The organism is Massilia sp. UMI-21, assembly GCA_015277795.1.
Classification (GTDB): Bacteria; Pseudomonadota; Gammaproteobacteria; order Burkholderiales; family Burkholderiaceae_D; genus Telluria.
The window spans coordinates 1,664,623-1,778,955 of sequence record CP063848.1 but is presented as its reverse complement, the minus strand read 5'-3'; the positions used below and the strand labels follow the sequence as shown (position 1 = coordinate 1,778,955).

Sequence of the window (114,333 nt, the reverse complement as noted above, 5' to 3'; positions counted from 1 at the left end):
CTGTATCCGCCCGAGTACGAGGCCAGCGCCAAGCCGGCCATGAAGGCGGCCAAGGATTCGCTGGCCTATTTCTCGCGCGCGCTCGGCCCCTACCCCTACCGCACGCTCACCGTGGTGATCCCGCCCTACAACGCGGAAGAAGCCGGCGGCATGGAATACCCCACCTTCATCACCGCCTCCGGCCATGCCGCGGTGCCGGAAAAATCGCTGCAGGAGTACGAACTCGACGCGGTGACGATCCACGAGTTCGGGCATGGCTACTTCTACGGCATCCTGGCCAGCAACGAGTTCGAGGAACCGATGCTCGACGAAGGCCTGAACGCGTATTGGGAAAGCCGGATGATGCGCGCGCGGCGCCAGCAGGTCCACCCGGCGCCGGGCTTCCTGAAGCGGATCGGCATCGATCCGGCCTTCGCGCCCTTCGACGTGCAGCGCATGGGCACGCCGCGCGAGCGGCCGCTCGACGCGCCGGGCCAGAACGCCTGGCAGCGCCTGCAGGGCATCGGCCCGGTGTACACCCGCACGGCGCTCGTGATGCGCGACCTGGAAGAACGCATCGGCAGCGCGGCCATCGAGCGCGGCTTCCGCGAGTACTACCGGCGCTGGAAGTTCCGCCACCCGAGCATCGCCGACCTGCGCGAGGCGCTGGCCGAGGGCAGCGGCGAGCGTGCCGTCGTCGAACAGGTGTTCGCGCAACAGGTCTATGCGGCGGCGCGCGTCGACGACAAAGTTGCGACGCTGTCGAGCGAGGAAGAACTGCCGCTGGCCGGCACCCGCCTGGTCGACGGCAAGCGCATCGAAGTCTCGCAAGCGGAGGTGGACAAGCGCATCGCCGCCACCCGCGCCGCGTGGGACAAGGCCCACCCGCATGCCGGAAAAGGCCTGGGGCCCTTCCCCTGGCGCACCAGGGTGACCGTGCGCCGCGACGGCGCCGCCGTACCGCAGACGCTGGTGGTGCACTTCGCGGACGGCAGCAGCGAAAGCGTGGACTGGCGCGCCGCCTCGGCCGACGAAAAATGGCGCAGCTTCAGCTGGGTCAAGCCGGCCCGCGCCGTATCGGCCGAACTGGACCCGCGCCGCAAGCACTACCTCGACGTTAACAAGCTCGACGACAGCCGCAGCATCGAGCCCGACCGCAGCGCCTCGACCCGCTGGACGGGCGACCTGGCGGCCTTCTTCCAACTCATCCTGTCGCTGATCGCCACCGTATGACGACCATGACCACCGTTTCCGATCCGTTCGCGCCGCAGGCGCCATCCGCCGCCGCCGCCGTGCAAGGCCGCGCCGGCCTGCTGCAGGCGATGCGCCCGGCCCTGCAATGGCGCCTGATGCTGCTGTGGCTGCTGGCACTGCTGCTGCCGTCCCTGGTCGCCGCACTGCCGTTCTGGCGCATGTTCGGCGCCGCCTTCGACCGCAGCGTGGGTGCGCCGGCGCTGGCCCGGCGCCTCGACCTGGTCGCCATTACGGACGTGATCAGCCTGCACAGCCAGCATGCCTCGGCCCTGGCCGGCGGCGGCATCGTGGCGCTGGCGATGACGCTGCTGCTGTCGCCGCTCCTGACCGGCGCGGCCATCACGGCCGCCCGCGCGCCGGCGCCGCTCGGTTTCGCGGCGCTGGCGGCCGGCGGCGTGCGCGAATACGGGCGCCTGCTGCGCATGCTGGGGTGGGCCATCGTTCCGCTCGGCGCCGCGGCTATGCTGGGCGCGATGGTGGGCAAGGTCGCCGAGCAGCCCGATGCCGTGCTCGCATCCACGGCGGACAACGCGGCGCTGGCCGCCGCGCTGGTCACCGGCCTGCTCCTGCTGCTGGCCCATGCGACGCTCGACGCCGGGCGCGCCGTACTGGCGCTCGACCGCCGCCGCAGCTCGGCGGTGCTGGCCTGGGCCGCCGGGCTGGGACTGCTCGCGCGCCGTCCACTCGCCCTGTTCGGCGTGTATGGCGGCATCAGCGTGTTCGGGCTGGGCCTGGCCGGCGCGCTCGCCGTGGCCCGGCTGAACGTCCCGGCCCTCGGGGCGGGCAGTTTCCTGGCAGGCTTGCTGCTGACCCAGCTGGCGGTGCTGGCGCTGGCCTGGATGCGCTGCGCGCGCCTGTTCGCGCTGATGGCGCTGGCGCGCGCCCCTGCCGCACGCTGATCCGCGCGATCCGCTACCATGGGTGCGTCGACGACAGCATCGGAGCACCCATGCGCCTCCCTACCTATTTCGTCTCGCACGGCGGCGGTCCCTGGCCCTGGATGAAGGACCAGGTCGGCAGCGCCTACGACAAACTCGCAGCCTCGCTGGCGGCCATCCGCCAGGCCCACGGCGATGCGGTACGCTCGGTGCTGGTCGTGAGCAGTCACTGGGAAACGCCCGGCTTCATGGTCTCGTCGGGGAGCGCACCCGGCATGATCTACGACTACGGCGGCTTCCCCCCGCATACCTACCGGATCAGCTACCCGGCGCCCGGCAACCCGGCGCTGGCCACGCGCGTCGCGGTATTGCTGGACGCGGCCGGCCACCCGGCCGGACTGGATGCCGGGCGCGGCTTCGACCATGGCACGTTCTCGATGCTGTACCCGGCGTACCCGGAGGCGGCGATGCCGGTGGTGCAGCTGTCGCTGCGGCGCGACCTCGACCCGCAGGCCCACCTCGAGGCCGGCCGCGCGCTGGCGCCGCTGCGCGACGAGGGCGTGCTGATCCTGGGCAGCGGCCTGTCCTTCCACAACCTGCGCCAGTTCGGCCCAGGCGGGGCGGCGGCCTCGCAAGCCTTCGACGGCTGGCTGCAGCAAACGATGGCGCTGGCGCCGGCCGGGCGCACGGCGGCGCTGCTGCGCTGGGAGGAAGCGCCGATGGCGCGTGCGGCCCATCCGCGCGAGGAGCACCTGCTGCCGCTGATGGTGGCGCTGGGCGCCGCCGAACGGGAGCCGGCGGCCTGCGTGTATCACGAGGACGACTTCTTCGGATCGCTGACCGTTTCCAGCTTCCGGTTCGGGGCGTCGTAGGGTGGGCGGCCATGCCGCCCACGCGTTCAAGCTGCGCGCGCGTCGCGCCGAATGGGCAGCTGAATGCGCAGCTGCGTGAGACGACCGCCTCAGGTGCCGCGCTTGCCGCGCGCCGCCTCTTCGGCCTTCAGTGCCGCCTTCTCTTCGGCGATGCGCGCCTTCTCCGCCATCTCGGCGGCATGGCGCGCCAGCGCCGCGGCGCGCGTGTCCGGCGTCTCCAGACTGATCCGTCCGAGCGCGCCGGTACGGTAGTCGTGCAGCAGCACGTGCGCCGCCTTTTCGTAGTCGAATTCGCCGCCGCGCACGCGGAAGCCGCGGCGCTGGGCCACCTGCTCGATCACGGCGATGCCGTCCAGGCCCTCGGTCTTGAAGCCGTAGCGCGCCGTGAGCAGCTGCGGGTAGCGCTCGAGCAGCAGCGTGCCCAGGAACTCGGCCACCTCTTCTTCGATCAGCGCGTTCGAGCCGACCGCGTGGCTGGCGGCCAGCATCAGGCCGTCGCTGGCCATGGCGATCTTCGGCCACAGCATGCCGGGGGTGTCGACCAGCACGATATGCTTGCCGAGGTAGAGCTTCTGCTGGGTCTTGGTCACGGCCGGCTCGTCGCCGACCTTGGCCACGCGCTTCTTGAGCAGCGCGTTCATCAGGGTCGATTTGCCGACGTTCGGAATGCCCATGATCATGATGCGCAGGGGCTTGGTCGGCACGCCGCGGTGCGGCGCCAGCGACTGGCAGATCTCCGGGATGCGTGCCACGTCGGCCGGCTTCTTGGTCGTCATCGGGTAGGCGGTCACGCCCTCCTGCGCCTCGTAGAAGGCCTTCCAGGCGGCGGTGGCCACCGGGTCGGCCAGGTCGGTCTTGTTCAGGATCTTCAGGCAGGGACGCTGGCGGAACTTGCGCAGTTGCTCCACCAGCGGGTTGCAGCTCGCCTCGGGCAGGCGGGCGTCGAGGACTTCGATCACCAGGTCGGTGTTCTCCATCTGCTCGGCGGCTTCCTTCTTGGCCGCATTCATATGCCCCGGGAACCATTGTATCGACATCGTATGCTTTCTTAATCTTCAATCAGGCCGCTATTTTACGCTGGCAGCCGGCTAGCGAAGAAACAGAGCGGCCGCAATACCCTGCCTGTTGATCCCCTGCAACGCATTCGCCGGGCATCGGCGCACACTGGGCTTTTCGCCCGCTGGGCCTGTACCGGAGAATCGCCATGCACCCACCACCCAAGACTGCGCTGGCCCGCTGGGTCGCTTTCGGCATGCTGTGCGCCATGGTCGGCGTCGCCTGCCTGGTCGAACGTCTTCCGCTGCTGCCGGGCTGATGCCCGGCCGCCGGCGCGCCTGCTGCGCCTGCTGCACCTGCCGCGTCTACTTCGGCGCCGGCGTGCAGGCGCTCGGCGGCAGCGGCTGGCCCGGGTCGAAGGCGGCCAGCTGCTCGCGCGCCGCATTGCGGTCCTTCGCATATTCGGCCAGGTAGCGCGCCCGTTCCTCGCTGTCCCACTCCGCGTCCGACACGCCCTTCAGGCTCTGCGTGCGGCTGGCAAACACCCTCCCCTGCAGGCGCGGCACCAGCAGGCGGTCCGGGTCCGCATTCTCGCGCAGCAGGTAACCGTCGACGTCGCGCAGCGTCAGCGGCAGCGCCGGCCGCCCGTCCGTCATCAGCTTGCCGAACACGGTCAGTTTCACGTCGCGCGTGCCGGCCCCGAGCACATCGTTGAACGTGGCCAGGGCGAAGGGCTGGCCGCGGGCGTCGTCGATCCGCCCGGTGACGACGTAGCGGCCGGGCTGGCGCACGTCCAGGCCCAGGTAGAAGCTGAGCGAGCCGTTCTCGACCGCTTCGCGCACCTGGCCGGTCCAGCTGGCCGGCAGCACCGGCGTGTAGATCACGTCGAACAGGGCGAAGCCCTTGCTTCCGCCCGCGGTGTAGCGCACTTCGGTACGGATGGTGCCGTGAAAGCCCGCCAGGCCGGTCTGCCCGGGGGCCAGGACGCCGGCGAAGGCATTGTCGTTGGCCACCGGGTCGGCGCCGCCGCCATCGTCGACGAAGGACAGGGCGACCTGCGGCGTCGGGCGGCTGCTCCCGTAGGTCATGCCCTGCGCCACCGCGCGCGTGATCACCAGCGGCACCGGCTCTCCCTGCGCGTTCACCGCGCGCAGCGAGAACGCAGCGGCTTCGCCGGCGGCGAGATACACCTGCGACTGCGAGGTCTGCAGGAACACGTTGGCGTTGCTGCCGCCGCCCTCCAGCCGCGCCGGATTCATCTCGGTGATGGGCTGGTTCGGATGCAGCTGGTCGGAATGTTGCGCGGCCGGGCGCGAGTCGTGCGGATACTTGCTGCCTTCGCGGTAGCTGCAATAGGTGTGGTCGGTCAGCTGGACGTACTCGACCAGCTGGCGCCGCCGCTCGACGCGCTCGTCCGTCACCGGCAGGCCGCCGCCGGCGGCTGCCGGTCCGAAGAAGCGCGGGCCGGACGGCGGCGGGCCGGACGCGGCCTGCGGCGCCGCTTCCGGCTCGCCGCCTCCGAGCCAAAGCGCGAGCGCCGCCAGGGCGGCCAGGGCGACGAGGCCCAGCCCGACCAGTGGCTTGTTGGGCCTAGAGGGCACTGTTCACCACGGCACTGCGCACGACGCCCACGATCCCGCCCCAATTACCGTTGGCGTAGTGGTTGTAGGCTTCGCTGTCGTCACGGAAGACCACCGAATGGTAGCTCCACTTGGCGCTGCCGCCCTCGTTGGCCGCGGTGCCGAGCGTGAGGTCGTTGCAGAACCAGTCGCTCGGATTGCACAGGGAGCGGCCGGTGCTGCCGGCCACGCCGCCGGTGCTGTGGTAGGCGACCGCTTCGTCGTCCTGGCCCGGCAGGATGCCCGAGTAGGCCGTGCCCTTGGCGCCCGCGTACATGTAGAACCAGATGTTGCGCGTGGTGTTGTGGTTGTACATGGCGCGCGCGGTGCTGGTTTTCAGGTCCTGGACCAGGGGTTCCGAGGTGGTCCAGGAGCCGGCATCCGAGAGTTCGGAGCCGCCGCCCGCGCCGGAGGCCGCGCGCACCCACTTGATGTTCCAGCCGGTCTGGGAGCTGCCGTCGCTGTTGCCGCAGACGCCGCTGGTGTTCGGGCTGGCGTTCTTTTTCAGGCGCGCCGAGCCGCCATAGTTGGCCATCGTGTAGCCCATCATCAGGTCGCCGGCGCTGTGGGTGACGACGTAGCACCAGTTGGTGCCGGTGCAGAAGCAGTCGAGCGCGTCGCGCACCTTGCCGCTTTGCGAGGCGATGCTGCTGCGGCCGTCCCAGTTGACGGACTTCTTGTTGACGCCCGCGGCGGTGCTCGACGGCCCCCAGTAGGTGAAGTCGTTGTAGTTGCCGATCGCCCCGCCGCCGGTGCGGCCGTTGATCCAGAGGGTGTAGTTCGTTGCAGACGCCCAGCTTGTTACCAACATCAGGCACAGCGCACACAGCATGCGGACTTGTCTCACTGTCTTCTCCTTTATGGTAGTTGTGCCGCGGGTGCATGCTCGGCACTACGGCTGAGTTCGACAGTACGCCTGACATGCAGACGTGTCAATTTGCACGATTACGCGTGTTGCGAGGGCGTCGCATTGCGAATTATTCGCTGGGAACATGCGCGCGAGCAAAGGCAATGCCGACGGCATTGCCTCCGTGTTTGCAAGCGCCGGGAACGCTAGCGCGCGCCACTCTCCACCGCACTGCGCACCACGCCCACCACGCCGCCCCAGTTGCCGTTCAGGTAGTGGCCGTAGTCTTCGCCGTCGTCGCGGAACTCCACCGAGTGATAGCTCCACTTGGCGCTGCCGCCCTGGTTATTGGCGGTGCCGAGCGTGAGGTCGTTGCAGAACCAGTCGCCCGGATTGCACAGGGAGCGGCCGGAACTGCCGGCCACGCCGCCGCTGCTGTGATAGGCGACGACTTCGTCGTCCTGGCCCGGCAGCAGGCTGGAATAGAACGCGCCCCTGGCGCCTGCATACATGTAGAACCAGATGTTGCGCGTGGCGTTGTGGTTGTACATCGCGCGTGCCGTGCTGGTCTTGAGATCCTGCACCAGCGGCTCCGAGGTGGTCCAGGAACCGGCGTCGGACAGTTCGGATCCGCCCGCCGCGCCGGCGGCGGCGCGCACCCACTTGATGTTCCAGCCGGTCTGGGAACTGCCGCCGCTGTTGCCACCGCTGTTGCTGCATATTCCGCTGGCGTTCGGGCTGGCGTTCTTCTTCAGGCGTGCCGAGCCGCCGTAGTTCGCCAGTGTGTAGCCCATCATCAGGTCGCCGGCGCTGTAGGTGACGACGTAGCACCAGTTGTCGCCCGTGCAAAAGCAGTCGAGCGCATCGCGTACCTTGCCGCTCTGGGAAGCGATGCTGCTGCGGCCGTCCCAGTTGACGGCCTTCTTGTTGACGCCGGCCGGGGTGGTCGACGGTCCCCAGTAGCTGAAGTCCTGGTAGTTCCCGATGGCGCCGGTGGCGCCGCCGGCGCGGCCGTTGATCCAGAGCGTATAGTTGGTGGCGGACCCCAGGCTTGGTGCAAGGGTGGCCGCCAACAGCAGGCACAGCGCGCAGAAGCTACGGATCGGTCTCATCTTGTTCTCCTTGTCGAGTGCTTCGCGCATGGGTGGCGAAGTCGCGAAGGTTTAGATGGGCAGACCGGGAAAGACGTTCCGTGCCGAGTTGGCCGTGCGCGCCGCGCAGCCGCGACGACTACTCGAGTTCGGCGAGCGCCTTCAGATGGGCGACCACGCTGCGTCCCAGCGCCGACAGCGCGTACCCGCCTTCGAGGCAGCTGACGATGCGCCCGCGCGCATGCTGCTTCGCCACCGCCATCACCTGGCGCGTGATCCAGGCGTAGTCGCTTTCCACCAGGCCGATGCCGCCCATGTCGTCCTCGCGGTGGCCGTCGAAGCCGGCCGAGACGAAGATCATCTGCGGCTTGTGGGCGTGCAGCGCCGGCAGCCACAGTTCGGTGACCAGCTTGCGCACCGCCTCGCCGTCGCACAGGGCCGGCACCGGCACGTTGACGCTGGTGGCCGTGATCGGCTCGGGGTCGCAGTACGGATAGAACGGATGCTGGAACAGGCTCGCCATCAGCACCCGCGGGTCGTTGCGGAAGGACTCGGCGGTGCCGTTTCCATGGTGGACGTCGAAGTCGACGATGGCCACGCGCTCCAGGCCATGCACCGCCATCGCGTGGCGCGCGGCGATGGCGACGTTATTGAAGAAGCAGAATCCCATCGGTTCGGCCGGCCGCGCATGGTGCCCCGGCGGGCGCACCGAGCAGAAGGCATTGTCCACCTCGCCCGCGATCACGGCGTCGGTTGCCGCCACCGCCGCGCCCGCCGCGCGCAAGGCCGCCTGGTAGCTGTAGTGGCAGAGGATGGTGTCGCCGTCGAGCGGATAAAAATCGCCCTCGGCCGGCACGTTGTCGCGCACCAGCGCCACCGCGCCCGGGGTGTGGTTGCGCAGGACGTCTTCGAGGTCGGCCAGCGGCGCGCTGCGCTGTTCGAACAGGCCGTCCAGGCGCGCCAGGATCAGCTGGTCGTCGATCGCCCGCAGCCGCGCGGGCGATTCGGGATGCCAGTCGCCCATGTCGTGCCGCAGGCAGTCGGGGTGGCTGAAGATTGCTGTGCTCATCGTGCTTGTCGTTTGCCTAATGGTTTCGCCTGCGCTTCCAGCGCCGGCGCATATACCAGCTCATCCATAGCGCACCCTGGCGCGCGTTCTCGCATAGAATCGGTGCACAGGCTTGTTGCCGATGGAGTATAAAGCTTGCCAATGGCGCTAATCTACCATGAGGGGGGCCGGCATGCCGGCCCGCTCTGCCGGCCAGACCGCGTCGAACAGATTACCGGAACTAAAACATGTTCAATCAACTGCATGCCGCCGCGCGCCAGGTCAGCCAGGTCGTGGTCGGCAAGGACCAGCAGGTTCGCCTGGCCCTGACCTGCCTGCTGGCGGGCGGCCACCTGCTGCTCGAAGACCTGCCCGGCGTCGGCAAGACCACGCTGGCGCACGCGCTGGCGATCTCGCTCGGCCTGAAGTTCAACCGTGTCCAGTTCACCAGCGACCTGCTGCCGGCCGACGTGGCCGGCATCTCGGTCTACGAACGCGGATCGGACGGGGGCGGGGGCGGCGGCGGCTTCGTGTTCCATCCCGGCCCGATCTTCACCCAGGTGCTGCTGGCCGACGAGATCAACCGCGCCACGCCGAAGACGCAATCCGGCCTGCTGGAAGCCATGGAAGAGCGACAGGTCAGCGCCGACGGCGTCACCCGTCCCCTGCCCGAACCCTTCTTCGTGATCGCCACCCAGAACCCGGCGAACCAGGTCGGCACCTTCCCGCTGCCCGAATCGCAACTCGACCGCTTCCTGATGTGTCTTTCGCTCGGTTATCCGGATGCGGCGGCCGAGCGCGCGCTCCTGATGGGCGAAGACCGGCGCGCCATGCTGCGCTCGCTGGCGCCGGCGATGCAGCCGGAGCAGCTCGCCCAGGCCCAGCGCGCGCTGAAGGACATCCACGCCTCGTCCGCGCTGATCACCTACGTGCAGGCGCTGGCCCAGGCCTCGCGCCAGAGCGGCCTGTTCGCCGAAGGGCTGTCGCCGCGGGCGGCGATCGCGCTGCTGCAGGCCGGACGCGCCTGGGCCGCGCTCGAAGGGCGCGACCACGTGATCCCCGAAGACATCCAGGCGGTGCTGGTGCCGGTCTGCGCGCACAGGCTGCGTCCGCTCAAGGCGGTACACGGCATGGCCCTGGCCAGCCGCGACCTCGTGCTCCAGCTGCAGAAGTCGGTCCCGGTGTAAATGAAAGCCGGGCTTGCGGGCGGATTCCGGGGCTGGCTGCGCCGCTCCACCGGCAAGTGGCTGCCGCGCCGCGGCACGCTCGACGCCGGCGAAGTGGTGCTCAGCCAGCGCCGCGTGTTCATCCTGCCGACCCGCGCCGGGATCGGCTTTGCCGTGCTGCTGCTGGTGCTCCTGATCGCTTCCATCAACTACACCCTGGGCCTCGGCTTCGCGCTGACTTTCCTGGCACTGTCGTGCGCGCTGGTCGACATGGTCTTCACCTACCGCAACCTGGCCCACCTGGCGCTGCAGCCGGGCCGGGTGCCGGCCGTCTTCGCCGGCCAGGAAGCGCAGTTCGCGCTGCACATCGCGAATCGCGGCAGGCTGGCGCGCTACGGCGTCCGGGTCGATTTCTCGAACCTCGCCGAGCCGCGCCACGTCACCGACATCGCCGCCCATGGCAGCGCCGCGGTGATGCTGGGCGTGCCGACCGCCGCGCGCGGCTGGCTGGCGCCGGCGCGCGTGGTGCTGTCCACCCGCTTCCCGCTCGGCCTGTTCCGCGCCTGGAGCTACTGGCGCCCCGCCACCCGCGCCCTGGTCTATCCGCGCCCGGAAGAAGGCGCGCCGCCGCTGCCGGTGAACGGCAATGCGGTGGGCAGCGGACAGGCTGCGATGCCGGCGACCCGCAGCGACGATTTCGCCGGCGTACGCAGCTACCAGCCCGGCGACTCGCCGCGCCAGCTGGCCTGGCGCCAGATCGCGCGACTCGACCCGGAGCTCGGCGGCCAGCTTTTCACCAAGCACTTCGAAGGCAGCGTCGGCGACGAACTGGTGCTCGACTTCGCCCTCCTGCCGCTCCAGCTCGACCTGGAGCTGCGCCTGTCGCGCATGACGCGCTGGGTGCTGGATGCCGAACAGCGCGCCCTGCCCTACGCCTTCCGGCTCGGGACGGTCCGCTACGACGCCGGCCATGGCGCCGCCCACCAGGCCGCCTGCCTGCGCGCGCTGGCCCTGTACGGCCTCAAGGAGGCGGCATGAAGCTGTTGCCATCGCTGTCGCGCCTGCCGAGGGACAAGGCCGACACCCTGCTGCTGCTGGGCAGCGTGATGCTGGTGCTGGCGCCGCACACCAGCCACCTGCCGCTGTGGGTGTCGCTGCTGTGCGCCGCCACGCTGGCCTGGCGCGGTGCGGTCACGCTGCGCGGCAAGCGCATGCCCTCGGCCCTGCTGCTGCTGCCGATCGCCGCGCTGGCGATGGCCGGCGTCCAGTTCAGCTACAAGACCCTGATCGGGCGCGACGCCGGCGTGGCCATGCTGGTGCTGCTGGTCGCCTTCAAGATGCTCGAGATGCACGCGCGGCGCGACCTGTACGTGGTCATCTTCCTGTGCTTCTTCCTGGTGCTGACCAACTTCTTCTATGCCCAGGGCATCGGCAGCGCCGTGCTCATGGTGGCGGCGGTGCTGGCCCTGCTCACCACCCAGATGTCGTTCCAGTTCACGGGCAAGCTGCCGCCGCTGGGCACGCGCCTGGCGATGGGGGCCAGGATGCTGCTGTTCGCCGCACCGATCGCGGTGGTGCTGTTCTTCGTGTTTCCGCGCCTGGGCGGCCCGCTGTGGGGCATGCCGGGCGGCGGCGGCAACGGCGGCGGCAAGTCGGGCCTGTCCGAGCGCATGGCGCCCGGCCAGATGTCGGACCTGGCCATGTCGGACGAGCCGGCCTTCCGGGTGCGCTTCGAGGGACCGGTGCCGCCCAAGGCGCAGCTGTACTGGCGCGCCCTGGTGCTCGACGCCTTCGACGGCAGCGCCTGGACCCGCGGCGGCTCGATCGCGAGCCGCTCGGGCAGCAGGCTGCGCGTACGCGGCCAGGCGCAGCGCTACGAGATCACCCTGGAGCCGTCCGACACCCGCTGGCTGTTCACGCTCGAGATGCCCGGCCACGTGCCCACCTTGCCGGGCTATCGCGTGCGCGCCTCGCACCAGCTCGAGCTGAGCACCGAACGGCCGCTGTCGCAGCGCGTGCGCTATGCCATGATCTCCTACCCGGACTATGCGCTGGACGGGCGCGACACCCTCGACGACCCGAACCAGTGGCTGCTGCTCCCCTACGGCTACAACCCGAAGGCCCTGGCCGCAGGCCTGGCGCTGCGCAAGGAAGCGCTGCCGGTGCGCCGCATCGAACGGGTGCTGCGCCAGTTCCGCGAGCAAGCCTACAGCTACACGCTGGAGCCGCCGCTGCTGGGCCGCCATTCGGTCGACGAATTCCTGTACGGGACCCGCGCCGGCTTCTGCGAGCACTATGCCGGCGCCTTCGTCTTCCTGATGCGCGCGGCCGGCCTTCCGGCGCGCGTGGTCACCGGCTACCAGGGCGGCGAACTGAACCCGATCGACGGCTACCTGACCGTGCGCCAGTCCGATGCCCATGCCTGGGCCGAGGTCTGGCTGCACGGGCGCGGCTGGGTGCGGGTCGACCCCACCGCCGCGGTGGCGCCGGAACGGGTGCGACGCAACCTGGCAGCCGCGGTCGAGCCCCCGGCGCCGTTCGGCATCGACGCCCTGCGCGGCCTGTCGATGTTCCAGGGCAGCGGCGACTCGCTGCTGGGCCGCCTGCGCCAGGCGCTGGGCGCGGTGAACAACGGCTGGAACCAGTGGGTGCTGAACTACACGCCGGAACGCCAGCGCGGATTCCTGCGCAGCCTGCAGTCCGGGCTGGGGCAGCTGGCCGGCTGGCGTATTGCCGCCCTGATCATGCTTGGCGCCGGAGTGTTGCTGGTGGCCAGACTTTTGTATCTCCGTAGGGCAATTGATCCGGTCGAGGCGGTATACTCTTCCCTATGCAAGCGCCTTGCCCATCTGCATGCGGACCTGGTACGTACCGCGGACGAAGGGCCCACCGCCTATGCGGCCCGGATCGCAGCCGAACAGCGGCTGGCGCCGCCATCCATTGACGCCGCCGCCGAGTTCTTGCGCCGCTACAGCGCTTGGCGCTATGCGCCGCCCCAGCCCGGATCGCCTTCCCTGCGCGGCCGGCAGCTGGCCGCTTCCTTGAAGAGATTACTGTCGCAAGTTAGATGAAATCCATTGTTCCCCTGATTGCCGCGCTGGCAATCGCCTTTGCCCCCGGGCAGGCCGTCGCCGGCGCGAAGGATCCGCAGGTCCGCACCGCATCGGCCACATCGGCCGCCAAGACCAGGAAAGCCGCCAAGGCCAAGAAAGCCGCCAAGGCCAAAGGCAGGAAGGGCAAGGCAGCCGCCGTGATCGATTACGACGGCGAGCACCACAATTTCCTGGAATGGCAGGCGGTACGCGAGTTCATCGACGAGATGAGCAGCCGGCACGGTTTCGAGCGCGCTTACCTGGAATCGCTGTTCGGCCAGGCGCGCTTCATCGATTCGGCGGTGCAGCTGGTGAAGCCGGCGCCGCCGGGCAAGCCCAAGAACTGGCAGGTCTACCGCGACCGCTTCATCGAGCCGATCCGCATCGCCGCCGGCGTGCGCTTCTGGAATGCCAATGCCGAGACGCTGGCGCGCGCCGAAGCGGCGTATGGGGTGCCGGCCGAGATCATCGTCGGCATCATCGGCATCGAGACCATCTACGGGCGCGATACCGGCAAGTTCCGCGTGCTCGACACCCTGGCGACCCTCGCCTTCGCCTATCCGGAGACGCCGAACCGCGCCAGCCGCATGGCCTTCTTCCGGGGCGAACTGGAAAATACCCTGCTGTTCGCGCGCGAGCACGGGGTCGGGCCGTTCTCTCTGCTGGGCTCTTTCGCGGGCGCCGTCGGCATGCCGCAATTTATGCCGGGCAGTATCTTGAAATACGGCGTGGATTTCAACGAGGACGGCCAGATCGATCTGCGTCAATCGTCGGAAGATGCGATCGGCAGCGTGGCGAATTTCCTGATCCAGCATGGCTGGCGCCCGGAGTACCGCGGCAGCCCGGTCTACCCGGCCGACGTCTCGCCGAACCGTGCCTGGGAGCCACTGCTCGAACGCGGCCTGGCCGCGACCCTGCGTCCGGAAGAACTGCGTGCGGCCGGCGTCCTTGCCGAAACCGCCGTGCCGGCCGAGCGCCTGTACGGTCTGGTGGACCTGCAGAACGGCGCCGAGGCGACCGAGTACTGGGTGGCAAATGATAACTTCTTTGCCATCACCAAGTACAACCGGAGTTATTTCTATGCCATGTCGGTGATCGAACTTGGCCGTGCCGTTCGCGCTTCACGCGGCGGCTGAGCATTGCCGAGCAGGAAACTTTGTATCTATTTGTAACTGAACTCCTGCTTTTCCCCGCTTCTTCCCGTCTTTCCATGCCCCCATACTCCCCGGGGGTATGCGACTCTTTTCTGTAGATTCTCTGCAGAAACACCCCCCTGTCTTCCATACTCCCGCTTTTTTTGTCAGTCTGTCAGGTTTTTTTCATACTGTGCGGCATTAAACCGCCCTTGGCTATACACTGATGATTAATCAAAAAACAATTATTATTTCTGTGAGTTTGTGAGAGAATTGCATTGCAGCTATTGTTGCGATGAGACAACAATGCTGGACAAGTTCATCTGATTTTTATTGCTACTAAGTATCAGATTAGAAATTAGTTGTACAATTGAATAGAAAATTACGACACACCGAATCCTGGAGCCGAGCGCCGCATGGGGCTCCGTCCAACCCAAAAATAGGATATTGAATCATGACAAACCAAGTCGGCATTGATATGAATAGCGATTCGGAGTCCGATGAGCTCCTGCAGTACAACCCGAATCGCCTGCTCGACACCCTGATCGAGAACCTGCGCCTGAAGAACGACGCTGCTCTGTCGCGTGCGCTGGAAGTGGCGCCGCCGGTGATCTCGAAGATCCGTCACCACCGCCTGCCGGTCGGCGCCTCGCTGCTGATCCGCATGCACGAAGTCAGCGACCTGTCGATCCGCGACCTGCGCTACCTGATGGGCGACCGCCGTGCCAAGTTCCGCATCAGCGACAAACAGTTCAAGCCGAAGGAAGGCGCCGCCCCGAAAGAGGCGTAATCGCAGCGCCGGCGCTCGGGCGCCGGTACCGCGCCGGGCGGCCGATGGCCGCGCCGGCCTGACCGTGCATGTGCACGCGCAGGAAATTCGCCGGTTTAGTTGCAGATAGTAAAAAGCCATCCGTCAGGATGGCTTTTTGTTTTGCTGCGCCGGTATCGCTCAGGCCGGGAACACGCCGGTCGACAGGTAGCGGTCGCCGCGGTCGCAAACGACGAACACGATGGTCGCGTTCTCGACCGTTTGCGAGATGCGCAGCGCCACTTCGCAGGCGCCCGCCGCCGAGATGCCGCAGAAGATCCCCTCCTCGGACGCCAGGCGGCGCGCCATCTGCTCGGCCGCGGCCTGGCTCACCGCTTCCACCTGGTCGACCCGGGATTTCTCGTAGATCTTCGGCAGGTAGGCTTCCGGCCACTTGCGGATACCCGGGATCGACGAGCCTTCTTCGGGCTGGGCGCCGATGATGCGGACCGCCTCGTTCTGCTCCTTCAGGTAGCGCGACACGCCCATGATGGTGCCGGTGGTGCCCATCGCGCTGACGAAATGGGTGATCCGGCCCTCGGTATCGCGCCAGATTTCCGGACCGGTGCTCTCGTAGTGGGCGCGCGGGTTGTCGCCATTGGCGAACTGGTCGAGGATGATGCCCTCGCCGTTCTTTTGCATCTGCTCGGCCATGTCGCGGGCGTATTCCATGCCGCCGGATTTCGGCGTCAGGATGATCTTCGCGCCATAGGCTGCCATGCTCTGGCGGCGCTCGACCGACAGGTTGTCCGGCATCAGGAGCACCATCTTGTAACCGCGGATGGCGGCTGCCATGGCCAGCGCGATGCCGGTGTTGCCGCTGGTCGCTTCGATCAGGGTGTCGCCCGGCTTGATGCTTCCGCGCTGCTCCGCGCCGCGCAGCATCGCCATGGCGGCGCGATCCTTCACCGAGCCGGCCGGATTATTGCCTTCGAGCTTGCCGAGGATGATGTTGTTGCGGGCAGCCGCATCGGCGCCGGGCAGGCGCACCAGCTGCACCAGCGGGGTGTTGCCGATCGTGTCTTCGATGGTCTTGTAAGCCATTCCTTGCTTTCTCGCGATTTCCTAAACCGCTATTCTAATCCGGACAGCAAGATGGCGTCCCTGCCCGACCATGGACCGGCGCGGCGGCCGGTCCATGCTGCCGCCGGATCAGCGTTGCGGCAGCGGGTAGGTGGCGACGCTGACGTTGCCGTCCCTGTCGACTGCCTGCACGCCGAAGAACACATTGTCCTTCGACAGGTCGACTGTTGCCTCGGTGACCATGCCAACCCACTTGGCCCCCTGCCAGTCGGCAGCGGTGGTATCGCGCCAGACGATGCGGTAACCGGCCACGTCCGGTTCCGGGTTCGCCTGCCACACCAGGGTCGAGTCGTTGGTCAGCTTGTCGGTGCGCAGCTTGACGTTCTGCGGCGCACCCGGCGCCAGCGCCAGCGAGGCCAGCGCCGCGCCGTTCACCCTGGCCACCTTGGCGATGTAGTCGTAGTCATTGAACTTGATAAGGTCGCCGTACACCTTGCCATTTTCGGTACGCAGGTCCTGGTGCTGGTGCGAGAAGTCCTCGGCCGGCTCGGTGAAGCGCAGCGCGGCATAGCCCTGCTCCAGGAAGGGCATGTGGTCGCCACCGCGCAGGTAGCGGTCGGCGCGGTGGATCACCGACACCTTGAAGTCCTTCACGTAGCGCTCGCCCTGCTCCTTGGTATGGCGGGCCAGCTGGCGCGAGAGCGAATCGCTGTCGCCGCCGGTGGCCACCAGCTGGCGCACGGTGTCGCTCATTTCCCTGGTCGCCGGAATGCTCTGCGAGAACAGGCGCACCTGCTTGTTGTCCACCTTGCCATTGTCGGCGGTCGAGCTGCCGATGATGTCGTTGGTGAACATGCCGGCGATGTTCAGCTTGTTCTTGCGCGCCTGCTCGGCCCAGTGGCGCGCGCCCAGCAGGCCCTGCTCTTCGGCGGCCACGGTCATGAAGACCAGGGTGGCGTCGAACTTGTGCCTGGCCATGACGCAGGCCAGTTCCATCACGGCGGCGGTGCCCGAGGCGTCGTCGTTGGCGCCGGGGGCGTCGTCGGTGTAGTTCATCACGTCGCTGACGCGCGAATCGTAGTGGCCGCTGACCACGTACAGGCGGTCCCTGGAGACTGCCTGGGTGCCCGGCAGCGTGGCGACCACGTTGACGATCTCGGTCGGGCGCGAGATGCGCGCCGATACCGGGGCGATATGGCTGTCGAAGGCCACCTCGAGCCCGGTGCCGGCGCCGCAGCGCTCCAGTTCGCTCTTGATCCAGCGCCGCGCGGCGCCGATGCCGCGCGTGTCGGATTCCGTTTCCGACATCGTGTGGCGGGTGCCGAAGCTCACCAGCTTGGCGACGTAGGCTTCGATGCGCTTGGGCGAGATCTCCGCGACGATCTTGTTGATCTGCGGCTGCTGGCGCTTCAGGTCGGGGGCGGCCGGAGTGGCGGTCGCTGCGGGTGCCGCGGCGGCTGCCCCCGCAGTGAGGGCGAGCAGTGCGGCGAGCAGGCGGGAAGAGATGCGGGCGTGAGGCATGCGTACCTTTCTAATCGTGATGTGCGTAGACATGCGCATCTTCTCACGCGGATCGATTGGTGTCAGTCAATACACGGCCGCGCGCGCAACAGCAGCCCGCGCCGGTCGGCATCGACCGCTCAGTGTGCGCCGATGGCCAGCCTGGCCTGCGGCAGGGACCGGGCATCGTTGGCGGCGTCGAGGCGGAACACGCTCACGACGTGGGCCAGCCGCTCCGCTTCCGCCTCCAGCGAGGCCGCCGCCGCCGTCGCCTGCTGCACCAGCACCGCATTCTGGCGGGTAGCGTCGTCCATCTGGCCGATGGCCTGGTTGACCTGGCCGATGCCGGCGCTCTGTTCGGCGCTGGCGCGGGTGATCTCGGCCATGATGTCGGTGACGCGGCGCACCGAGGCCACGATGTCGTTCATGGTGGCGCCGGCTTCGTCCACCAGGCGCGCACCCGCATCGACGCGCTCGACCGAACTGCCGATCAGGCCCTTGATCTCCCTGGCCGCGGCCGCGGAGCGCTGCGCCAGGTTGCGCACTTCGGTGGCCACGACGGCAAACCCGCGGCCCTGCTCGCCCGCCCGCGCGGCTTCCACCGCGGCGTTCAGCGCCAGGATATTGGTCTGGAAAGCGATGCCGTCGATCACGCCGATGATGTCCACGATCTTCTTCGACGAGTCATTGATCGAGGCCATGGTCTCGACCACCTGGGCGACGACGGCGCCGCCGCGCAGCGCGACCTCCGAGGCCGATTCGGCCAGCGCATTGGCCTGGTGGGCATTGTCGGCATTCTGGCGCACGGTCGCAGTGAGTTGCTCGACCGAAGCGGCGGTGGCATCCAGCGTGCCGGCCTGGCGCTCGGTGCGCCCGGAAAGGTCGCGGTTGCCGTTGGCGATCTCGGTCGACACGCTGGCAATGCCGAGGGTGCCGTTGCGTACCTGTTCGACGATGGCGACCAGGCTGTCGCGCATGCCCTTCATGGCGAACAGCAGGCTGCTGCGGTCGCCCGGCGCGGTGTCGATCCTCACGCCCAGGTCGCCCGCCGCGATGGCGCCCACGATCGAGGCGGCGTAGTCCGGTTGGCCGCCCAGCTGGCGCAGCAGGCCGCGCGTGATGATCCATGCGCCCAGCGCGCCGACCGCGACCGCCCCCAGGCACAGCAGGGTCATCCAGCCGAAGAAGCCGGAGGCCATCGCGCGCGCGCCGGCCGCCTGTTCCTTGTTCAGCGCTTCCTCGAGGTCAATGAAATGGTTGATACTCGCAAGCCAGCCGACGAAGGCCGGCGCGGCTTCCTGCGACAGCAGTGTGACGGCTTCCTGCGCCTGGCCGCCGGCGTGCAGCGCGATCACGCGCTCGATCAGCGGCTCCGCGCGGCGCTCCTGTTCCTTGATGGCGGCCAGCGCTTCCTTCTCGGCCGGCGAAATGTCCTGGAGTTCGGCAAACAGCTTGTCCATCGGCTGGGCCGACCGTGCATAATTGTCGTCCAGGGTCCTGATCAGGGCCACCGGCACCGCGGCGCCCGCCGCGTCGCTCGCCAGCACCACATCGCGCAGGGCGATCGCGCGGTCATGGACGCTGCCGCGGAAATTGATCGCGTAACGCTGCTTGACGCTGTTGACGTCGTTGATGTGGTTGAGGACGCGGTCGATGTCGCCGACGCGGCTGATCGCCAGCGCCGTCAGGACGATCATCAGGAAAAAAACCGCGCCGTAGCCGGCAGCGAGGCGCTTGCCGATGGTGAGAGACTTCGTAGTCATGGTGGTTTGTCGGTGGATGGGGGAAGGGATATCAATAAAACAATGTTACTTTCCATTCTGCAACACCGAAACTATAGCACGGCCAGGCTGCGATTGCTCAAATTCGTCAGTTATTTGTGTAACTTCCCTCGCCACCATTGGACAGATAAAACAAACCCGCCTCGCCCTGGTGCGGGCCAGTGACGTAGCGGTAGACGCTGTTGTAGGGTGGACGGGTCTCCCGTCCGCGCGTTCAAGCGCACGATGAGCCCTTGGGTGCGAGGTTTCAACCGAGATGTGAACGCGCGGACGGCGCAGCCGTCCACCCTACGAACGTGGTAACTGAACGGCATTACCCGCGTCGCCGCGGGTTTTCGTCTTACATCGATGCTTTCTGCTCGGCCGGCTTGTCCTTGGCATCGGCCTTGGCCGAGGTCTTCTGCGCCTTGGCCGGCTTGGCCGCCGCGGCATCCATCGGCTTGCCATTGACCACCAGTCCGGCGTCCGACAGCTTCATCGCCTTCTTGCCCTTGACGCCCTTGATGCGGCTCTGGAAATCGGCCCAGTCCTTGAACTCGCCCTTGGCGCGCTCGTCGAGGATCATCTTCGACATGCTCGGGCCCACGCCCTTGATGCCGTCCAGCGCGGCCGCGTCGGCCTTGTTGACGTCCACCTGGGCAAAGGCAAACCCGGTCGAGGCGACCAGCGCGGCAACAGCGAGTACCAGTTTCTTGATCATTGAATGTTCTCCGTAGGTTGTCGGTCGATGGACGGCGACGCCGTCCATCCTCGCACTAACGGAGCGGCCGGGCCGGCGTTGACGGCCCGGATTTGACGGAACTCAAGCCAATCTCAACCGGGGAAAAGTTCGTCCCGGGTGACGGTCGCGGTGCCGAGTTTACCCACCACGATGCCGCCGGCGCGGTTGGCGGTGGCCAGCGCCTCGGCCAGCGGCGCGCCCGCGCCCAGCATCGCGGCCAGGGTGGCGATCACGGTGTCGCCGGCGCCGGAGACGTCGAACACTTCGCGCGCCTCCGCGTGCACGTGCAGCACCTCGTCGGCGCTGTACAGGCTCATGCCCTCTTCCGAGCGCGTCAGCAGCAGTGCGTCCAGGCCCAGTTCGGCGCGCAGGTTCTGGGCTTTGGCGCTCAGCTGCTCCTCGGTCTTCCAGCCGCCGACCACGCGCTGCAGCTCCGAGCGGTTCGGGGTCAGGATGGTGGCGCCGCGGTAAGGCGTGAAATCGTCGCCCTTGGGGTCGACCAGCACGATCTTGCCGGCGGCGCGCGCCGCCTTCACCATCTCGGCCACGTTGACCAGCGCGCCCTTGTTGTAGTCGGACAGGATCACCACGTCGTAGCTGGGCAGCAGCGCGCGGAACTGGTCGAGCTTCTCGACCAGCACGGTCTCGGTGGGCGCATCCTCGAAGTCGATGCGCACCATCTGCTGCTGGCGGCCGATCACGCGCAGCTTGATGATGGTGGAGATCGCGTCGTCGCGCTTGAGGTAGCTGTGGATGCGGCTTTCCTTCAGCAGCTTCTCGACCTCGTCACCGGCTTCGTCCTTGCCGGTGATGCCGAGCAGGCCGGTATGGGCGCCCAGTGCGGCGGCGTTGCGCGCGACGTTGGCGGCGCCGCCCAGGCGCTCCTCGCGGCGCTCGATGCGCACCACCGGCACCGGCGCTTCCGGCGAGATGCGCGAGACGTCGCCGAACCAGTAGCGGTCGAGCATGACGTCGCCCACCACGAGCAGGCGCACGCTGGAGAGTTCGGGGGCCGCCGCGCGGCGAAAACTGTCTGCCGCCAGCAGGCGGCTCGGGATCGGGTCGTTCATGGGTTTTATGTCGGACGCGCCGGGCTTCGCATACCCTGCGTCAATTCATCACGTTGAGTTCTTCGGTACGGCGCGGCGGATAGGTTTCCCAGCGGCTGCACCCCGGACATTGCCAGTAGAACTGGCGCGCCTTGAAGCCGCAGTGGCTGCACTGGTAGCGCGCCAGCTTCTGGGTGTAGCGCTGCACCAGGTTCTTGACCATGGACAGTTCTTCCCAGACATGGGCCGGCGCGTCCATCAGTCGCGCTTCGAGCAGTTTATCCAGGCCCAGCAAGGTGGGGTTACGGCGCAGTTCCTCGACCACCAGCTGTTTGGCGGCTTCCACGCCGTCGAGTTCGATGACGGCCTTGAACACCACCTCGATCAGGTCGATGGACGAGGCCTCGAGCAGGTAGGCGCGCAGCAGGTTGACGCCTTCCTGCGGCCGGCCGACCTTGCGGTAGCCGTCCATCAGGCGTTGCGCTACCAGCGCCACGTGCGGCACGCTCTGGTGCTCGACGCGGCGCCAGGTGGCCAGGGCCGCTTCGGTATCGCCCTGGGCCAGCTGGGCGTCGCCGATCAGGATGGTGGCGCGCACGCTCGAACGGTCGGCCTGCAATGCCTTGTCGAGCAAGCCCATGGCGTCGCTCGGCTGCAGGTGCACCAGGGCATCCTGCGCCAGTTCGCAGTAGAACTGGGCGATTTCCTTCTGGCGCGAGCCGGCGCCCGATTCCTGCAGGCCGCTGGCGACGTCGATCGCGCGGCGCCATTCCTTTTCGCGCTGGTAGATCTCGAGCAGCGCGCGGCGCGCCTGCACCTCGAAGGGGGTGTCGACCAGCAGGTTGAAGGTTTCCTCGGCGCGGTCGAGCAGGCCGGCCTTGAGGTAGTCCATGCCCAGTTCGTACTGGGCGTGCGCCTTCTGCTCGCTCGGCAGGTCCGGGCGCGCGAGCAGGTTCTGGTGGACCCGGATGGCGCGCTCGGTCTCGCCGCGGCGGCGGAACAGATTGCCGAGTGCAAAGTGCATGTCGGCCGATTCGGGGTCGAGCTTGACGATCTCGATGAAGGAATCGATGGCCTTGTCAGGCTGGTCGTTGAGCAGGTGGTTCAGGCCCTTGAAGTAGCCGCGCGGGAGCGAGCGCGATTCCGAGACCACTTCGCGGATGTCGACGCGGGCGGCGATCCAGCCCAGGCCGAAGATGAATGGGATGCCAAGCAGCATCCAGAGTTCGAATTCCATGTGTTCTTGTTCTGTGTGACGCGGGTGGAAAGGCTCAGCGCGCCGGGTTCACGGCATCCGGCTGCGGCGCCTGGATGGCCGAGCCGGTGCCGGCGGCGCTTTGCAGGGCCTGGATGGTGTTCTTGTGCTGCGAGGTCTGGCGGCGCTGGCGGAACACGGTCGGCGTCAGGGCCAGGATGCCGAGTGCGGCGCCGGCGATGAAGAAGGCCAGCAGCATCAGCACGAGCGGGCCGCGCAGTTCATAGTTGAGGAAGAAATGCAGGTCGACTTCCTGGGTGTTCTTCAGGGCGAAACCGAAGAACAGGATGAACAGGATGATGCCGGCGATGGTCGAAACAAATTTCATCGGAAGTGCCCGCTGAATGGATAGGCAAATGAGTGCACGAAGGCGAAGTGTCGCATATCCAACATGATATTTCAAAAGCCGAGGTGGCGCTGCCCTTGCAAGGGCTGGACACCGGCGAAAAAAAACGGCATCCCCGAAGGGACGCCGTTCTTGTCTGCCGACGCGCAGACGACTTCAGGAAGACTCAATCCTCGATGATCGGTTGCCCGACCATCGCGTCCACCCGCTCGCGCAACTGCTTGCCCGGCTTGAAGTGCGGCACCCGTTTTTCGGGCACCATCACCTTGTCGCCGGACTTCGGGTTGCGGCCGATGCGCGGTGGCCGGCTGTTCAGCGCAAAGCTGCCGAAACCGCGGATCTCGATGCGTTGACCGGTCGCCAGGGCGTTGGTCATCGCGTCGAGGATGGTCTTGACGGCAAACTCGGCATCTTTCGCCACCAGCTGGGAATAGCGCTCAGCCAGGCGGTTGATCAGCTCGGACTTGGTCATCTGCTCGCCTCGAAAAGGAATTAACCTTTATTGTCGAACTTGGCCTTCAGCAGGGCGCCCAGGCTGGTGGTGCCCGATGCCGCGCTGTTGTCCGAAGCCAGTTTCTGCATTGCTTCCTGGGTGTCGACGTTGTCTTTCGCCTTGATCGACAGTTGGATGCTGCGAGCCTTGCGATCGATGTTGATGACCAGGGCTTCGACCTTGTCGCCCACTTTCAGGTGGGTGCCGGCGTCTTCCACGCGGTCACGCGAGATTTCCGAAGCGCGCAGGTAGCCTTCGACTTCGTCGCTCAGCGCGATGACGGCGCCTTTCGGCTCAACCGACTTGACGGTGCCGGTGACCAGGGTGCCCTTGTCGTTCAGCGAAGCGAAGTTGTTGAACGGGTCGCCTTCCAGCTGCTTGACGCCCAGCGAGACACGCTCGCGCTCGACGTCGATTGCCAGAACCACGGCTTCCAGCTCGTCGCCCTTCTTGAACTTGCGCACGGCTTCTTCGCCGGCTTCGGTCCAGGACAGGTCCGACAGGTGCACCAGGCCGTCGATGTTGCCCGGCAGGCCGATGAACACGCCGAAGTCGGTGATCGACTTGATCGAACCCTTGACCTTGTCGCCCTTCTTGTGGGTCATGCCGAAGTCGTCCCATGGGTTCGCCTTGCACTGCTTCATGCCCAGCGAGATACGGCGACGCTCTTCGTCGATTTCCAGGACCATGACTTCGACTTCGTCGCCCAGCTGGACAACCTTGTTCGGAGCCACGTTCTTGTTGGTCCAGTCCATTTCCGAGACGTGCACCAGGCCTTCGATGCCCTGCTCGACTTCCACGAACGCGCCGTAGTCGGTCAGGTTGGTGACCTTGCCGAACAGACGGGTGCCCTGCGGGTAGCGACGCGACAGACCGGTCCAAGGATCGTCGCCCAGCTGCTTGACGCCCAGCGAGACGCGGTTCTTTTCCTGATCGTACTTGAGGACCTTGGCGGTGATTTCCTGGCCAACCGACAGCACTTCCGACGGGTGACGCACGCGACGCCATGCCAGGTCGGTGATGTGCAGCAGGCCGTCGATGCCGCCCAGGTCGACGAACGCACCGTAGTCGGTGATGTTCTTGACGACGCCGGTGACCACGGTGCCTTCTTTCAGGGTTTCCATCAGCTTGGCGCGCTCTTCGCCCATCGATGCTTCGATGACGGCGCGACGCGACAGGACGACGTTGTTACGCTTGCGGTCCAGCTTGATGACCTTGAATTCCAGGGTCTTGCCTTCGAACGGGGTGGTGTCCTTGACCGGACGGGTGTCGACCAGCGAACCCGGCAGGAATGCGCGGATGCCGTTGGTCAGGACGGTCAGGCCGCCCTTGACTTTACCGTTGACGGTACCGGTGACGATCTCGCCCGATTCCATTGCTTTTTCCAGAGCCAGCCACGATGCCAGGCGCTTGGCCTTGTCGCGCGACAGGATGGTATCGCCGAAACCGTTTTCCAGCGATTCGATGGCCACGGAAACGAAGTCACCGATCTGGACTTCCAGTTCGCCCTGGTCATTCTTGAATTCGTCGACCGGAATGAAGGCTTCCGACTTCAGGCCGGCGTTGACGATCACGAAGTTGTGATCCAGGCGCACGACTTCAGCCGAGATGACTTCGCCCGAACGCATGTCTTGACGCGACAGCGATTCTTCGAAAAGGGCGGCGAAGCTTTCCATGCCGGTATCTTGATTGGTTGCAGTAGACATAAAGGATATTACTCAGGTTAGCCCAGCAGGCCGGCAATAGTGCGGACTGAACTGGGGTTAGGTTGAAACACACCTGCGATGGCGGAATTGCCGTCGCAGGCACCAACAAGGACAACGTGCCTTCGCACGTCGTCCCCGCGACGGCGGGGACCCAATTTTGTGTGCGTTGTCGCGGCGATGACTCGAGCCAACTAGACGCAACGAACTTGGATTCCCGCCTGCGCGGGAATGACGACTCTTACGCTAACGAGTCATCATTAAACTCAGGCATGCGCATACCAGGCCAATACCTGTTCGACCGCGTCCGCGGCCGTCATGTTCGAGGTATCGAGCGGGTAGGCATCTGCCGCCGGGACCAGCGGAGCGATCGCGCGCTTGGTGTCGCGCTCGTCTCGTTCGGTCAAATCCTTCAGCAGATCGTCCATATTAGCAGAAAACCCTTTGTCAATCAATTGCTTATACCGGCGTTGCGCACGTGCCTCCACGCTTGCGGTCAAGAACACTTTTAATTTCGCGCCGGGAAAGATGACGGTCCCCATGTCGCGCCCGTCGGCCACCAGGCCGGGGGTCTCGCGAAAGCCCAGCTGCAGGCCGTACAGCGCCTGGCGCACGGTCGGCAGCGCGGCGATCTTCGATGCCATGTTGCCAACCTCTTCCGCCCGGATCGCGCCGCTGACGTTCTCGTTGTTCAGGAAGATGTCGCCGCCCACGAAGCGCGCCGGCAGGTGCTCGGCCAGCTTGGCGATACCGTGCTCGTCGCGCAGTTCGACGCCGCGGCGCAGCGCCTGCAGTGCGGTCAGGCGGTACAGGGCGCCCGAGTCGAGCAGGTGGAAGCCCAGGCGCTCGGCGACCTTGGCGGCAACGGTGCCCTTGCCGGAAGCGGTCGGGCCGTCGATGGCGATGACGGGAATGGGATTATTTGGCATGTGATGGTCGCGGGGGTAAAACGGTCCAGTGGACTATTTTACTGGCTCCCCCGCGGTGCCGGTTCAAAACAGTTCGTTTTTCGCAATGCCCGCGAACGCCTCGAAATACTCGGGGAAGGTCTTGGCCACGCATTTCGGGTCATTGATGCGCATCGCATTCCCCCTGCGTGCCGCGCCGTCCAGCGAGGCCAGCGAGAAGCACATCGCCATGCGGTGGTCGTCGTAGGTATCGATGGTGGCCGGTTTCAACTGCTCCGGCGGCGTGATGCGGATGTAGTCCGGCCCCTCTTCCACCTCGGCGCCCACCTTGCGCAATTCGAGCGCCATCGCGGCCAGGCGGTCGGTTTCCTTCACGCGCCAGCTGGCGATGTTGCGCAGCGTGCTCGGGCCGTCCGCGTACAGCGCCGCCACCGCGATCGTCATCGCGGCATCCGGGATGTGGTTGAAATCGGCGTCGATGGCCTTGAGCACGCCGTTCGAGCGCGCCTCGATCCAGTTCTCGCCGCGGGTCACGATCGCGCCCATGCGCTCGAGCGCGTCGGCGAAGCGCACGTCGCCCTGGATGCTGTTCTCGCCCACGCCCTCGACCCGCACCGGCCCGCCGGCGATCGCGCCGGCCGCCAGGAAGTAGGACGCCGACGAGGCATCGCCCTCGACGTGGATGCTGCCCGGCGAGGCATAGCGCTGGCCCGGGTGCACGGTGAACGAGGACCAGCCGTTCTGCTCGACCGTCACGCCGAAGCGGCGCATCAGGTTCAGAGTGATTTCGATGTAGGGCTTGGAAATCAGTTCGCCGACCACGTCGATCGAGACCGCGTGCGTGGTCGCCATCAAGGGAGCCGCCATCAGCAGCGCGGTCAGGAACTGGCTCGACACGTTGCCGCGCACCGCCATCCGGTTGGCGACAATGTGGCCGCGCCGGATGCGCAGCGGCGGGAAGCCCTGTTCTCCGGTGTATTCGATCTGGGCGCCGACGGCGTTCAGCGCCTCGACCAGGTCGCCGATCGGGCGCTCGTGCATGCGCGACACGCCATGCAGGGTGTAGTCGCCGCCGATCACCGCCAGCGCCGCCGTCAGCGGACGGATGGCGGTGCCGGCATTGCCCATGAACAGATCGGCTTCATGCACCGGCAGCACGCCGCCGTTGCCGTGCACGACCACGGTGCGCTCGTCGACTTCGTCCCACTTGATGCCGAGCGCGCGCAGCGCGCCCAGCATCACCATGGTGTCGTCCGAGGCCAGCAGGTCGTGAATCAGGGTGGTCCCTTCGGACAGCGCCGCCAGCAGCAGGGTTCGGTTCGAGATGCTCTTGGAACCCGGCAGGCGCACGCTGCCCTCGACGTGGATCACGGGTTCGAGGTCGATGTGCTGCGGGTAGTGTGTAGACTGCGTCATTCTGTATCCTGGTGCGTATTGCGGTACTCGTGGGGCGGCGAGCCGGCCTCGATCGCCTCGATCCATGCCTGCCTGGCGCGCTGCGCATTGGCAAACACGGTTTCGAGGCCGCGTCCGTCGGCGGCGGCGAGCTGCGCCCGCAATGTGGTCAATTGTGCCAGATATGCATCCAGCTCGGTGAGCAGGGCCTCGCGGTTGGCCAGGCTGATGTCGCGCCACATCTCGGGCGAAGAGCCGGCGATCCGGGTGAAGTCGCGAAAACCGCTGGCGGCATACTGGAACAGCATCTCGGCGTGCGGCTTGCCGGCGATGTCGTCGACCAGCGCATAGGCCAGCAGGTGCGGCAGGTGGCTGACGGCGGCGAACACGCGGTCATGGTCGGACGGACTCAGGGTATGGATCAGCGCACCGCAGCGGCGCCAGGCGTCGGCGACCCGCTCCACCATGCCGGGCGGGTTCTCCGGGAGCGGCGTGAGCACGGTCTTCTTGCCGCGGTAGAGCGCCGCGCGGGCGGCGTCCGGTCCGTTCGATTCGCTGCCGGCAATCGGGTGGCCCGGCACGAACTGGCGCACCCGCTCGCCCAGGGCCGCGCGCGCGCTTGCCACCACGTCGCACTTGGTGCTGCCGGCGTCGGTGATGACGGTCTGTGGTTCCAGGTGCGGCAGCAGCGTGGCCAGGATCGGCCCGGTCTGCCCGACCGGCGCGGCCAGCAGCACCAGGTCGGCGCCGCGCAGCGCCTGCGCCGGGCTGTCGCAAACCTCGTCGACGATGCCCAGTTCGAGGGCGCGCGCCATCGCTTCCGGAGAACGGCCCAGCCCTGCCACGGTGCGCACGGCGCCGGCTTCCTTCAGCGCCAGCGCGAAGGAACCGCCGATCAGGCCGACGCCGACGATGACCAGGCGGTCGATCATCGATCCAGCGCGCTCGCGCTTGTCAGCGCTCGCTCGAGGGCGGCGATGAAGGCCGCATTCTCTTCCGGCAGGCCGATCGAGATGCGCAGCCACTGATGCAGCCCGTAGTTGCCGACCGGGCGCACGATCACGCCCTGCTGCAGCAGCGCCAGGTTGACGCGGGCGCCGGCCTGGTCGTCGCTACCCACCTTCACCAGCACGAAGTTGCCGAACGAGGGCACGTACTGCAGGCCCAGTTCCTCGAAAGCGGCGGTCAGTTGCCGGTAGCCCTCGGCGTTGTTGCGGGCGCCCTGCTCCAGGAAATCCTTGTCGTTGAGCGCGGCGACCGCGGCGGCCTGCGCCAGCGAATTCACGTTGAAAGGCTGGCGGATGCGGTTCATCAGGTCGGTCACTGCCGGCTGGGCGATGGCGAATCCCACGCGCAGGCCGGCCAGGCCGTAGGCCTTGGAGAAGGTGCGCGAGACGATCAGGTTCGGGTACTTGCGCACCCACCCGCTCGATTCGAACTGGTGTTCCGGCGCCAGGTATTCGTTGTAGGCCTCGTCCAGCACCACCACCACGTTCGACGGCACCTTCTGCAGGAAGGCCTCGATCTGCTCGGCCGGGATGAAGGTGCCGGTCGGGTTGTTCGGATTCGCCACATAGACCAGGCGGGTATCCGCTTCGATGGCGGCGGCCATGGCGTCGAGGTCATGGCCGTAGTCCCTGGCCGGCACCACGATCGCGCGCCCGCCCACGCCCTGGGTGGCCAGCGCGTACACGGCGAACGAGTACTGCGCATACACCACCGACTCACCCTGTTGCACGAAGGCGTGCGCGGCGATTTCCAGGATGTCGTTGCTGCCGTTGCCGAGGGTGATCCAGTCGCTAGGGACGTCGTAGCGTGCGGACAGTGCGGCCTTCAGCTCGAAGCCGTTGGCATCCGGGTAGCGGCCGAGGTCGGCGGCTGCCTGGGCCATCGCGGCGCGGCTCGATGCCGGAATGCCGAACGGGTTCTCGTTGGAGGCGAGCTTGACGATCTTGGCTTCGTCGAGGCCGAACTCGCGGGCGACTTCAGCGATGGGTTTGCCAGCCTGGTAGGGGGCGATGGCGCGGACGTAATCTGGACCGAATTGCGACATGGTTGATCTCAAAGAAAAGTAGAAAATTCAGAGGCTCTGGGGATAGGAGCCAAGCACCTTGAAAAAGGCGGCGTTGTCTTTCAGTTCGCCGAGGGCGCGGGCGACGGCGGGATCAACGACATGGCCCTCGATGTCGACATAGAAGTAATACTCCCAGGTGCCGATGCGCGCCGGGCGCGACTCGAAGCGGGTCATCGACACGCCATGTTTGGCCAGCGGCGCCAGCAGCTTGTAGACGGCCCCGGCCTTGTTCGGCACGGCCAGCACGATCGAGGTATGGTCGCGGCCCGAGGGGCCGGTCTCCAGGCTGCCGATCACGGCGAAGCGGGTGCGGTTGTGCGGGTCGTCCTGGATGTGGGCCTGGACCACGCCGAGCTGGTACTGCTCGCCCGCCATCTCGCTGGCGATCGCCGCCACGCTCGGGTCCTGGCTGGCCAGGATCGCCGCTTCGGCATTCGAGGCCACGGCGCGCCGCTCGACGTCCGGATGGTGCAGGTTGAGCCACACCTGGCACTGGGCCAGCGCCTGCGAATGGGCGCACACCACCTTGACGCCGTCCATGCTGCCGGTTTTGGTCATCAGGCTGTGGTGGACCGGGATCGAGATCTCGCCGCTGATCACGGTGGTGGTGGCCAGCATCAGGTCGAGGGTGCGGTTGATCGCGCCTTCGGACGAGTTCTCGACCGGCACCACGCCGAAATCGGCGGTGCCGGCCTCGGTGGCGCGGAACACCTCGTCGATCGAGATGCAGGGCAGCGCCTCGATCGCGGTGCCGAACTGCTGGTACACGGCCTGCTCGCTGAAGGTGCCGGAGGGGCCGAGATAGGCCACCGTCACGCGCTTTTCCAGCGCGCGGCAGGACGACATGATTTCGCGGAAGATGGTCTGGACGTCGCGATCCTTCAGCGGGCCGGGGTTGCGCTCGGCGACGCCGCGCAGGACCTGCGCTTCGCGTTCCGGGCGGAACACCGGGGCGTTGGTCTCGGCCTTCACGTGGCCGACCTGCTGCGCGATCTGGCCGCGCCGGCTCAGCAGCGCGAGGATTTGCGCGTCGATCGCGTCGATCTGTTCGCGCAGGGGGAGGAGTTTGTCTGACATGTTCTGCTAAGCAAAAATCGGGCGTTAAGCGATTCGCGGCTGTTCTTGCGTTTCTTGAACGCGTGGGCGGGAAACCCGCCCACCCTACGAAAACCGCTGTCTCGTAGGGTGGGCAGGTCCCCTGCCCACGCGTTCAACCGGCCGATGCGTCACCGCGCCAACCGGTCGAACACATGATCAACGTCCCGCGAATTCGTTCAAATAATCGACGAGGGCCTGCACACCCTCGAGCGGCATCGCGTTGTAGAGCGATGCCCGCATGCCGCCGACGGACTTGTGGCCCTTCAGTTGCAGCAGCCCGCGCGCCTTCGCGCCGGCCAGGAATTTGTCGTTCAGGGATTCGTCGCGCAGGAAGAACGGTATGTTCATGCGCGAGCGGTAGTCGGGCGCGACGCGGTTCTGGTAGAAGTCGTCGGCGTCCAGCGCGGCGTACAGCAGGCGCGCTTTGTCGATATTACGCTGTTCCATCGCCGCGACCCCGCCCTGCTTCTTCAGGTGAGCGAACACCAGGCCCGCGATGTAGATCGCGTAGGTCGGCGGCGTATTGAACATGGATTCGTGCTCGGCCACGGTCTTGAAGTGGAAGGCCGAGGGACAGATCGCCAGCGCGTCGTCCAGCAGGTCGTCGCGCACGATCACCAGGGTCAGGCCGGCTGGGCCGATGTTCTTCTGGGCGCCGGCGAAGATCAGGCCGTACTTCGACACGTCGATCTGTCGGGACAGGATGTGCGAGGACATGTCGGCCACGATCGGCACCTTCGGCCGCGATTCGGGCACGAAGTTGAACTCGACGCCGTCGATGGTCTCGTTGGTGCAGATGTGCAGGTAGGCGGCGTGCGGCGTGAGGTTCCAGGTCTCCTGCGGCGGCACCGACGTGAAGCCGGTCGCTTCGCTCGATGCGGCGACGTTGACCTGGGCGTAGCGCTTCGCCTCCTTGATCGACTTGCCCGACCAGGAACCGGTATGGATGAAATCGATCGTCGCCGGCTGCGCGCAGCAGCCGACCAGGTTCATCGGGATGATGGCGTTCTGGCCGAGGCCGCCGCCCTGCATGAACAGGATCTTGTAGTTGCTTGGTACCGCCAGCAACTCGCGCAGGTCGGCTTCGGCCTGCCTGTAGATCGAGATGAACTCCGGACCGCGGTGACTCATCTCCATCACCGACATGCCGCTGCCCTGCCAGTCGAGCATCTCGCTGGCGGCCTGCTGCAGCACTTCCTTCGGAAGGACGGCCGGACCGGCCGAAAAATTGAAAATCTGCTTCGTCATGCGGCCCTTTCTGCCAAAAAAAGGGCCGCGTCGAGGCGGCCCATCGGGGTGCTTACTGCGGCGCCTGTTCGAGCTCGACCTCTTCCAGGTCGGTCTCGACGATGCGCTGCAGGCCGGACAGCTTGGTGCCGTCCTCGACCGCGATCAGGGTCACGCCCTGGGTCGCGCGGCCCATCTCGCGGATCTCGGCGACGCGGGTACGGATCAGGACACCGCCGGTCGTGATCAGCATGATCTCGTCGGTGGTATCGACCAGGGTCGCCGCCACCACCTTGCCGTTGCGTTCGGACTGCTGGATCGCGATCATGCCCTTGGTGCCGCGGCCGTGGCGGGTGTACTCCTGGATCGGGGTGCGCTTGCCGAAGCCGTTCTCGGTGGCCGTGAGCACCGACTGATGCTCGTTCTCGGCCACCAGCAGGGCGATGACCTGCTGGCCCTCTTCCAGGTTCATGCCGCGCACGCCGCGCGCCGTGCGGCCCATCGGGCGCACGTCGTTCTCGTCGAAGCGCACCGCCTTGCCGCCGTCCGAGAACAGCATCACGTCGTGTTCGCCGTCGGTCAGCGCGGCGCCCACCAGCACGTCGCCATCGTCCAGGTCGACCGCGATGATGCCGGCCTTGCGCGGGTTGCTGAAGTCGCGCAAAGGCGTCTTCTTGACGGTGCCGAGCGAGGTCGCCATGAACACGTAGTGGTGTTCCGGGAAGGTGCGATTTTCGCCCGACAGCGGCAGGATCACGGTGATCTTCTCGCCGTCCTGCAGCGGGAACATGTTGACGATCGGCTTGCCGCGCGAATTGCGCGAGCCCTGCGGCACTTCCCAGACCTTCAGCCAGTACATCCGGCCGCGGTTCGAGAAGCACAGCATGTAGTCGTGGGTGTTGGCGATGAACAGCTGGTCGATCCAGTCTTCGTCCTTGGTCGCCATCGCCTGCTTGCCGCGGCCGCCGCGCTTCTGGGCGCGGTATTCGGCGATCGGCTGCGCCTTCATGTAACCGGTATGCGAGAGCGTGACCACCATGTCCTGCGGGGTGATCAGGTCTTCGGTTTCCAGGTCGCTGGCGTTGTGCTCGATGACCGAGCGGCGTGCATCCTTGCCGTTCTCGGTGTACTCGCTCTTGATGTGCGCCATCTCGTCGCTGATGATGGTCGTGACGCGTTCCGGCTTGGCCAGGATGTCGAGCAGGTCGGCGATGTGGTCCATCACCTCCTTGTACTCGTTGATGATCTTGTCCTGCTCCAGGCCGGTCAGGCGCTGCAGGCGCATCTGCAGGATTTCCTGGGCCTGCTCGTCGGACAGCTTGTACAGGCCGTCCTGCTGCATGCCGTAGTGCTTCGGCAGGTGCTCCGGACGGAAGGCTTCGATGCCGCCGGAAGCGCCCATCTCGGTGCGGCTCAGCATTTCGCGCACCAGGGACGAATCCCAGGCCTGCCCCATCAGCTCGACCTTGGCGACCGGCGGGGTCGGCGCGGCCTTGATGATGGCGATGAAATCGTCGATGTTGGCCAGCGCCACCGCCAGGCCTTCCAGCATGTGGCCGCGCTCGCGCGCCTTGCGCAGCTCGAACACGGTGCGGCGGGTAACCACTTCGCGGCGGTGCGACAGGAAGCACTCGAGCATCTGCTTGAGGTTCAGCAGCTTCGGCTGGCCGTTGACCAGCGCCACCATGTTCATGCCGAAGGTGTCCTGCAGCTGGGTCTGCTTGTACAGGTTGTTCAGCACCACTTCCGGCACTTCGCCGCGCTTGAGTTCGATGACCACGCGCATGCCCGACTTGTCGGACTCGTCGCGGATGTCGCTGATGCCTTCGAGCTTCTTGTCGCGCACGTTCTCGGCGATACGCTCGAGCAGCGATTTTTTATTTACCTGGTACGGCAGCTCGTCGATGATGATCGCGACGCGGCCGCCGTCCTTGCCGTATTCCTCGAAGTGGGTCTTGGCGCGCATCACCACACGGCCGCGGCCGGTGCGGTAGCCGTCGCGCACGCCCGAGACGCCATAGATGATGCCGGCGGTCGGGAAGTCCGGCGCCGGGATCAGCTCGATGAGTTCGTCGATCGTGCATTCCGGGTTGCGCAGCAGGTGCTGGGCGCCGTTGATGACTTCCGACAGGTTGTGCGGCGGGATATTGGTGGCCATGCCCACCGCGATGCCGGACGAACCGTTGATCAGCAGGTTCGGAATCCGGGTCGGCAGGACGGTCGGTTCCTTTTCCTTGCCGTCGTAGTTCGGCTGGTAGTCGACCGTGTCCTTGTCGATGTCGGCCAGCAGTTCGCTCGAGATGCGATCGAGGCGGCACTCGGTGTAACGCATTGCCGCGGCCGAGTCGCCGTCGATCGAGCCGAAGTTGCCCTGCCCGTCCACCAGGGTGTAGCGCAGCGAGAAGTCCTGCGCCATGCGCACCAGCGTGTCGTAGATCGACGAGTCGCCGTGCGGGTGGTATTTACCCATGGTGTCGCCGACCACGCGCGCGCACTTCACGTACGGGCGGTTGTGGGTCGTATTACTTTCGTGCATCGAGTACAGCACGCGGCGGTGCACCGGCTTCAGACCGTCCCGCACGTCCGGCAGAGCACGGCCCACGATCACGCTCATCGCGTAATCGAGGTAGCTCTTGCGCATTTCTTCTTCGAGGGAAATGGGAACTGTTTCTTTTGCGAATTGATCCATTGGGCGGGTCGACTGCTTTCAGGCTAATGGTTATGAGTTGCAACGGACGATTCTACCATGGTGCAGTTAGCACCAGTACAAATCCGTCTTCGGGACCGACGGTTCCAGCATTGTCGATGCCGGCCGAGTCCGCTTGCGCAAATGTTGCAACAAAACAACGCACATGGAGATTCGCCAATGTTTGATTTGGGTGCAGTCGTACGTTTCTAGTGCATGTGGCAAAATGGACAGGAAAATAATTGATTGATTCACAATGCGAGACTGACATCGCTGGCTGCGTGTTAATATATTGATCACAATGCTGGGCTGCGTTTCGCAAGGTGTTTACCCGAAAGGAAAAAGAATATGAATAAACTGGCCACCCTCATGCTCGCTGCTTCGGCTGCGATCGCGGGCAACGCATTTGCCCAAAGCGATGCACCGTATGCGCCGCTGACCACCGACATGCAGGCGCGTACGCCGTATAGCGCCTATGTGCAGGACAGCCGCGGCGTGATCGCCCGCAATCCTTTCGGCCTGTGCTGGCGCACCGGTTACTGGACGCCGGCCGACGCGGTCCCGGGCTGCGACGCGCCGCTGTGCGTGCCGCCGGAAAAGCTGGAAAACGGCAAGTGCGTCGCGCCGCCGCCGCCGCCGCCGCCGCCGGTCGTCGCACCGGCACCTGCCCCGGCGCCTGCGCCGACCCCGGCGCCGGCCCCGGTCCCGACCTCGGAAAAAGTGTCCTACTCGGCCGACGCCTTCTTCGATTTCGACAAGGCGGTCTTGAAGCCGGCCGGCAAGGCCTCGCTGGACGAGCTGGTGGCCAAGCTGGGCGACATGAACCTGGAAGTCATCATCGCCGTCGGCCACACCGACGCGATCGGTACCGATGCCTACAACCAGAAGCTGTCGATCCGCCGTGCTGAAGCCGTCAAGACCTACCTGAAGGGCAAGGGCGTGGAAGAAAACCGCATCTACACCGAAGGCAAGGGCGAGAAGCAGCCGGAAGCCACCAACAAGACCGCGGCAGGCCGCGCCAAGAATCGCCGCGTGGAAATCGAAGTCGTCGGTACCCGCAGCGTCAACCAGTAATCCGCCGATTGCTGAACGAAACCCCGCTGCGGCGGGGTTTTTTTTCGCGCGGGAACCGGGCGCCCCGCAGGCACCGCCATATTTTCCGTGCGGCACTCTGAGATCACCCACATTTCCAGTATCATCCCGAGTATGAATACGAACGCAGACCCATTAGAAATCCAGAAATTCAGTGAGCTGGCCCACCGCTGGTGGGACCCGACGTCCGAATTCCGCCCGCTGCACGAAATTAATCCTTTGCGCCTCGAGTGGATCAACGCCCGCGCCCCGTTGCTGGGCAAGAAGGTGATCGACATCGGCTGCGGCGGCGGCGTGCTGTCCGAGGCCATGGCGCGCAAGGGCGCCAAGGTGACCGGCATCGACCTGTCGAAAAAGGCGCTGAAGGTGGCCGACCTGCATAGCCTGGAATCGGGCGTGGAGGTGCGCTACAAGCACATCTCGGCCGAAGAGATGGCAGCCGAGGAGCCGGGCCAGTTCGACGTGGTCACCTGCATGGAAATGCTCGAGCACGTGCCCGACCCGGCCTCGATCGTGCAGGCCGCCGCCACCCTGGTGAAACCGGGCGGCCACATCTTCTTCTCGACGCTCAACCGCAACCCGAAGTCCTACCTGTTCGCGGTCATCGGCGCGGAATACATCCTGCGCATGCTGCCACGCGGCACCCACGACTACGCCAAGTTCATCACGCCGGCCGAGCTGTCGCAATTTGCGCGTCTTGCCGGATTGCAAGTCGACGGCCTGAAAGGCCTGACATACAATCCGCTGACCAAGATTTACTCGCTCAACAACGACACCGACGTGAACTACATGGTGGCGTGCAGCAAGCCGCCGCAGTAATCCGTTCTGCCTCCTGCGCCCTGATCCTTTATTTCCCATGACTCTCCCGACCGTCCTGCCGGCACCGCGTGCCATCCTGTTCGACCTCGATGGCACGCTGGCCGACACCGCGCCCGACCTCGCGGCCGCCGTCAACTGGCTGCGCACCGAGCGCGGCCTGCCGCCGACCCCGTATTCGGTGCTGCGCCCCACCGCCTCGGCCGGCGCGCGCGGCATGATCGGCGCCGCCTTCGGCCTGGCGCCGGGCGACGAGGGCTATGAAGAACTGCGCCTGCAATGGTTCGACCGCTACCAGGAGACCATGGCCGTGCACAGCTCGCTGTTCGGCGGCATCATCGAACTGCTGCACGGGATCGAACAGGCCGGCATGGCCTGGGGCATCGTCACCAACAAGCCGGCGCGCTTCACCGACCCGCTGATTCCGCAGATCGGCCTGTCGCACGCGGGCTGCGTGGTGTCGGGCGACACCACCGGCTTCCCGAAGCCCCACCCGGCCCCGCTGCTGGAAGGCGCCCGCCGCCTCGGCGTGGATCCGGAACACTGCTGGTACGTCGGTGACGACAAGCGCGACGTCGAAGCCGGCCACGCCGCCGGCATGGTGACGGTTGCCTGCAACTGGGGCTATTGCGGCGCCATCGAACCCTCGACCTGGGGCGCCGACTACCTGCTCGACACCCCGACCGACCTGCTGCATACCCTGCGCAAGCTAGTGGAATCGGCACGCGCGACCGCATCGGCGGCCTGAGACTCCCTTCACCTTCCCGGCGGGTCGTCCTGGCCCGCCGCTGCGCCGGTCGCTTACAAGTCTTTACGATTGATACAGGCTTTCGTCTAGTTCTGTACCGGGCTCACCGGTAATCTACTCCCATACGACAACAAAACGTCTTCTACGGAGCAGAACATGGAAACCACCCGCCTCAACCGCATTCACCCCCTGATGGCCGCTGCCGCCGTGTCGGTCGTGATCGTCAGCCTGACCGGCGCCGCCGCGATCACCGGCCTGCTGCCGCATTCGAACAGCGCCCCCAACGCCCTGGCGGCCCCGCTGGCCGCCGCGCCGTATGCGGTGGCGCAGCAGCCCGGGATGGTGCCGGTCACCACCGCCCAGGGCCAGGTCGTGATGGTGCCGGCTGCCGCGGTCCAGGGCCAGGCTGCCACGCCGCTGTCGGCCACGCCGGTGACGCCGCAACTGGCCACCCAGCTGGCAGCCGGCCCGGCGCCGCAGATGGCCATGCCGGTCGCCTACGCCCAGCCGGCCGCCCAGCCGGCGCCGGCCCCCGAGCGCGTCGTGGTCAAGGAAGTGATCCGTGAAAAGCCGGTGGTGAAGGTGGTCGAGAAGACCCGCGTGGTGCACGCCAAGCCGAGCGAGCCGCGTTACTACCCGCAGCCGGCCCCTGCTCCCGCACCGGCCCAGCCGAACTATGTCGGCATCGGCACCGGCGCCGTGATCGGCGGCCTGATCGGCAACCAGATCGGCGGCGGCAATGGCAAGAAGCTCGCCACGGTGGCCGGCATCATCGGCGGCGGCATGATCGGCAACGAGGTCGCCAACCGCAACCGCTGAACGGTCTGCCCTACTCCGCAGTTTGACTCCACAGACCGCAGGCACTCAGCCTGCGGTTTTTTTCGGAAGATGCAGACGATGATGTCGCTCGGGAAAATCCGCAGCACCGGAATCGCGCACAGGATGGCGATGTACTGCACCCACAGCAACAACGGCGAGACGTTGCCGGCGCAACGGAGCCGCTCGCGCAAGCCCCTGGCGCGCAGGGCCGGCAGTTCGGCGCTGTCGACCAGGTCGAAGCCGCGCCCGGCCACCAGCTTGGCCAGGTTACCGGCGCTGAAGTAATGCACGTGCGGCGAGGGCAGGCCTTTCTGCCATAGCCGCTCGAACGGCGAGCGCCAGCCCAGCCGGGCGATGACTTTCGAGAGACGGTAGAAGAAGCCGCGGCTGTTCGGCAGGTTGAGGATCAGGATGCCGTCCGGATTGAGGCGCGCGCGGCAGGCGTCGAGGGCGCTGCGGATGTCCGGGATATGTTCGATGACGTCGTTGAAGACGATCACGTCGAAGCGCTCGCCCTCGCGCAGCACGTCGGGGGAAGAAGCCGGCCCGCACCGGCAGGCCGCGGGCGGCGGCGCGCGAACCGACCACCGCATCGGGCTCGACGCCGAGCACGCCGAAGTCCTCGCTTGCGGTCTCCAGGAACCAGCCGTGCGCACTGCCCACGTCGAGCAGGCTGCGCGCGCCGGGCCGGACATGCCGCTTGGCGTACTGCACGATGGCCCGGAAGTTCTCGAGCCGCAGAGCCTTCAGCCCCGCTTCGCGCTCGGCTTCGTTGACCTCGGGCCCGGTATGCTGGTTGATGGCGACGGACAGCGCCGCGCTTTCGTAATGGCAAGTCGGACAGGTGGCATGCCACGCAGCGATCCCGGCTGTTTGAGAGTTACCGCAGACAATACAAACCATTCCTGATTCCTTGTCGAAAGACCTGAGGCAGACGGCGCAAGCGGGTCATGATATTGCAAGTTCGTCATGCTAAAAGCCTATCTTTTGGACCGGCTTGACATGTAGCGGTTCCCACGCACGCAGGCTGCATGTGCCGGCGAATTGGAGTACAATGAAGCTTCTTTCGTTGGGGGCGACCTGGTTTCGACGTGGGTTGCAAAGCAGCGCAGGGCATACCGAGGACTGGTTACCTCGTAAATACATCCAGAAATCAATAACTGCAAACGATAACTCGTACGCACTCGCAGCTTAATTGCTGCTAGGTCCACAACACCTCGCCCCTGGGGTGTGCCGCAAGGTTCGTGGACTCATTTACAGGGGCTCGCAGTAGGCCGGGTCACTTGGTCGACTGCTAAATAATAGGTGACTCGCTTGTCCAAAGGGTGCACATCCCCGTTGTCCAGGTTAAATTAATTGATAGTGCTAAGTATGTAGAACTGTCTGTAGAGTGCTTGCGGACGAGGGTTCGATTCCCTCCGCCTCCACCAACAAATACTCCAACGTGGTTTTTCCACGTACAAAAACCCGCCTCTGTGCGGGTTTTTTACTATGGGGATCGTATTTTTAGGGGTAACATAGTCCAACGACATCCAAAACTTTGTGGGGGTATCTCTTGGGGTAACTCCCTTACCCCCAAAACTGTTACCCCCACCATGCCACTAGACGACGTTACCCCAACTCCGAAGCCGGCCAGCAAGGGCAAGCCCCTGACGGACAAGGCCATTAGCAACGCCAAGCCCGGCGCCAAGCCGGTTAAGCTGTTCGACGAGCGCGGCCTGTTCCTCCTGGTTACCCCCACGGGCGGTAAGTGGTGGCGCTTAAAGTACCGCATAGACGGCAAAGAGAAGCTGTTGTCTTTAGGCACCTACCCCGATGTCAGCCTGAAGGATGCGCGCGAGCGGCGCGACGATGCACGCAAACAGATCGCCGATGGCATTGACCCAAGCCACAGCCGCAAGGCGCAAAAGACGTTGCGTAGAGTCCATGCCACTAACAGCTTTGAATTTGTCGCTCGAGAGTGGTACGAGAAGCATTCGCCTGGCTGGGTTCCTTCGCACGGCGACAGGATCATTCGACGCCTTGAGCGAGACATCTTCCCCGACTTAGGCAACAGACCGATTGCCGAGATCACATCGCCCGAACTGCTGCAAGTAGTCCGCAAGATTGAAGCGCGCGGCGCCCTGGAGACGGCCCACCGCGCCATGAGCAATTGCGGCCAGGTGTTCCGCTATGCCGTAGCCACCGGCCGGGCCTCCCGCGATCCTTCTGGGGATCTGCGCGGTGCCCTGCCCCCGGTCCGTGGTGAGCATTTCGCCGCGGTGACGGAGCCGGAACAGGTCGGCGGCATCCTGCGCAGCATGGACGCTTATCAAGGCACGCTTACCGTGTCCTGTGCGCTGCGCCTCGCCCCGCTGGTGTTCGTGCGTCCTGGTGAGCTACGCGCGGCCGAGTGGGCTCATATCGATCTGGACGCCGCGGAGTGGCGCTACACCGTCACCAAGACCGGCACGCCCCATATCGTCCCCCTGGCCACCCAGGCTGTGGCGATCCTGCGCGAGATTCAGCCGCTAACCGGACATGGGCGGTACGTGTTCCCCAGCGCCCGCACCGGCGCCAGGCCGATGAGCGATAACGCGATCCTGGCGGCGATGCGGCGCATGGGTATCAGCAAAGATGAGATGAGCGGCCACGGCTTCCGGGCGATGGCCCGCACGATCCTGGACGAGGTACTTGGCTTCCGGCCGGATCTGATCGAGCACCAGCTGGCGCACGCCGTGAAAGACCCGAACGGCCGGGCCTATAACCGGACAGCCCATCTACCCGAGCGGCGGAAGATGATGCAGCAATGGGCGGATTATTTGGATGAGTTGCGAGTCAACGCAACTAGAACATAGCGCGCAGATAGTTGAATATCCGCCGAAACATCCGTCCATTTCCCTGTCAAATAATAAGGAATACGTATGACCGAAGATCATGATATTGAGCCAAGGCCACCAGTAAGTTTGCGAACACCTATATCGGAAGCCGGATTAGTAATCAGCGGTTTAGTCGAGGTATGGGAAAAATGGGATCTGCCGAATGCTCCGGTCTTTTGGGAAATTATTTTCGAGGAATTATGGGCTAACCCAGAAACTACTGGCACAAAGCAGTTCGACGAGTTAGTGAAGACTGAGAACCTCACTGACTGGGAGGGCGAGCCATTCGCCCCAGGCTTCAAAGCGGCAATCATTCAAATCGCAACAATGCAAGTCGCCTGCGCATACGCTATTCAAGCGTTCAGGGCGGAAAAAGGAAGCATAGAAGCCTGGAGCTATGTCTGTGACGCTTGGCATTGGCTTGGGATATTACAAGGAACGATTTCCGGCAGAGGCATGGAAAAAGGATTAGATGCTAAAAAGTTTTCCTTAGCGGGGCTAGACGCACGACACAGCGAGAACAGAAAAATGAAGGCCGATGTTTTCGCATGGTGCGATGCGAATATGGCTAATTACAAAAGTATGGACAGCGCGGCGGAAGCAATCGCAGGGAAAGAGGTTCCAGTAACATTCCGGACTGCCAGGGCTTGGATTGCGGACTGGAAGAAGACTCAGTCTACCGGTAGAGCGTAACGGGTTGCGGTAGAAATATGTGCCTGCCGGAACGGTGTAACGTCATCCGGTATGTCGTACGGCGCACCTGGACAGGGGCTTTTCGACTATAACCAGAGAAATCAATATTGCTCCTATCGGTCCACTTTGGACTAATTCAGACAGGAGCAATCGAATGCATCAACTCCCCGAAACCGGCTTTCTCCGCCTGCCGCAAATCATCGGCGATAACAAGGTACAGCCGCCGGTGCCGGCCGTCGTGCCGGTCTGTAAATCCACCTGGTGGGCCGGCGTGAAGTCGGGCCGCTTTCCCTCCCCCGTCAAGCTCGGCCCGCGCACCACGGCGTGGCGCGTCGAGGACATCCGTGCTCTGATCTCGTCGGCCCACTAAGGCGGTGCGCATGATGCACCCGACCTATCAAGGCGCCCGGCCGTGCCGTGCGGCCCAGATCCACACAAATCGCTTGACGGTTCGTCCATCTTGGTCCGATACTGTTTGCGTTCCCGAAAAAGACGGAACCGGGTTTAGCAGCCCGAATTACTCAAGGCGGACAACCGCCAAAGGCGGTATTTTTTCGTCCGTACCATGCTGTACCTCCTATGGGGCGGCGGTGGTGGGGAGGCTTCGGCCTGCCGGTTTCCTTGAGTACCGGTCTGCTAACCCTGTCATTCGCCGCTCCTCCCCGTTTAGCAGCGGGCGGAGCGGTTCTAAACCGCTACTCAAGGAGGCTCACATGCCTGGCACCAGCTCGTCCGTACAATCCCACTCCGAACAAATTCGCCGCCTCGCCGGCATCGCCGACACCATCGGCGCCATGCTGGGTGCATTCGCACTGCTGCCCGCTACCGGCCAAGCCGACGCGCTGGCCGTGTCCGCCAGCCTGGCCGACGACCTGGCCCAGCAGCTCGCCGCCATCGCGGGAGGTGCAGCATGAGCGCCGCTTGCCTCTGGACGGTCAAAACGATGGCCGGCGCATTCCTTGGTGCGTTTGACAGCCATGCGGCCGCAGTCGAGCACATCGAGAGCCTCCAGGCGGAGCCGGGCTTAAATCCCGACTGGTGCGGCGATCTGCGCATTCTGCAAGCCCTGGTGCGCAAAACCGACGCCGAGGATTGGCGCACGAAGCAGAAGACGCTGCCTAACCCGCCCGAAGTCGGCCCGCAGCCTCCGCTGCGCTACGAAGGCGGCACGCTAGCCTTTTCCCGCAAATACCAAGAGGTCTACTTCAGCACGCCGGACGACCAGCAATGGGTAGGCGAAGTCGAATTCATCCTGCGGAACATCGACCAGTTCGCGGAACCTGACCGCTCCCGCATTCTTTACCTGGCTGGCGACCATTACGGCATCGTGCCGTGGGTGATGATCGACCCGAACTACGAGCCAACCAACGAGGAGCGCGAACGCTGGGAGGTGCAAGCCAATGGGTAGCACTCCGAAAATTCAAAGCGTAGGCTTTGAGGCCGCCGCCGTTTCGCAGTTCCGCGACCAGATCGCAGCGGCCGGCCTGACGCCGCCCGACGTGATCCACGCCGATGGCAAGCTGCGCCGGTTCTCCAGCAATGGCAAACCCAAGGACGATGCGGGCTGGTACGTGCTGCACGGCGGTGCTGTGCCTGCTGGCGTCATCGGCGACCACCGCACCGGCCTGCATCAGAGCTGGCGCGCCGACATCGGGCGCACACTCAGCCCGGCCGAGGAAGACGCGCACCGCGCCAGGGTTGAAGCCATGCGCCTCATCACGAAGCGCGAAGACGCTCGGCGCCGGGCCGACGCAGCCAAGAAAGCGGCCGCGCTGTGGGACGCCGCCCAGCCGGCCACTGCGGATCATCCCTACCTGGCGCGCAAAGGCGTGGCGCCGGTCGAGAACCTGCGCCAGCTGGACGCCGCCGCGGTTGCGCCGATACTCGGCTATGTGCCGAAGTCGAGCGGCGACGAACTGGCCGGCCTGGTGCTGGTGGCGCCGGTCTACATCGACGGCGAGTTGACCACATGCGAACTGATCGACGGCGCCGGGCGTAAGTCGGCTATCTACGGCGGTGCGAAGGCTGGCGGCTACTGGCCGGCCCAGGCGCTGCCCGATGACGGCGCCGACCTGGTGCTGTTCATCGGGGAAGGTGTTGCAACCGTGCTGACGGTGCGCGAAGCGTGCGGCCATGCCTGCATTGCGGCCCTGTCGTCGGGGAACCTGCTTACCGTGGCCAAGGCCATGCGCGCACGCTACCCGCTAGCGCTTCTGGTGCTGGTGGCCGACCTGGTGAAAGTATCCGGCGAACCCGACCACCACGCCGAGCAGGCCGCGCGCTTCGTCGCGGGCCGGCTGCTGGTCCCGACGTTTGGCGACGACCGCGCCGCCGGCGACACCGACATCAATGACATGGCCGCGCGCTTTGGCCTGGCCGATGTGCGCGAGGCGATCAACGATGTCTTGCATGGACCAGAGGACGCCGAGGAATCGCCCGAGGAACAGGCGAGCCAACCGCCGCTGATTGGCGGCACCCAAGCCGAGAGACCGGCGCCGCCGAAGACCAAGGCCAAACGCCTGTATCCGGAATCGGTGACATGTAGCTACGCCGGCGGCACGTTCGACGTTTCGCACCGCGGCGTCTTCTTCATCGGCACCGACAAGGACGGCAACGAGCAGCCTCCGCGCTGGATATGCTCGCCCCTGTCCGTGGTGGCAAAGACGCGCGACGCCAAGAGCGGCGAATGGGGCCGGCTGCTGGAGTGGCACGACGATGACCGCGTGCGCCACCAGTGGGCCATGCCGCTCGAGCTGCTGCAAAGCGACGGCACGGACATGCGGCGCGAATTGGCGCGCATGGGCCTGTCGATCGCACCGGGCAAGGCGCAGCGCGATCTGCTGGCCTCCTACGTGCAAGTGTGGCCGGTCGAGAACAGGGCGCGCTGTGTCGAGCGGCTGGGCTGGCATGGGTCGGTGTATGTCACGCCGTCCGAGTCCATCGGGCAGCAGGATGAAATCGTGGTGTTCCAGAACGCGCACGCGATCGATCCCGCCCTGTCCAGCGCCGGCACCCTGGACGACTGGCGCGCGACGGTGGCGCAACCTGCAGCCGGTAACTCGCGCCTGGTGTTTGCCCTGTCGGCCGCATTCGCTGGACCGCTGGCCGAGGTAGCCGGCGAAGATTCGGGCGGGTTCCATCTGCGCGGCGGTTCGTCGTCGGGCAAGACAACGGCGCTCAAGGTGGCGGCGTCCGTGTGGGGCAACCCGAGCAACTACCCGCGGCTGTGGCGCGCCACCGCAAACGGCCTGGAAGGGCTGGCGGCGCTGCACAATGACTGTCTGTTGATCCTGGATGAGTTGAGCCAGATCGACCCCAAGGAAGCCGGGGAAGCGGCCTACCTGCTGGCGAACGGCCAAGGCAAGGCGCGAGCGTCCCGCACCGGCGCGGCCCGCCAGTCGGCCCGCTGGCGCCTGCTGTTCCTGTCAGCTGGTGAGGAATCGCTAACCGCCCTGATGGCGCGCGCTGGGCGCAAGGTCAACGCCGGCCAGGAGATCCGCCTTGCCGACATCGACGCCGACGCAGGCGCCGGCATGGGCGCCTTCGAGGTGCTGCACGACCAACCCAGCCCGGCGGCGCTGGCGCTCGCAATCAAGGACGCGGCGATCCGAAATCACGGCACCGCGGGCGTGGCCTGGTTGCGCAGCATCGTCACCAATCGGGCGACGCTGCCCGACATCATCGAAGAAGGCATCAAAGGGTTCATCAATGATGCGGTAGCGGACCAAGCCGCCGGCCAGGTGCTGCGAGTGGCGCGCCGCTTCGCCCTGGTGGCGGTGGCCGGCGAGCTGGCTACCTTCTACGGCATCACCGGCTGGACAGCGGGAGAAGCGATCACGGCGGCACACAAGTGCTTTGCCGCCTGGCTGGATGCATTCGGCGGTGTGGGAAACCGCGAGGAGCGCAATATCCTGGCCCAGGTGCGGGCCTTCTTCGAGGCGCACGGCGCAAGCCGCTTTGAGGACATTCACGCTACCGGCGATCAGCGCATCATCAACCGCGCCGGCTTCTACCGCACTGGCGTCAGCGGCGACCGGGAATATCTGGTGCTGCCTGAAGCCTTCAAGCGCGAGCTGTGCCAAGGAAACGACATCAAGACGGTGACGGCGGAACTACTCAAGGCCGGATGGCTGGCGCCGGGAGAAGGAAGCCGCACGACACAGAAGCCGCGCATCCCAGGTCTTGGCACAACGCGCTGTTATGTCCTGACCGGGCGCATGTGGGAGGGTGAGTAATGCGGCCCATCATTCAAACCAAACCAAAAAACGTGGGGACAGTGGGGACAATGGGGACAACCGCATGGATGCTGGGTTTGCGGCGTCCCCAGCGCCGGGGACAGCGTGGGGACAATGGGGACAAACTGCGGGGGAAGCGCCGAATCATTAGCCCCAGCACGGCGGCGTGTCCCCACGTGTCCCCACTGCTTTTCAACGAGTGGGGACAGCGGAAACCCGCATGGATACTAGATGTCCCCATTGTCCCCAATGTCCCCGCAAAAAAAACAATGGAACTGTTTCCATCCAAACTTTGAAGGGTCAATGCAATGACCGCGATCATTAGCCAATACATGCGCCGCCAGCTGGTGGCCTACGAACTCGGCATCAGTCGGCACACGCTGGCCCGGATGCTCAAGGTAGATGCGACGTTCCCCCGGTTCTTCGAGATCACGCCAGGCATTGCCGTAATCGCGCGCGCCGACTTCGATCACTGGTTGCGCACCAAGCGCCTTGCCGCGCTATCTGCAACGCGCTGAACCCACCTACTCAACAACGCACCGCGCTGCTCCCGGTTGCCCGATTGCGGCGCGGCCTGTCTCTGAACGATCCTTGCTTCTCTTCTTACCGAAAGGAAATATATGGATCGTTTGACCGAACTGCGCGCCGAGGAAGCCGCACTGATTGCACGCGCCAAGGTAATGCTGGATAGCTTCCCTGGCCCGAGCTGGGGAACCGACAACCAAGCCGAGTGGAATAGCAACATGCACCGCTTCACGCAAATCGGTGTGGAAATCAAAGCGCTGGAAGAAGCCCAGGAAGGCGGCGATGCCGACGCGATCACTTGCACAGCACTTGGCGCCGCTCCGCGCGGCATCGTCAGCGGCGTGCGGGCTGAGGGTGACGGCGTAGCGGGCCTGGTCCAACAGATCAACGCAACCATCACGGAATTCAAGGCAGAGCACGGCGAGCGGCTGACGAATTTGGAAGCGGCACTCGACAGCACGAACACCCGCGCTGCCGCACTCGAGATGAACGGCCCAGCCGCAGCCGCAAGCGCGCCTCATGTCGGCGTCAAGGCGCTGCGCACCTACGGCGAGTTCAAGGCCCATTTCGCACCGAAGGCAGAAGGCAACACCGAGCCAGTCAGCCTGACCGACTTCATGCGCGGCGTCGCCGGTATGCAGTCCACCCAGGCTGTACACGCTGCGCTGTCGGTGGGCACCAACACCGCCGGCGGCTTCAGCGTACCGGCCCAGACCATGCCACAGATCCTCAGCGCCCTGACCCCGGTATCGAGCCTGCTGCTGGCCGGCGCCGGCATCGTGCCGATGGACAGTGGCGCCAAGACCGTGACCACTGCCGTGGTGGATGCTGTGCCTACCGCTTCGTGGCGTGAAGAGCGCGGCGGCGTACCGGAGAGCGACCCGGCGTTTCGCGGCGTGGTGGCAACCCCGCAAAGCCTGGCCTTCTACTTCAAGATCAGCCGCGAGCTGCTAGCCGATGGCCAAGGCATCGAGTCGGCCCTGCAAGTCGCAATCGCTCAGGCATTCGCCCAGGCGCTCGACTATGCCGGCCTGCGCGGTAGTGGCGTGGCGCCTGAACCGCTGGGCATCAAGGGCACCTCAGGCGTGCACGTCATCCAAAACGGCGCAAACGGTAAGGCGCTGGCCGACTACAGCAACTTCATGTCCGCTACTGAAGCACTGCTGACCGCCAATGCTCCAATGCCAACCGCCGCTATTATGGCGCCGCGCTCCCTGGTCAAGCTGGCTGGTCTAACCGATACCACCGGCCAGCCGCTGCGCAAGCCTGAACTGCTGACCAACCTGCCGTTGATCGCTACCCCGCAGATCCCGATCAACCTGACGCAAGGCACCTCGTCCGATGCGAGCGAGATCTACATGGGAGACTTCAGCAAGATGTATTTCCTGATGCGCGAAAACCTCAGCATCCAGCTGCTGCGCGAGGCATTCGCTACTACCGGCGAACTGGCATTCCTGTGCCATGTCCGTGCCGATGTCGTGATCACCCACCCGAAAGCGTTTGCAGTCGTCACAGGCGTGCGCTAAGGATCAACGGGCGTTACTCGGCGAGTGGCCCATTCATTGAATAACCCCGAGAGCGTGCGGAGACTCCCTTTGTCGCGCGGCACGCACCACCCATCAGCACGGCGCATTCCTGAGCGGTGACACACCACCCCGCCCGAAGTCGACGGCGAGCCCACGAAGGGACCGCTCGTCCCCACCACGTCCATAAACGTGGACAAAAAAAGTTGGAAGGTATGCCCCCCCCTCCGCAAGTTCGGCACCGCGCCAGGCAGGTACCGCCTGCCCTCTTTCCGCGCACGCCCGCGAAATGAAAACTTTTTTCCCAGTGCGACCACCCCCATCAAAAGCAGGGAGTGAGGCACACAAGGGACCGCCTGCCAGCCTTTTATTCGCACGTGCAGGTTAGGAAAAACGGTTTTTGGATGCCGTCACGGCGCACCCGCAAGAAGATGCGAGCGCCCCCAGCAAGGCCCAGGACGGCACATAGATGCCGCCCCCGCCCAAAGTTGCCACCGCCGCCCGACAGACACCACCTTGCCTCCCACGCGCAGAAAATTTCCCCCTTTTGAATTTGTTAATCAAATCAGCAAATGGCCTGGACCGCCCGCCGCCGGCAGCATCCGCATAGGGGAAAGCAGACCAGGCCGCCCAAAAAACAGGCATGTTAAAGCGTGTTAAAACGGCCGACGAAATCAGCAAATCAAATGCCGTCGCACTGATGAGTAGCACGGCGCCGGCAGGGGTAACTTTGGGGGTAACTGAAGGCAAAATCTACTCTCTTCCATAGTGCAGTTCGGTAGACTCCGCCTCCACCAACCTCTTCCAAAAAGCCGCTGATTCGTCAGCGGCTTTTTCATGCCTGCCGTCCCGGTGCTGGCCTTCGACCCAGGTGCCCTCCCAGGAAACCGGCATGGCGACCAAGCCTTCGTCTTGGCTGCAGCGCGCCCGAGCGGGCATCCTGCACGTTCGCATCGCGATCCCACTCACCCACGCCTCACGACGCGAGAAGTCGGGCGTAGCCGTCGCATTGCCAAGCTACGCGACGCCGCTCCCGCCACCAGGCGCTTTGCACCGGCCGCTCCGCATACACAGGGGGTGCGAGGACGACCGGCCGACGCCCAGCGTTGGCGATCCGCATCCCTGTTCGAAATCAATGCTTGACATCGCTGCGCTACTAAATTTGACTCTCACTTCCAATCAAGTAGAAAAGGCCGAGCTATGAGGATCATCGGATGGATTCGCGAAGGCGATCAGGCCGCCTGTGGCGAACAGGTAATCGAAGGCGATCCGTGCAGCGTGAGCGATGGCCGATCGTTATCCTTCGAAGGCGCGCGCATGGGGTGTGCAAAAGGCTGTGTAATTGCCGAGGGGCATGGGCCCGACAAGCTTTTTAACGACCGTAGTCCAGTACTTCATGGCATGAAAACCAGCGGCGGCTGCCCACTGTTGTCGACGCTGAATGACATCGACGGCATCGGCAATGACCGTGGCGAAGAAGTTCCTATACGATTTATTCAGAATAGCGCGGGAGAATGGGTCGGCAAGGAGAATGAAGGCTACGACCAGCAGTTCGTCTTGACCGACACGCAAACCGGCGAAACACTTGCCAATCGCCATTACCGAATTATTTTCAACGGGAAAACGATCGAGGGAAAAACCGACGCTAGCGGAAAAACCGTCAAGGTCGAAGCTGATGATCCGACCGAAGTAATACTCGAGATATTGCCGGAAGGCTACGGCGGAGGCAGATAAACAATGGCCAAGCCAGTAGCCTATGCGACGGCAAAAGCCGCAATGACGCTGAAGTCCGATACAAGCCCAGTAACAATCGAAGTCAACAAACCACGAGGGACGATTTATTGGGGTGGAGCCGGGCTCGATGGATCATATATCCATGACCAGGTCTCGGCATTGCAGGAGGCGGGCATAAAATATGTTTATATTGGAAAAAGAACCTACGGGATAGGAGTGGATGCGGCCAGGTCAGGAGTAACTGTGCGCTACAGGGATAGTCCCGTGGACGAGGACTGGACCATTAACGGAATGGAGGACAATCCCTCGGCGCAGTTTAACATGATTGGTTATTCATACGGAAGCTTGCTCGCTGCGCAAACCGCCAATTTTTATGCACATAACGGCCACATTGTCGATAATCTGGTCCTGGTGGGCAGTCCGATTGATGCGGACTTCCTGGAATACCTGAAGAAACAAAAGAATATTAGAGAAGTCATCGTAAGAGACCTCGAGGAATACGACGACCCGATATTTGCCGGAATATCCGAGCCCAGACTCCTACTGGCTTCATTCAAGCTTGCCAGGCAAATGCTGAAGACCAGGGAGACTGGCAATGGGGTCGGACATTTTTATTATGCAGGCGTAACAAAAGAGAGCGCCCGCAGAAGACGCGAACTAGCGCGGTTCATCTCCCGGCATGGGCTTGAGTAGCCATGAGATACGCCCTTAGATACGCCCTTAGATACGCAACGATATCGCTGATTGTCGTTTGCATCGTCAGTCAAGCATATATTTTGCTTATTCTCCTGGTGGAGCTAGCCGCGATGGGACATACCGGCGTCGCATCCGCTTTCGGATATGGCGCAAGCCTCAGCTTTTCCATACCTGCCTACCTTGTTGCGGTTGTGCTGATCTACGGCGCAAGGATAAAGCTGTCGGCCAGGTGGTTGCATGCCTGCTATCTTGGGTCGCACCTTGTCATATTGGCCTGTATGCTTGCTGTCCCAGGGCAGTTTACCTAGCGGCTTGCGACTCGAAAAAATAGGCAGGGTTTCATGCGAAGGTCCATGCCCGGATCGAGACTCTTGCTTGCCCTTGATCGGATAGCGCTTGTCTCCACTCGCGCTGCCGCTGCGGCAGTGCGGTGGACATCACCACCGGTCGTAAAGAAAAGAGCCGCCAGCGGCGGCTCCTCGGCGATGATGCACGCGGCAGGACTACGACGTCGGCCCCGGATCCGCCCCCGCCTGCTGCACCACCATCAACTCCTTCATCAGCGCATCGTTGAACGCCGGAATATCCTCCGGCTTGCGGCTCGTGATCAGCTTGCCGTCCACCACCACCTCATCGTCCGTCCACTCGGCCCCGGCCGCCTTCAGGTCGTCCTGGATCGCCGCATTGCTGGTCAGGTGCTTCGACTCGGCGATGCCGGCGTCGATCAGCGGCCACGGGCCGTGGCAGATCGCGGCGATCGGCTTGTCGGCCTCATCAAAAGCCCGGATGAAGGCGATCGCTTCCGGGATCTGGCGCAGCTTCTTCGGATTGTCTTCGCCGCCCGGCAGCAGCAGCGCGTCGTAGTCGGCGGCATCGGCCTGGGACAGGCTCGCCTCGACCTCGAACCTGTCGCCCGGCTGGTCGTGGTTCATGCCCTGCACCTCCTCGCCCACGCCCTTGGGCGAGACCAGGGTGACCCGCACGCCCTTCGCTTCAAGGAATGTGCGCGGTTCGGTGTACTCGACCTGTTCGACGCCGTCGGTCATCAGGACCGCGACACGCCGGCCCACCAGGTCGTTCTCGCTCACCAGGTCCAGGTGATCGCCTGCATTCACAATATTATTCATATGCCCTCCTGTCTGGTTTGTCAGCCTGTCGGGAACGATTGTAGGTCGCCCTCATCGTGCGCGTCGCGCGCGTCGTGCGGATGCTGCGGCCAACGGGCCTAGGGCAGCAGGTAGCAGACGTCGTCGCGGTCGCGCCGGTCCGGGCGGGTGCACAGGAAGCCGTCCAGGCCGAGCCGGATCGTGCCGTCCAGGCTGGCGCCGTCGATCTGGTCTCCCCGCAAGATCACCTGCAACTCGCGAAACGGCACCTCGATGGCGAACCGGTCCAGCAGGGCCGCCAGTGCCCGCGCCCCGCTCGCGCCCGGCAGGAAGCGCTCGAACACGGTGGACGTCACCGGCCCCACCCGGATCCGGATGCCGAGCTCCGGACGCAGCAGCCGTTCGCCCAGGGTCGCACCCATCCCCACGTCGCAATTGTCTTCGCCCAGGCGGCTGCGGTCCTGCGCGCCCAGCGCATCCCAGCCGCCGGCGAACTGCTCCACCGCGACCGGCACCTGCAGGTACTCGCCGAGCACGCCCGCGATCAGGCCGGCCGAGACCACCCGGCTGCGCAGCTGGGCGGCGAAATAGGCCAGGCTCTCGTAGGCCAGGCCGGCGTCGGGCAGGCCCTGCCCCGCGCGTTGCCAACCGGCGCCGCCGATGGCCGCGAGCTGGGCCAGGAAGCGGTCGCGGTTATGCTCGTCCGGCCCGCCGCGCACGCGGTACTTGCGCCAGGCGCGGTAGAACAGCGCCAGCTGGCGGCCGGAGAACGCATCGTAGAAAGCGCGCGGACCCTCGTCGCGGGTTGCGTGTTCCCAGGCGGCGATCCGCTCGGTGTAGTGCAGCGGCAGTGTCCCGTTCACGCCGAGCAGGCCCATTACCGCGGTACGCACCCGCAGGCGCATCGCCCCGCCGCCGGCCGGGCCCTGCTCCAGCTGCAGGCGCTCGATATCGCTGGCCGGGAAGCTCAGCGCCAGGCTGTTCTCGAAGCGGATCGCGGTGTCCGGCGACAGGCCGTAGCGGCGCAGCCAGCGCGACAGCAGGCGGATCGCCTGGAACAGTTCGTAGCGCCAGGGTTCGGCGAGCAGCTGGTCGATCACGCCCGCGCTTGCCCCCACGTTCACACCAGCGTCAGGTTGCCGTTGCGCGGCGCGCAGCGCAGCAGCTCCCTGTCGCTCTGCGCCGACCGTAGCACCAGCCGCGTGAAACTGTTGATGTGCACGTACAGGCCGAAGAAGCGGTTCACCACCTCCGCGAACACGGCCAGGCTGCTGCCGGCGAAGGCCTCTTCGTCCACCGTCATCCTGACCTCGGTGCCGTGCACCAGCGCGGCGCCGATCCGGTTGCGCAACCAGGCGGTCGACGGCAGCGTCTCCATGGCCGTGATGCCGGCGATCTGGCGCTGCGTGGCCGCCGAACGCGACACGTCGTACAGGGTGAGCACCTCGCGGAAGGCGTCGAGGTCGCCCAGCGAGCGGTGGTTGAGCGCCAACTGGGCCACCAGGCGCCAGTGCGCGCCGCCCGAGGACGGAAAACGGTGCGGCGGCGTCGGCCGCCGCAGCAGGTGGATCGGCAGCCCCCCGGTCGCGGTTTCGCTGGTGAGGTCGCCGTCGGGGGCGCCGAAGCCGGTGCTGCTCGCATGCGCGCCATTGGTGCAGGTCAGGTCGATCGAGGCCACGCACTGCTCGTCCGGCGCCAGCGAAAAGCCGGCGTCGGTGAAACCGATCTTCATGCGCTGGCGGTGCACGCCGCGGTCGTCGCGGCGCGCGAACCAGTAGCGCTCGCGTAGTTGGCTATCTTCGCCGCCCTCGCCGTGGCGCAGCCCGTAATAAGGCCGGTAGGCGATCGACTGCACCCTGCCCTCGGCCGTGCGCAGCACGTTCACGCTGTCGATGCTGTAGACCTCGACGTCTTCCTCGTGCCGGCCCGGCAGCACGTCGTACATCGCCGTGCGATGCGTGATGCGCACCGGCATGGCGGCCTGGTGGAACAGGTTGACCACCGGCGTGCAGCCGGGCACCAGGTGCGACGCATCGAGGGTCCCGAGCAGGCGCGCGGCGCCGCTGTCGCCATGCAGGCCGTTCACGATCAGGTGCAGGGTGAAGCGGTGCGCGGCCCCCGGGAGCATCGGCCCCAGCTTGCCCAGGTCGATGTCGATGAAGTGGAATTTTTCGGGGAAGGCGAAGTACTCGCTCAGCAGGCGGTAGGCAGCATGCTCGCTCGGGCGCAGCGGCACCAGCGCATCGTCGTCGCCGAAGCCGCCCAGCGCCAGCGGCATGCGCTCGAGCTGGCGCCATGGCCCGCCGTCGCCGATCTCGAGGTAAGTGGCGCCGACATGCATGAACAGGGTGTCGACCAGGCTTGCTGCCAGCAACGGATCGGCGTCGACATAGAGGCGCAGGCGCGGCATGCCGAGCTGGCGCAGCAGGCGCGCCGGGACGCTGCTTTCGATCGTGACCGCCACCTGCCCGGTGGCGCGCGCCGGCAGGCGCACGTGCGCCGGGGCATGGACCACCGGTTCGTAGCGCGCCCGCGCCACCCCGACCGGCGCCAGCGTCAGCGGGCTGGCGGTGCGGAAGCGGCAGGCCGTGCCCCTGGTGTGCAGCGCGCTCATCTCGGCGCCGCGCGGCACCGTCTCCACCCGCTCCGGCTTGGCTCCCGCCTGCGCGCCGGACGCGCTGCCGATGCGCGCGATCGAGCAGGACGGAATGCCCTGCAGGAAGTAGGGATACAGGCTGCCCAGCAGGGCCTCGGTAAACTCCGGGTAGTCGTCGTCGAGCTTGCGGGCGGTACGCGCATTGAGCAGCGCGCAGGCCTGGATGAGGCGGCGGATGTGCGGATCCTCGGTGCCTTCGGCGCCGAGACCCAGTTCGCTTGCCAGGCGCGGATACTGGTGCGCCAGTTCGCGCCCGACCGTGTGCAGGTAGACCAGTTCACGCTCGTAGTACGGCAACAGTTCTTCCATGGCGTTCTCCTGTCGTGACTCTGTAAGGTCCTGCACTTTCACGCTTACGATTTTGCGCATGGTCAAGAACAGATGAGCAATCGATTTTAGGTAACACATGGCGCGCCGGGCCAGCGCAGAGCGCCCACCCGGCATGGCCCCGCCCGATCCTTGATGCGGAGCGTGGTCGCGCGACCTGGCGCTGCTACCCTCACAAATTGTTATCTTTTTCATATGAAAGGAAGAGCCATGATGCGCCTATCGAATTGCGTGCTGCCGCTGCTCGTCGTTGCCGGGCTGTCTGCCTGTCAGCCCCGCCAACCCGGCACGCAGCAAGCCGCCGCCGCGCCTCCCGGCGCCATGCAGGCTGCGACCGGGCCCGCCGCAGCCGCGCCCGCTGCGCCGGCCGTACACGAGATTCACGCCGCTCCCGCCGCGCCGCCACCCGGCGCGGCCGGCAACGCGGCAGCGCCGGGCAAGGCCTTCGACCTGCAGTCGATTCCCGTGACCAGCGCGGCGCTTCCGCCGTTTCCGTATGTGGCCATGCCGTCCGAACTGGGACCGAAGCAGATCTATACCGAGAAGGACATCGAATTCGACCGCGTGTACGTGATTGCCGGCGAAGATATGCGCCCGGCGGAAGGGAAAGTACTCCAGCGCAAATTCTTCCTGCATACGCTGAAATGGTCGCCGCTGGCAGCGCACCGCAACTACGAAACGGCCCTGAGCGCACTGGGCGCAAGGCGTGTGGATGCGATCCATCCGTTTGACGAACGATTTGTCGATCGCAATGGAGGCGATAGCGCCGCCATCTGGAAGAAAATGCAGATTCCACATCTGGACCGCATGGAAGACCCGGACGTGCCCGGCTTCGAACAATGGTTGCTGCGCACTCCCGACACCCATGTCTGGATCTCGTTCTTTCTTGCAAACGGCCAGGTGCATGTGCTCACCGTCGAAGAGAAAGCGATGCGGCAACTCGTCCAGACCCTGCCTGCCACCGCGCTGTCCACCGGCCGCTGAGGCGAGCCGAGGCGGCCGGACGAAGACCGCGGGCGCGGAGGCGACCCAAACAATTAGCCAGTAAAATGGCAGGCTTTCCGTCTCACGCCTGCCGCTCATGACCGTCACCGTCCCCTCCGCCAGTCCCGCGCCGGTGCGCACCGAAATCGCCACGCTGTGGCGCCTGTCCTGGCCGATGCTGGTCGGCCAGCTGGCAACGGTCGGCATGGGCGTGGCCGATGTGGCCATGACCGGCCACGTCAGCGCCGAGGAACTGGCGGCCGTGTCGCTCGGCACCTCGGTGTGGTCGATCGTGCTGGTGACCGTGATGGGCACCATGATGGCAATCAACACCGTCGTCGCCCACGAAACCGGCGCCGCGCGCTTCGACCAGGTTCCGCATTCGGTACGCCAGGCGCTGTGGAAGGGCCTGCTGGTGGGGTTGGTGGCCTGCCTGTTCGCCAACCTGTGCACCCTGCTGTTCGGCCATGTCGGCCTCGACGCGCAGGTCGCGGGCCGCGCCGCCATGTACCTGCACGTGGCCAGCCTCGGCATGCCGGCCTTCGCCTGCTTCCGCGCCCTGTATGGCTACAGCACGAGCATCAACCAGACCAAGCCGATCATGTGGATCGCCATCCTCGGCTGCGTCTTCAACGCATGCGTGAACTGGCTGCTGGTGTACGGCAACTGGGGCTTTCCGCAGATGGGGGCGGTCGGCTGTGCGGTGGCGACGGCGGCAGGCATGTGGCTGATGCTGGGCGCCATGCTCCTGTGGATCCGGCATGCGCCGGCTTACCGCCTGACCTATCCTTTCACCGGCTGGGAAGGCCCGGACTGGAAAGCGATCGGCGCAATGCTGCGTCTCGGCCTGCCGATCGGCATCACCTACTTCGCCGAGGTCAGCGCCTTCGGCCTGATCAGCCTGCTGGTGGCGCGCTTCGGCGTGGTCGCGGTCTCCTCGCACCAGGTCGCGCTCAATTTCGCTTCGCTGGTGTTCATGGTGCCGCTCAGCTTCTCGATCGGCATGATGACCCGGGTCGGCCAGGCCATGGGCGAAGGCAATCCGCAGCGCGCGCGCTTCGTCGGCTGGGTCGGGGTCGGCATGTCGGTGGCGTTCGGGGCGCTGTCGGCGCTCTGCATCGCCATCTTCCGCTGGGAAATCGCGGCGCTCTACACCTCCGACCCGGCGGTGCAGGCCGCCTGCGCCCACCTGCTGCTGTTCGCCGCGCTGTTCCAGCTGTCCGACGCCACCCAGGTCGCCACCGCCTCGGCGATCCGCGGCTACCAGGTGACCCGTGCCCCGATGATCATCCAGTTGCTGGCGTTCTGGGGCGTCTCGCTGCCGCTGGGCTGCATCCTGGGGCTGGCGCCAGGCTGGTTCCCGTGGGCGCCGGACGCACCGCTGTCGACCACCGGATTCTGGATCGGCCTGGTGGTGGCGCTGACGGTGGCGGCGGTGCTGCTCACCTGGTCGTTCGAGAAACTGGCGCGCCGCCGCATCCGCGAAGCCGGGCAAGTCAGCGCCGGGCACATGCACGGGCTGCCGACGTAATTACAGCTTTTCGGGCCCGTCTCTGGTATCGTTCCGCGTTGTCGCAAATTAACTTATATCAGAGACATTTCATGCGCCCATCCCCTCTCCTCCTGGCTGCTGCTTTCGCGGCCACACTCGCGGCCGCTCCCGCATCGGCCGAACGCCTGACGCTGGACCGCATCTACGGCGATCCGGCCCTGGCCGGCGCCAGCGTGAAGAACCTGCGCGTTTCGCCGGACGGCGAACGCGTCACCTTCCTGCGCGGCCGTGCCGACAACCAGTACCAGCAGGACCTGTGGGAATACAACATGAAGACCAAGCGCACCCAGCGCCTGGTCGATTCCAAGCGCCTGGTGCCGAACGAGGAACTGTCGCTGGAGGAAAAGGCCCGCCGCGAGCGCGCCCGTACCGCCGGCCTGTCGGGCATCCTGAACTATTACTGGTCGCCGGACGGCAAACAGCTGCTGGTGCCGATCGCCGGCAACCTCTACCTGGTCGATGTCGCCAAACCGGAAACGGCGCGCAAGGTCGCCTCGGGCAACGTGATCGATCCGAAGATCTCGCCGAAGGGCCGCTACGTCTCCTTCGTGCGCGACCAGAACCTGTTCGTGATCGACCTGCAGAGCGGCGCCGAGCGCCAGCTCACCCACGATGGCAAGGGCACGATCCACAACGGCGAGGCGGAATTCGTCGCGCAGGAAGAGATGGACCAGCATACCGGCTACTACTGGGCGCCGGACGATTCCGCGATCGCCTACCGCCGCTATGATGAAAAACCGGTGCCGGTGGTGCGCCGCTTCGAGATCTTCGCCGACCGTACCGAAGTGATCGACCAGCACTACCCGGCCGCGGGCGATCCGAACGTGCTGATCGAGCTGATGATCGTGGACCCGGCCACCGGCCAGCAGCGCAAGGTGGATCTGGGCGCCGAGAAGGACATCTACCTGGTGCGCGCCGACTTCAGCGCCGACGCCAGGACCCTGGTCTACCAGCGCCAGACGCGCGACCAGAAGCGCCTCGACCTGGTCGCGGTGGACGTCGGCACCCTGGCCCAGCGACCGCTGCTGAGCGAAACGTCGAAGACCTGGGTCGAGATCAACAACGACCTGCGCTTCCTGAAGAACAAGCCGGCCTTCATCTGGGCCTCGGAGCGCAGCGGCTACAAGCACCTGTACCTGTACGGCCTGGACGGCAAGCTGCAGGCTCCGCTGTCGAAGGGCAACTGGGGTGTCGACAGCATCCTGGCGGTCGACGAGGCGGCCGGCAAGGTCTACGTGTCCTCGGGCAAGGACGCGATCATCGACAAGCAGACCTATGCGCTCAAGCTGGACGGCAGCAATGCCGCCAGCCCGGTCCGCATCACGTCCGGCGACGGCTGGCACGAGGCCAGCTTCGCGGGCAACGGCAAGATCTTCGTCGATACGTATTCGAATCCGCGCACCCCGCCGCAGGTGTCGATTCGCCGCGCCGACGGCAGCATGGTGGAGTGGCTCGAAAAGAACGAGCTGAACGCGAACCATCCGTACGCCAAGTACCTGCCGGATCACCTGACCACCGAGTACGGCACCATGCAGGCCAAGGATGGCCAGCTACTCCACTATTCGATCATCAAGCCGGCCGACTTCGACCCGGGCAAGCGCTACCCGGTGTTTCTGTTCACCTACGGCGGCCCGCACTCGCAGCGCGTGACCCGCGCCTGGGGCAATTATTTTGACCAGTACATGGCGCAGCAGGGCTTCGTGGTGTTCCGCCTGGACAACCGCGGCTCGGGCCGCCGCGAGCGCGCCTTCACCGACGTGATCTACCAGAACCTGGGCAAGCACGAGGTCGAAGACCAGGTGACCGGCATCGACTGGCTGGCCAAGCAGAGCTTCGTCGATCCGAAGCGCATCGGCGTGTTCGGCTGGAGCTACGGCGGCTTCATGACCCTGCGTCTGCTGTCGGCAGCGTCAAGCAAGATCGCCATGGGCGTGTCGGTGGCGCCGGTGACCGACTGGGCCCTGTACGACACCCACTACACCGAGCAGTTCGTGGGCGGCACGCCCAAGTCGGACCCGGAAGCCTACCAGCGCAGCGGCGTGTTCGCGCACCTGGACGGCTTGAAGTCGCCCCTGCTCCTGATCCATGGCATGGCGGACGACAACGTGCTGTTCAGCAACACCACCCGCCTGATCGACGACCTGGTCAAGCGCAACGTGCAGTTCGACCTGATGACCTATCCAGGTGCGAAGCACGGCATCTCGGGCAAGGTCAACCAGCGCCATGTGTATGGGCTGATCGAGGCCTTCTTCAAGAAGAACCTGGGCGGCACCGAGGCCAGGTAAGCACAGCAGTCCTGCCAAATGAAAACAGCCGCCCGAGGGCGGCTGTTTTCATTTGGCAGGACAGCAAATCAGAGTGGGCGGCGCGCGACGTCGTCCAGCTTGTCTTCCACTTTTTCCTGTGCATCGCCCACCTTCTTCTGAGCCTGGCCTTCGACCTTGGTCGCTTGGCCCTTGGCTTCCTGGGTTGGGCTGTCGATCGCATCACCGAATTCTTCCTGGATCTTGCCACCGACTTCTTTCAGTTTGCCCTTGACTTGATTTTCGTTGATCATGGTCTTCTCCTTGGTTTCACATGTCCGGATGGCCATGTACGAGTACAGAATACGGCGGCCTTGACTCCGCTTCTGTTCGCGTCCGCACATTGCACAATTCTCAAAATTTGCGCGACTTCAAGGCGCTGACAGTGCTAACGTGTTGTCAACACGACCACGCCCTTGAAAGGCTCAGGCATGAACGAAAACCGGAACGAACACGCCGCCGAAGCACCGCCCGCGCAACGCCGGGTTGCCAAGCGGGTCACCATGATCAGCGGGATCGCCATCCTCTTCATCGCCCTCGCCGCCGCGGTCGTGCTGGCCGCCGATGCATTGCTGCTGATCTTTGCCTGCATCCTGTGCGCCATTCTTCTCTACAAGTTGAGTGACATGCTGGCGCAACGCTTCCACCTGCATCGACGTGTCGCGCTGGTGATTGTCGTGGTCGCACTGCTGGCCATCGTCGGGATCGGCAGCTGGGCCATGGCACCGCAGGTTTCCGAGCAGTCCAGCAAGCTGGCCAAGGAAATACCGGCTGCGGTCGAGCGCTTGAAGACGACGGTCGAGCAGCACCCACTCATGAGGCGCGTCGTGGCGGAGTTGCCGCCGCCCGAGCAGATCGTGGAGCAAATGGACAATATGGTGCCGAACGCGGGCCTGTTCTTCGGCGGCGTGATCGGCGCACTGGGCAACGTCGTCATCATCCTGTTCGTAGGCATCTATTTTGCGGCGAGTCCGCATACCTACACGACCGGCGCGATCCGCCTGATTCCCAAGACCAGGCGCAGTCGCGCGCGCGAAGTGCAGCAGGAGCTCGGTCACACGCTGGCCAGCTGGCTGCTGGGCAAGGCGGCGTCGATGCTGATCGTCGGCGTGGCGACCTCGGTCGGCCTGAGCATGCTGGGTGTGCCGCTGCCGCTGATTCTCGGCATCATTGCCGGCCTGCTCGACTTCATCCCCTATCTCGGCCCGGTGATGGCGGGCGTGCCGGCGGTGCTGCTGGCGCTGTCGATCAGCCCCGAGCTGGCGCTCTACACCGTGCTGTTGTTCGTCGGTATCCAGCTGGTCGAGGGCTACCTGTTGCAGCCGCTGATCGAAGCCAGGGCGGTGGACATGCCGCCGGCGCTGGTGGTCGTGATGCAGCTGATCTTCGGGACCCTGTTCGGCTTTGCCGGGGTGGCGCTGGCGACGCCGCTGGCGGCGGCGCTGTCGGTGCTGGTCAAGATGCTGTACATCGAAGACGTGCTGGGCGACCGGCCGGCGCACAAGCGCAGTCCGGCCTAGGCATCCGGACGCAATCCGGACGTAAAAAAGCCGCGCAATGCGCGGCTGTTTCAGGTGGAGAGCAGGCTCAGTTATTGCCTTTGAAGACGTCCTTCACGTCGCCTGCCTTTTCCTGCACCTTGCCTTCGGCCTGGTTCGATACGCCTTCGCGTTGCTGCTGGCGGCTGCCGGTGGCTTCACCCACCTTTTCCTGCACCTTGCCGCCGATGTCCTTGGCCTTGCCCTTGATTTGATCCTCGTTCATGTCAGTCACCTCTTCTGTTCGTGGAGCGAGGTCCTACCTTAGGCCGTATGGAGCCTCGACTCTGTGCGCCAGCGCACGTTCGGCGGCTAGGGAGCGGGCTTGCGCCAGACGCTGGCCAGCCAGGCTTGCTGCTCGCGCGGCAGGCCGGGTGGGCGGTAGTAATGATGCAGAGGAATAAAACCTGCCGCCGTCAGGTAGCGCTCCCAGGCCGCGTAGTCGTGGTAACTGCCGTAGCGCGGGCCGTTCCAGCCTTCGCGGTTGTCGCCGCGCGGGTTCGAGCTGAACAAGGCGCCACCCGGCTTCAGTGTGCCGAAGAGTTGGGTCAGCACGCCGGGCAACTCGGCACTGGGGACGTGGAACAGGGAGGCGTTGGCGAACACGCCGTCGAACATGGCCGGTGGCAGGTCGAGGTGCAGGAAGTCCTGGTGCCAGACGTCGCACCCGCTGTACTGGCGCGCCATGTCGGCGAAACGGCTGCTGCCGTCCAGGCCGATGGCCGTGTGGCCGCGTTCGGCAAAGGTCTTGAGGTCGCGGCCCGGGCCGCAGCCGAGGTCGAGGATCGTCCAGGGCGCCGGGCCGTCGATGGCGCCGAGCAAGGCGTCGATGTTCTGGCTGACGTCGTGGTCGATGGTGCCGGCGAAGAAGGCCTCGGCGTTGTGCTCGTAGTGCGCCAGGGTGCGGCGCGCGATGTCGTCTGGGTTCATGACCGCATTATCCGCCAGGGCGCGGGACAAGCAAGCGCAGTCCGCCCGCTTGCCCCGCGCCAGGCGCTTACCAGACCCGCACGCGCTGCTCCGGCGCCAGGTACAGCTGCTGCCCCGGCTGCACGTCGAAGGCCTTGTACCACGGGTCCAGGTTGCGCACGGTGTAGGTGCGGTACTGGCCCGGCGCGTGGCCGTCGGTGAGCACGGCACGGCGCATCGAGGCTTCGCGCATCTTGGTGCGCCAGCTCTGCGCGAAGCCGGTGAAGAACGCACGGTCCGCCTCGGCGCCGACCGCCTTGCCGCCCGGCGAGGACTTGAAGGCGTCGTAGGCCGCGGCCAGGCCGGCCAGGTCGGACAGGTTCTCGCTCAGCGTCAGCTGGCCGTTCACCGCCAGGTCGTCGAAGGGCTTGTAGCCGTTGTACTGTTCCACCAGCTTCTGCGAGGCCTGCTTGAAGTGCGCCAGGTCTTCCTTGGTCCACCAGTCGCGCAGGCGGCCCTGGGCGTCGAACTGGGCGCCCATGTCGTCGAAGCTGTGGCTGATCTCGTGGCCGATCACCGAGCCGAGTGCGCCATAGTTGTGGGCGCTCGATGCCTTCGGGTCGTAGAACGGCGGCTGCAGGATCGCGGCCGGGAAGTTCAGCGCGTTCTGCAGCGGCAGGTTGACCGCATTGACCAGCTGCGGCGGCATGGCCCAGTCGGTCTTCTTCGGCTTCTGGCCGAGCTTGGCGAGCTGCTGGCCGTAATGGAATTCCTGGGCACGCATCACATTGCCCAGTGCATCGCCAGGCTTGACCTGCAGGCCGGCGTACGATGTCCAGGTATCCGGATAACCGATGCCCACGTACATGGTGCGCACCTTTTCCTTGGCCTGGGCGCGGGTCGATGGCGCCATCCAGTCGAGCTTGTCGATACGGCGCTCGAAGGCCTGCTTGATGTTGGCGACCATCTTCTGGATGTCCGCCTTGTTCTCGGCCGGGAAGTACTTGGCGACATACATCTTGCCGACCGCTTCGTCCATCGCGGTATTGGTGGCCGACAGGGCGCGCTTCCAGCGCGGCGACTGCTGCGGCGAACCGGTCAGGCCCTTGCCGTAGAACGCGAAGCGCAAGTCGCCATAGGCCTTGGGCAGCGTGCTGGCGAACTGGTTCAGGCTGTGGAAGGCCAGGTAGTCTTTCCAGGTGGCCAGGTCAGTGGCGGCAACCTGCTCGGCAGCGCCCTTGATCGCGCCCGGGTGGTAGGCGATGAAGCGGTCCTGGCCTGCCAGGTGCGCGCCCTGCATGAAGGCTTTCCAGTCCATGCCCGGGGCCTTGGCCTTGAAATCCTTCATGGCCCAGGGATTGTTGGCCTTCAGGATGTCGGCCGATTCTTCGCGGGTGGCGTGGCTCTCGGCCAGTTCGGTTTCCAGTGCAAAGATCTTCGCGGCGCGCGCCTCGGCATGGTCGTGGCCGGCCAGCTTGAGCATGTCGCCGATGTACTGCTGGTACTTGGTGCGCAGCTCGGCCATCTTCGGACTGTCGTCCAGGTAGTAGGCGCGGTCCGGCAGGCCGAGGCCGCCTTGCAGGATGTAGGGCAGGTTGTGTGCCGGGTCGGTCAGTCCCTGGTTGATCCACACGCCGAACAGGTTCGGGGTATTGAAATTGGTGGCATTGAGCGGGTCGACGTCGGCGCGCAGGAACTCGCCCAGCACGCGCGACAGGCTGGCGCGGTCCTTGATCGCCCCGATTTTATCCAGGCGCGGCTTGAGCGCGGCCAGGCCGGCCGCCTCGATCGCCGCTTCGTTCATGTAGGCGGTATAGAAGTCGGCCACCTTGCGCGCTTCCGGCGAGGCGGATTTGTTCGCGGCCGCTTCCTGGATCAGCTTGACGATGCGGGCATTGGTCTCCTCGGCCAGCGCATACATCGAACCCCAGGCGCCGCGGTCGGCCGGGATGTCCGTCTTGCTCATCCACTCGCCGTTGGCATAGGCATAGAAGTCGTCGCCCGGCAGCACGGTGGCGGCGGCCGGCCTGGCGGCGGGCTTGGTGGCAGTTTCGGCGGCAGCGTCGGCGGCGGCCTGCCCGGCCGCGTGGGCCGGCGCGACGGCAACGGCGCCGTACAGCGCCAGGGCGAGGGCGGTCTTGTTCAAGGTCCAGCTGGTTTTCATGGCTTCCCTTCTCTTCTCTTGGTGGTGATCTTGGTTCCGGGTGGTCCCGTTACTGCAACGCCGCGCGGACCTGCGGCAGCAGGCGCGCTTTCTGGTCGGCGCGGATGCGCACGCCGTTGCCGACGCGCTCGGCTTCGACAAGGCCATCCGGACCGAAGTTCCGGCGCATGTAGGCTTCCATCATCTCGGCATGCGCCGGGTTGCTGGAGGACGCCACGATGCTGGCGAACAGGCTGTTGCGGCCCAGCGCTTCCATGTTGTCCAGCAGCGCTTCGCGGTTGGCGATGGCGAAGTTCCAGGTCTGCTCGAGGTGCTCGCCGGCGACGCCGCCCACGATGTAGGGCACCAGGTCCGGCGGCGTCCGGGGCGCGAGCAGCGCGCGCAGGGTACGCGCGGCCAGCTGCGGGTCTTGCGCGGCGGCGAGCGCGCGGCCGAAGCGGTTGCGCTCCTCGCCCGTCGCGGCATTCGCCGCGCGCGCGGCCAGGGCCTCGTAGGTGGCCCCGTCCGCATAATGCCCGGCGGTGCCGGTCACGAAATCGATCATCGACGGCGGCACCGAGGACGGCTCGAGCAGGAAGCGCGCAAACCGGGCCCTGCCCTCTTCGATCGCCTGCGGATCGCCGGCGCGCGCCAGCGCGGTCGCCAGCATGCCGCGCAGCTGGGCGTCCTCGGCGGTCTCGCCCGGCTTCTCGTCCCAGCCGAGGCGGTCGAACTTCGGCCGTGCGAAGGCGATCAGGAAACGGCGGATCAAGGCCTGCTCCGGTTCGCCGCGCGCCAGCGAATCGAGGGTGCGCAGGTTGGACAGGATCGCGTTCCAGACCGCCACGCGCGGCTCGTCGCCATACTTGCGCACCAGGTCCAGGTAGCCGGCAAGCGGCATGCGGCCGTTCGAGGCGAAGCTCCAGGTGTCGGAGAGCAGCTTCAGGCGCGTGCTGTCCGGCAGGCGCGGCGCCTGCTCGGCCAGCGCGCGGAAACTGGCCGGGTCGTACTGCACGCGGAAGTAGCCGACGCTGTACGGATCGACCACCAGCGTGCCTTCGCAGCTGGCCTGCGTGATCGTGGCGCCGGGGCCGGACAGCAGCGTGGTCCAGGCCTTGCCGTTGACGGTGCCGACCTGCAGCGGCACGTTCCACAGGCGCGGCTGGCCGGGCGGCTCGTCCAGGCGGTATTGTTCCTGCGCCAGGGTGAGCTTGCGCTTGCCGTCCTCGCAGGCCTGCTCCACCTTGATCAGGGGGAAGCCCGGCTGCAGGGTCCAGTCCGAGGCCAGCTTCCCGACCGGCTTGCCGGATGCCTTTTCCAGCGCCGCCCACAGGTCGCTCGAGGTGGTGTTGGAATACTGGTGTTTCGCCATGTAGGCGCGCATGCCCTTGCGGAAGGCGTCTTCGCCCAGGTAGGCTTCCAGCATGCGCAGGAAGGCCTGGCCCTTCAGGTAGGTGATCGCGTCGAACGCGGCGGCGGCCTGCTCTTCGGTGTCGATGCGGGTCTGGATCGGGTGGGTGGTCTTGCGCGCGTCCAGGTTCATCACGTATTCGCGCTCGGCCATGGCGTCGAGGTAGGGGCGCCACTCGGGGTGGAAGTGCTGGGTGGCCTTGGCCGCCATCCAGGACGCGAAGCCTTCGTTGAGCCACAGCTCGTCCCACCAGGCCATGGTGACCAGGTTGCCGAACCACTGGTGCGCCACTTCGTGGGCATTGATGTTGAAGGTGAACTTCTTGACCTTCTCCGGACTCTTCTTCGGGTCGTACAGCAGGGTCGGCTCGTTGTAGACGATCGCGCCCCAGTTCTCCATGGCGCCGTTGAAGCCGCCCGGGATCGCGATCTGGTCCAGCTTGGGCAGCGGGTAGCGGATGCCGAAGTAATGATTGTAGTAACGCAGCAGGTCGCGGGTGGCGGCCAGCGGGAAGGTGGCGGAGCCGAGCTTGCCCTGCGTGGTCACGACGCCGATATCGACGCCGTCCTGCTTCGCCGACAGGCGTTCCAGCTCGCCCGCCACCAGCACCACCAGGTAGCTCGGCATCTTCGGCGTGTTGCCGAAAGTGATGCGCTGCATGCCGCCGCCGATCTCTTCGCGTTTCTCGATCGGGGTGGTCGAATAGGCCTGGAAGTTGCCCGGCACGTCGACGCTGAGCTTGAAGCGGGCGCGGAAGGCCGGTTCGTCCCAGGTCGGGAGCATGCGGCGCGCGTCGGTCGGCGCCATCGTGGTGGCGATCAGCTTCTTTTCCTGGCCACCGGCCTTGTAGTTCACGTAGAACAGGCCGCGCCCTTCGCGATTGATCTGCCCGCGGAAGGCCAGGCTCAGCGCGTATTTACCCGGCGCCAGCGGCCGGGCCAGCACAAAGCGCAGGGTCTGCCCTTCCTTGTCGAGGATGGGGTCGAGCTCCAGCTTGCCGAGGCCGCTACCGCTGAGCGTGGCGGCATCGATCTGCATGTTGTCGGCATTGAGCATGATGGTCGAGGTCGGCGTCAGGACCTCGATCTCGACCGTCTGGGTGCCACGGAAACTGTTCGCATCGATGTCCGGCACGATATGGGCCGCGTACTGGAGCGGCACCACGTCTTTCGGCAGCTTGCCGGGCGTGGCCGCGAACGAAAACGGCGCCTCGGCCTGCGCCGTGGCGGCGCCCAGGGCGAACGCGAGGGCGGTGACCGCCCTGGCCGCCCTGGCGACTGGCATGTCTCTCATAAACTCTCTCTCGAATCTGTTTTCTTGTGCGTGCGATCCGGCGCTCTGCCGCGCAGGAACCCAGCATGCACTGTAGGCAGGCCGGACCTGCCCTGCGCCCGGATTGCGACAGACTGCAAAAAACGGGGCCAGACTGCCGAAATCGGGGAATGGCGCAGGCATTCCGATGCATGCAGGGCGGATGGAACATGCGTGAATGACAACATGCGTATCTGTCCAAAAATATTTGGGGAAATTTCGAAAAAACCCTAAAGTTTCCGAAATCCCATCCGTAAACGACCTAGATGCCCGGCAATCCGGCCGGGGTGCATGACTTGGTGGCCAACATGACCTCGAACGACGTCCTCTCGATGTATGAAAACCTCGCTGGCCTGAGCAGCCAGATGAAGGGCGCCGCCGAGGCCGGCGACTGGAGCGGTTTCGACCGGCTGAACGTGCAGGCCAGCGTGGCCGCGGGCGCCGCGATCGGTGGCGTGCCGGCCCTGGAAGGCGCCAAGCGCCAGCGCAAGATCGACCTGATCAAGCAGCTGATGGCCAACGACCGCGCGATTCGCGACGTCACCGAGCCCTGGATGGGCCAGCTGGACCGCGCACTGTGCGCGCACTGATTTCGGCAAGCATGTGAGAACAAAGGCACCCGCGGGTGCCTTTTGTTTTGGTAGGCGTGCTCTACCGCCCTACGCGTCCAGCTTGCCCAGCTTGCCCAGGCAACGCCGCTGGTAGCCGTTCAGCCCTTGCGTCACCATGGCGTCGTCCTCGGTCAGCAAGCCGGCGTCGATCAGCAGCCGCAGCTTGGCGATGTGATCGCCCTGCGCCAGCGACCGGGCCAGGCTGGACCCGCCCGGCGCGCCGGCCTGGACGATCGCATCGGCCACCTTGTCCGGAAAATCCCAATGCCTGGCGATCACCGCCGACAGCTGCCGGCTGCAGGCCAGCAGTTCGACGCCGAAGGCGCCGGATGCCGGCACCTTGCCGTTCTGGCAGATGCGGTCGGCCAAGCGGAAAGCCACCACCAGCCCGACGTCCTGCATCAGCCCGGCCAGGCAGGACTCGAAGATGTCGGCCGCCAGCGCCGATGCCATCAGGCTGGCCGCCACCGCGCATTTCTCGGAATGGTTCCAGAGCAGCGGCGCGGCGCGGCGCGCGAAGCCGGTTTCGTGCAGCTTGATCACGGGCCGGAAGGCGACCCGGGCCAGCAGCATGCGCAAGCCGTTCTGGCCCAGCAGCATGATGGCCGCGTCCACGGTCTTGATCGGGGTGAGCGGGTGATAGTAAGCGCTATTGGCCTCGCGCAGCACTTCGGCGACCATCACCACGTCCTCGGCGACCTGGTGCGCCAGCTCGCCGGTGGTGACGCTCTCGTCGCGCAGGCTGCGCAGCAGCTTGGGGATCAGCTCGGGGACGCGCGGCACCAGCTCGGCCGCGAGGGCCGGGTTCTGCGCCAGCGTGCGTACCTGGTCCAGGATCAGGCTTTCCGTTTCCGGCGTCGCCTCGAAGCGCGCCGGCCCTGCCAGCCAGCGGTAATAAAGGATATCGAGCGCGGTATCGACCGCGCCCTCCACCGCGGCAGCGTCCGCACCAGCCTCGGGCGTACTTGGCTGGGGTTCCGCACTGCTTAACAAACGATTGATCCAGTTTTTCATAGGTGGCCGGCTTCTTTCCCGCAGGCGGGATTGTAGCCTGTCCGGGGCCGGGCCGGATGCGAAATGCATACCGCCCGGCAGCACTGCGACGCCTGAAAAGACAAAAGCGCCCGCAGGCGCTTGTCGATGTGTCCGAGCGGAGGGCTCGGCCACGAAATAAGGAGGAGAGCGAGCACCAGGTATCTCCTGGCGTCGCCTCTTGCCGGTTGCATCCGGCGTTCGCTGCCGTAGTTGGCATACGAACCGCTTCCGGACACAGGCGTTTCTTCAACGTCTGCCTGCTTTCCGCGCCACGCTATCGGTGGTGGCTGCGCCAGGCCTCTGTGCCGTTTATGATCTCGCGACCATGAATCCAGTATAACGCAAAAATCAGGCTTGTGTAGACGAGTTGTGCGCGCCCTCTTCCAGGCGCGGCTCGACCGTGGCGGCCGGCGCCGGCTTGCGTCCCAAACGGGCTTTCAGGCGCGCACCCAAGCCGGCATGCGGCGCCGTCGCGCGCTGCGGGCCTTTCCCGCGGCGCAAGGCGACCAGCAGACCGGCGAGCAGCGCCAGCACCCCGGCAATGGCGCCCGCCATCAGCCAGGGCGAGCTTTCTTCCGCCGGCGGTTCCGGCTTTTTCTTCTTCGGCCGGTGCACCTGGCTTGACATTGCCCCCTTCGGCATCACGGCCGGCTGCATGAGCGCGGCGGGCGCGGCGCCGGCCGCCACCTGCAGCACCCTCAGCTTGTCCTCGAGCTGGCCCAGTTGCTCGCGCAGCAGGGCATTCTTCGCGCCCAGCACCACGCAGGCATCGACCTGCTGGCGGGCTTGCGGCGCGCAGGCGCCGCCCGCCGGGGCCGGCTCGACCGGCTTGGGCAGGGCCGGCGTCGGCCTGGCCGCCACTGGCCGGGACGCGCGCTGCCGTTTCACCACCGGTTTCGGTGCCGGTTCCTGGTTCGGCATCGGCTGGGGCGCTTCCGCCCTGGCGACGACCGGCGCTGGTCCCGGTCCCGGAACCGGGACCGAAACCGGCACCGGCGCCGGCACCGGGGCCGGGGCCGGCGCCGGTGCCCGATCCGGGTCGGGCAACAGCCACAGGGTTGCCAGGCGCACGCTGCGCTGCGCGCCGTCGGCCAGTTCCAGGTACAGGTGCAGGTGTTCCGACGCGACTGGAGCGAGCGATGTCACGTGCAGGAACTGGCGCCCGTCGCGCCGCATCACCGACATCCTGAGCGTGGACAGCACCGCCGGCATGCCGATATTCGCGCCGCGGTAGACGTTCGGACCGGCCAGCCGTACCTGCACCGGCGTGGCGGCATCTTCCAGCATGCCGAGCTCGATGTCGGCCACCAGCGGCTGGCCGATGAAGGAGCTCACGCGCGGCTCGCCGAGCTCGGCCGCCTGGGCGGCGCCGGCCAGCAACGCGCAAGAGAATAACAATGGAAGGCGGCAAGCCATAAGCAGGAAGAAAGTGTAGCCCGAGCGTCATTAACGGCCAATCGGCTAAACTCTTTAGCAGATCTCCTCAGCCACCGCCGCATTCGACAGGAAAACCCATGAACAACAGGATTGAGAAGGACAGTTTCGGCCCGATCGAGGTACCGGCAGACCAGCTCTGGGGCGCCCAGACCCAGCGCTCGCTGCATCATTTCCACATTTCCAGCGAGCGCATGGCGCCGGAACTGGTGGCCGCCCTGGCCCAGGTCAAGCGCGCCGCCGCCGCGGTCAACCGCTCGCTCGGCAAGCTCCCGGCCGACAAGGCCGAGGCCATCATCCGCGCCGCCGACGAAGTGCTGGAGGGCCGCCATGCGCGCGAATTCCCGCTGGCGGTCTGGCAGACCGGCTCGGGCACCCAGAGCAACATGAACATGAACGAAGTGCTGGCCAACCGCGGCTCCGAGCTGATGGGCGGCGAGCGCGGCGAGCAGCGCCTGCTGCACCCGAACGACCACGTCAACATGGGCCAGTCCTCGAACGACATCTTCCCGACCGCCATGCACGTGGCCGCAGCCGGCGCGGTGGCGCACAAGCTGCTGCCGGCGCTCGGCCAGCTGCGCGCCACCCTGCTGCGCAAGTCGCGCGACTTCGAATCGATCGTCAAGATCGGCCGCACCCACCTGCAGGACGCCACGCCGCTGACCCTGGGCCAGGAATTCTCGGGCTACGTGGCCCAGCTGGAATTCGCCGAAAGCGCGATCCGCGCCACCCTGCCCGGCCTGCTGGCCCTGGCCGCCGGCGGCACCGCGGTCGGCACCGGCCTGAACGCACACCCCGAGTTCGCGCCGCGCATCGCGGCCGAGATCAGCTCGCGCACCGGCCTGGCTTTCAAGAGCGCGCCGAACAAGTTCATGGCGCTGGCCGGGCACGACGCCCTGGTCTCGAGCCATGGCGCCTTCAAGACCCTGGCCACGGCCCTGATGAAGATCGCCAACGACGTGCGCTGGATGGCCTCGGGCCCGCGCTCGGGCCTGGGCGAGATCACCATTCCGGAAAACGAACCGGGCAGCTCGATCATGCCGGGCAAGGTCAACCCGACCCAGTCCGAAGCGCTGACGATGCTGTGCTGCCAGGTGTTCGGCAACGATGTCGCGATCACGGTCGGCGCTTCGCAGGGCAACTTCGAGCTGAACGTGTTCAAGCCCATGATCGCGCATAACTTCCTGCAGAGCGCACGCCTGCTGGCCGATGGCATGCGTTCGTTCGACGAGCACTGTGCCCAGGGCATCGAGCCGAACCATGCCCGCATCGCCGAGCTGATGGAAAAATCGCTGATGCTGGTGACCGCGCTGGCGCCGCACATCGGGTATGATCGCGCCGCACAGATCGCCAAGACCGCGTCGCACGAAGGCCTGACCCTGCGCCAGGCCGCGCTGCAGTCCGGTTTCGTCAGCGAGCAGCAGTTCGACGAGTGGATCGTGCCGATCGACATGACCCGGCCGGATCCTGTCGCGTGATGCCCACCGGGCGCCTGGATACCGGCGCCCGTTTCATTTCTTAGCCCGAGGATAACATGCAAAAAATAGTGTTCGATTTGACATCGGAATTCGTCGAGGTCAACCAGCTGCTGAAGCTGGTCGGCCTGGTCGACAGCGGCGGCGCCGGCAAGAACCTGGTCGCCAGCGGCGCGGTGTCGGTCGACGGCAGGCAGGAGCTGCGCAAGACCGCGAAAATCCGCAGCGGCCAGACGGTCACCATCGGCGACCTGCAGATCCGGGTGCAGTAAAACCGCAGCAAAACCGAGGCGGAAAGCGGCGGAACGGCGAACAAAAACAGCGGGCTTATGTTTGCGCCCTAACAAACAGAGCGGGGCTTCCTTGTTTATATTTTAAGTCACAAGAATCGACTTACAGGTGAAGCGATGGAAACCCCGAACCGCGCCCAATCCCAGGAGCAGCTCATCGGAGACCTGCGTCTCGTCATCGAGAACGCGGAAGAGCTGCTGAAAAACACCGATCACTACACCAGTGCGCTGTACCAGAATGCGCGCGCCAAGCTGGCGCTGGCGCTGGAAGCGGCCAACGAAGAGCTCGCGCGCTTCGAAGACGCCCAGCTCGAGCGCATGATGGCCGCCACCCGCGCCGCCAACGAGCGCTACTGTGACCGTAGCGGCGAGCAGCGCATCCTGCGCGCTTTCCATTAAAGGCCGTTCCGAGCCGCTCCGGCGGCGTCAGCCGGCTTCGCCCGGCGCGATTGCGGCGATCATGCCGCGCCCGAACCAGCCCTGCAGCATGGCGCCGATGTCCGGCGCGCCGCCACCTGCGGGGGCGGCGGCCAGCGCAGCGTCGACGGCCTCGCCGAAGCCGGCGCCGGCCGCCAGCCGCGCCAGGGCCGCCGCCTGCGGCGCGTCGGTCTCCACCACTTCCAGCGTCCACCCACGCCGCAGCACCAGCACGGCGCACGGCCGCGCCACATGCGCAGGCAGCGCCGGGCCGCCCGGCTGGTGCGCGTGCCAGAGCGCCGCGATCGCCCAGCGGCTGTGCAGCAGGGCCACCGATGGATGCAGGATGAAACGGGCGGCCTCGAGCGTCTCGGGCGTCATCGCCATGAGCGCATCGACACCGAGCGGCGCCAGCCCGGGCGCCAGGCCGGCGCGGTGCACGGCCCATTCGAGGCGCGCCATGTCGGGCAGGTAGGGGTAAGGCGCGGCCGGCGCGAATTCCGCGAGGAAGTCCGCGAGACGGTCGCCGAACCCGGCCAGGTCGGGGTCTTGCGAGGGCACGGCCTTGCCATAGGCGCGCGCCAGGCCGTCGAAGAACGCCTCCCCCACCAGCTGGCGCAGGACCGGATAGGCCGCGCCGAGGGCGCGCTCCCAGCCGGCGCTCAGGTTGCCGCGATACAAGGCCAGCCGCGCCATGCTGCCCTCGCTCAGCAGGGGCTGCAGGCCGGCCTCGCGGCGGCGGTCGAACAGGGCGTCGCCGAAATGCTGCTGGAGCGCGGCCAGTGCCTCGCCGCTCGCCGGCGCCGCCGCAGGCGGCCGCAGTGGCCGCGGTGGCCGCGGTGGCATATCCGGCGCGGCCAGCGGCGCCGGATATGCTACTGCGGCCTGGTCGGCCCGCGCCGCTTGCGCCACCAGCACCTCGAGCGGCGGCAGCTCGGCATCCCACTCGACCAGCGCCGGCACGCGGCCGAAACGCGCCAGTGCCGCAAGGTACAGGTCCCAGACCGGTTCGGCCACCGCCGCACCGTGGTGGTCGACCAGGCCCAGCGGCGTTTCCAGGTGGCCGGCGAGGTGGATCTGGCCGACGCTCCCGACCGGCAAGGCGGCAATGGCGACGCGCGCATCCTCGCCGTGGTTGTGCTGGTTGACGTAGAGATTGTTCAGGTCGAGCAGGATGGCGCAGCCGGTGCGGCGCGCCAGTTCGGCCAGGAACTCGGCCTCGCTCATGGTGTCGGCACTGAAGCGCACGTAGCGCGAGACGTTTTCGACCAGCAGGCGGCGGCCGAGGCGCGCCTGGACCCGGTCGACCCGCTCGCACAGCAGGGCCAGGGCGGCGGCGTCGAGCGTCACCGGCAGCAGGTCGTTGAGCTGGCGGTCGGCCAGCGCGCCCCAGCTCAGGTGCTCGGAAACAAGGAAGGGATCGAGCGCCTCGACCAGCGCGCGCACCCGTTCCAGGTGGGCCATGGAAAAGCCGCGCGCCGAGCCGAGGCCGAGCCCGACGCCGTGCAGGCTGAGCGGATAGTCGCGCCGCAGCGTGCCCAGCACGTGCCAGTCCCAGCCGGCGCGGGCCAGGTAGTTCTCGCTGTGGACTTCGATGAAACCGACCGGCGGACGCCGTTCCAGGAAGGCACGGTAGTGGGGCGCGCGCAGGCCCACGCCGGCGCACAGGGCCGCGGCGGGCGCCTGCATGGCTTACTGCTGCGCTTCGGTCTTGGCCGCGCCAGCCTTGCCCTGCCCGCGCTTGTGTCGTGCACCTTCTTGCGCGCCCCGGCCGGCTTCCAGCGAACCGCCGAGCTCGGTGCACGTCCCCTTGGCGACGAACTTCCACTCGTTCGGATCATTGTCGACCTTGGCCACGCCGGCGCAGCCGTGGGTGGCGGTGCCGCAATCGTTCTGGCCGGCCTTGGCCACGCCATAGCAGGCTTCCTGGTCGGCCTTCGGCGTGCCCATGTCCTGGGCGGCGGCGTGGGCGCAGACGCCGGCAAGCGCGGCGGCAATCAGGGCGTGGCGGTGGGTCATGCGGTACTCCCGGCTGGATGAAAGGCGCCAGTATCGATCAGGCCCGGCAAACAAGCAAGCCGCTTCAGGCCGTGGTATTGATCTTGTTGCCCAGGTGCGCCGGCAGGTTCGCCGAGGGCACGGCAGGCAGCGCCTCGAGCAGCTGGGTGGCGGTCGCCTCCTGGATCTGCTGGGCTTTCTTGAACACGGCGAGGCTCACTTCCTGGCGGGTGCCGGTTTCTGCGATGCTGGTGGACAGCTTGGCAATGCTGGACACATCCATGTCGTTCTCCCTTTTAGGCGTATCCACCATTGACGGCAGCCGCGCCGAAAACTTGAGGGTGTCAGCCCATCCAGTCGTGCAGCCAGGCCAGTACTTGATCTGGATCATTCAAATCCAGCCACGCCGGCCCGCCCTGCCCTGCCGGCGGCGGCCCGTCCGAGGCCACCGCCAGGACGTCGGGATCGTCCGGATACAGGGCCGGCCGGCCCAGGCCGGGACGAAACACCTCCAGCTTGGGCAGGCGCTCCCATTTATAGCCTTCCACCAGGGTCAGGTCGGCCGGCGCCAGCCGCGCCAGGTGCTCGGCCAGCGCGGGCTCGCGTTCCCCGCGCAGCTCGCGCAGGATGGCGACCCGGTAGGGCGAGGCCAGCATCACCTCGGCCGCCCCGGCCATGCGCAGGCGCGCGCTGTCCTTGCGCGGCGGTTCCAGCTCGACGTCGTGGTGACTGTGCTTGACGACATTGACCCGCAGCCCCTGTCCGGCCAGGCGGGTGATCAGGTGCTCCAGCAGCGAGGTCTTGCCGCTGCCGGACCAGCCGACCACGCCCAGCACCCGTCCGGATTGCGCGCCTGGAGCGGGCCGGGGATCAATACCCGACACGGTAGCGGTAGCCACGGAAATTCATGATCGCCGCCTTCGGCAGCAGGCGCTCCAGCACCAGCCCGGGCGCGACTTCCTCGCCTTCGCGGCGCAGCATCTTGTCGACCAGCAGCAGGCGATCGGCCGGATTCGCCGAATAGATGTAGCCGCCGAACGCCACTTTCGGCACCTCGCGCTGCAGCGCTTCCGGCAGCGACTGCAGCGGGCCGATGCCGTCCTCGGCGGGCAATGCCGCCTGCGCCGGGGCCGCCGCCACCAGGACGGGACGCGGCGTTTCCGGCGCCGCCTCGACCGCTGCACGCGCTGCGGGGGCCGGCTTCGCTGCGGGCGCCGGCGGCGTCTTCGGCTTCACCGGTTCCACCCTGGCCGGCGCGGGTGGCGCGGGTGGCGCAACCGGCACAGCTTGCACGGTGGCGGGCGCCGGCGCGGCAACGGCCGGCGCCGGCACGGACAGCGGCGCAGCCACGGGCGCCGGCGCGGCCGCCACCTGCAATGCCGGCTCAGCTGCCGGCTCAGCTGCCGGCGCCGATGCCGGCTGGCGCAGCAGGAACAAGGCACCGAGCGCCACCACCAGGGCGCCGGCGCCGATGCCGACCATGAGCGGACGGCGGCTGCCCTGGGCCGCCGCGGGCGCATAGCCGGGCGCCGGTGCGTGGATGGTCGGGGCGCTGCCGAGCTGGCGCTCGGCTTGTGCCTTCTTGAGGGCTTCGAGGATATAGGACATGCGTTATTTTCCCGTCCCGGCCTGGACCAGCAGCTGCGGCTCGCGCACGCCGGAGAGCTGGTTCAGGCGCATGTAGGTGCGCGGGCCGGCCAGGCCGTCGGCCTTCAGGTTCTGCGCGGCCTGGAACCGCCGCAGCCGTTCGCGCGTGGACGCATCCAGCGCCCGGCCGGCCGGGGGCGCCGGCGCTTTGTTCAGCTGGGCCAGGCGCCCGGCCAGCCAGTCCACGTCGAGGCCGCGGTCGCCTTCGGCCAGCTCCTCGCGAAAAGCGCGCGGCATGCGCCAGAAGGTCGTGAATTCGCCGCCGAAGCGGGCAACGAAGCTGGCCAGGTCGATCTTCTCGCGCCGCGCGCCGGCGCTCAGGGTGACACTGTTGCCGTCCAGCGCGGACAGCACGGCATAGCCGGTGCGGGGGCCATCGTGCAGGGTGACCACGGCCGGGCGGTCGAGCATGCGTAGCTCGTACAGGCCGCCACGGCCCTGGTGGCAACGCAGGTCGAGGCGCAGCGCCGCCTCGCAGGGCTTGTCCCCTGCCAGCGGCTGGCCCCAGAGCGCGGCCAGCGCGCGTAGCGCACCGGCTTCGTCGGCCTGCACCGGCAGCGCCGCGGCGCCCTGCCCGGCGGCCGGAACGGCCTTGCCCGCCGCCGCGGCCTGCGCACCCGGCGCCGGTTCCGGCGCGCGCCCCGGCAGGGCCTGCCAGGCGGCGGCACTGACCGCCGCCAGCGCCAGCACACCGCCCGCCACCAGCGGCAGGCGCAGGCGGCGCGGATGCGCCGCTTCGCCGGCGAACACCTCGGCGGCCGCTTTCGCGAGGATCGGGCGCGTCACCTGCGGGCTGTTTTCCACGTAGGCGCCGAGCAGCGCACGGTCGCACAGCAGGTTGATACGGCGCGGCACGCCGTGGGTCAGCGCGTGGATCCGGGAGGTGAGCGCGGGCGGGAAGGCCGAGGCCGCGGTCCCGGCGGCGGCGCCCGCCACCGCCAGCCGGTGCGCGACATAGGCGCCGGTTTCCGGCGCCGTCAGCGGTCCCAGGTGGTAGCGCGCGATCACGCGCTGGGCCAGCTGTTCCAGCTCCGGCCGGGCCAGCATGGCGCGCAGTTCGGGCTGGCCGATCAGGATGATCTGCAGCAGCTTGCGCTCGCTGGTCTCGAGGTTGGTCAGCAGGCGCAATTGCTCCAGCACCTCGGCCGACAGGTTCTGCGCCTCGTCGATCACCAGCACATTGTTCAGGCCCTGCGCGTGCGAGGCCAGCAGGTAGGCGTTGATCGCGTCGACATGGCCCTTGATGCCCAGTCCTGCCCCGGTGTCCGGCGGCAGGTCGATCCGCAGTTCGTCGCACACGCTCTGCAGCAGCTCCGCGACGCTCAGGCGCGGATTGAAGATATAGGCCAAGCGGCAGTTCTCGGGAATCTGCTCCATGAAGCAGCGGCACACGGTGGTCTTGCCGGCCCCGATCTCGCCGGTCAGCAGGACGAAGCCGCCGCCGCTGCCGATGCCGTACAGCAGGTGCGCCAGCGCCTCGCGGTGGCGCTCGCTCATGAACAGGTAGCGTGGATCGGGGGCGATCGAGAACGGCGCGCCCTTCAGGTGGAAGTAATGGGTATACATGCTTGGCTAGCGGGCCGGCAGCGATTTGAACTTCGCGCAATATATCTTGCTTTTGTCATTCATGTAAGCAATCGTGCTGCCGAGTCTTGACACCCGCACCGGAAAAGGCGACCCGTCCGCCGCCCGGAACGGGGTGCTCGACGCCGTCCGCAACGCCCCTTCCAACTCTTCGGGGGTGCTGTCGGTCAGGGCGCCGATGAAGACCAGTTCGCTGGTGTCGTCGCTGACCATGACTTCCTTGACGTCGGCGCCCCACAGGCTGGCGTCGACCCGGAACCACCAGGCCCCGCCCTCGCGCTTGTAGGCGGGACCGAAGGCCGTGCTCAGGTAATCGTGGAAATAGCGGTTGTCGAGGTGGCTGCGGCACAGCAGCGCGTTGCCGACGACCTGGCTGAAGGTCGAGGGCATGGCCTGGGCCGGCACGGCACCGCCCAGGGCGGCAAGCAAGCCGGCAAGCAAGTTGGCGAACAAGCGGGTGAACACAGCGGCGGCCGGCGCCGGTCGGGCGAAGCGCACGGCTCAGAGCCTGGAGAGCCAGGCGCGGTTGGCCGCGATCCGGGCCTTGACCGAGGGGGGCAGCGCTTCGTAGCAGCCAGGATGCTGCTTGAGCGCATGCTCGCGCACTTCCTTCTGCATGCCGTTGACCAGGAAGACGTAGACGGCCGCCCCGTCGTCGTTCTTGCGGGTGCCCATATAGCGAATCACGGGAGTTCTCCTTCCATGCCCGCATTATGACACCGCAGGGCCTGTCCGGCCACGCACCGGCCCCATGTCTTGACCAAAAAGCGATCAAGGCGTGCTCGTGCGCACCGCGCGATACGCCGTGCTGTTGCGGTCGAGCCACAGCTGGACGATGTCGCGGTTGTCATGCTGCCAAGGGTGAAAGCGCGGCGAGAAATACCGCAGCACCGGCCCGGCCATGTGCCAGGCCAGCCCGCGCCGCCCGAACCACATGCGCGCGGCGCTCAGCCAGGTGCCGGGCCGCCACAGGGCGCCGTCGCGGTGCAGGTTGTGCGCGGTCTGAATGACATGATCGAACCAGAACACCAGGCTCACGTGCAGGAACCACAACACCCGCCGCCAGTAGCCGCCGCCCGCCGCGCGGTAGGCGTCGAAGGCCACCGCCTTGTGCTCGAGTTCTTCCACCGCGTGCCACTCCCACAGGCGGCGCAGGGCCGGCTCGGCGTCGGCGATCCATTCGGGGTGGCGCAGCACGCCGTCGGCCAGCATCGCGGTGTAGTGCTCGAGCGCGCAGGTGATCGCCACCCGGCTGCGCACGCCGAAGCCGTTCACCCGCGCCACGCGCCGGGCGATCCGCGCGCCGGTCACGAAGGACAGTCCCTGGCGCTCCAGCTCGGCGTTGTACTGGACGTGCATGTGGCGGTGGGTGGCTTCCTGGCCGACGAAATCCTTCACCTCGGCGCGCAACCGGGGGTCGGCCAGCCGGTCAGGGGGTATCGCGCGCAGGCTGTCGATGAACATCTGCTCGCCGATCGGGAAGCTCATCGACAGCGCATTGAAGAACTGGCTGCGGTAGGCGTCGCCGCCCAGCCAGCGGCGGCCGAAGCCGCGCGACAGGTCGACGTCGATCTGGCGGACGGTGAGCGAGGACATGGCGGCTCCCTTGTGGTGGAGCTGCCAATATTAGCACCGGCCGTCCGGACCGGGCCGCCGCCGCTGCGCTTCATCCTTGCGATTTTGCATTTTGCCCCCCGTTTTCGGGCGTCCGTCGGTTTGCCGCCGCGCCGCGCGCCGGCTTGCCTTATTGTTCAGGCTCCCGATGTCTTCGAGCACAACCAGAACATGCCTAGCGCCCTCAAACCCGCCCTCCTCGCCGCCGCCATCGCCGCGGCCTTCCTCGCCACCCGGGCCAGCCATGCCGAGTCGCCGCCCGCCCCGGTCGCGCAGCAGCGCACGCTGCAGGCCTTCAGCGCCATCGAGCTCTCGGGGCCCTACGAGGTCGTGGTACGGGCCCAGGGCCGCCAGGCGGTCGAGCTGTCGGGCGAGCGCAAGCAGCTCGAGCAGGTCGAGACCTTCGTGCGCGGCGACACCCTGGTGGTGCGGCCGGTACAGCGCAGCGGCTTCCACTTCAGCTGGGGCAAGCGGCGCGACACGGTCGTCATCCACATCACCGCCGACCAGCTCAAGAGCCTCAAGATGTCCGGCAGCGGCGATGTCGACCTGAGCCAGATGGCGGGCGAACGCTTCAGCGTCAGCGTCGATGGTCCCGGCGACCTGCAGGCTGCGGGCGCGGTGGGCGAACTGGCGGTGCGCGCCAGCGGCAGCGGCGACCTCGACCTGCATCGGGTGAAGGCGGCCAAGGTCGACCTGAGCATGTCGGGGCCTGGCGACGTGCGCCTGGCAGGCGTCGGCAAGGAATTGACCGCGGCGCTCAGCGGTTCGGGCGAGCTCGAGGCCCGCGACCTGCGCCTGGCGCGCCTGCACGCGCGCATGCGCGGCCCCGGCGGCATGACCCTGTCGGGCAGCACGCGCGAACTGCGCGCCGAGGTCGAAGGCTCGGGCGATTTCGACGCCTGCGCGCTGGCGGCCGAGGCGGCGTCCACCGTCCAGCGCGGCCCGGGCAATGCCTGCGTGGCCGGCAATCTGAAGCGTTTCGACGCCGAAGTGCACGGTTCCGGCGAACTCGAGGCCAGGGGCCTGCAGGCGGCCAGCGCCATCGTGCGCCTGGGCGGCCCCGGCAATGCCACCCTCAGCGGCAGCGTCGGCGAACTCAGCGCCGAGATCGGCGGTTCGGGCGACCTGGAAGCCGGCGCCTTGCAGGTCAAGCGCGCGACCGTCAAGGCGCACGGTCCCGGCGGCATCGAACTGGCGAAGGTGTCCGACACGCTGGATGCCGAACTGCACGGCTCGGGCGACCTGCGCGCGGGCATCGAGGGCAAGCGCCTGTTGCTCAAGATCCGCGGGCCCGGCGGCGCCCACATCGACGGCCGGGTCGACCTGGTCAAGGCCGATCTCAGCGGCTCGGGCGGGCTCGATGGGCGGCGCCTGACGGCCGGCCGTGCCGACATCGCCGTCACCGGCCCCGGCAGCGCCACGGTGAACGTCGGCGGGCAGGACGAGCGTCGTGCCGGGCGCGGCGCCCACCTGCTGCTGGTGGACCGCAGCGGCAGCCGCCAGACCGAACAGTAATCCCGCCCCTTGCGGCGCCCCCTTCGGTGGCGCCGCGTCCCACGCCGAACCAGCCGTTTCCGGCACACGACCATACCAGTTCGCGTACCACTAAAAAGATTAGCAAAATCAACGACTTAAGCAAATAACCAGCGGTTATTCGGCCATAGCTGCACAGGATATTTGCATACCAATTAAATACCTGTTGACAGCCCGGTAGCGCCTGCCTATAGTGCGCTCACCTCCCCGGCAGAACAATCAAGCAATGACCGACTATCTCATCGGCGTCGATGGCGGCGGCACCGGCACCCGCGTGCGCCTGGCCCGTCGCGACGGCGCCGCGCTCGCAGAACTCGCCCAGGCGACCGGCGGCCCTTCGGCCCTGTCGCGCGGCATCGACCATGCCTGGACCACCATCGACGGCGTGGTCGCCCAGTGCTTCGCCCACATCGGCATCGACACCACTCCCAAGTCTTCCTGCGCCATCGGCCTCGGCCTGGCCGGCGTGCACAACAAGGAATGGGCGGCGCAATTCGTCGCCGCCAATCCCGGCTACGCCGCACTGGCGCTCGACACCGACGGCTTCACCACCCTGATGGGCGCCCACGCCGGCCGCCCGGGCGCGATCGTCGCGATCGGCACCGGCAGCGTCGGCGAAGCGATGCTGGCCGACGGCAGCAAGGTCGAAGTCGGCGGCTGGGGCTTCCCGGCCGGGGACGAGGCCAGCGGCGCCTGGATGGGCCTGCGCGCGCTGAACCACATCGAGCAGGTGCTGGACGGCCGCGTCGAGGGCCGCGCGTTCGCGCGCGAACTCATCGACTTCTGCGGCGGTTCGCGCGACGCGGTGCAGGTCTGGTTAGGGCGCGCCAACCAGACCGCCTATGCCGGCCTGGCGCGCTTCGTGGTGGCGCACGGCGACACCGACCCGGTGGCGCGCGCCATCCTGGAACACGCGGGACGCGAGGTGGCCAGCATCGCCGACGCCCTCGACCGCAGTGCAAGCCTGCCGCTGGCCCTGTGCGGCGGCCTGGGCGAGGCCCTGCGCGCCTGGCTGCCGCCCGCCACCCTGGCGCGCTGCGTGCCGGCCCAGGGCGATTCGGCAGCGGGCGCGCTGCGCATGATCCGCCAACGTCTTGAAGGAAGAACACAATGAAAGGCAACATCCTTACGCCCGGCGGCTGGGTCCACGGCGAGCTGCGCCATGGGGCCTGTATCGAAGGGATCGACGGCCACGCAGTGGACCCGTCGGCCAACGGCGACGACTACATCCTGCCCGGCTTCATCGACGTGCACGTGCACGGCGGCGCCGGGCGCGACATGATGGAAGGCGGCGACGCCCCGCACGTGATCGCCGCCCTGCATGCGAAGCACGGCACCACCGCCCTGCTGGCCACCACCATGACCGCGCCGATCGAGGACATCGAACGCGCGCTCGCTTCCATCGGCGCCGCCGTCAAGGCGCGCGGCAAGGGCGAGGCGCGCATCCTCGGCGTGCACCTGGAAGGCCCCTACATCAATTCGGGCAAGCTGGGCGCCCAGCCGCCGTACGCGCGCGAAGCCACGCTCGACGAAGTCCATCGCTTCAACGATGCCGCGCCGATGCGCCTGATCACCGTGGCGCCCGAGATCGACGGCCACATGGACCTGCTGCGCGCGATCGCGGATGCCGGCATCCGCGTCCAGATCGGCCACACCAACGGCTCCTACGAGACCGGGGTCCAGGCGCTCGCGCATGGCGCGGCCGGCTTCACCCACCTGTTCAATGCCATGCCCGGCCTGCACCACCGCGAGCCCGGCATGGTCGGCGCCGCGCTGGCCCACGCCGAGTACGCCGAGATCATCCCCGACCTGCTGCACGTGCACCCGGGCGCGATCAAGACCGCGCTGCGCTGCATCCCGAAGCTGTTTTGCGTCACCGATTCCACCGCCGCCGCCGGCATGCCGGACGGCGAGTACATGCTGGGCCGCCAGACCGTCCACAAGTGCATGGGCGGGGTGCGCCTGGTCGACGGCACCCTGGCCGGCAGCACCCTGACCATGGACCAGGCGCTGCGCAACCTGGTGAAGATCGGGCTGCCGCTCGCCGAAGCCAGCCGGCGCGTGTCCACCAATGCCGCCGACTACCTCGGCGAAACCCGGCGCGGCCGCCTGGCGCCGGGCTGCCATGCCGATTTCGTGGTGCTCGACCGCGACCTGAATATCAAAGCCGTTTATATCGAAGGAGAAGCTCAGTGAAGGCCACCTTGACCGCCCCGGTTCCCACCTCGCTCATGTACCAGGAAGCGCTGTCCGCAGGGGACTGCGTGGCGCACCAGCTGGCGCAGGACGTCGAGCGCTACGCCGAACTGGGACGCGCGCTGCGCGCGACCAGCTTCCACAGCGCGGTGACGGTGGCGCGCGGCAGCTCCGACCACGCCTCGAGCTACCTGGCCTACCTGATCATGGCGCGCATGGGACGCCTGGTGACCTCGCTGCCGATGTCGCTGGTCACGCTGTACAAATCGCCCCTGGTCACGCGCGACACCCTGGCGGTGTCGATCTCGCAGTCGGGCCAGAGCCCGGACGTGGTCGAGCCGATCCGCTACTTCCGCGACGGCGGCGCCACCACCGTGGCGCTGGTGAACGATGCCGGCTCGCCGCTGGCCCAGGCGGCCGAATGGACCATGCCCCTGCACGCCGGCAAGGAGCAGAGCGTGGCCGCCACCAAGAGCTTCATCGCCAGCATGGTCGCCGGCGCGCGCCTGGTCGCCGCATGGCAGGACGACCAGGAACTGAAGGACGGCATCGCGGCCCTGCCCGACGCCCTGCGCGCGGCCAGCCAGGCCGACTGGTCGGCCGCGATCGAGGTGCTGGCCCCGGCCCGCAACATCATGGTGGTCGGACGCGGCATCAGTTTCCCGGTGGCGCTGGAGTCGGCCTTGAAGTTCAAGGAAACCTCGGCGTTGCAGGCCGAAGCGTTCAGCGGCGCCGAGATCAAGCACGGCCCGATGGCGCTGATCGAGGAAGGCTACCCGCTCCTGATCTTCGCCACCCGCGGCCCGGCGCAAGCCGGCCTGGTGGCCCTGGCCGAAGAGATGCGCGGCCGCGGCGCGCGCGTGCTGCTGGCCGCACCGCAGGACGTCGCCAGCCGCGACCTGACGCTACCGACCGCCGCCATTCCCGACCTCGACCCGATCGCCGCGATCCAGGCCTTCTACATGATGGCGGCGCGGCTGGCGGAAGCGCGCGGCCTCGACCCGGACCAGCCGCGCCACCTGAGCAAGGTCACCAAGACCAACTGATTGGATCCACGATGAGCGACTACCTCGACCTCGCCGGCCAGCTGATCATGGTGCGCCTGTTCGGCACCGAACTCGATCAGGAGACCGACGCCTTCCTGCGCCGCTACAAGGTGCGCGGCGCCTGCCTGTTCCGCCAGAACATGCGCGATGCCGGCCAGCTGACCCGCCTCACCGGCGCCTTGCGCGAGGCGATGGGCCCGCAAGCCCTGATCGCGCTCGACCAGGAAGGCGGCGCCGTGGTGCGCGCGACCTGGGTGCCGGCGCCGCCGAGCGCGATGGCGCTGGGCGCGGCCAACGATCCGCAACTGGCGCGCGAGGTCGGTGCGGCGGTGGCGCGCGCGGTGCGCGCGCTGGGCTTCAACTGGAACTTCGCGCCGGTGCTCGACCTGAACAACAATCCGCACAATCCGGTGATCGCCGAGCGCTCCTTCGGCGCCGACCCGCAGACCGCGACCCGCATCGCCATGGCCTGGATGGCGGGCAGCGAAAGCGAAGGCGTGGCCTGCTGCGTCAAGCACTTCCCCGGCCACGGCGACACCCACGTCGATTCGCACCGCGACCTGCCGACGGTGGACAAGCCGCTCGACGAACTGGAACGCTTCGAGTTCGCGCCCTTCCGCATCGCCGCGCAGGGTGAGCATGCGGCATCGGCCGTGATGACCGCCCACATCGTCTACCCGGCGCTCGATCCGGACTTCCCGGCCACGATGTCGCGCCCGATCCTGACCGGCATCCTGCGCGAGCGCTTCGGCTACCAGGGCGTGGTCATCACCGACGGCATGGACATGCACGCCATTGCGCACCGCTACGGCGCCGGCGAGGCGGCCGTCAACGCGCTGGTGGCGGGCGCCGACATGGTGATGGCGATCGGCTCGCGCGAGACCCAGGAAGAAACCGTGCAGGCGATCGCCGCGGCGATCCGCAGCAATGTGCTGCCGCTGGCCGAAGTCGAAGCGCGCCTGGCGCGGCTGTCGGCGCTGGCGCACAGGTATCCGGCCAGGCCGGTGGCCCATGCCACCGCGACGCCGGAGCGCGACGGCATGGACCGCGCCCTGATGGCGCGCGCCTGGCGCGCCGGCCTGAGCACGCTCGGCCAGCCGCGACGCCCGGCGCCCGGCAGCAAGATCCGTCTGGTGGCGCGCGCCGACGTGGTCAGCGACGGCGTGTCCGAAGCCGGGGTGCCGGCAAGCGCGGTGGCCGCCGCGCTGGGGCGCCTGTACGAGGTCGAGCTGCTCACCTTCGCCGACGCCGAGACCTTCGACTGGAGCGCGCTGCCCCGGGATGGCCGCTTCACGATCCTGGCCTCGACCTCGCGCCGCCGCTACGGCCCGCATGCCCGCGCCACCTGGCGACCCGACCTGCACGTGGCCCTGTGGAACCCCTACCAGGCGCTCGACTTCGACGCTCCCGCGCTGATGACCTATGGCTTCGCCGCGCCCGCCGTCGACGCCGTGGTCGACTGGCTGGCCGGCACGCTCGAGGCCCGGGGCACCTGCCCGGTACCGGGCTTCGGCACTGCGCCGGCTTAGGGAGCGGCACTTTCCCCAATGCATGAGGTAACGACATGTAAGCGCGCGCGCATTCTCGCGCACGCTAGGGCACAATTGCCGGGCCTGAAAAAGGCAGTTTTATGGGACAATGCACATTTTGCCGGGATAGCATTCTTGCTACATTGCTGAGTATGCATGTTCCCCCATTATCGACTTGATTGAAGGATTATTCATGGCCCAATTCCGTCTTGCCCGCCTCTGCCTGATGCTCGCCGCGATCGGCGTGTCCGCCCCGGCACTGGTATCCAGCGCCTACGCACAGCAGAAGAGCGATGCGGCGGCCGCCACCGCACAGGCAGCCGCGAAGGATACCGTCCGTCCCGACATGTTCAAGTTGCTCGACCCGGCTGCGCTCAAGCCACTGATTGATGCCAAGAACTTCACCGAAGTGGAGAGCCGCATCACCCAGGCCGAAGCGATGCCGAACCGTACCCCGTACGAAGACTACGTCATCAACCGCATGAAGCTGTCCTGGGCCCTGGGTTCGGACAACAACGCCGCCGCCATCCCGGTCATGGAGGCGATCCTCGCCTCGGGCCGCCTGCAGCCGGCCGAGCAGATCACCTATTACCAGGCACTGGGCGACGCCAACTACAACGCCAAGAACTACGCCAAGGCGGTCGAGTGGTACACCCGCTACACCAAGGAAGGCGGCGACCCGGCCAAGGTGCGTACCGCCATGTCGCGCGCGCAGATCAACAGCGGCAACTTCAGCGGCGCCAAGGATATGCTGCTGAGCTCGATCAACGAGGCCAAGAAGGCCGGCCAGAAGCCGTCCGAGAACGACCTGCGCCTGCTGGGCCAGGAAGCCAACAAGGCCAAGGACACCGCGGGCTACCTGTTCGCCCTCGAGAACCTGGTGCAGTACTATCCGACCGACGACTTCTGGATGGACCTGCTCAGCCGCGGCGTGACCCGCAAGGCCGGCTTCGACGAAGCCACCTACGGCGCCAGCATGCTGCGCCTGGAAATGGCTGCCGTGAAGGCCATGCCGCCTGAGCACTACACCTACCTGGCCGAAGTCGCCCTGCGCGACGGCTTCCCGGCTGAGGCCAAGGAAGTGCTCGACGCCGGCTACGCGGCCGGCGTGCTGGGCAAGGGCAGCGATGCCAAGACCCACAACGCGCTGCGCGCCAAGGCGACCAGGCAGGCCGCCGACGACGCCAAGACCATCGCGTCGGGCGAAGCCAGCGCCGCCAAGAGCAAGACCGGCGCCGGCCTGGTCAACCTGGGCTGGGCCTACGCCACCATGGGCCAGGCCGACAAGGGCGTCGGCTTCATCCAGCAGGGTATCGCCAAGGGCGGCCTGAAGTCCCCGGACGAAGCCAAGCTGCGCCTGGGCATGGCGCAGGCGCGCGCCGGCAAGAAGGCCGAGGCCATCCAGACCTTCCAGGGCATCAACGGCAAGGGCGGCGCTGCCGACCTGGCCAAGTACTGGGTCATGCTGCTCCAGCAGCAGGGCGGCGGCGCGGTCGCCGCGCAGTAAGCCTTCGCCATGCCGACCAGGACCGGGCCGTTTGGCCCGGTTTTTTTCGTCCATGCTTTGTCCGGGTTTTCGGAAGGCTATGTGTGCGTGCGAACATTTCAGCTGCGCTACCCGGCTGATAATTCCCTTCATACCAAGGAGGCGGCATGACACAAGTACGCAAGGGGCAGGCGCCGGCAAGGCTCGGACGCAACGAATTCCATCTGCGCTTCCGGCGCGCACTCACCGATCCTGCCTACGAGAGCGTCGACGATGCGCTGGACGGGGTCGAACAGGTGGCCTGGGATGCCTACCAGGACGGGCGCAAGGCGCCGCGCACCGTCAAGGCCGGGCCGGGTTATGCCGATCCCGACTATGACTTGTCGATCGAATGGCAGGAAGCCTCCGAGCGCCTGAAGGCGGCCGAGGCCCGCCAGAAAGACCCGGCGACCCGCAGCCGCATCCTCCTGATCAACGGCGCGGCCCGCAACGACGGCAGCTGCCCCGGCGAGATCTCGAAGTCCTGGCGCCTGAGCATGCTGGCCAAGGAGACGCTGGACGGCCTGGGGATCGAGACCGACCTGCTCGACCTGAGCCTGGTGACCTCCGACTACGACCGCCACATCCACCCCTGCAAGGGCTGCGCCTCCACCGCGATGCCGCTCTGCCATTGGCCCTGCAGCTGCTACCCCAACCACTCGCTGCGCCAGGTCAACGACTGGATGAACGAGATCTACGAGCGCTGGGTGAGCGCGCACGGCGTCATCATCCTGACCCCGACCTACTGGTACCAGGCGCCGACGGTCCTGAAGGCGATGATCGACAGGCTGGTGTGCGCCGACGGCGGCAACCCCGATCCGACCTCGACCCACGGCAAGACCGCGGCCGAGGCCAAGGAACTCGAGCTGGCGGGCTGGGACTACCCGAAACACCTGGCCGGACGCGCATTCGGGCTGGTCGTCCATGGCGACGTGGCCGGCATCGAAGGCTTGCGGCGCTCCTTGTCGGATTGGCTGTCATGGATGGGCCTGATCGACGCCGGCAGCTTCTCCCAGCTCGACCGGTATATCGGCTACTACGAATCCTATGCCAACAGCCATGAGACGCTCGACCGCGACACCGCGGTCCAGGAAGAGGTGCGCAATGTCGCGCGCGCGGTCGAGGCTGCGGTGCGCGAAATCCGCGCCGGCCGCATCAAGGTGGTCAGCCACGACCTGAAGCGCCCGCGCCCGAAGTGAGCACGCGCGCAATGGTATGATGCGGCCTCGCGAACAACCCATGGCCCGCATGCTTTCCATTGCCGACTTGATGCAATCGGCCGCCGGCGGCGGCAAGCTCCCCCTCTACCAGCAGCTGCAGTACGCGCTGCGCCGCGCCATCGACGAAGGCGCCTGGGGCTCGGCCTCGGCCTTGCCGGCCGAGCGCCAGCTGGCGCAGGAGCTCGGTATCTCGCGCATCACGGTGCGCAAGGCAATCGACGTCCTGGTCGAAGAAGGCCTGCTGGTGCGGCGCGCCGGTGCGGGCAATTTCATCAACACCCGCATCGAGAAGAACTTCGCCAAGCTCAGCTCATTTTCGGAAGACATGCGGGCGCGCGGCCGGGCGCCGCGCAACGAGTGGCTCAAGCGCTCGGAAGGCCTGGTGACGCCGGAAGAAGCGCTGCGCCTGCGGCTCTCGCCGGGCACCGCGGTCTACCGCTTCAACCGCATCCGCTATGCCGACGAGCTGCCGATGTGCCTCGAGTACGCGACCATCGCCGCCTTCGCCCTGCCCTCGCTCGATGCGGTGGACGATTCGATGTACGCGGCCCTGGAGCGCACCGGCCAGCGGCCGGTGCGCGCGCTGCAGCGCCTGTCGGCGCTGCTGCTCACTGCCGAACAGGCGCGCCTGCTCCAGGTCAGGGAGGGCGATGCCGGCCTGTGCGTCGAGCGGCTGGGATTCGCCCGCGACGGGCGCGCGGTGGAGTTCTGCCGCTCCTGGTTCAGGGGCGACATGTACGATTTCGTGGCGGAGCTGAACGCCTCCTAGGGGCTGGCTGACGCAGGCTCGGCCGCCCCCCGTGCTCACACCGCGGTGAAGCCGCCGTCCACCACCAGCTCGTGGCCGTTGACGTAGGAAGCCTGCTCCGAGGCCAGCCACAGGGCCGCATTCGCCACCTCGGCGGTCTCGGCGAAACGTCCCATCGGATGCGAGGCCTTGAGTTTCTTCTCGCCGGACGGATCGCGCTCCACCATGCGCGCCAGCATCGGCGTCTTCACCGCCGCCGGGCACAGCACGTTGATGCGGATGCCGTCGCGCGCATACTCGGCGGCGGCGCTCCTGGTCAGGCCGATCACCGCGTGCTTGCTGGCCGCATAGATCGCACGGTTCGGCGCGCCCACCAGGCCCGACACCGACGACACATTGACGATCGCCCCGCCGCCCTGCTTGAGCATCTCGCGCAGCTGGTACTTCATGCACAGCCAGACGCCCTTGACGTTGGCGTCCATGATGCGGTCGAACTGCGCTTCGTCGCCCTCCGCCACCGGCGCGCATTCCTCGTCGATCGCGGCATTGTTGACCGCGATGTCGAGGCGGCCATAGTGGTTGATGGTCTTCTCGACCAGCGCCTCGACCTCGCTTGCCTTGCCGATGTCGCTGCGCACGAACAAGGCCTTGCCGCCCGACTCGACGATCATCGCGGCGGTTGCGTGGCCGCCGTCGATGGCGGTGTCGGCGACCACGACATGGGCGCCGGCACGGCCGAAGGCCAGCGCCGTGGCGCGGCCGATGCCGCTGGCCGCGCCGGTCACGATGGCCACCTTGCCGGCGAACGGCAGTGCGTTCGGCGCTTGCGCTTTTACTATCCCTTTCATGATGCTCCTGATGCCTGGCAACTAATACTTCTCAAAGGAAACATTTTAACGCAGCAGGAGGTGGCTTGTCATAATCGGGCTTGCAAGTGTTGCCAAGTGTTGCTTCTAGGGCGCGCCCGTGGTGCCGGCCTTGGCCTTGCTCTGGTCTCCGGCCATCACTACCGACAATTTCGCCGGGTCGATCGCCTTGCGGAAGGCGGCATTCAGCTGGGGCAGCGTGACCGCCATCAGCTTGCGCTCGAACGCGGCCGACCAGTCGAACGTGCGGTCGCGGTACAGGTAGGAGGTCCAGCCCGCGGCCAGCGCGGCGTCGCTGGTCCGGTTCTGCTGGCGCTGCTGCATCAGGCCCGATTTGGCGTCGGCCAGCTCCTCGGCCGTGAAACCGCTCTTCGCCGCGCGACCCAGTTCGTCGCGCACCGCGGCATCGAGCTTGCGCAGGTTCTGCGGCGCGGCGATCGCGCTGATCGAGAAGGCGCCGGCACGATCCAGGTCGCCGGCCGCCAGGTCCGAGCCGCCGCCATAGGACAGCCCGTCCTTCTGGCGAATCCGGTCCATCAGGCGCGACTTCAGTCCCCCCTCGCCGAAGATGTAGTTGGCCAGCATCAGCGCCGGGTAATCGGCGTCCTCGATGTTCAGGTCGAGGTTCATGCGCGCGATATAGAAGCCGTTTTCCTTGTCCGGGGTATCCAGCGTCTTGTCGATCGGCGCCACCTCGGCATGGCGGCGCAAGATCGGCGCCACATTCGCCGGCGCACGCCAGGCGCCGAACAGCCGGTCGACCAGCGGCACGATTTCCTTCGGATCGAAGTCGCCGACGATCGCCAGTTCGGCCGGATGGGTGTTGTAGAAGTCGCGGTGGAAGGCCACCACGTCTTCCAGGCGCGCGGCCTTGAGGTCTTCGATGTCTTCTTCCAGCGTGTTGGCATGGCGGATGTCGCCGCGCGGGTACAGGTTGAAGTGGGTCGACAGCGCGCGCGCCGCCACGCTCTGGGGCTCGGCGCGGCTGGCTTCCAGGCCGACCAGGATCTGCTTGCGCAGCTGCTCGAACTCGCTCGCCGGGAAAGCCGGCTGCTTGAGCACATGGGCGGCCAGCTCCAGCGCCTCGGCCAGGTGCTCGCGCGTGGTCTGGAAGCTGTGCGGGCCGCCCGCCATCTTGAGCTTGTCGAAGGCGTCGGCCAGTTCGGCGCGGCTGTACTTCGTGGTGCCGCGCTGAAGCATGGCGGCCGAGAGTCCCGGCACCATGCCCTTGCCGAACAGGTTCTTCTGGTCGCCGATATGCTGGTTCAGGTACACGGTGACGGTCTCGCCGCGGTTCTTCTTCGGCAGCAGCGCCAGCTTCACGCCCCCGACGGTGGTGAGCGTGGTGCGCTTCATGATGTTGGCCTGGCTCGGATCGAAATCCTCCGACACCAGGCTGGATGCGGACGGCTTGTAGTCCTTCATCACGGTCTCGACGCTCGGCGCCGCCGGGATGCTGGCGCGCACCGGCGCGTCTTCCGGCACGAAGGTGCCGGTCACGCGGTTGCTGCGCACGAAGTAGCGGCCGCTGCTTTCCGCCACCGCTTCCGCCTTGACCTCCTTGATACGCTCGCGGCCCAGGAAGTACAGGCGCCAGTCGCCCAGCGCGATGGCTTCCGACAGGGCCACGCCGAAGCCCTGCGCGTCGTTCATGCTGCGTTCGATGCTGTTGAGCCATGAGCGGCGCACGCGCTCCATTTCTTCGGCGCTCGGCGCTTGCGTGGCGAGGCCTTCCACGGCCTCGGTCAGGGCCTGGCGCACCGGCTCGATCGGCTCGCCCTTCTTGACCACGGCCCCGTAGAACTGCAGGCCCGGCGCATAGCCGGTCTGGCCGAAGCTGAACACCTGGCTGGCCTTGCCGGTTTCGACCAGCAGCTTGTGCAGCCGGCCGTTGGGCGCGTCGCCCAGGATCTCCGAGGCGAAGCCGAGCGCCTCCGACTCTTGCTGCAGGTCGGACGGGATCTTGTAGCCGACCGCGACGATCTGCATGTCGCCCTGGCGCCGCACCGCGAAGCTGCGTTCGCCGTCCTGGGTCGGCTCGACGGTCCAGAACTGCGGCAGGGCGCGCGCCGGCTTCGGAATGCCGCCGAACAGGCGGTGAATGGTGGCCAGGGTCGCCTGTGGATCGAACTTGCCGGCCACCAGCAGCACCGCGTTGTCGGGCTGGTACCAGGTGCGGTAGAAGGCCTGCAGGTTATCGATCTTGACGTTCTCGATGTCGCTGCGGTTGCCGATGGTCGCGCGGCCGTAGCTGTGCCAATCGTAGGCCACGCTCTGCATGCGCTTGAACAGCACCTGGACCGGGGAGTTCTCGCCGCTTTCGAACTCGTTGCGCACCACGGTCATTTCGGACGCCAGGTCCTTCTGCGCCACCGGCGAGTTGACCATGCGGTCGGCTTCCATCTGCAGCGCCCAGTCCAGGTTCTCGGGCGTGGCCTGGAAGACTTCGTAGTAATTGGTGCGGTCGAGCGAGGTGGTGCCGTTGAAATCCATGCCGCGCCGCGCGAACTGGCCGGTGATGTCCGGATTCTTCTTCGTCCCCTTGAACAGCAGGTGCTCGAGCAGGTGGGCCATGCCGGTCTCGCCGTAGTTCTCGTGGCGCGAGCCGACCAGGTAAGTGACGTTCACCGTCACGGTCGGGCGCGAGGCGTCCGGGAACAGCAGCACCTTCAGGCCGTTGGCCAGGCGGTATTCGGTGATGCCCTCGGCCGAGGGGCCGAGCGTGACGCCCTTCGGCAGCGCTGCGTTTTGTTGCGCCGCGCTGTGCCGGGGCGCCTTGTGCCGCTCGGGCGCCGCCTGCACCGGCGCGCCCCAGGCGGCGCCGGCCATGACAAAGCATAGGCTGCCGGCCAATAGGCGCGCGGCAATGCCGCGCTTGCATGTCATCCTGTCCATGGTGTCCTGTCGTGTTGGCAGGACAGAGCCGTCCTGCATGTTCTTGACCAATGCAGGATGGTAGCAGACCGGGCCTGAGGGCCAGCTTAATTACTGCCGGGCCCTGCGCTCGTGCGCCTGTTGATAGGGACTGATACGGGACAATTCCCCCATCTCTTCGGCGAGGAATTCGAGCAGGTCATCGGCGCTGACGATGCCCGCCAGGCTGCCCTTGGCATCGATCACCGGCACACGCCGGATGCCGCGCAGGCGCATCCGTTCGATGGTCTCGTAGACATCGTCGGTCTCGCGCGCGGTGAGCAGGTCGTCGGCCATGATGTCGCCGACCTGCAGGCTGGCCGGATCGAGGCCGGGTGCGATGACCGAGACCACGATATCGCGGTCGGTCACGATGCCGACCGGGACGCTGGCGCCGTCGAACTGCTCGACGACGATCAGGTCGCCCACGTGCAGGCGGCGCATCGTGAGCGCCGCGCCCTGTACGGTTTCGTCCCGGGTGCAGTGGGCGGCTTCGCTGGTGCAGATGTCGCGGATGTGCATGGTGTCTCTCCTTCTTCCTCGCCCTCTTCCTGTTCCGTGCCGGTGGCTGAAGCGGAGGCGGCAGGCCTGAATGAAAACTGGCGCTATGACTTTCATCATAGCGCCAGTTCCAGGATTCGGAAGGGTAAAAGCGGCACGGTCTCAGCTTGCCGGTTTTTTCTGCTCCGGCGGCGGCACGAAGCAGGCGTCGGCCACCTGCAGATCGTTGTCCTTGGCGAAGTTGAGCACGAAATGGTAGGCCAGCGGCTCGATCTTCTGCAGCTCGCGACTGACCACGACGGCCTTGACGCCATTGACCATGGTCGGGTGGACCCAGGGAGAAAATTGTAAGTGGGAATCACGGCCGGCGGCGCCGGGAGCAAAGCACGACATGACGCCGCACAGGCGCTCGGCCCAGTCGCTGGGGCGAAACTGCCTGCCTTTGCTGGTGATGCCCAGGATAAAAAACTCGTCTTTCAGTTTTTCATCCGTGGTGTGCGGTAACTCGGCCATAGTGCTGCTTGCTGAAACAAGAATACTGCGTGGATGAGAACAACCTCAGCTCACTATTATATCTTATAGAAGACTGCCGGACGAGACCCGATACACGCCGATACGCGCGAAAACCCCGATATCGCTCAGCCCAGCCACACCACGCTCGACAGCAGGAGCAACAGGATCATCCACAAGACCAGGGCCCGCCACACCAGTCCGACCGTGCTTTGCAGGGCGCGCAGGTTCGGCTCCTCGCCCGGCAGCATCTCGGTATCGCGGTCGCTCAGGTCGACCGTTGCGGCATCCAGGGGCAGCGGCTCGGGTGCGTTCTCGTTCGGCGTGCCGAGCCGGACGCCCATCGCTCCCCCGCCGGCGGCCAGGAGGATGCCCTTCGATTCGTCGGCCCAGCGGCGCGCGAAATTGCGCCAGGCGTAGATCGCATCCTCGAAATTGCCGACCACGGCAAAGGCCACGGCCGTCAGCCGCACCGGAATCCAGTCGATCCAGTAGAAGGCCCGGGCGGCGAACTGGCCGAAGGCCTCGTTGCGCATGTGGTCGGGTTCGTTCCAGGCGCGCGCCAGGTATTCGGACACGCGGTACATGACCGCGCCCGCAGGGCCGAGCGGCATCAGGAACCAGAAGAATACGCCGAATACGTTGCGGTGGGTGGTCGTCAAGGATTTTTCGACGGCGACGCGGCAGATCTCGGTGGCATCCATGCCGACCGTGTCGCTGCGGGTCCACTCCGCCAGCAGCTGGCGCGCGCCGGCTTCGTCGCCCTGGTTCAGGGCCAGCTGGATCGAGGTGAAGTAATGGCTGTAATGGCGGAACCCCAGGGTCAGGTAGACGATCAGGACATTCCAGGCAAAGGCCAGCAGCACCAGGTTGTAGCGCATGAACAACCAGTACACCAGCCAGGTCGGCAGCATCAGCGCCAGCATCATCAAGACCCAGCCCATGCGTCCATTCTTCTGCTCGCCCGCATTGAACCAGCCTTCGATGCGCATCGCGAATCCCTTGATGCCACCGTAGACCTGGTTGTCGGCGCGAAGCGGCTTCAGCTGCTCGATGATCAGCGCGACGAGGATGGAGAAAAATGTCATTCAGGAATCCTTTTTTATTCTGGCAATACCGTACTGCCCGCTAAGATAGCGGAGAAGCTGGCCGGAATCAAATCGGGAAATGGAAGGATGACTCGGGTTCGGCGGAGTGACCGGCGCGCCGGGCGCGCGTTGCACCGGTTTGTGCACAGACAGCGGGCGAGCGTGCGCTGGACGCGCGGACGGCAAAGCCGGCTACGCGCCCCCGGCGACCCCAGGATTCGCGCCTGCCCTCAAGCGCGCAGGAAGTGATACAGGTTGCGCAGCATGGCCGCCGTGGCGCCCCAGATGAAGTAATCATTGAACGGCATCGCATAGAAACGGCGCTTGCCGCCGCCGTCGGGCAGGCTCACCGAGCGGCGCTCGTGGTTGGCGCCGGACATCAGGAAGCCCAGCGGCACCTCGAAGATCTCGGCCACCTCGCCCGGGTCGGCATGCAGCTCGAAGGGCGGGGTCACCAGCGCCACCACCGGCGTGACGCGGTAGGCGCTGATGGTGACGTGCTCGGGCAGCACGCCGACGATCTCGACGTGCCGGCGGTGCAGGCCGATCTCTTCCTCGGCCTCGCGCAGGGCGGTCTCGATCGGCGAAGAATCCAGTTCTTCGGCGCGGCCGCCGGGAAAACTGATCTGGCCGGCGTGGCTCGACAGGTGGTCCGTGCGCCTGGTCAGCAGCACGCTCAGGCCTTGCGGACGCTCGACCAGCGGTACCAGCACGGCGGCGCGGCGCAGGCGCAATGCCGGCGCGAGCAGCGCTTCGTCGGACGCTTCCGGATCCCAGCGCAAGCTGCGCGCGAAGCGGGCGCGGACGGCCTGCGCGCTCAGCAGCTCGGGCGGGAGCGGCGCTTCGCCCGCCATGCCTTCGAGCGGCATCGCCATGGGATCGAGGGAGGACTTGGTCAAGTTACATTCCTATAGGCAAAAGCGGGCGGCCATAAAGAAAAAGGCATCCTCACGGATGCCTTTCCCCAAGACGCAGATGCTATTACTCAGCTGCTGCTGCGGTCTTGACTTTACGCTGCGGCAGCTTTTCCTTGATACGTGCCGACTTGCCCGAACGCTCACGCAGGTAGTACAGCTTGGCGCGGCGCACGTCGCCACGACGCTTCACTTCGATCGAAGCGATCAGCGGCGAGTACAGCTGGAAGGTACGCTCGACGCCTTCGCCCGACGAGATCTTGCGAACGATGAAGTTCGAGTTCAGGCCGCGGTTACGACGCGAGATGACCACGCCTTCGTATGCCTGGGCGCGCTTGCGGTTGCCTTCGACGACGTTGACGCTGACGACCACGGTGTCGCCTGGTGCGAAATCAGGGATCTTGCGGCCGAGGCGCGCAATTTCTTCTTGCTCGAGTTGTTGGATCAGATCCATTTTTATTACTCCAAAAACCATCTTGCCGGCGCTATACAGGATGCCCAGTAGAGGATGGGGTTGAACATGCGGACAACATGCCCGCCGTTACATGTACTAGGCACTCGCCCAAAATAAATGTGTTTTTGGCTGCCATAACCGGCGCGCTGCTGCGTTGGCTCCTGCTTGCAGTGCTCGCACTGCGGCGCACTCGCCACCTTGCATCGCATCCCGTTCTATTTGCCAAAATTCACATTTATTTCGGTCAAGCGCCTAAGTTACATTCTTACTCGGCAGGTTTTTCCAAACCTGCCAGAAACTTTTCATCGGCTTTCGTCAGCTGGCCGGCGGCACGCGCACGCGCCAGCTGGTCCGGCCGCTTCTTCAGGGTCGCCTCCAGCATGCGCTGGCGGCGCCACTTCATGATCTCGGCGTGGTTGCCACCCATCAGGACCGGCGGCACCGGTTCGCCTTCGTACACTTCCGGACGCGTGTAATGCGGCGAATCGAGCAGGCCGTTGACGAAACTGTCTTCGACCGCCGAGGCTTCGTCGCCCAGCACGCCTGGCAGGAGCCTGACCACCGCATCCATCATCGCCATCGCCGGCAGTTCGCCGCCCGACAGCACGAAGTCGCCGAGCGAGATTTCCTCGTCGACGCAGCGGTCCAGCAAACGCTGGTCCACGCCTTCGTAGCGCCCGCACAGCACGACCAGTCCCGGCTCGTCCTTCAGGGCCGCCACCCGCTCGTGCGTCAGGGGCTTGCCCTGCGGCGACATGTACACCACGCGCGGCGCCGGCAGGCCCAGCTCGACTTGCCGTTGCTTGGCGGCGCCGATCGCGGCTTCGAGCGGCCTGGCCAGCATCACCATCCCGGGGCCGCCGCCATAGGGGCGGTCATCCACGGTGCGGTGGCGGTCCTGCGTGAAGTCGCGCGGGTTCCAGATCGTCAGACCCCAGCGCCCCTGCTCGATGCCGCGCCGGGTCACGCCCGACTGCGTCAGCGCCGCGAACATCTCCGGAAACAGGCTCACGACGTCAAACTGCATCGCTACCTCGCCTCATGCGCCGCATACCAGCACGCGGGTCAATAATCCAGACCCCATTCGAGGGTAATCAGTTTGCCGTCCAGGTCGACGTTCTTGACGAACTGCTCGACGAACGGCACCAGGCGCTCCGATACCTTGGCATCAGGAGCACCCGTATTGTCCGATGCCGCGGGCGTGATCAGGAGGATCGACTGCGCGCCGTTGTGCATCATGTCGGTCACCTTGCCGAGGGCTGCGCCCTCCAGGTTGACCACATCCAGTCCGATCAGGTCGGACCAGTAGTATTCGTCTTCTTCGAGCTTCGGGAACTCGCTGCGCGATACCGAGACCGCGGCGCCCTTGAGCGCTTCGGCGTCGTTACGGTCGCGCATGCCGACCAGGGTGGCAACCACGTCGCCACCATGCATCTTTGCCGTGCGTACCGAAACGGCATGCAGGGTCGGCTTGTCGAGCCACCAGGTCTTGACGTTCAGCAGCGCGTCGGCGTCCGTCGAGAACGGGGTGACACGCAGGCCGCCCACGATCCCGAATGCGCCGGACACATAACCGACCTGGACCAGGTCGTCAGGGACTTGCACCCCGGATGCTGCCGAATCGGTCAAACCTTGCTTACCTTACTTAGGCTGCAGGCTGCTGGTTTGCAACCAGGCGAGCGACGGTCGGCGACAGTTGTGCGCCAACGCCTTGCCAGTGAGCCAGACGGTCAGCAGCGATACGCAGGCCGACTTCAGCGCCCGATGCCATCGGGTTGTAGAAACCGATGCGCTCGATGAAACGGCCATCGCGACGGTTACGCGAATCGGTTGCAACGATGTTGTAGAACGGGCGCTTTTTTGCGCCGCCACGAGCCAAACGGATAACGACCATAATATTTCCAAAAAGTTGTATTGGACGGAGAAAGCCGACGATTATAGCGCGCATGCCTGGATAGGGGCAAGCGTTTATAGCAACACGGCGCGCATGGAGCAAGGCGGCAACGTGAAGTTCGGCGAATTGAGCATTATCGCCGATTTCTGGCCACACCGCCACCGTTAGCCGCTTCTCTGTTGGCCGCCCTCCCCTATTCATCGCTCATCAGGACACGCAACATGCGGGCCGGATTGGCCAGGAAGTCGCGCGTGACGCGGTAGTGTTCCGTATCCTCGTAGGCGACTTCGCGTATGCCCTGCTCGCCAAACGCGTAGATCAGGGCATTCGGGTAGGCCATCAGGATGGGGGAATGGGTGGCGATGACGAACTGGCAGCGATCTTGCACCAGGTCGTGCAGGCGGCTCAGCAGGGCAAGCTGGCGCTGGGGCGACAGCGCGGCCTCGGGCTCGTCCAGGGCGTAGAAGCCCTCCTTGCCGAAGCGATGCATGAACAGGGCGAGGAATGCCTCCCCGTGGGACTGTTCGTGCAGTGGCCTGCTGCCATAGGAACGCAGGGCGCCAAGGCGCTCGATTTCGGTGCTGACGTTAAAGAAGCTTTCGGCACGCAGGAAGAAGCCGTCCCGCGGCCGCTCGACGCCGCGCACGAAGCGCAGGTGCTCATGCAGATCCGAATGCGATGCCCGCGTGGCGAAGTTGAAATTGCGGCTGCCGCCCTCGGCGTTGAAGCCCATGCCGAGGGCGATGGCTTCGAGCAGCGTCGACTTGCCCGAGCCGTTTTCGCCAACCAGGAAGGTGACGCTCGGGTGCAAGGCCAGGCGCTCAAGGGAGCGGATCGCCGGCAGCGTGAACGGAAATACCGGCGGCTCGAGCGGCGCGCCCGGCTTGAGCTGGACTTCAGCGAGGTAGGAGCGCGTCTTGAGCATGGTGGACGGGTTCGGATGGGCTTGGGCGGTTTGACAGGCGGCGCACGGCCGGGTTCACGCAAGGCGTGCCTTCCTTGTCATTTTGCACCATACTCCTGTTTTCCTGAACTTTTGGCAATGCTCATGGCTGTCCGGCACAAGAACAAAACCTTCGCCACCCTGCTCGCCCTGCTGCTGGGCGGGCTTGGCGCCCACCGCTTCTACCTGAAAGGCAGCGTCGACCGGCTCGGGCTGCTGCACCTGTGCAGTCTGCCGCTCACCGGCATCCTGTACGGCGCGGTGCAGCCGCATCCCTTCTATGTGATCTTGCCGCTGCTGGTGTCGACCATCGCCGGCTTCGTCGAGGGTCTGGTCATCGGCCTGACGCCGGACGAAGCCTGGGATGCGCAGTATAACGGGGGCAGCGGCAAGCGCTCGCGCTCGAACTGGATGCTGGCGCTGCTGCTGGTGCTGATCCTGGGGGTGGGCGCGATCGTGCTGATCGGGACGATCGCACGGGTGTTCGACCTGCTCTATACGGGTGGGTCGTACGGCTGAGGGGGGGGGTGTAGGGAGGGCAGCGCAGTTCAGGCCGGAGAATGAACAGCGTTGCAGCAATTCATGCCAGGTTTGAACGCGCGGGGTGAACTGGTCCTGTGGACCAGTTCACAAGTCGCCCACCCTACAGAATCAGTCGGATCAGAACTGATCGACTTCCAGCGCCAGCACGCCCGGCGCGCCTTCGACGATGGCGGTGCGCAGGCCAGGGGCGCTCGAGAGCACGTGGTCGGCGAAGAAGCGCGCGGTGGCGATCTTCGCACGCAGGAAGGAGGCATCGCCCTCGCCTGCCGCCAGCTTGCGCTGCGCGACCAGCGCCGCGCGCGCCATCTGCCAGCCGCCCAGTACGATGCCGGCCAGCTTCAGGTACAGCACGCTGCCGGCGAACACCGCGCGCACATCAAGCTTGGCATTCGCCACCACGAAGTCGACCACTTCTTCCAGCGCGACCGAACCCAGCGCCAGCTGGCGGCGGATCGCGGCGAACTCTTCTCCTTCGAGCTCACCCAGCTGCGCCTCGACCGCGCGCACCTGGGCGATCAGGCCCTTGGCCACGGCGCCGCCGTCACGCACGGTCTTGCGGCCCACCAGGTCGTTGGCCTGGATCGCGGTGGTGCCTTCGTAGATGGTCAGGATCTTGGCGTCGCGGAAGTGCTGGGCCGCGCCGGTCTCTTCGATGAAGCCCATGCCGCCATGCACCTGCACGCCGTCGCGCGCCACGTTCTCGCTCATCTCGGTCGACCAGCCCTTGATGATCGGGACCAGATATTCGTACACGGCCAGATTCGCCTTGCGGGTCGCTTCATCAAGGTGGTTGTGCGCGATGTCCGACAGGGCGGCGCCGACGTAGGCCAGCGCGCGCGCACCCTCCGTCTGCGAGCGCATCGACATCAGCATGCGGCGCACGTCCGGGTGGTTGATGATCGCCACCGGGCCGGGCGAACCCGCCACTTCGCGCGACTGGACACGGTCCTTGGCGAAGGTCACCGCCTGCTGGTAGGCGCGTTCGGCCAGGCCGACGCCCTGCATGCCGACGCCGAAGCGGGCCGCGTTCATCATGATGAACATGTATTCGAGGCCGCGGTTCTCTTCGCCCACCAGGGTGCCGATGGCGCCGCCGTGGTCGCCGAACTGCAGCACCGCCGTCGGCGAGGCCTTGATGCCCAGCTTGTGCTCGATCGAGACGCAGTGAGCGTCGTTGCGCTCACCAAGGGAACCGTCGGCGCCCACCAGGAACTTCGGCACGATGAACAGCGAGATGCCCTTCACGCCCGCCGGCGCATCCGGGGTGCGCGCCAGCACCAGGTGGATGATGTTCTCCGCCATGTCGTGCTCGCCGTAGGTGATGAAGATCTTGGTGCCGAAGATCTTGTAGGTGCCGTCGCCCTGCGGCTCGGCGCGGGTGCGCACGGCGGCCAGGTCGGAACCGGCCTGCGGCTCGGTCAGGTTCATGGTGCCGGTCCACTTGCCGCTGATGAGCGGCTCGAGGAACAGCTTTTTCTGCTCGTCGGAACCAGCGGTGAGCAGCGCCTCGATGGCGCCGTCGGTCAGCAGCGGCGCCAGCGCGAACGACAGGTTGGCCGCGTGCAGCATTTCCATGCACGGCGTAGCGACCAGCTTCGGCAGGCCCTGCCCGCCGAACTCGCTCGGATGCTGGATGCCCTGCCAGCCGCCTTCGGCGAAGGCGCGGAAGGCGTCGCGGAAGCCCTTCGAGGTGGTGACGCTGCCGTCTTTCCAGAAGCTGGGTTCCTTATCGCCCGCGTGGTTCAGCGGGGCGACGACTTCACCGCAGAACTTCGCGCTTTCTTCGAGCACGGCATCGACGGTGTCCGGGGTCGCGTCTTCGCAGCCCGGGAGTTGATTGATCTCGGCCAGGTTCGCCAGTTCGTTCAGGACGAACTGCATGTCTTTCAGCGGGGCTTGGTAGCTCACCTTTGTCTCCTGATGTGACGCTTCACGTAAAAACGTCGCCCCGGCGCAGCCTCGAGGCCACACGGGAGCGACGATAGAGGGCCTATGCGCCGATCAGCCCAGTTCCTTGACCAGCTGCGGAACGACTTCGAACAGGTCGCCCACCAGGCCGTAGTCGGCCACCGAGAAGATCGGCGCTTCCGGATCCTTGTTGATGGCGACGATGGTCTTGGAGTCCTTCATGCCGGCCAGGTGCTGGATCGCGCCCGAGATGCCGACCGCGATGTACAGGTTCGGGGCGACGATCTTGCCGGTCTGGCCAACCTGCCAGTCGTTCGGCACGAAGCCGGCGTCGACGGCGGCGCGCGAGGCGCCCATGGCGGCGCCCAGCTTGTCGGCCAGCGGCTCGAGCAGCTTGAAGTTCTCGGCCGAGCCGATGCCGCGGCCGCCCGACACGATGATCTTGGCGGCGGTCAGTTCCGGACGGTCGGACTTGGCCAGTTCGCGACCGACAAAGGCCGACTTGCCGAAGTCGGCGACGGCTGCGATCTGCTCCACGGCAGCCGAACCGCCGGCGGCGGCGGAGTCGAACGCGGTGCCGCGCACGGTGATGACCTTCACGCTGTCGCTCGACTGCACGGTGGCGATGGCGTTACCGGCGTAGATCGGGCGCTCGAAGGTGTCCGGGGAATCGACCTTGGTGATTTCCGAGATCTGGGCCACGTCCAGCTTGGCGGCCACGCGCGGCAGGATGTTCTTGCCGTAGGCGGTGGCCGGAGCCAGGATGTGGGAGTAGTTGCCGGCGATCGCCAGGATCTGCTCGGCGACGTTCTCGGCCAGGCCGTCGGCGAAGTGCGGCGCGTCGGCGACCAGCACCTTGGCGACGCCCGCGATCTGCGCGGCGGCTTCGGCGGCGGCGCCGCAGCCGGAGCCGGCGACCAGGATGTGGACCTCGTCGCCGCACTGGGCGGCGGCAGTCACGGTGTGGTGGGTAGCGCCCTTGAGGGAGCCGTTGTCGTGTTCAGCAATGACGAGTGCGACCATGTTATTTCCTATGTATTGGGTACAGAACCGCTGTTAGATAACCTTGGCTTCGGTGCGCAGCTTCTGCACCAGGGTCGCCACGTCCGGCACCTTGACGCCGGCCGAGCGCTTGGCCGGCTCGGCGACCTTCAGGGTCTTCAGGCGCGGGCTCACGTCGACGCCCAGGTCTTCCGGCTTGATGGTTTCCAGCGGCTTCTTCTTGGCCTTCATGATGTTCGGCAGCGTCACATAGCGCGGCTCGTTCAGGCGCAGGTCGGTGGTGACGATCGCCGGCAAGCTCAGGGCCACGGTTTCCAGGCCGCCGTCCACTTCGCGGGTCACGGTCACTTTACCGTCTTCCAGCACCACTTTCGAGGCGAAGGTGGCTTGCGGCCAGCCCAGCAGGGCTGCCAGCATCTGGCCGGTCTGGTTCGAATCGTCGTCGATCGCCTGCTTGCCCAGGATGATCAGCTGCGGCTGTTCCTTGTCGGCCAGCGCCTTCATGATCTTGGCCACGGCCAGCGGTTCGGTCTCGACGCTGGTCTCGACCAGGATGCCGCGGTCGGCGCCGATGGCCATGCCGGTGCGCAGGGTTTCCTGGCACTGCGGCACACCCACCGACACGGCCACCACTTCGGTGACCTTGCCGGCTTCCTTCAGGCGCGTGGCTTCTTCCAGCGCGATCTCGTCGAACGGGTTCATCGACATCTTGACATTGGCGATATCCACGCCGCTGCCGTCGGATTTGACGCGGACCTTGACGTTATAGTCGACCACGCGTTTGACGGGTACCAGGACTTTCATAGGGTGCCTTTAGAAAATGGAATGGGTGACAGACGAAAATGGCCTTGATTATAAGAGAAATTCGGCTTCAGGTCGAAATTAAAGCACGATCGTGCGATTTTTAGTTAGAAGTTTCCGACTAAAACGTCATCATACCGGTTTTGGGAAAGATGGCACGGGACTGGCGCACGACTGCCCCGCTCTGCTTGCGGCGCCCATCCTCGGGCAGCACGGCGCACGCGCCGGCGCTACCGGGCACGCCCGGGACGCGCCCGGGACGCGCCCCTGCGCGGCCTACTTGCGGCGCATCAGGAAGGTGAATTCGCCGTTTTCAGCGGTGTGGGCCAGCAGCGCATTGCCGGTCTGCTTGGCAAATGCCTGGAAGTCGCGCACGGAACCCGTGTCGGTCGCCACGATGCGCAGCACCTGGCCGCTCTCCATCTCGGCGAGCGCCTTCTTGGCTTTCAGGATCGGCAGCGGGCAATTCAGCCCGCGCGCATCCAGGTCTCTCTGGAATTCCATGGTATCAATGTCGATTGTGGTGTCGCTCATCGCATGCCTGCATAGTAGGTGGTGCTCGGAAGTCGAATACTACTCCTTTTCCGGCAGTATGACGCAGCGCACCAAAATAGTCACACATTGTTGCATGGCTGCAACCGATTGTGAATTTCCCCGTGCTATTGCACCATAGGCAGACACAAGCGAAACCATCCGGCACCGTCATGGTGCGACACATGGTAGATACCAGTCCCGCAAGTGTCAAAAAATTGCAAGTTCGGCAAGGTTCGCGCGTCCTCCCGCCGCATGGATGGGTTAACGCAAAAGCGCCGCCCGAAGGCGGCGCTTTCCAGATGGCACCCGCGTCGCTTACGCGCGCTCGCCCACCCAGCCCGCCACGCCGGCCAGCGCCGCCGGCAGGCCAGCCGGGTCGGTACCGCCGGCCTGCGCCATGTCCGGACGGCCGCCGCCCTTGCCGCCCACCTGCTGGGCCACGAAGTTGACCAGTTCGCCGGCCTTGACCTTGCCGGTGGCGTCCTTGGTCACGCCCGCGATCAGGCTGACCTTGCCATCGAGGACGCTGGCCAGCACGATGGCGGCGGTGCCCAGCTTGTCCTTGAGCTTGTCCATGGTCTCGCGCAGCGCGGTGAGGTCGGCGCCTTCCATGGTCGCGGCCAGCACCTTGATGCCGTTCACGTCCACTGCCTTGGTCACCAGCTCGTCGCCCTGCCCTGCGGCCAGCTTCGACTTGAGCGCGGCCACTTCCTTCTCGAGCGATTTGACCTGGTCCTGCACCTGGGCGATGCGCGACGGCAGCTCGTCCGGGCTGGTTTTAAGTAGACCGGCGGCTTCCCCCAGCTTGCGGTTGATCGACTGCACCAGCGCCAGCGCGCCCTCGCCGGTCACCGCCTCGACGCGGCGGATGCCGGCGGCCACGCCGCCTTCCGACACGATCTTGAACAGGCCGATGTCGCCGGTGCGGGTGACGTGCACGCCGCCGCACAGCTCTTTCGAGGAGCCGATGTCCAGTACGCGCACGCTGTCGCCGTATTTTTCGCCGAACAGCGCCATGGCGCCGTGCTTGACGGCGTCGTCGAAGCTCATGTGCTGGGCCTGGGTTGGGTGGTTCTCCAGGATCTCGCGGTTGACGATGGTTTCGACCCTGGCGATTTCCTCGAGCGTGAGCGGCGCGCCGTGGCTGAAGTCGAAGCGGGTCTTGTCCGGGTCGACCAGCGAGCCCTTCTGCTGCACGTGGCTGCCCAGCACTTCGCGCAGGGCCTTGTGCATCAGGTGGGTCGCCGAGTGGTTGCGGATGGTGCGCGCGCGCTTGGCGGTGTCGACCTGGGCGTCGACGGTGTCGCCGACCTTCAGCGCACCCTCGCGCAGCACGCCGTGGTGGCCGAAGACCTCGGCCTGGATCTTCAGGGTGTCCTCGACCTCGAACACATTGCCGCCCACGCGGATCTGGCCCTGGTCGCCGACCTGGCCGCCCGACTCGGCGTAGAACGGGGTGGTGTCGAGCACCACGATGCCTTCCTGGCCGGCCTGCAGTTCCTGGACCGAGACGCCGTCGGCGTACAGGGCCAGCACATGGGTGTTGTGCGCCAGCGATTCGTAGCCGACGAACTTGGTCTTCTCGCCCGCGTACTCGACCTTGGCGGCCATCTTGAACTTGCCGGCGGCGCGCGCGGTCTTCTTCTGCTGCTCCATGGCGGCGGCAAAGCCTGCCTCGTCGAGCGTGACATTGCGCTCGCGGCAGATGTCGGCGGTAAGATCCAGCGGGAAGCCGTAAGTATCGTACAGGGTGAAGGCGGTGGCGCCGTCCAGGTTCTTCGCATCCTTGGCCAGTTGCGCTTCCAGGATCTTCATGCCGTTTTCGAGCGTTTCGCCGAAGCGCTCTTCCTCGGCCTTGAGCACTTGCGCCACGCGCTCTTTCGCGTCGCGCAGTTCCGGATAGGCTTCGCCCATCTCGAGATCGAGGTCGGCCACCAGTTTGTAGAAGAACGGCTTGGTCTGGCCCAGCTTGTGGCCGTGGCGCAGCGCGCGGCGGATGATGCGGCGCAGGACGTAGCCGTGGCCTTCGCTGCTCGGGATGATGCCGTCGACGATCATGAAGGAAGCCGCGCGGATGTGGTCGGCGATGACCTTGAGCGAGTTGTTGTTCAAGTCGGTGGCGCCGGTTTCGCGCGCAGCGGCCTTGATGAGGGCCTGGAACAGGTCGATCTCGTAGTTGCTGTGCACGTGCTGCAGCACGGCGGCCAGGCGCTCCATGCCCATGCCGGTGTCGATCGAGGGCTTCGGCAGCGGGGTCAGGACGCCGGCTTCGTCGCGGTTGAACTGCATGAACACCAGGTTCCAGATCTCGATGAAGCGGTCGCCGTCTTCTTCCGGCGAGCCCGGAGGGCCGCCCCAGATGTCGGCGCCGTGGTCGTAGAACACTTCGGTGCACGGGCCGCAGGGACCGGTGTCGGCCATCTGCCAGAAGTTGTCCGATGCGTAGCGCGCACCCTTGTTGTCGCCGATGCGGATGATGCGCTCTTTCGGCACGCCGATCTCGTTGGCCCAGATGTCGTAGGCTTCGTCGTCCTCGAAGTAGACGGTGACGGTCAGCTTTTCGGCGGGCAGCATGTAGACGCGGGTCAAGAGCTCCCAGCAGTAGTTGATCGCGTCGCGCTTGAAGTAGTCGCCGAAGCTGAAGTTACCCAGCATCTCGAAGAAGGTGTGGTGGCGCGCGGTGTAGCCGACGTTTTCCAGGTCGTTGTGCTTGCCGCCGGCGCGCACGCAGCGCTGCACGGTGGTGGCGCGCTTGTACGGGCGCGTATCCAGGCCCAGGAACACATCCTTGAACTGCACCATTCCGCTGTTGGTCAACAGCATGGTCGGATCGTTGCCCGGCACCAGCGGGCTGGAACGGACGATGGCGTGGCCTTTGGACTCGAAGAACTTGAGGAACTTGTCGCGGATTTCGGAGGATTTCATGTCGTGTGGGCGGAATGAGGGAGCATGCGCTATAAAAAAACGATTATAGCGTAGCTGTCTGCCGGAATCTGCGTAGCGCCGATATTGACGACCGGCGCCACGGCATGGCCGGCCACGCGGAGCGGACGGCTCAGCGCAGCAGCGACAGCACCGCCCTGGGCTGGCTGTTGGCCTGGGCCAGCATCGCCGATGCCGCCCCCTGCAGGATCTGCGCCCGCGTCAGGCCCGCCGCGGCGCCGGCATAGTCGACGCTCCCGATGCGCTCCCTGGCCGCCTCCATGTTGACCTGGCTGGTCTGCAGCGAGCCGGCCGCCATGTCGAGGCGGTTGCTGGAAGCGCCCGCCGTCACGCGCTGCTGGTTCACGTATTCCAGGGCCTGGTCCAGGTGCAGCAGCGCCACCGCGCCGCGTCCCATGTCCAGGCCCGCCAGCCCCAGGGCCGCGGCGTTGATGGCGCCGAACTGCAGGTCGATCAGCTCCTCCGCGCTGTCGCCCGCCTGCACCTGCACCCTGCGCATGCCGGTGGCGCCGCCCAGTTCCGGGTAGTCCACCGCGAAGCCGCCCAGGCCGTCGCCGGCGTTGTTGTCGCCGGTATCGGCCACCACCGAGCGGGCGTCGCGCGCGGCCTTGCCGTCGGCGTCGAGGCCGCCGATGGCGCCGGTATCGCCATTGGCCAGGTTCATCTTGCTGCCGACGAAGCTGGCGCCTTCGAGCTTGAAATCGGCGAGAAAATCGGCGGCGCCGGCGATCCGGCCGTTCGAGACCGCACCGAGCGCGGCATCCAGGTCGGCGCCCTGGTTCCGGGTCAGGTATTGCATCAGGCCCTTCATGCCGCCCTCCACGCCCAGCCCCTTGAGCCGGTCGTGCAGGTAGCGCGCCGCCACGTAGCCGCCTTCGTAGCTGAAGCCGCCATCGGCCACCACGTCGACGATATCCTGGGCCGAGCTGCCGCCGGCCATGGCGCCGGCCACGCGCTCGTCCGCACCGTGGATCAACTCGGCCGTGCCTTCGACGAACCACTGCGGCAGCGACTGGAAGTTCATGGAGCGCGACATGATGGCGTGCGCCATCTCGTGCGCGATGACACGGTCGCTGTACATCGGCGCGTTGCCGCCGTCCGCGCTGGCGGCGGTGCCGAAATCGGCCATGTCGATATTCAGGTGAACATCGGTGAACTTGCCGCCCGACCAGGTGCCGGACACCGAGGCCAGCACGCCGGAGGCGCCGTCGGTATCGTCGAGATTGACGGTGAGCTTGACCCCGTCGGCCTGGAGCCCGAACAGGTCCTTGAGCATCTTTTCGGAGGCGCTCAGCCAGCCGGTCTTGAGGCCGTCGAGCACCGCCCGTTTCTTCTCGTCGCCGCCGATGCTGAGCCGGTCCTGCGAAAAGACCGCCTCGCCGTTGAATCGGGTCTCTGCCCCGACCTGGTTGATGTGATCCAGGATGGCGTTGGCCTCGCGCTGCAATGTGGCGCGGTCGCCGGCCCCGAAGCTGCCGTTGCCGGATGCCACCGCCAGCTCGCGCAGGCGCTGCAGGCTGTCGGCCACGTTCGCCAGCGCGCCGTCGGCCACCTGCAGCATCGAACTGCCGTCGCTGATGGCGCGCAGCGCCTGGCCTACCCCACGCATGCCGGCATCCATGCGCGCAGCGATGGCCTGCCCGGCGGGGTCGTCGGCCGCCTTGCCGATGCGCTGCCCGCCGGTCAGGCGCTTGACCAGCGTCTGCTGGGTGGCCAGATGCTTGCCCAGGCTGCGCTGGGCGTGGAGCGACAGTGAATTGTTATTGATTGACAATGACATGAAGTCATCCGTTTCGGCAGTTGTCAGAACTTATCGACAACTGGTCAATTTCCTGAAGGGTGATCTTAAAATAATTACATGATCGGGCTCAAGCCGCGCCCTGCGCCATGTTGGGGCCGATCAGGTCGATGCGGTCGGTGCAGAAGGCCTCGACGCCCCAGCCGAGCAGCTCGCGGGCGCGTACCGGCTCGTTGACCGTGTAGCAGAACAGGCCGAAGCCGGCCTCGCGGATGGTCGTGGCCAGCGCCGCGCTGAGGTGGCGGTGGTTGGTGTGGATCGCAACCGCGTCGACCGCGCGCGCCAGCGGTTCCCAGCCGGGCGGCAGCTCGCTCATCAGGAAGGCGCGCGGCAGGTCCGGCGCGGCGGCGCGCGCGCTTTCGAGCGCGGCCAGGCTGAACGAGGACAGCAGCGGCACGCGCCCGATCTGCCCGGCCGCGATCTCGTCGGCGAACAGGGCGCGGGTGATGCGCGCGACCGTCTCGCCGGTCTCGCGGTCGAAGCCGCGCGCCGGCTTGAGCTCGATGTTCATCCAGATCCCGTGCGCCTTGCAGTATTGGGCGAACTCGACGAACAGCGGCACCGGCTCGCCGCGGTAGTCGGCGCCGAACCAGCTGCCGGCGTCCATCCGCGCCAGTTCGTGGGCGTCGTAGTCGAAGACGTGGCCGGCCCCGCTCACGGTGCGGCCGAGGTAGGGGTCGTGCAGCACCACCGGCACGCCGTCGCGCGCCAGCATGACGTCGAACTCGACGGCGCGAAAGCCGAAGTCCATGCCGCGCCGCAGGCCGGCGAAGGTATTTTCTGGCGCCAGCGTACCGCCGCCGCGATGCGCCAGGATCCGGGGATAGGGCCACATACCCGCCTCCTCTGCGGGAATCAGGAAACCGCCGCTGGTCCGAACTGCCGGGACAGGACCAGGGACAGGACCAGGAACGATACCAGGTTCAGCACGATCGTCAGGTGGAACTTCCATTGGAACGAGGCTTTCGATGTCTTGTGCCGCAAGCATTGCTGGGCCAGCACGGCGCCGGGCCAGCCGCCGGCCAGGCCGAGCAGCAGCAGGGTCGACTCCGGCGTGCGCCGGTCTCCCTTGCGCGCCGCCGACTTGTCGAGCGCATAGGCCACGAAGCAGCCCAGGCTCAGCGCCAGGTAGGCGCCGCCGACCAGCAGCGGCAGTTCCCACGCCAGGGTGGCAAGGGCATACACAAGGGCGAACAGCAGCAGCGGCAAGTAAGGCATACGGGCAGCTTAACCCGGCCCACGCGTAGATGTCTACATGGAAAGGGAATACTCCTTTCGATGGACTAGCGTTGAATAACGAACAGATAAAACCGTGTGCGAACGCCTACGCTCGATCCTCAACCGTTTGAAAAGGCAGGAGACCGAGATGGCATTTGATTTGGGTAATTTGTTGTCGCAATATCTTGGCGGCGCCAACCAGGACAAGGCAGCGGACGACTTCGACCGCGTGGCCCAGAGCGCGCCGCGCGCCACGGTCGCCGAAGGCGTTGCCAGCGCGCTGCGTTCCGACCAGACACCGCCCTTCCCCCAGGTCGTCAGCCACCTGTTCGGGCAAAGCGATGCGAATGGCCGCGCCGGCATGCTGAATCAACTGCTGGGCTCGCTAAATCCGGCGGTGCTGTCGTCCGTGGCGGGCGGCGTCTTCGGCAATCTGTTCGGAGGCGGCAAGGAGGTCAGCCCGGAACAGGCGTCCCAGGTGTCGCCCGAGCAGGTCCGCGAACTGGCCGAGAAGGCCGAACAGCAGAACCCCGGCATCGTCGACCGTATGAGCGCGTTCTATGCCGAGCATCCCACCCTGGTCAAGGCGATCGGCGGCGCGGCCCTGGCGCTGGCGCTGGGCCACGTGGCGCAACGCATGCGTCCCCCATCCACCAACGAAGGAGATAACATGGGCATTCTGAGCAACATCTTCAGCAAGATCTTCCCGAAATCACACGCGGCCAACAAGGGGCCCGCGGCGCAGCCGCAGGCCCAGGCCCCGCAAGCTGCTCCCCAGGCTGCACCGCAGGCTGCACCGCAGGCGGCGCCGCAAGCCCAGCCCCAGGCCGCACCCGCCGCTATGGAGCAGGTGGACGTCGAGCAAATCCTGTCCAATATGCAGAAGTCGAGCGGCCAGCAGCTGAACTGGCGCAGCTCGATCGTCGACCTGCTCAAGCTGCTCGGCCTGGACAGCAGCCTGCAGGCGCGCAAGGAGCTGGCCGCCGAGCTGCACTACAGCGGCGACACGAGCGATTCGGCCTCGATGAACATCTGGCTGCACCGGCAGGTCATGAACAAGCTCGCCGCCAACGGCGGCAAGGTGCCGGCCGACTTGCGCGACTGAGTTGCGCGCCTGAGCCTCAGTCGGCCAGCGAGGTGTTGGCCGCCGTCCCGCACGAGAAGCAGAAACGGGCGAAGGCGTTCTTGCGGCTGGTGCAGCAGAGGCAGCGGTCGAACAGCCCGATGCCGCAGTGCGGGCAGAAGTCGACGCTCGCGTCCTTCAGGTTGACCGGCCGCTCGCAGCCCGGACACACGCCCTTGCCCAGCCGGGCCAGGGCGGCGTCGTAGCGCAGGGTCTGGCGGCGCTGCAGGTCCGGCAGCGCCTCGACCTCTTTCTGCCGCGCGAGGTAGCGCTGCAGCGCCCCGATCGCATAACGCCCGACCACGGCGGTAACGGCGATGCCGACCAGGTAGCGCACATAGCCGCCGTAGCTGGGCAGGTAGGGCACCAGTTCGAAGAAGAACGCGAACAGGGCAAAGATGATGAAGCCCCAGACGAAGGGCCAGTACTGGCCGTGGCGCTTGCGGGCGAACAGCCAGCCGGCCAGCAACAGCAAGGGCAGGGTCAGGGCCAGGCGATACAGGAACACCCGCAGTTCCTTGCCCGACGAGGCCTTGGCGTAGGCCGTGTAGGCCGGCCCTTCCATGCGGCGCCAGCGCTCCTGGGCACGCTCGATCGCTTGATTCGCGTCAAGCAGCACCTGGCGCTGGGCCTCGATGGCGGCCAAGGCCTTGCGTTCGTCGGCTTCCAGCGCGTCGAGATTGCGGGTGCGGTCGATCAGTTCCGGATCCTGCGCGGGCCGGGCCGTGGCGTGGCGCGTCGCCAGCCAGTTGTTGAAGGTCTCGCGCGCCGAAAGGGTGTTCGCGCGCGCCACCTCATGCTTGTGCCTGGCCTGCTCGAGCGCGAGCTGGGCCTGGTCGCGGCGCGCTTGCGCGGCTTCCTGCCCGGCCCGCAACGCGACGACCTGGGCCGGATCCATGAACTGCTCCAGCGTCAGCGGCTGCTCGACATCCCACAGGTTTTCCACGATCTTGCCGCCGAGGCCGATCAGGAAGGCGGCAAACGCGAACGCGACCAGCCACAGGGCGCGCTGCATCCATTTTTCCGTCAGGCGCAGGCCTTTGCTCATGGGGACGTCCTCCAATGACATTGATGCTTGTAGCTTGCCATTGGAACACGTTGCGAGCCAGTATGGATCGCAAGGGGGCGGTGCGGCGCTACCGCGGGTAGCGACGCACGATACCGGTATCGGGTTTTCGTAGGGTGGGCGGTTCGAGTTCGTTGAACGCGTGGGCGGGAAACCCGCCCACCCTACGGTTCGGCGATAGATCGAGCTGCCTGGAACGCAATCAGAAGTACGACAGTCCCAGCGCCTTCTTCACCTCATCGGTGGTCTGCGCCGCCACTTCACGCGCCTTCATGGTGCCTTCCTTGAGGATCTGCATCACATGACCGCGGTCCTTGGCGAACTCTTCGCGTCGCGCGCGGATCGGCGCCAGCATCTCCTGCAGGATGCCTTCCAGGCGTTTCTTGACCACGCTGTCGCCCAGTCCGCCGCGGGTGTAGTGGGCCTTCATCTCGGCCAGGCCTTCCTTGTCGGTGTCAAAGGCATCGAGGTAGATGAAGGCCACGTTGCCTTCCAGGTGGCCCGGGTCGGACACTTTCAGGTGCAGCGGATCGGTATACACCTGCTTGACCGCGGCGCGGATCTCGTCGGCGCTGGCGCCCAGGTTGATCGTGTTGCCGAGCGACTTGCTCATCTTGGCGCGGCCGTCGATGCCCGGCAGGCGGCCCACTTCCGGCACGATCGCCTTGCACTCGACCAGGATCTCCTTGCCCTGGCCGTAGGTGCGGTTGAACCTGCGCACGATCTCGTTGCACTGCTCGATCATCGGGATCTGGTCCTCGCCGACCGGCACCACGCTGGCCTTGAAGGCGGTGATGTCGGCGGTCTGGCTGGCCGGGTAGGTCAGGAAGCCGGCCGGGATGTCGCGCTCGAAACCGCGCTGGACGATTTCCTGCTTGACGGTCGGGTTGCGCTCCAGGCGCGCCACGGTCACCAGGTTCAGGTAATAGAAGGTCAGCTCGGTCAGTTCCGGAATCTGCGACTGGATCAGGATGGTCGTGCGGGCCGGATCGATGCCCACGGCGAGGTAATCGAGCGCCACTTCCACCACGTTCCGGTGTACCTTACCGATGTCATCCATGTTGTCGGTCAGCGCCTGGGCGTCTGCGAGCATGACGAACTGGCGGTAGCTGTCCTGGTAGGCAACACGGTTGCGCAGGCTGCCCACGAAGTGGCCGAGGTGCAGCGGACCGGTAGGCCGGTCACCGGTAAGGATGATTGGCGCGGTGTTGGATGGGACTGCGGAGGGGTTTTGCGAGCTCATCGAGTTTCCTTGGTTCTAGTCACTGACCTGGGCCCCGACCCTCCTGCGCTCAGAAAGAAAACGCCACCTGGATCGAGGCGGCGTTATTTGGAATGCACATCATTTCCTGCGGCCGCGCGTGATCAGCGGCGCCACCAGGTAAGAAGAAGACGATGTGCTTTCAGAAAATTCATGGCCTGCATGGTTGCAGGTTGGCGCCTCGCTGTCAACCGCTACCCGTACCGTGACCGCAGCCACGGCTCCCCACTCAGCAATTTTTTTACCGGGACGCCAAGCTGCCGTATTTTTGTTGCAATAAGATTAATAACCGGTGAATCAGATGAATCCTCAAAAGAGCACGAACAGCCAAATCCCCCCGCTGGAACTCTGGGGCGGCCTCGAATGCACGGTCAACCGTGTCCGCGACGACTACTTCAGCCAGCTCGACCGCAACGGCCACCACGGCCGCGCCTGCGACATCGGGCGTTTCGCGTCCACCGGCATCCGCGCAATCCGCTACCCCGTGCTATGGGAACGTACCGCCCCTGATGGCGTGGACAGCGCCGACTGGCGCTGGCCCGACGAGCGCCTGAACGCGCTGCGCGCGGCCGGCGTGACGCCGATCGCCGGCCTGGTGCACCACGGCAGCGGCCCGCGCGACACCAGCCTGGTCGACCCGGCCTTCGCCGAACGCCTGGCCGAGTATGCCGGCGCGGTGGCCGCGCGCTATCCCTGGATCAACCACTACACCCCGGTCAACGAGCCCTGCACCACCGCCCGCTTCGCCGGCCTGTACGGGGTCTGGTACCCGCACGGCCGCGACGACCGTACCTTCATTCAAGCCCTGCTGGTGCAGTGCCGCGCCGTGGTGCTGTCGATGCGCGCGATCCGCGCGGTCAACCCGGACGCCAAGCTGGTCCAGACCGACGACCTCGGCAAGACCTACGCCACCCCGGAGCTGGCCCACGTGGCCGCGTTCTACAACGAGCGGCGCTGGCTGGCCTGGGACCTGCTGTGCGGCATGGTCGACCAAGGGCACACGCTGTGGAATTACCTGCTCAAGACCGGCATCGCGCCGGAAGAATTCCTGTGGTTCCGCGAGAACCCCTGCCCGCCCGACATCATCGGCGTCAATTATTACGTCACCTCCGAGCGCTGGCTCGACCACCGTCCCGAGCGCTTCCCGGAACACCACCGCGGCATGGCCGACGGCATCCCCTGCGCCGACATCGAAGCCTCGCGCGTGCTGGCCACGCCGACGCCGGGCATCGCCCCGCTGCTGTCCGAGATCTGGGATCGCTACGGCATCCCGCTGGCCATCACCGAAGCCCACATCGACGCCAACCGCGAAGACCAGCTGCGCTGGCTGCTCGAGATCTGGGAAGCGGCCCAGCAGTCGCAGCAGAACGGCGTCGACGTGCGCGCCGTCACCGTCTGGTCGCTGCTCGGCTCTTTCGACTGGAACAGCCTGGTCACCCAGAACAGGGGCTACTACGAGCCCGGCCCCTTCGACGTGCGCTCGCCGATGCCGCGCCCGACCGCGCTGGCCCGCATGATGAAGGAACTGTCGTCGGGTAGCCCGCTGTCGCACCCGGTGCTGCGCGGGCAGGGCTGGTGGCGCCGCCAGGGCCGCTTCCTGTGCCACCCGCCGGTGGCCACGCCGAAGGCCCTCACCTCGATCTCGGCCGACGGCCATCGCCTGGTCGGCACGAGTGCCGCGCCGATCCTGATCCTGGGCGCCACCGGCACCCTGGGCCGCGCCTTTGCGCGCGTCTGCCGCAAGCGCAACCTGTCCTACCGCCTGCTCTCGCGCAAGGAAATGGACATCGCCGACAGCGCCTCGGTCGAACGCGCCCTGGCCGCCTACCAGCCCTGGGCCGTGATCAACACCTGCGGCTACGTGCGCGTGGACGACGCCGAGAACGATGCCGAACGCTGCTTCCGCGAGAACACCGCCGGCGCCGCCATCCTGGCCGCCGCCTGCGCCCGCCACGGCATCCACCTGACCAGCTTCTCGAGCGACCTGGTGTTCGACGGCCGCAGCGAGCGTCCCTATGTGGAATCGGACCCGGTGGCGCCCCTGGGTGTCTACGGCCGCAGCAAGGCCGACGCCGAGGTGGCGGTGCTGGACGAGCACCCGGACGCGCTGGTGGTGCGCACCAGCGC

The 114,333-nt window shown here is 66.3% G+C and carries 102 protein-coding genes, 1 other RNA gene and 1 pseudogene (2 of these 104 cut by a window edge); 42 read left to right on the top strand and 62 right to left on the bottom strand.

Translation table 11 applies throughout. The features are described from left to right. The 3 genes in view from IM543_07935 to IM543_07925 are tightly spaced (at most 50 nt apart) and all read left to right on the top strand, a layout consistent with a single transcriptional unit that may run on beyond the window. Positions 1-1,212, top strand: the 3' portion of a protein-coding gene (locus IM543_07935; protein QOY95754.1) for a M1 family metallopeptidase. Its footprint begins 1,005 nt before the window's first position; only the last 1,212 of its 2,217 coding nucleotides appear in the window; its start codon lies off the left edge, out of view; its stop codon occupies positions 1,210-1,212. Between the two features lie 5 nt (positions 1,213-1,217). Further along, on the top strand, positions 1,218-2,132 hold the full coding sequence (locus IM543_07930) for a hypothetical protein (protein ID QOY95753.1): 915 nt from the start codon (positions 1,218-1,220) through the stop codon (positions 2,130-2,132). Between the two features lie 50 nt (positions 2,133-2,182). Further along, complete coding sequence (locus IM543_07925) at positions 2,183-2,983, top strand: dioxygenase (GenBank protein ID QOY95752.1); 801 nt, start codon at positions 2,183-2,185, stop codon at positions 2,981-2,983. Positions 2,984-3,072: 89 nt separating this feature from the next. On the opposite strand, the gene ylqF is transcribed toward IM543_07925, so the two are convergent. The 5 genes from ylqF to IM543_07900 all read right to left on the bottom strand — a co-directional run bounded on the left by ylqF (position 3,073) and on the right by IM543_07900 (position 8,605). Continuing rightward, complete coding sequence (gene ylqF / locus IM543_07920) at positions 3,073-4,020, bottom strand: ribosome biogenesis GTPase YlqF (GenBank protein ID QOY95751.1); 948 nt, start codon at positions 4,018-4,020, stop codon at positions 3,073-3,075. Between the two features lie 324 nt (positions 4,021-4,344). Further along, on the bottom strand, positions 4,345-5,580 hold the full coding sequence (locus IM543_07915) for a hypothetical protein (GenBank protein QOY95750.1): 1,236 nt from the start codon (positions 5,578-5,580) through the stop codon (positions 4,345-4,347). Then, positions 5,570-6,430: a hypothetical protein gene (locus IM543_07910; protein ID QOY96577.1), complete on the bottom strand. Its 861-nt coding sequence runs from the start codon at positions 6,428-6,430 to the stop codon at positions 5,570-5,572. The genes IM543_07915 and IM543_07910 overlap by 11 nt, the downstream gene beginning before the upstream one ends. 221 nt (positions 6,431-6,651) lie before the next feature. Next, entirely contained in the window at positions 6,652-7,557 is a 906-nt protein-coding gene (locus IM543_07905; protein ID QOY95749.1) for a hypothetical protein, read from the bottom strand. Positions 7,558-7,675: 118 nt separating this feature from the next. After that, a complete protein-coding gene (locus IM543_07900) occupies positions 7,676-8,605 on the bottom strand; it encodes a histone deacetylase family protein (GenBank protein QOY95748.1) in 930 nt (309 codons plus the stop codon). 227 nt (positions 8,606-8,832) lie between these two features. Here IM543_07900 and IM543_07895 point away from each other — a divergent pair, with 227 nt between their 5' ends. From IM543_07895 to IM543_07875, 5 genes are all read left to right on the top strand, one after another. Next, positions 8,833-9,771 (top strand): MoxR family ATPase, encoded by a 939-nt coding sequence (locus tag IM543_07895; protein QOY95747.1) that lies wholly within the window; start codon positions 8,833-8,835, stop codon positions 9,769-9,771. Then, the gene (locus IM543_07890) at positions 9,772-10,788 is read left to right on the top strand and encodes a DUF58 domain-containing protein (protein ID QOY95746.1); all 1,017 of its coding nucleotides are present in this window, start codon (positions 9,772-9,774) and stop codon (positions 10,786-10,788) included. Continuing rightward, positions 10,785-12,821, top strand: a complete 2,037-nt coding sequence (locus IM543_07885) for a DUF3488 domain-containing transglutaminase family protein (protein QOY95745.1) — start codon at positions 10,785-10,787, stop codon at positions 12,819-12,821. The genes IM543_07890 and IM543_07885 overlap by 4 nt, the downstream gene beginning before the upstream one ends. Then, the gene (mltB, locus tag IM543_07880) at positions 12,818-13,978 is read left to right on the top strand and encodes a lytic murein transglycosylase B (GenBank protein QOY95744.1); all 1,161 of its coding nucleotides are present in this window, start codon (positions 12,818-12,820) and stop codon (positions 13,976-13,978) included. Before IM543_07885 ends, mltB begins: the two co-directional genes overlap by 4 nt. A 451-nt stretch (positions 13,979-14,429) precedes the next feature. Further along, positions 14,430-14,765 (top strand): hypothetical protein, encoded by a 336-nt coding sequence (locus IM543_07875; GenBank protein ID QOY95743.1) that lies wholly within the window; start codon positions 14,430-14,432, stop codon positions 14,763-14,765. Positions 14,766-14,924: 159 nt separating this feature from the next. On the opposite strand, the gene cysM is transcribed toward IM543_07875, so the two are convergent. The 16 genes from cysM to gyrA all read right to left on the bottom strand — a co-directional run bounded on the left by cysM (position 14,925) and on the right by gyrA (position 34,045). Next, entirely contained in the window at positions 14,925-15,827 is a 903-nt protein-coding gene (cysM, locus tag IM543_07870; GenBank protein QOY95742.1) for a cysteine synthase CysM, read from the bottom strand. A gap of 108 nt (positions 15,828-15,935) precedes the next feature. Continuing rightward, the gene (locus tag IM543_07865) at positions 15,936-17,327 is read right to left on the bottom strand and encodes a M28 family metallopeptidase (protein QOY96576.1); all 1,392 of its coding nucleotides are present in this window, start codon (positions 17,325-17,327) and stop codon (positions 15,936-15,938) included. 119 nt (positions 17,328-17,446) lie between these two features. After that, positions 17,447-19,069, bottom strand: coding sequence for an MCP four helix bundle domain-containing protein (locus tag IM543_07860; GenBank protein QOY95741.1), 1,623 nt, complete (start codon positions 19,067-19,069; stop codon positions 17,447-17,449). A gap of 358 nt (positions 19,070-19,427) precedes the next feature. After that, positions 19,428-19,787, bottom strand: a complete 360-nt coding sequence (locus IM543_07855) for a helix-hairpin-helix domain-containing protein (GenBank protein ID QOY95740.1) — start codon at positions 19,785-19,787, stop codon at positions 19,428-19,430. Between the two features lie 113 nt (positions 19,788-19,900). After that, on the bottom strand, positions 19,901-20,878 hold the full coding sequence (rfaE1, locus tag IM543_07850) for a D-glycero-beta-D-manno-heptose-7-phosphate kinase (protein QOY95739.1): 978 nt from the start codon (positions 20,876-20,878) through the stop codon (positions 19,901-19,903). Positions 20,879-20,918: 40 nt separating this feature from the next. Beyond that, a complete protein-coding gene (lapB, locus tag IM543_07845) occupies positions 20,919-22,094 on the bottom strand; it encodes a lipopolysaccharide assembly protein LapB (GenBank protein QOY95738.1) in 1,176 nt (391 codons plus the stop codon). A 34-nt stretch (positions 22,095-22,128) separates the two neighbouring features. Further along, positions 22,129-22,440 carry a LapA family protein gene (locus tag IM543_07840; protein QOY95737.1) on the bottom strand — a complete coding sequence of 104 codons (312 nt, stop codon included), beginning with the start codon at positions 22,438-22,440 and terminating at the stop codon, positions 22,129-22,131. Between the two features lie 184 nt (positions 22,441-22,624). After that, entirely contained in the window at positions 22,625-22,930 is a 306-nt protein-coding gene (locus IM543_07835; protein ID QOY95736.1) for an integration host factor subunit beta, read from the bottom strand. Positions 22,931-22,950: 20 nt separating this feature from the next. Beyond that, positions 22,951-24,657, bottom strand: a complete 1,707-nt coding sequence (gene rpsA, locus IM543_07830; GenBank protein QOY95735.1) for a 30S ribosomal protein S1 — start codon at positions 24,655-24,657, stop codon at positions 22,951-22,953. Between the two features lie 263 nt (positions 24,658-24,920). Continuing rightward, positions 24,921-25,583: a (d)CMP kinase gene (locus IM543_07825; protein QOY95734.1), complete on the bottom strand. Its 663-nt coding sequence runs from the start codon at positions 25,581-25,583 to the stop codon at positions 24,921-24,923. A gap of 63 nt (positions 25,584-25,646) precedes the next feature. Further along, a complete protein-coding gene (gene aroA / locus IM543_07820; protein ID QOY95733.1) occupies positions 25,647-26,978 on the bottom strand; it encodes a 3-phosphoshikimate 1-carboxyvinyltransferase in 1,332 nt (443 codons plus the stop codon). After that, the gene (locus IM543_07815; protein ID QOY95732.1) at positions 26,975-27,889 is read right to left on the bottom strand and encodes a prephenate dehydrogenase/arogenate dehydrogenase family protein; all 915 of its coding nucleotides are present in this window, start codon (positions 27,887-27,889) and stop codon (positions 26,975-26,977) included. Before IM543_07815 ends, aroA begins: the two co-directional genes overlap by 4 nt. Next, complete coding sequence (locus IM543_07810) at positions 27,886-29,010, bottom strand: histidinol-phosphate transaminase (protein ID QOY95731.1); 1,125 nt, start codon at positions 29,008-29,010, stop codon at positions 27,886-27,888. Before IM543_07810 ends, IM543_07815 begins: the two co-directional genes overlap by 4 nt. A 27-nt stretch (positions 29,011-29,037) precedes the next feature. Further along, the gene (gene pheA / locus IM543_07805) at positions 29,038-30,108 is read right to left on the bottom strand and encodes a prephenate dehydratase (protein QOY95730.1); all 1,071 of its coding nucleotides are present in this window, start codon (positions 30,106-30,108) and stop codon (positions 29,038-29,040) included. A gap of 177 nt (positions 30,109-30,285) precedes the next feature. Then, complete coding sequence (gene serC / locus IM543_07800; protein QOY95729.1) at positions 30,286-31,377, bottom strand: 3-phosphoserine/phosphohydroxythreonine transaminase; 1,092 nt, start codon at positions 31,375-31,377, stop codon at positions 30,286-30,288. Positions 31,378-31,429: 52 nt separating this feature from the next. Continuing rightward, the gene (gene gyrA, locus IM543_07795) at positions 31,430-34,045 is read right to left on the bottom strand and encodes a DNA gyrase subunit A (protein ID QOY95728.1); all 2,616 of its coding nucleotides are present in this window, start codon (positions 34,043-34,045) and stop codon (positions 31,430-31,432) included. A gap of 345 nt (positions 34,046-34,390) precedes the next feature. Here gyrA and IM543_07790 point away from each other — a divergent pair, with 345 nt between their 5' ends. The 4 genes from IM543_07790 (at position 34,391) to IM543_07775 (ending at position 37,517) form a co-directional block, all read left to right on the top strand. Further along, complete coding sequence (locus tag IM543_07790; protein QOY95727.1) at positions 34,391-35,116, top strand: OmpA family protein; 726 nt, start codon at positions 34,391-34,393, stop codon at positions 35,114-35,116. Between the two features lie 132 nt (positions 35,117-35,248). Further along, a complete protein-coding gene (ubiG, locus tag IM543_07785) occupies positions 35,249-35,953 on the top strand; it encodes a bifunctional 2-polyprenyl-6-hydroxyphenol methylase/3-demethylubiquinol 3-O-methyltransferase UbiG (GenBank protein QOY95726.1) in 705 nt (234 codons plus the stop codon). 37 nt (positions 35,954-35,990) lie between these two features. Then, the gene (locus tag IM543_07780; protein ID QOY95725.1) at positions 35,991-36,698 is read left to right on the top strand and encodes an HAD-IA family hydrolase; all 708 of its coding nucleotides are present in this window, start codon (positions 35,991-35,993) and stop codon (positions 36,696-36,698) included. A gap of 156 nt (positions 36,699-36,854) precedes the next feature. Next, entirely contained in the window at positions 36,855-37,517 is a 663-nt protein-coding gene (locus IM543_07775; GenBank protein QOY95724.1) for a hypothetical protein, read from the top strand. Positions 37,518-37,573: 56 nt separating this feature from the next. Here IM543_07775 and IM543_07770 read toward each other — a convergent pair. After that, a pseudogene (locus IM543_07770) lies at positions 37,574-38,420 on the bottom strand (class I SAM-dependent methyltransferase). A 168-nt stretch (positions 38,421-38,588) separates the two neighbouring features. Here IM543_07770 and ssrA point away from each other — a divergent pair. From ssrA to IM543_07715, 11 genes are all read left to right on the top strand, one after another. Next, positions 38,589-38,947: a transfer-messenger RNA gene (gene ssrA, locus IM543_07765) on the top strand. A 165-nt stretch (positions 38,948-39,112) separates the two neighbouring features. Then, positions 39,113-40,354, top strand: a complete 1,242-nt coding sequence (locus tag IM543_07760) for an integrase arm-type DNA-binding domain-containing protein (protein QOY95723.1) — start codon at positions 39,113-39,115, stop codon at positions 40,352-40,354. Positions 40,355-40,420: 66 nt separating this feature from the next. After that, positions 40,421-41,068 carry a hypothetical protein gene (locus IM543_07755; GenBank protein ID QOY95722.1) on the top strand — a complete coding sequence of 216 codons (648 nt, stop codon included), beginning with the start codon at positions 40,421-40,423 and terminating at the stop codon, positions 41,066-41,068. Positions 41,069-41,222: 154 nt separating this feature from the next. Then, positions 41,223-41,438: an AlpA family phage regulatory protein gene (locus tag IM543_07750; protein ID QOY95721.1), complete on the top strand. Its 216-nt coding sequence runs from the start codon at positions 41,223-41,225 to the stop codon at positions 41,436-41,438. A gap of 343 nt (positions 41,439-41,781) precedes the next feature. Further along, positions 41,782-41,982 carry a hypothetical protein gene (locus IM543_07745; protein ID QOY95720.1) on the top strand — a complete coding sequence of 67 codons (201 nt, stop codon included), beginning with the start codon at positions 41,782-41,784 and terminating at the stop codon, positions 41,980-41,982. After that, positions 41,979-42,476, top strand: coding sequence for a hypothetical protein (locus IM543_07740; protein QOY95719.1), 498 nt, complete (start codon positions 41,979-41,981; stop codon positions 42,474-42,476). Before IM543_07745 ends, IM543_07740 begins: the two co-directional genes overlap by 4 nt. Before the next feature lie 946 nt (positions 42,477-43,422). Then, the gene (locus IM543_07735; GenBank protein ID QOY96575.1) at positions 43,423-45,303 is read left to right on the top strand and encodes a DUF927 domain-containing protein; all 1,881 of its coding nucleotides are present in this window, start codon (positions 43,423-43,425) and stop codon (positions 45,301-45,303) included. A gap of 308 nt (positions 45,304-45,611) precedes the next feature. Next, entirely contained in the window at positions 45,612-45,821 is a 210-nt protein-coding gene (locus IM543_07730) for an AlpA family phage regulatory protein (GenBank protein ID QOY95718.1), read from the top strand. Between the two features lie 102 nt (positions 45,822-45,923). Continuing rightward, entirely contained in the window at positions 45,924-47,354 is a 1,431-nt protein-coding gene (locus IM543_07725; GenBank protein QOY95717.1) for a phage major capsid protein, read from the top strand. Between the two features lie 1,197 nt (positions 47,355-48,551). Further along, entirely contained in the window at positions 48,552-49,085 is a 534-nt protein-coding gene (locus IM543_07720) for a PAAR domain-containing protein (GenBank protein ID QOY95716.1), read from the top strand. A 3-nt stretch (positions 49,086-49,088) separates the two neighbouring features. After that, a complete protein-coding gene (locus IM543_07715; GenBank protein QOY95715.1) occupies positions 49,089-49,778 on the top strand; it encodes a hypothetical protein in 690 nt (229 codons plus the stop codon). Between the two features lie 506 nt (positions 49,779-50,284). Here IM543_07715 and IM543_07710 read toward each other — a convergent pair. The 3 genes from IM543_07710 to tssF form a co-directional block, all read right to left on the bottom strand. Beyond that, positions 50,285-50,908: a type 1 glutamine amidotransferase gene (locus IM543_07710; GenBank protein QOY95714.1), complete on the bottom strand. Its 624-nt coding sequence runs from the start codon at positions 50,906-50,908 to the stop codon at positions 50,285-50,287. A gap of 98 nt (positions 50,909-51,006) precedes the next feature. Further along, the gene (gene tssG, locus IM543_07705) at positions 51,007-52,044 is read right to left on the bottom strand and encodes a type VI secretion system baseplate subunit TssG (protein ID QOY96574.1); all 1,038 of its coding nucleotides are present in this window, start codon (positions 52,042-52,044) and stop codon (positions 51,007-51,009) included. After that, complete coding sequence (gene tssF / locus IM543_07700) at positions 52,008-53,852, bottom strand: type VI secretion system baseplate subunit TssF (protein QOY95713.1); 1,845 nt, start codon at positions 53,850-53,852, stop codon at positions 52,008-52,010. The genes tssG and tssF overlap by 37 nt, the downstream gene beginning before the upstream one ends. Before the next feature lie 228 nt (positions 53,853-54,080). Here tssF and IM543_07695 point away from each other — a divergent pair, with 228 nt between their 5' ends. From IM543_07695 to IM543_07685, 3 genes are all read left to right on the top strand, one after another. Then, the gene (locus IM543_07695) at positions 54,081-54,854 is read left to right on the top strand and encodes a hypothetical protein (protein ID QOY95712.1); all 774 of its coding nucleotides are present in this window, start codon (positions 54,081-54,083) and stop codon (positions 54,852-54,854) included. Positions 54,855-54,951: 97 nt separating this feature from the next. Then, positions 54,952-56,385, top strand: coding sequence for an MATE family efflux transporter (locus IM543_07690; protein ID QOY95711.1), 1,434 nt, complete (start codon positions 54,952-54,954; stop codon positions 56,383-56,385). Between the two features lie 71 nt (positions 56,386-56,456). Continuing rightward, positions 56,457-58,691 (top strand): S9 family peptidase, encoded by a 2,235-nt coding sequence (locus IM543_07685; GenBank protein ID QOY95710.1) that lies wholly within the window; start codon positions 56,457-56,459, stop codon positions 58,689-58,691. 68 nt (positions 58,692-58,759) lie between these two features. Here the strand turns inward: IM543_07685 and IM543_07680 are convergent, their stop codons facing one another. Next, entirely contained in the window at positions 58,760-58,960 is a 201-nt protein-coding gene (locus IM543_07680) for a CsbD family protein (protein ID QOY96573.1), read from the bottom strand. 180 nt (positions 58,961-59,140) lie between these two features. Here IM543_07680 and IM543_07675 point away from each other — a divergent pair, with 180 nt between their 5' ends. Then, positions 59,141-60,229, top strand: a complete 1,089-nt coding sequence (locus tag IM543_07675; protein ID QOY95709.1) for an AI-2E family transporter — start codon at positions 59,141-59,143, stop codon at positions 60,227-60,229. 67 nt (positions 60,230-60,296) lie between these two features. Here IM543_07675 and IM543_07670 read toward each other — a convergent pair whose 3' ends face one another. The 4 genes from IM543_07670 to IM543_07655 form a co-directional block, all read right to left on the bottom strand. After that, entirely contained in the window at positions 60,297-60,473 is a 177-nt protein-coding gene (locus tag IM543_07670; protein ID QOY95708.1) for a CsbD family protein, read from the bottom strand. 86 nt (positions 60,474-60,559) lie between these two features. Beyond that, complete coding sequence (locus IM543_07665; protein ID QOY95707.1) at positions 60,560-61,177, bottom strand: class I SAM-dependent methyltransferase; 618 nt, start codon at positions 61,175-61,177, stop codon at positions 60,560-60,562. A gap of 67 nt (positions 61,178-61,244) precedes the next feature. Then, a complete protein-coding gene (locus tag IM543_07660) occupies positions 61,245-63,320 on the bottom strand; it encodes a M13 family metallopeptidase (protein QOY95706.1) in 2,076 nt (691 codons plus the stop codon). A 49-nt stretch (positions 63,321-63,369) separates the two neighbouring features. Continuing rightward, positions 63,370-66,003 carry a M1 family metallopeptidase gene (locus IM543_07655; GenBank protein ID QOY95705.1) on the bottom strand — a complete coding sequence of 878 codons (2,634 nt, stop codon included), beginning with the start codon at positions 66,001-66,003 and terminating at the stop codon, positions 63,370-63,372. 326 nt (positions 66,004-66,329) lie between these two features. Between IM543_07655 and IM543_07650 the strand changes: the two genes are divergently transcribed. Then, a complete protein-coding gene (locus IM543_07650) occupies positions 66,330-66,611 on the top strand; it encodes a flagellar protein FliT (protein QOY96572.1) in 282 nt (93 codons plus the stop codon). 69 nt (positions 66,612-66,680) lie between these two features. Here the strand turns inward: IM543_07650 and IM543_07645 are convergent, their stop codons facing one another. After that, entirely contained in the window at positions 66,681-67,646 is a 966-nt protein-coding gene (locus tag IM543_07645; protein QOY95704.1) for an HDOD domain-containing protein, read from the bottom strand. A 369-nt stretch (positions 67,647-68,015) separates the two neighbouring features. Continuing rightward, positions 68,016-69,065 carry a hypothetical protein gene (locus tag IM543_07640; protein QOY95703.1) on the bottom strand — a complete coding sequence of 350 codons (1,050 nt, stop codon included), beginning with the start codon at positions 69,063-69,065 and terminating at the stop codon, positions 68,016-68,018. A 116-nt stretch (positions 69,066-69,181) separates the two neighbouring features. On the opposite strand from IM543_07640, the gene fumC reads away from it, so the two are divergent. The 3 genes from fumC to IM543_07625 all read left to right on the top strand — a co-directional run bounded on the left by fumC (position 69,182) and on the right by IM543_07625 (position 71,265). Continuing rightward, entirely contained in the window at positions 69,182-70,579 is a 1,398-nt protein-coding gene (gene fumC / locus IM543_07635) for a class II fumarate hydratase (protein ID QOY95702.1), read from the top strand. A 56-nt stretch (positions 70,580-70,635) separates the two neighbouring features. After that, entirely contained in the window at positions 70,636-70,848 is a 213-nt protein-coding gene (locus tag IM543_07630) for an RNA-binding S4 domain-containing protein (GenBank protein QOY95701.1), read from the top strand. 135 nt (positions 70,849-70,983) lie between these two features. Next, the gene (locus IM543_07625) at positions 70,984-71,265 is read left to right on the top strand and encodes a hypothetical protein (GenBank protein ID QOY95700.1); all 282 of its coding nucleotides are present in this window, start codon (positions 70,984-70,986) and stop codon (positions 71,263-71,265) included. Between the two features lie 27 nt (positions 71,266-71,292). Here IM543_07625 and IM543_07620 read toward each other — a convergent pair whose 3' ends face one another. The 9 genes from IM543_07620 to IM543_07580 form a co-directional block, all read right to left on the bottom strand. Continuing rightward, positions 71,293-72,972 (bottom strand): DUF692 family protein, encoded by a 1,680-nt coding sequence (locus IM543_07620; protein ID QOY95699.1) that lies wholly within the window; start codon positions 72,970-72,972, stop codon positions 71,293-71,295. Positions 72,973-72,975: 3 nt separating this feature from the next. Further along, complete coding sequence (locus tag IM543_07615; protein ID QOY95698.1) at positions 72,976-73,302, bottom strand: DUF2282 domain-containing protein; 327 nt, start codon at positions 73,300-73,302, stop codon at positions 72,976-72,978. A gap of 64 nt (positions 73,303-73,366) precedes the next feature. After that, the gene (locus IM543_07610) at positions 73,367-73,564 is read right to left on the bottom strand and encodes a YjfB family protein (protein QOY95697.1); all 198 of its coding nucleotides are present in this window, start codon (positions 73,562-73,564) and stop codon (positions 73,367-73,369) included. Between the two features lie 61 nt (positions 73,565-73,625). Then, positions 73,626-74,117, bottom strand: a complete 492-nt coding sequence (gene mobB / locus IM543_07605) for a molybdopterin-guanine dinucleotide biosynthesis protein B (GenBank protein ID QOY96571.1) — start codon at positions 74,115-74,117, stop codon at positions 73,626-73,628. Between the two features lie 34 nt (positions 74,118-74,151). Continuing rightward, positions 74,152-74,889 (bottom strand): general secretion pathway protein GspB, encoded by a 738-nt coding sequence (locus tag IM543_07600; protein QOY95696.1) that lies wholly within the window; start codon positions 74,887-74,889, stop codon positions 74,152-74,154. Positions 74,890-74,892: 3 nt separating this feature from the next. Continuing rightward, entirely contained in the window at positions 74,893-76,494 is a 1,602-nt protein-coding gene (locus tag IM543_07595) for an AAA family ATPase (GenBank protein QOY95695.1), read from the bottom strand. 6 nt (positions 76,495-76,500) lie between these two features. Next, positions 76,501-76,977: a hypothetical protein gene (locus IM543_07590; protein ID QOY96570.1), complete on the bottom strand. Its 477-nt coding sequence runs from the start codon at positions 76,975-76,977 to the stop codon at positions 76,501-76,503. Between the two features lie 36 nt (positions 76,978-77,013). Further along, positions 77,014-77,199 (bottom strand): hypothetical protein, encoded by a 186-nt coding sequence (locus IM543_07585; protein QOY95694.1) that lies wholly within the window; start codon positions 77,197-77,199, stop codon positions 77,014-77,016. A gap of 84 nt (positions 77,200-77,283) precedes the next feature. Then, the gene (locus IM543_07580; protein ID QOY95693.1) at positions 77,284-78,108 is read right to left on the bottom strand and encodes a metal-dependent hydrolase; all 825 of its coding nucleotides are present in this window, start codon (positions 78,106-78,108) and stop codon (positions 77,284-77,286) included. Between the two features lie 189 nt (positions 78,109-78,297). Between IM543_07580 and IM543_07575 the strand changes: the two genes are divergently transcribed. The 8 genes from IM543_07575 to IM543_07540 all read left to right on the top strand — a co-directional run bounded on the left by IM543_07575 (position 78,298) and on the right by IM543_07540 (position 87,947). Further along, positions 78,298-79,644: a DUF2807 domain-containing protein gene (locus IM543_07575; GenBank protein ID QOY95692.1), complete on the top strand. Its 1,347-nt coding sequence runs from the start codon at positions 78,298-78,300 to the stop codon at positions 79,642-79,644. A 244-nt stretch (positions 79,645-79,888) separates the two neighbouring features. Beyond that, positions 79,889-80,776, top strand: coding sequence for an ATPase (locus IM543_07570; protein QOY95691.1), 888 nt, complete (start codon positions 79,889-79,891; stop codon positions 80,774-80,776). Beyond that, on the top strand, positions 80,773-81,858 hold the full coding sequence (gene nagA / locus IM543_07565; GenBank protein QOY95690.1) for an N-acetylglucosamine-6-phosphate deacetylase: 1,086 nt from the start codon (positions 80,773-80,775) through the stop codon (positions 81,856-81,858). Before IM543_07570 ends, nagA begins: the two co-directional genes overlap by 4 nt. A gap of 35 nt (positions 81,859-81,893) precedes the next feature. Further along, entirely contained in the window at positions 81,894-82,904 is a 1,011-nt protein-coding gene (locus IM543_07560; protein ID QOY96569.1) for an SIS domain-containing protein, read from the top strand. Positions 82,905-82,915: 11 nt separating this feature from the next. Continuing rightward, positions 82,916-84,433 carry a beta-N-acetylhexosaminidase gene (gene nagZ / locus IM543_07555; GenBank protein QOY95689.1) on the top strand — a complete coding sequence of 506 codons (1,518 nt, stop codon included), beginning with the start codon at positions 82,916-82,918 and terminating at the stop codon, positions 84,431-84,433. Positions 84,434-84,626: 193 nt separating this feature from the next. Next, positions 84,627-85,940, top strand: a complete 1,314-nt coding sequence (locus tag IM543_07550; protein ID QOY95688.1) for a hypothetical protein — start codon at positions 84,627-84,629, stop codon at positions 85,938-85,940. A gap of 146 nt (positions 85,941-86,086) precedes the next feature. Further along, positions 86,087-87,157, top strand: coding sequence for a flavodoxin family protein (locus tag IM543_07545; protein QOY95687.1), 1,071 nt, complete (start codon positions 86,087-86,089; stop codon positions 87,155-87,157). Between the two features lie 49 nt (positions 87,158-87,206). Beyond that, positions 87,207-87,947, top strand: coding sequence for a GntR family transcriptional regulator (locus IM543_07540; protein QOY96568.1), 741 nt, complete (start codon positions 87,207-87,209; stop codon positions 87,945-87,947). A 35-nt stretch (positions 87,948-87,982) separates the two neighbouring features. On the opposite strand, the gene IM543_07535 is transcribed toward IM543_07540, so the two are convergent. The 11 genes from IM543_07535 to IM543_07485 all read right to left on the bottom strand — a co-directional run bounded on the left by IM543_07535 (position 87,983) and on the right by IM543_07485 (position 97,991). After that, complete coding sequence (locus IM543_07535; protein QOY95686.1) at positions 87,983-88,774, bottom strand: SDR family oxidoreductase; 792 nt, start codon at positions 88,772-88,774, stop codon at positions 87,983-87,985. Positions 88,775-88,879: 105 nt separating this feature from the next. Next, positions 88,880-91,678: an insulinase family protein gene (locus IM543_07530; protein ID QOY96567.1), complete on the bottom strand. Its 2,799-nt coding sequence runs from the start codon at positions 91,676-91,678 to the stop codon at positions 88,880-88,882. 99 nt (positions 91,679-91,777) lie between these two features. Then, positions 91,778-92,227 (bottom strand): CBS domain-containing protein, encoded by a 450-nt coding sequence (locus IM543_07525; protein QOY95685.1) that lies wholly within the window; start codon positions 92,225-92,227, stop codon positions 91,778-91,780. 141 nt (positions 92,228-92,368) lie between these two features. Beyond that, entirely contained in the window at positions 92,369-92,719 is a 351-nt protein-coding gene (locus IM543_07520; protein QOY95684.1) for a DUF3579 domain-containing protein, read from the bottom strand. 125 nt (positions 92,720-92,844) lie between these two features. After that, the gene (locus IM543_07515; protein ID QOY95683.1) at positions 92,845-93,804 is read right to left on the bottom strand and encodes a CobD/CbiB family protein; all 960 of its coding nucleotides are present in this window, start codon (positions 93,802-93,804) and stop codon (positions 92,845-92,847) included. A 230-nt stretch (positions 93,805-94,034) separates the two neighbouring features. Further along, positions 94,035-94,679 carry a CoA pyrophosphatase gene (locus IM543_07510; GenBank protein ID QOY96566.1) on the bottom strand — a complete coding sequence of 215 codons (645 nt, stop codon included), beginning with the start codon at positions 94,677-94,679 and terminating at the stop codon, positions 94,035-94,037. 106 nt (positions 94,680-94,785) lie between these two features. After that, positions 94,786-95,172, bottom strand: a complete 387-nt coding sequence (gene rplS / locus IM543_07505; GenBank protein QOY95682.1) for a 50S ribosomal protein L19 — start codon at positions 95,170-95,172, stop codon at positions 94,786-94,788. A 265-nt stretch (positions 95,173-95,437) separates the two neighbouring features. After that, complete coding sequence (gene trmD, locus IM543_07500; GenBank protein ID QOY95681.1) at positions 95,438-96,199, bottom strand: tRNA (guanosine(37)-N1)-methyltransferase TrmD; 762 nt, start codon at positions 96,197-96,199, stop codon at positions 95,438-95,440. 38 nt (positions 96,200-96,237) lie between these two features. Then, on the bottom strand, positions 96,238-96,777 hold the full coding sequence (gene rimM / locus IM543_07495) for a ribosome maturation factor RimM (protein QOY95680.1): 540 nt from the start codon (positions 96,775-96,777) through the stop codon (positions 96,238-96,240). Positions 96,778-96,817: 40 nt separating this feature from the next. Beyond that, the gene (gene rpsP / locus IM543_07490; protein QOY95679.1) at positions 96,818-97,066 is read right to left on the bottom strand and encodes a 30S ribosomal protein S16; all 249 of its coding nucleotides are present in this window, start codon (positions 97,064-97,066) and stop codon (positions 96,818-96,820) included. 193 nt (positions 97,067-97,259) lie between these two features. Beyond that, positions 97,260-97,991, bottom strand: coding sequence for an AAA family ATPase (locus tag IM543_07485; GenBank protein ID QOY95678.1), 732 nt, complete (start codon positions 97,989-97,991; stop codon positions 97,260-97,262). A gap of 123 nt (positions 97,992-98,114) precedes the next feature. Here IM543_07485 and IM543_07480 point away from each other — a divergent pair, with 123 nt between their 5' ends. After that, positions 98,115-98,528, top strand: a complete 414-nt coding sequence (locus IM543_07480; protein QOY95677.1) for an NINE protein — start codon at positions 98,115-98,117, stop codon at positions 98,526-98,528. 141 nt (positions 98,529-98,669) lie between these two features. Here the strand turns inward: IM543_07480 and IM543_07475 are convergent, their stop codons facing one another. From IM543_07475 to IM543_07440, 8 genes are all read right to left on the bottom strand, one after another. Beyond that, positions 98,670-100,460, bottom strand: a complete 1,791-nt coding sequence (locus IM543_07475) for an acyl-CoA dehydrogenase (GenBank protein QOY95676.1) — start codon at positions 100,458-100,460, stop codon at positions 98,670-98,672. Positions 100,461-100,553: 93 nt separating this feature from the next. Continuing rightward, positions 100,554-101,483 carry an electron transfer flavoprotein subunit alpha/FixB family protein gene (locus IM543_07470; GenBank protein ID QOY95675.1) on the bottom strand — a complete coding sequence of 310 codons (930 nt, stop codon included), beginning with the start codon at positions 101,481-101,483 and terminating at the stop codon, positions 100,554-100,556. Positions 101,484-101,516: 33 nt separating this feature from the next. Continuing rightward, on the bottom strand, positions 101,517-102,266 hold the full coding sequence (locus IM543_07465) for an electron transfer flavoprotein subunit beta/FixA family protein (protein QOY95674.1): 750 nt from the start codon (positions 102,264-102,266) through the stop codon (positions 101,517-101,519). Between the two features lie 273 nt (positions 102,267-102,539). Further along, the gene (locus IM543_07460; protein ID QOY95673.1) at positions 102,540-102,767 is read right to left on the bottom strand and encodes a sulfurtransferase TusA family protein; all 228 of its coding nucleotides are present in this window, start codon (positions 102,765-102,767) and stop codon (positions 102,540-102,542) included. Between the two features lie 345 nt (positions 102,768-103,112). Continuing rightward, complete coding sequence (gene alaS / locus IM543_07455) at positions 103,113-105,722, bottom strand: alanine--tRNA ligase (GenBank protein ID QOY95672.1); 2,610 nt, start codon at positions 105,720-105,722, stop codon at positions 103,113-103,115. Positions 105,723-105,852: 130 nt separating this feature from the next. Then, on the bottom strand, positions 105,853-107,520 hold the full coding sequence (locus IM543_07450; GenBank protein QOY95671.1) for a flagellinolysin: 1,668 nt from the start codon (positions 107,518-107,520) through the stop codon (positions 105,853-105,855). Positions 107,521-107,608: 88 nt separating this feature from the next. Beyond that, positions 107,609-108,373, bottom strand: coding sequence for a glycerophosphodiester phosphodiesterase (ugpQ, locus tag IM543_07445; GenBank protein ID QOY95670.1), 765 nt, complete (start codon positions 108,371-108,373; stop codon positions 107,609-107,611). A gap of 20 nt (positions 108,374-108,393) precedes the next feature. After that, a complete protein-coding gene (locus IM543_07440) occupies positions 108,394-108,756 on the bottom strand; it encodes a DUF1294 domain-containing protein (protein QOY95669.1) in 363 nt (120 codons plus the stop codon). A 670-nt stretch (positions 108,757-109,426) separates the two neighbouring features. On the opposite strand from IM543_07440, the gene IM543_07435 reads away from it, so the two are divergent. Next, the gene (locus IM543_07435; protein QOY96565.1) at positions 109,427-109,861 is read left to right on the top strand and encodes a DUF3597 domain-containing protein; all 435 of its coding nucleotides are present in this window, start codon (positions 109,427-109,429) and stop codon (positions 109,859-109,861) included. Between the two features lie 16 nt (positions 109,862-109,877). Here IM543_07435 and IM543_07430 read toward each other — a convergent pair whose 3' ends face one another. Next, positions 109,878-110,927, bottom strand: a complete 1,050-nt coding sequence (locus IM543_07430; protein ID QOY95668.1) for a zinc ribbon domain-containing protein — start codon at positions 110,925-110,927, stop codon at positions 109,878-109,880. A 220-nt stretch (positions 110,928-111,147) separates the two neighbouring features. Next, positions 111,148-112,188: a tryptophan--tRNA ligase gene (gene trpS, locus IM543_07425; protein ID QOY95667.1), complete on the bottom strand. Its 1,041-nt coding sequence runs from the start codon at positions 112,186-112,188 to the stop codon at positions 111,148-111,150. A 319-nt stretch (positions 112,189-112,507) separates the two neighbouring features. Between trpS and IM543_07420 the strand changes: the two genes are divergently transcribed. After that, on the top strand, positions 112,508-114,333 hold the 5' portion of the coding sequence (locus tag IM543_07420; GenBank protein ID QOY95666.1) for a sugar nucleotide-binding protein. The gene runs 493 nt beyond the window's last position; 1,826 of the gene's 2,319 nt are visible here — the first part of the coding sequence; the start codon lies at positions 112,508-112,510; its stop codon lies beyond the right edge, outside the window.

Excerpts from the sequence above, each read along its gene's own strand:
- IM543_07750 (QOY95721.1), top strand. The coding sequence starts at position 41,223 with ATGCATCAACTCCCCGAAACCGGCTTTCTCCGCCTGCCGCAAATCATC.
- IM543_07575 (QOY95692.1), top strand. The coding sequence starts at position 78,298 with ATGCCTAGCGCCCTCAAACCCGCCCTCCTCGCCGCCGCCATCGCCGCG.
- IM543_07730 (QOY95718.1), top strand. The coding sequence starts at position 45,612 with ATGACCGCGATCATTAGCCAATACATGCGCCGCCAGCTGGTGGCCTAC.
- alaS (QOY95672.1), bottom strand. The coding sequence starts at position 105,722 with ATGAAATCCTCCGAAATCCGCGACAAGTTCCTCAAGTTCTTCGAGTCC.
- IM543_07900 (QOY95748.1), bottom strand. The coding sequence starts at position 8,605 with ATGAGCACAGCAATCTTCAGCCACCCCGACTGCCTGCGGCACGACATG.
- fumC (QOY95702.1), top strand. The coding sequence starts at position 69,182 with ATGAACAACAGGATTGAGAAGGACAGTTTCGGCCCGATCGAGGTACCG.
- cysM (QOY95742.1), bottom strand. The coding sequence starts at position 15,827 with ATGGCTTACAAGACCATCGAAGACACGATCGGCAACACCCCGCTGGTG.
- IM543_07435 (QOY96565.1), top strand. The coding sequence starts at position 109,427 with ATGGGCATTCTGAGCAACATCTTCAGCAAGATCTTCCCGAAATCACAC.
- IM543_07755 (QOY95722.1), top strand. The coding sequence starts at position 40,421 with ATGACCGAAGATCATGATATTGAGCCAAGGCCACCAGTAAGTTTGCGA.
- IM543_07620 (QOY95699.1), bottom strand. The coding sequence starts at position 72,972 with ATGCAGGCGCCCGCCGCGGCCCTGTGCGCCGGCGTGGGCCTGCGCGCG.
- IM543_07895 (QOY95747.1), top strand. The coding sequence starts at position 8,833 with ATGTTCAATCAACTGCATGCCGCCGCGCGCCAGGTCAGCCAGGTCGTG.
- ugpQ (QOY95670.1), bottom strand. The coding sequence starts at position 108,373 with ATGTGGCCCTATCCCCGGATCCTGGCGCATCGCGGCGGCGGTACGCTG.
- IM543_07520 (QOY95684.1), bottom strand. The coding sequence starts at position 92,719 with ATGGCCGAGTTACCGCACACCACGGATGAAAAACTGAAAGACGAGTTT.
- IM543_07650 (QOY96572.1), top strand. The coding sequence starts at position 66,330 with ATGACCTCGAACGACGTCCTCTCGATGTATGAAAACCTCGCTGGCCTG.
- IM543_07545 (QOY95687.1), top strand. The coding sequence starts at position 86,087 with ATGACACAAGTACGCAAGGGGCAGGCGCCGGCAAGGCTCGGACGCAAC.
- IM543_07480 (QOY95677.1), top strand. The coding sequence starts at position 98,115 with ATGGCTGTCCGGCACAAGAACAAAACCTTCGCCACCCTGCTCGCCCTG.
- IM543_07775 (QOY95724.1), top strand. The coding sequence starts at position 36,855 with ATGGAAACCACCCGCCTCAACCGCATTCACCCCCTGATGGCCGCTGCC.
- IM543_07760 (QOY95723.1), top strand. The coding sequence starts at position 39,113 with ATGCCACTAGACGACGTTACCCCAACTCCGAAGCCGGCCAGCAAGGGC.
- IM543_07675 (QOY95709.1), top strand. The coding sequence starts at position 59,141 with ATGAACGAAAACCGGAACGAACACGCCGCCGAAGCACCGCCCGCGCAA.
- IM543_07595 (QOY95695.1), bottom strand. The coding sequence starts at position 76,494 with ATGTATACCCATTACTTCCACCTGAAGGGCGCGCCGTTCTCGATCGCC.
- IM543_07665 (QOY95707.1), bottom strand. The coding sequence starts at position 61,177 with ATGAACCCAGACGACATCGCGCGCCGCACCCTGGCGCACTACGAGCAC.
- IM543_07890 (QOY95746.1), top strand. The coding sequence starts at position 9,772 with ATGAAAGCCGGGCTTGCGGGCGGATTCCGGGGCTGGCTGCGCCGCTCC.
- IM543_07780 (QOY95725.1), top strand. The coding sequence starts at position 35,991 with ATGACTCTCCCGACCGTCCTGCCGGCACCGCGTGCCATCCTGTTCGAC.
- rplS (QOY95682.1), bottom strand. The coding sequence starts at position 95,172 with ATGGATCTGATCCAACAACTCGAGCAAGAAGAAATTGCGCGCCTCGGC.
- IM543_07510 (QOY96566.1), bottom strand. The coding sequence starts at position 94,679 with ATGGCGATGCCGCTCGAAGGCATGGCGGGCGAAGCGCCGCTCCCGCCC.
- IM543_07875 (QOY95743.1), top strand. The coding sequence starts at position 14,430 with ATGACAAACCAAGTCGGCATTGATATGAATAGCGATTCGGAGTCCGAT.
- trpS (QOY95667.1), bottom strand. The coding sequence starts at position 112,188 with ATGAGCTCGCAAAACCCCTCCGCAGTCCCATCCAACACCGCGCCAATC.
- IM543_07485 (QOY95678.1), bottom strand. The coding sequence starts at position 97,991 with ATGCTCAAGACGCGCTCCTACCTCGCTGAAGTCCAGCTCAAGCCGGGC.
- IM543_07690 (QOY95711.1), top strand. The coding sequence starts at position 54,952 with ATGACCGTCACCGTCCCCTCCGCCAGTCCCGCGCCGGTGCGCACCGAA.
- IM543_07525 (QOY95685.1), bottom strand. The coding sequence starts at position 92,227 with ATGCACATCCGCGACATCTGCACCAGCGAAGCCGCCCACTGCACCCGG.
- IM543_07615 (QOY95698.1), bottom strand. The coding sequence starts at position 73,302 with ATGACCCACCGCCACGCCCTGATTGCCGCCGCGCTTGCCGGCGTCTGC.
- rfaE1 (QOY95739.1), bottom strand. The coding sequence starts at position 20,878 with ATGAACGACCCGATCCCGAGCCGCCTGCTGGCGGCAGACAGTTTTCGC.
- IM543_07660 (QOY95706.1), bottom strand. The coding sequence starts at position 63,320 with ATGAAAACCAGCTGGACCTTGAACAAGACCGCCCTCGCCCTGGCGCTG.
- IM543_07905 (QOY95749.1), bottom strand. The coding sequence starts at position 7,557 with ATGAGACCGATCCGTAGCTTCTGCGCGCTGTGCCTGCTGTTGGCGGCC.
- IM543_07625 (QOY95700.1), top strand. The coding sequence starts at position 70,984 with ATGGAAACCCCGAACCGCGCCCAATCCCAGGAGCAGCTCATCGGAGAC.
- IM543_07840 (QOY95737.1), bottom strand. The coding sequence starts at position 22,440 with ATGAAATTTGTTTCGACCATCGCCGGCATCATCCTGTTCATCCTGTTC.
- IM543_07725 (QOY95717.1), top strand. The coding sequence starts at position 45,924 with ATGGATCGTTTGACCGAACTGCGCGCCGAGGAAGCCGCACTGATTGCA.
- IM543_07655 (QOY95705.1), bottom strand. The coding sequence starts at position 66,003 with ATGAGAGACATGCCAGTCGCCAGGGCGGCCAGGGCGGTCACCGCCCTC.
- IM543_07570 (QOY95691.1), top strand. The coding sequence starts at position 79,889 with ATGACCGACTATCTCATCGGCGTCGATGGCGGCGGCACCGGCACCCGC.
- IM543_07550 (QOY95688.1), top strand. The coding sequence starts at position 84,627 with ATGGCCCAATTCCGTCTTGCCCGCCTCTGCCTGATGCTCGCCGCGATC.
- IM543_07835 (QOY95736.1), bottom strand. The coding sequence starts at position 22,930 with ATGACCAAGTCCGAGCTGATCAACCGCCTGGCTGAGCGCTATTCCCAG.
- IM543_07740 (QOY95719.1), top strand. The coding sequence starts at position 41,979 with ATGAGCGCCGCTTGCCTCTGGACGGTCAAAACGATGGCCGGCGCATTC.
- IM543_07440 (QOY95669.1), bottom strand. The coding sequence starts at position 108,756 with ATGCCTTACTTGCCGCTGCTGCTGTTCGCCCTTGTGTATGCCCTTGCC.
- nagZ (QOY95689.1), top strand. The coding sequence starts at position 82,916 with ATGAGCGACTACCTCGACCTCGCCGGCCAGCTGATCATGGTGCGCCTG.
- IM543_07535 (QOY95686.1), bottom strand. The coding sequence starts at position 88,774 with ATGAAAGGGATAGTAAAAGCGCAAGCGCCGAACGCACTGCCGTTCGCC.
- lapB (QOY95738.1), bottom strand. The coding sequence starts at position 22,094 with ATGGAATTCGAACTCTGGATGCTGCTTGGCATCCCATTCATCTTCGGC.
- IM543_07540 (QOY96568.1), top strand. The coding sequence starts at position 87,207 with ATGCTTTCCATTGCCGACTTGATGCAATCGGCCGCCGGCGGCGGCAAG.
- ylqF (QOY95751.1), bottom strand. The coding sequence starts at position 4,020 with ATGTCGATACAATGGTTCCCGGGGCATATGAATGCGGCCAAGAAGGAA.
- IM543_07865 (QOY96576.1), bottom strand. The coding sequence starts at position 17,327 with ATGCCTCACGCCCGCATCTCTTCCCGCCTGCTCGCCGCACTGCTCGCC.
- IM543_07430 (QOY95668.1), bottom strand. The coding sequence starts at position 110,927 with ATGAGCAAAGGCCTGCGCCTGACGGAAAAATGGATGCAGCGCGCCCTG.
- IM543_07720 (QOY95716.1), top strand. The coding sequence starts at position 48,552 with ATGAGGATCATCGGATGGATTCGCGAAGGCGATCAGGCCGCCTGTGGC.
- IM543_07460 (QOY95673.1), bottom strand. The coding sequence starts at position 102,767 with ATGGAATTCCAGAGAGACCTGGATGCGCGCGGGCTGAATTGCCCGCTG.
- IM543_07715 (QOY95715.1), top strand. The coding sequence starts at position 49,089 with ATGGCCAAGCCAGTAGCCTATGCGACGGCAAAAGCCGCAATGACGCTG.
- trmD (QOY95681.1), bottom strand. The coding sequence starts at position 96,199 with ATGCAGTTTGACGTCGTGAGCCTGTTTCCGGAGATGTTCGCGGCGCTG.
- IM543_07685 (QOY95710.1), top strand. The coding sequence starts at position 56,457 with ATGCGCCCATCCCCTCTCCTCCTGGCTGCTGCTTTCGCGGCCACACTC.
- IM543_07560 (QOY96569.1), top strand. The coding sequence starts at position 81,894 with ATGTACCAGGAAGCGCTGTCCGCAGGGGACTGCGTGGCGCACCAGCTG.
- IM543_07610 (QOY95697.1), bottom strand. The coding sequence starts at position 73,564 with ATGGATGTGTCCAGCATTGCCAAGCTGTCCACCAGCATCGCAGAAACC.
- IM543_07735 (QOY96575.1), top strand. The coding sequence starts at position 43,423 with ATGGCCGCGCGCTTTGGCCTGGCCGATGTGCGCGAGGCGATCAACGAT.
- aroA (QOY95733.1), bottom strand. The coding sequence starts at position 26,978 with ATGACGCAGTCTACACACTACCCGCAGCACATCGACCTCGAACCCGTG.
- rpsA (QOY95735.1), bottom strand. The coding sequence starts at position 24,657 with ATGTCTACTGCAACCAATCAAGATACCGGCATGGAAAGCTTCGCCGCC.
- IM543_07885 (QOY95745.1), top strand. The coding sequence starts at position 10,785 with ATGAAGCTGTTGCCATCGCTGTCGCGCCTGCCGAGGGACAAGGCCGAC.
- tssF (QOY95713.1), bottom strand. The coding sequence starts at position 53,852 with ATGGAAGAACTGTTGCCGTACTACGAGCGTGAACTGGTCTACCTGCAC.
- IM543_07645 (QOY95704.1), bottom strand. The coding sequence starts at position 67,646 with ATGAAAAACTGGATCAATCGTTTGTTAAGCAGTGCGGAACCCCAGCCA.
- IM543_07815 (QOY95732.1), bottom strand. The coding sequence starts at position 27,889 with ATGATCGACCGCCTGGTCATCGTCGGCGTCGGCCTGATCGGCGGTTCC.
- gyrA (QOY95728.1), bottom strand. The coding sequence starts at position 34,045 with ATGGATCAATTCGCAAAAGAAACAGTTCCCATTTCCCTCGAAGAAGAA.
- IM543_07515 (QOY95683.1), bottom strand. The coding sequence starts at position 93,804 with ATGACATTTTTCTCCATCCTCGTCGCGCTGATCATCGAGCAGCTGAAG.
- IM543_07790 (QOY95727.1), top strand. The coding sequence starts at position 34,391 with ATGAATAAACTGGCCACCCTCATGCTCGCTGCTTCGGCTGCGATCGCG.
- IM543_07580 (QOY95693.1), bottom strand. The coding sequence starts at position 78,108 with ATGTCCTCGCTCACCGTCCGCCAGATCGACGTCGACCTGTCGCGCGGC.
- IM543_07465 (QOY95674.1), bottom strand. The coding sequence starts at position 102,266 with ATGAAAGTCCTGGTACCCGTCAAACGCGTGGTCGACTATAACGTCAAG.
- pheA (QOY95730.1), bottom strand. The coding sequence starts at position 30,108 with ATGTCAGACAAACTCCTCCCCCTGCGCGAACAGATCGACGCGATCGAC.
- IM543_07630 (QOY95701.1), top strand. The coding sequence starts at position 70,636 with ATGCAAAAAATAGTGTTCGATTTGACATCGGAATTCGTCGAGGTCAAC.
- IM543_07450 (QOY95671.1), bottom strand. The coding sequence starts at position 107,520 with ATGTCATTGTCAATCAATAACAATTCACTGTCGCTCCACGCCCAGCGC.
- IM543_07670 (QOY95708.1), bottom strand. The coding sequence starts at position 60,473 with ATGAACGAGGATCAAATCAAGGGCAAGGCCAAGGACATCGGCGGCAAG.
- IM543_07860 (QOY95741.1), bottom strand. The coding sequence starts at position 19,069 with ATGACTACGAAGTCTCTCACCATCGGCAAGCGCCTCGCTGCCGGCTAC.
- IM543_07695 (QOY95712.1), top strand. The coding sequence starts at position 54,081 with ATGATGCGCCTATCGAATTGCGTGCTGCCGCTGCTCGTCGTTGCCGGG.
- IM543_07825 (QOY95734.1), bottom strand. The coding sequence starts at position 25,583 with ATGCCAAATAATCCCATTCCCGTCATCGCCATCGACGGCCCGACCGCT.
- IM543_07810 (QOY95731.1), bottom strand. The coding sequence starts at position 29,010 with ATGTCGCAATTCGGTCCAGATTACGTCCGCGCCATCGCCCCCTACCAG.
- IM543_07600 (QOY95696.1), bottom strand. The coding sequence starts at position 74,889 with ATGTCCTATATCCTCGAAGCCCTCAAGAAGGCACAAGCCGAGCGCCAG.
- mltB (QOY95744.1), top strand. The coding sequence starts at position 12,818 with ATGAAATCCATTGTTCCCCTGATTGCCGCGCTGGCAATCGCCTTTGCC.
- ubiG (QOY95726.1), top strand. The coding sequence starts at position 35,249 with ATGAATACGAACGCAGACCCATTAGAAATCCAGAAATTCAGTGAGCTG.
- IM543_07930 (QOY95753.1), top strand. The coding sequence starts at position 1,218 with ATGACCACCGTTTCCGATCCGTTCGCGCCGCAGGCGCCATCCGCCGCC.
- IM543_07530 (QOY96567.1), bottom strand. The coding sequence starts at position 91,678 with ATGACATGCAAGCGCGGCATTGCCGCGCGCCTATTGGCCGGCAGCCTA.
- IM543_07470 (QOY95675.1), bottom strand. The coding sequence starts at position 101,483 with ATGGTCGCACTCGTCATTGCTGAACACGACAACGGCTCCCTCAAGGGC.
- IM543_07745 (QOY95720.1), top strand. The coding sequence starts at position 41,782 with ATGCCTGGCACCAGCTCGTCCGTACAATCCCACTCCGAACAAATTCGC.
- IM543_07925 (QOY95752.1), top strand. The coding sequence starts at position 2,183 with ATGCGCCTCCCTACCTATTTCGTCTCGCACGGCGGCGGTCCCTGGCCC.
- nagA (QOY95690.1), top strand. The coding sequence starts at position 80,773 with ATGAAAGGCAACATCCTTACGCCCGGCGGCTGGGTCCACGGCGAGCTG.
- rpsP (QOY95679.1), bottom strand. The coding sequence starts at position 97,066 with ATGGTCGTTATCCGTTTGGCTCGTGGCGGCGCAAAAAAGCGCCCGTTC.
- IM543_07710 (QOY95714.1), bottom strand. The coding sequence starts at position 50,908 with ATGAATAATATTGTGAATGCAGGCGATCACCTGGACCTGGTGAGCGAG.
- IM543_07910 (QOY96577.1), bottom strand. The coding sequence starts at position 6,430 with ATGCTGTGTGCGCTGTGCCTGATGTTGGTAACAAGCTGGGCGTCTGCA.
- serC (QOY95729.1), bottom strand. The coding sequence starts at position 31,377 with ATGACGAAGCAGATTTTCAATTTTTCGGCCGGTCCGGCCGTCCTTCCG.
- IM543_07855 (QOY95740.1), bottom strand. The coding sequence starts at position 19,787 with ATGATCAAGAAACTGGTACTCGCTGTTGCCGCGCTGGTCGCCTCGACC.